The following is a 110,761-nucleotide window of genomic DNA, read 5'->3' as shown; positions in this document are numbered from 1 at the left end:
AATTCGGCTTCCGCGCTGCGGTCGAGCAAGGAATAGCGGCTGGCGAGCAGGATGCAGTCGAGCGGCGCGCGGCGCATCACGTCGAGGCAGATCTGGACTTCATTGACGCCGAGCCCGTAGGCGGAAATGGTGCCGGCCCGCTTCAGCTCCTCGAGCGCCTTGAGGCCGCCGTCCATCAACTGGCGAAAGTGCAATTTGGTTTTCTCGACACCGTGCGTGTAAACGCCGATATCGTGGACAAACAGGATGTCTATCCTGTTTAGCCCAAGGCGCGCATAGCTGAACTCGACCGAGCGCATGATGCCGTCATAGGAATAGTCGTAGTCCAGCGCGAAGGGCAGCGGATCGACATAGGAGTGGTCTGGCACCTGATCTTCGGGCACCGGGTGAAGCAGGCGGCCGACCTTGGTCGACAACACATAGGAATCACGTGGCTTGTAGCGCAGGAAATCGCCGAAGCGCCGTTCCGACAGGCCGAAACCGTAGAAGGGCGCGGTGTCGAAATAGCGCAGGCCCGCCTCCCAGGCACCCTGCAGCGTTTCCATTGCCGCTTCGCGCGAACACGCCCGGTAGAGGCCGCCGATCGCGGCGCCTCCGAAACTGACTTCGGTGACCTCCAACGCGGTCTGGCCGATGCGGCGTTTTTCCATGCGCAACCTCCCATCCCGGCCACTTGTCCGGCCGGGCAGTCTATCAGATATCAACCGAAATCAGAGCGTCGCGCCGAGATGCCAGGGCACGAATTCGTTGTCCCCGTAGCCAAAATCCTCGCTCTTGGTCTTGCGGCCCGAAGCCGTCTCGACGATCAGTTCGAAGATCTCGCGGCCCATGCCGGCAATGGTCTTTTCGCCGGAGGCGATGACGCCGCAATTGACGTCCATGTCCTCTTCCATCTGGTGATACATGGTCGAGTTGGTGGCGACCTTGATCGAGGGAGTCGGCCGGCAGCCGAAGCAGGAGCCGCGGCCGGTGGTGAAGACGATGACATTGGCGCCGCCCGCGACCTGACCGGTGGCAGAGACCGGGTCGTAGCCGGGCGTGTCCATGAACACCAGCCCATTGCCGGTGACCTTCTCGGCGTAGCCGAAGACGCCGTTAAGCGGCGTCTGGCCGCCCTTGGCGACCGCGCCCAGCGACTTTTCCAGGATGGTGGTTAGGCCGCCGCGCTTGTTGCCAGGCGACGGATTGTTGTCGATCGAGGCGCCATGCTTGGCGACGTGATCCTCCCACCATTTCACGTAGCCATCGAGCTTCTTGGCGACCTCGGGGCTTGCGGCGCGATAGGCGAGCAGGTGCTCGGCGCCATAGATTTCCGTCGTCTCGGAGAGGATGCCGATGCCGCCGACGCCAGCGAGGATGTCGACGGCCGCACCCAGCGCCGGATTGGCGGTGATACCCGACATGCCATCGGAGCCGCCGCATTGCAGGCCGACGACGATCTCGCTGACGGGGATCGGCTCGCGCTTCAACTGACCGACTTCCTCGGCGATCTCGGCCAGCACGCCCATCGCCTTTTCGACCGATTTGCGCGACCCGCCGGCATCCTGGATGTTGAAGTGGCGCTTGCCGGCGGCGGCACCCTTCTGGCCGTAAAGCGTGAGCTGGTTGACCTCGCAGCCGAGCCCGACCATCAGCACGCCGCCGAAATTCGGGTGGCGGGCATAGCCGGCCAGCGTGCGGTGCAGCACCATCATGCCGTCGCCGGTGCCGCTCATGCCGCAACCCTGGCCATGGACGATGGGCACGAAGCCATCGATGCCGGGATATTTCGGCAAAAGGGTTCGGTTGGCGGTGTCGGCGATCGAATGGCAGACGGTGGCCGAGCAATTGACGCTGGCGATGATGCCGATGAAGTTACGGGTGCCGGCGCGACCGTCGGCGCGGCGATAGCCCATGAATGTCCGGGCGCGGTCCGCCTCCGTCGCATGCTCGGCCTCGCTTGGCGGCACCACAGGGAGGCGGCCGGCCTCGAAAACCAGATTGTGCGAATGGACATGCTCGCCCGGCGCGATGTCCTGCGTGGCGCGACCGATCGCCTGAGCGTATTTGACCACGGCTTCACCCGCGGCAATCGGCTTGATCGCCACCTTGTGGCCGGGCTCGATGACGGTGGCAGCGAGCGCGCCGCCCGGCAGGGCGGTACCGATCTCGATGCGCCCATTGGCAACGGCGACATTGTCGGCGGGGGACAGAAGAATGGTATTCGAGACGTTCACGGGCGGTTTCCTGGGTGATCCTGGGATGCGCGGATTGACACGCGCCTGTTAAGAGTTAATGTCTTTTATCGTGAAAAAACAGTTTTGCGTCAATTGTTTTTTCACGGCGGTTCCGCCTTGGGTAAGTGGTGGCGCTGCGGACGATGGAACGTCATATTGCGCTTCAAGCCGGCCGCCGCAAGCGCTGGCGTGCAATGGGTCAGGGGATGTCGAAGAGCAACAACGTCTACAAGGACGCCTATAACCGTTGTCTGAGGCTGCTCGATGAGACGCGCAGCCTGCCTTCGGAACCGGAACTTGGCGCCTTGCTGGGAGTCAGCCGCACGACCGTGCGCAGCATCCTGGCGCGCATGGAAGAGACCGGGCTGATCGCCTGGAACAAGCGCGCCAAGACGGTGCTGCGCGACCCACGTGCGGATGATTTCTTTCCCGAGGAAGAGACCGACACGCTGGCCGAGATCATCGAACGGTCCTTCATGCGCAGGCTGCTGGCCGGCGGCGCCGAGGCCGGTATGCAGATCAACGAGCTCGAACTGGCGCGCGAGATCGGCGTCGGCACCACCAGCGTACGCGAGTTCCTGATCCGCTTCTCCCGCTTCGGCCTGATCGAAAAACGCCGCAACAGCCATTGGGTGCTGAAAGGCTTCACGCGGGCCTTCGCGCTGGAACTGACCGAGATCCGCGAAATGTTCGAATTGCGCTCGGCCGCCGCATTCACCGCGCTGCCGCAGGACAGTCCGGTATGGGGTGATCTCGATCGGCTGGAGGAGGAACACCGCGTTCTGGCACGCGAGATCGCGACGCGTTTCAATGAGTTCTCGGAGCTGGACGAGCGCTTGCACCGGCTCATTCATCGCGCCTCGCGCAACCGCTTCATCGTCGATTTCTACGACGTCATCGCCATGATCTTCCACTACCACTACCAGTGGAACAAGGCGCAGGAACGCGAGCGCAACGAAGTCGCGATCGGCGAGCATCTGGCCTATATCGAGGCGCTCAAGTCGCGCGATCTCGGCAAGGTCGATGCCGCCTGCCGCAAGCACCTGAAGTCGGCCCGCCAGACATTGCTGACCTCCATTCCGGAAAGCCGGCCATCCCAAAAGAACTGATCCTGCCGTGTTGCCGCAGCATGGAATTGCCGATTTTCGACCTCTGGCTGCCGTGGTAGGGATAGTCATCGATCGTTTGAAGAGGCAAATGGTGAACCGCCGGGAGAGACGCTGGAGCATGCCGGTCGCGCTTGTCGCGGCCTGTCTGCTGTTGCTCCAGTCGACACTTGGTGCGTTCGCCTTCAGCATCGGGCCTGATACCGCGCAGCTCGATGCCTTCGGCAACGTCATCTGTACCCATGATGGCGCCACACAGCTTCCCGGCGGCGACCAGCACCCGTCCCATCCGCCGGCCTGCTGCACACTCGGCTGCAGCATGTTTTCGCCGGCCTATGCGCCGCCGGCCGATGCCGGGCTTGCACTTGCGTCTCTTTCCTTCGAGACCGTCGCCTTCGTCTTCCCGGCGACCACGCATCTCGACTTCGCCCGCGAACGCTCCCCATCGAACCCGCGCGCGCCGCCATTGGCGGCTTGAGCCTGCTTGCTTGCGGAACCTTTCGCGAGCGTACTCATCCAAGATCAAGCATTCGCGACCGGCGACGGCGCGATCATCACGTCATGGAGCAACCATGTCCCATTCTTTCCGTATATCGGCGGGCACTGTGTTCGGCCGCACCCTGTCCCGCTTCAAAGCCGATTTCGGCATTGCCGCGTTGGCCCTCGCGCTTGTCTTCCTGGGCGCCCAGGCCGTCCTGGCGCATGAATTCAAGGTCGGCGATCTCGAAATCGAACACCCCTGGTCGCGCGCCACGCCAGCCGGCGCCAAGGTGGCCGGCGGCTATTTCACCATCGTCAACAAGGGCAGTACACCGGACCGGCTGCTGTCGATTTCCTCCGACGTCTCGGAAAAGGCCGAGCTGCATCAAATGGGCGTCAAGGACGGCGTCATGACCATGCGGCCAGTGGATGGTGCCCTGGAAGTCCCGGCAGGCGGCAAGGTCGCGCTGGCGCCCGGTGGCTACCACCTGATGTTCATCGGCCTGAAGCGGCAACCCAAGCAGGGTGAAAAATTCGCCGCCACGCTGACCTTCGAGAAGGCCGGCACGGTCAATATCGAGTTCGCCGTCGAAGGCATGGGCGAAATGGGCGGCATGGACGACCACGCCAATTGATCGCGCCGATCACCAATTTTGAATCTGAGGGACCATCATGAACAAATATCTTTTGGCGGCCGGCGCGTTTCTCGTGTTGGGGACAAATGCCGCCTTCGCGCACATCACGCTCGAGACCCAGGAGGCGGCAGTCGGCTCGACCTACAAGGCTGTGCTGCGCGTGCCGCATGGCTGCGACGGCAAGGCGACGACGGCCGTGCGCGTGCAGATCCCGGAAGGGGTGATCGCGGTGAAGCCGATGCCGAAGCCAGGCTGGACGCTGCAGGCCAAGAAGGGCAAATATGAAAAATCCTACCAGCTCTATGGTCAGGCGGTTGCCGATGGGGTCAAGGAAATCGACTGGAGCGGCGGCAATTTGCCGGATGAATTCTACGACGAGTTCGTCTTCCGCGCGACGCTGACGGCCGACCTGCCCGTCGGCCAGAAGCTGTACTTCCCGGTGGTGCAGGAATGCGGCGATGCCGCGGCCCGCTGGATCGAGATTCCGGCGGCCGGACAGGATGAGGACGCGCTGGAGAACCCGGCGCCCGGCATCAAGCTCACGCCGAAGAAATAGCTTTTCTCCCTGGCGCTCTGCCTGTCGGAGCGCCGCATCCCATGGCACGGCATGATCGCAATACCTTCCTGGATGGTCGATACGAACAGCAAGCTCGTCGGCTGGATTGCCGGCGGGCTGCTCGCCGCGGCCATGGCGCTCATCGTCATGGCCTCGACAAGCCAGGCCCTTGCCCATGCGGCGCTGATCAAGACCGATCCGGCCGACGGTGCGGTGCTGGCGCAGGCCCCGGCGCGGTTCTCGCTGACCTTCAGCGAGCCGGTCTCGCCGCTGGTGCTGACGTTGGTGATGCCCGACGGCACCCCGGTTCCGCTGACCGACTTCCGTCTCAGCGACCAGACGGTCGAGATCGACAATCCGCGGGCGCTCAAATCCGGCACGCATGTGCTGAGCTGGCGTGTCATTTCCGCCGACGGCCATCCGGTCGGCGGCTCGCTGCTGTTTTCCGTCGGCGCGCCAAGCGAGCCGCCGGCCGTCTCCGAGGCGATTGACTGGCCGCTGCGGTCGGCGATCTGGATCGGCAATGTTTTTCTCTACATGGGCCTTTTCTTCGGCATTGGCGGCGCGTTCGCCTTTGCCTGGCTGGCCGGGGATGGCCGTGCCGGCCGTCGCTTTGTCACGGCCGCGATCTTGTGCGGGCTGGTGGCGGCACCCTTGTCGCTGGGCTTTCAGGGTCTCGATGCGCTGGGGGCGCCGCTCTCCCATCTGGCGCAGCCGGTGATCTGGCGCACCGGGCTCGGCACCAGCTTCGGCTGGACGGTGCTGATCGCCCTGGTCGCCTTGGGACTTGGCCTGCTGTCGCTGGCCGGACCGCGCGCGGCCGCCAGGCCGCTTGCCCTTGCCGGACTGGCTGGCGTCGGCGTCGCACTCGCCGCCAGCGGCCATGCCAGTGCCGCCGAGCCGCAATGGCTGACACGGCCGCTGGTCTTCGTGCATGGCGTCGGCATCGCTTTCTGGGCGGGCGCTTTGGTGCCGCTCGGTCTCGCGCTGAAGCGTCAAGCGGCGGGCGCCGTCGAATTCCTGCACCACTTCTCATGGGCAATCCTGCCTGTGGTGGCCTTGCTTGCCGCGGCAGGCATCGTGCTGGCCGTGATCCAGGTGCAGATACCCTCGGCGCTGCTCGACACAGCCTATGGCCGGCTGCTGCTGGTCAAGCTCGTGCTGCTGGTCTTCCTGTTCACCCTTGCCGCAGTCAATCGCTGGAAGCTCACCGCTTCGGCCGAGGCGGGAGCGACCGAGGTGCAACGCAGGCTCACCCGCTCGGTCAGCGTCGAAGTGCTGATCGTGCTGGCGATCTTCGGAGTCGCCGCGGGCTGGCGCTTCACGCCGCCGCCACGAGCACTGGCGATCGCGGCGGCGCAGCCGGTTTCGGTCCACATCCATGCGCTGCAGGCGATGGCCGATCTCAGCATCACGCCAGGCCATGCGGGGCCGGTGGTCGCCTCGATGATCATCATGACCGGCGATTTCGGACCGCTCGACGCCAAGGAGGTGACGCTGGTGCTGTCGAAGCCCGATTCCGGCATCGAACCGCTGAAGCGCGCGGCGACCAGGCCCGGCGACGGCAGCTGGCGTGTCGACAACCTCATCATCCCGGTACCCGGCCGCTGGATGGTGCGCATAGACATCCTGGTCTCGGACTTCGAGATGGTGAAGATCGAGGCGCCGGTCGACATCAGACCGTAACGCCCCAGCCACACAATTGGGCGAGGCGGTTGACGCGGGCCTGAAGGGCCGTCAATCATTCAAGCAACAATGAGCGCAAGCTCGAAAACACCAGATCCGAAAGCAGGGAAGAAACGATGGAAAAAGCCGAAATCGGCCTGATCGGCCTTGGCACTATGGGCTCCAACCTGGCGCTGAATATCGCCGAGCACGGGCACCGCATCGCCGTCTTCAACCGCACAAGGGCACGCACCGACGCTTTCGTCGAGAATTCCGGTGCGCTCAGGGACATGGTCGTCCCCTGCTACAGCCTGGAGGAACTCGCCGCCGCGATCCGGCCGCCGCGTCCGATCATCATCATGGTGCTGGCCGGCAAGCCGGTCGACGAGCAGATCGAAGCGCTGCGTGGCGTGCTGTCCGACAACGATATCGTCATCGATGCCGGCAATGCCAATTTCCGCGATACGATGCGGCGCTTTTCCGAGCTCTCTGGCTCGGGTTTGACCTTCATCGGCATGGGTGTCTCCGGCGGCGAGGAGGGCGCGCGCCACGGACCCTCGATCATGGTCGGCGGCACGGAAGACTCCTGGAAACGCGTCGAGAAGGTGCTGACCGCGATCTCCGCCAAGTTCAAGGAGGAACCTTGCGCCGCATGGCTCGGCACCGACGGCGCCGGGCATTTCGTCAAGACCATCCACAACGGCATCGAATATGCCGACATGCAGATGATCGCCGAAATCTACGGCATCCTGCGTGACGGCCTCGGCATGGGGCCGAAGGAGATCGGCACGGTATTTTCCAACTGGAACAAGGGCCGGCTCAATTCCTACCTGATCGAGATCACCGCCAAGGTGCTCGCCGCCGACGATCCGAAGACCGGCAAGCCGGTGGTCGACATCATCCTCGACCGCGCCGGCCAGAAGGGCACCGGCAAATGGTCCGTCATCGAGGCGCAGCAGCTCGGCATTCCGGCGACCGCGATCGAAGCGGCGGTGGCGGCGCGCGTGCTGTCGTCGATCAAGGACGAGCGGCAGGCGGCGGAAAAAGCCTATGGCAATATCGGCGTGGCCAGGATTTCCGGCGACAAGGACGCGCTGCTGAAAGACCTCGAACTGGCGCTGTTCGCCGGCAAGATCGCCGCCTACGCGCAGGGCTTCGCGGTGATGAGCGGCGCTTCGAAGGAGTTCAACTGGAACCTGCCGATGCCGACGATCGCCAAGATCTGGCGCGCCGGCTGCATCATCCGCTCGCAGATGCTCGACACGATGGCCGAGGCTTTCAGTGGTGGCGCTTCCACCAACCTGTTGATGGCGCCTGCCTTCATCAGCCTGATGCAGGAGGCGCATCCGTCGCTGCGGCGCGTCGTGGCGAGGGCTTCCGAAGCCGGCGCGCCGGTGCCTGCACTGTCTTCGGCTCTTGCCTATTTCGACAGCTACCGCCAGGGCCGCGGCACCTCGAACCTGATCCAGGCGCAGCGCGACTTCTTCGGGGCGCATGGTTTCGAGCGCATCGGCGAGCAGGGCGCGTTCCACGGACCGTGGGGCAGCGGCGCGGCTGGCTAGATCACGCTATGAAGACATCCGGCTTAGCTTGGCTGCCGTGCCGGAATACTCACCGCTCCACATGTGGCTTCTCGATTCCGGGGATGCCGCCGACCTGTTGGGCAAGAAAATCGACCAGCAGCCGGACCCGGGCGATGCCCGCCCGTTCGGGGACGATCAGCATGCTGAGCGGAACCGAAGGCAGCGCATAGTCAGGCAGAATCGCTTCAAGCCGGCCGGACGCCAGGAGATCGCCGACAAGCCATTGGTGGGCGGGCGCAATGCCGCGCCCGGCGAGCAGGGCTTCGCGTGCGGCAAGCCCGTGGTCGACCCGGAGGCGCCCTGCAAACGGCACTGTATGGCGGTTGCCGTCTGGTCCTTGCAGCACAAGGGTGTCGCTGCCGGCAACGTTTGACATCCGGATACCTTCGTGATCGGCCAGGTCCCCGGGACCTTCAGGCCTGCCGCGTTCAGCGAGATAGTCGGGCGCCCCCACGAGCAGTCGCCGGGATTGGCCGAGCGCTCGCAATTTCATGGAACTGTCGGTGAGCGGGCCGAGACGAAGCGCGATGTCGACGCCTTCCATGACGAGGTCGATGCGTTCGTCGGTGAGGCTGAGATCGACGCCGATGTCGCGATAGCGGTCCTGAAACGCGAAGATAAGCCGGCTGACATGCAGCACCCCAATGGCGGCGGTGCAGGAGAGCCGGATCGTGCCCGCGGGCGCCGCGCGCGTGCCGCGAACCTCGTCGCCCGCCTGTTCGACAAGGCGCAGGATCTGCACGCTGTCTGCATAATAGCGGCTGCCCTCATCGGTCATCGTGACACGCCGGGTGGTCCTGCTGAGCAGGGCGACGCCGACGGCCTCCTCCAGTTCCCTCAAATGGCGCGTGACTGTCGACTGGCCGATCCTGAGTTCACGCGCGACCGCCGACAGACTGCCTCGTTCAGCAACGCGCACGAAGGTGCGCATGCGCTCGAGCGTGACAGCTGATTTATCCATTAATCGGCAGAATATTATGCATTCTCGACATGTAGCGGATGATGCGGCTGTTGGCTATCTCAGGGTCAATGTTTCCAACAGAGGATCGACGGATCATGAAAGTCCTACTTGTCTTTGCCCATCCCGAGCCACGGTCGCTCAACGGCACGCTCCGTGACGTCGCCGTCAAGGAACTCAAGGCTCAAGGCCACGAGGTTCGGGTGTCCGACCTCTATGCGGACGGTTGGAAATCGGAGGTCGACCGCGCTGACTTCCCCGAGCTTTCGCCAGACGCGCGGCTGGTGCCGGTGGGGGCCTCCAAACAAGTATACGAGTCCAATGCTCTGACCGCAGACGTCAAGACCGAGATCGAGAAGCTGCTTTGGGCCGATGCGCTGATCCTGCAGTTTCCGCTGTGGTGGTTCACCATGCCGGCGATTTTGAAAGGCTGGGTCGATCGGGTCTTCGCCTACGGCTTCGCCTACGGCGTCGGCGAACATAGCGACAAGCGATGGGGTGACCGGTACGGCGAGGGCACACTCGCGGGCAAGCGAGCGATGCTGATTGTGACAGCCGGCGGCTGGGAGGATCATTACTCCCCGCGCGGCGTCAACGGACCGATCGACGACCTGCTGTTCCCGATCAATCACGGAATCCTCTATTATCCGGGCTACGACGTGCTTCCGCCGTTCGTGATGTACAGTGCGGACCGTCTCGATGCGGCGGGCTTCGAGCTTGTCGCCGAACGCCTGCGCGAACGGATGCGGACACTGGCGACCACGGCGCCCATTCCCTATCGGCGGCAGAATGGTGGCGATTATCTGATCCCGAGCATGCGGCTTCGTGCCGAACTAGCCGATCCGGGAGCAACCGGCTTCGGACTTCATGTGAACCGCGGGGCTACCGACCAGAACGGTTCCTGGTTTGACGGGATGCATGTGGACTTGCCCGATCAGATCCGGGCAGACGCTCAGTCAGAGCGCCGATAGGCCACGACGCCCTTCGGTTCGCTCAGGCTCTGCAGCGAGCCGGGCGCGGCGCCGCCGATCCAGCCGAGCACCGAGCGGGCGAGTTCGGACCCGGCCAGGCGGAAGTCTTCGTTCACGACCAGCAATTCATGCCTGAACAGATGCAGCAGTTCCGACGACTGCTTCGACACCACGTCTACGTCGCGGCCGAGCTTCAGGCCGGCGTCCTCGATGCCGGCGACGATGGCGAGGGTCGCGGCGGCGGCGCTGCTGACGATGCCGTCCGGCCTGATGTCGCGCCGCATCAGCTGCGCGGTCCTCCTCCTGATCTGTTCGATCGAGTGGTCGATCGAAACGGTGTTGAACGGTACCTCGCTGGCGCCGACTTCGCTCAGAGCGTCGGCAAAGCCGTCGACCGTGTGGCGGTAGTAGCTCAAACCCACCGGCGGCGTCACCAAAGCGAGCCGGCGGCGGCCCAGGCCGGCGAGATGGCGCACCGCCTCGGCCGCGAAGGCGTAATTGTCGAAATCATGATAGGGATGCACGAGCCCCATATCGGTGCGGCCGTGGGTCGCGAAGGGAATGCCGCGCTCCAGCATGTAGCGGGCCCGGGGATCGTTCGGCTGCGTGCGTGAAATGATGACGCCGTCGGCGGAGCCGGTCTCCACGAGATAGCGCACCGGATCCAGCGGATCCTGCGAGCGCGAATAAGGCGTGACGATCAGGTGGTAGGGCGTGTCGGCGATGACTTCCGTGACGCCATAGATGATGTCGGAGACAAAGCTCATGAGTTCGTGCTCGGTGTTGAGCACGAGGCTGATGACATTGGTCTTGCCGGTCCTGAGGCGCACGCCGGCGCGGTTCGGCCGATAGCCGATCTGCTTGGCCACGAGCTGGACTCGGCGCCTGGTCTCGGCGCCGATCTCGGGCGCGTCCTTCAAGGCCCGCGAGACGGTGGTGACGCCGAGCCCGGTCATGAAGGCAAGCGTCTTCAGCGTCGGCCGCTCCTGTGCCGTCGCCTCGTCATCCTTGGCCGTGCGCTGTCTGTTCATCCGTCCCGCCCATCAGGCGCATAGCAGCCGCCGGGCAGCCCGGCAATGTTGCGGCCGCTCCCCATGGCGCGTCACCTACAGTGGAAGTAGTATACTGAAACGTTACAGCTTGTCACGATCGGTGTAAACGGGCGCGGGCGGACGCAAAAAGACGCCGTCAACCGCGAGGCGAAAAAGCGTTGGGATTCAGAGGGAAGCGTGCTCTTGGCAAGTTTCTTGCTGCTTTTGCCTAGAGAGCGGTGCAGTTTTGCATATTGCGCCGCACAACGCCGCAGCAGCGAGATGATTTTGTTCGCAGCTCGAAAAATGTCAAAGTGACACTTGCCGGAAGGGTTGCGTATGGTCTCCAATTGCCGTATCGAAAATCTGTAACGTTTCAGATTTCTGGGAGGAAGCCGAAATGCGATACAAATTCCTGACCGCTGCCTTTGCCGCGACGGTTGCTTTCAACTTTGCCGGGCCGGCGGCCGCGACCGATCTGGAAGTCACCCATTGGTGGACCTCCGGCGGCGAGGCGGCGGCGGTCGCCGAACTCGCCAAGGCATTCGACGCCACCGGCAATCACTGGGTCGACGGCGCCATCGCCGGATCCGGCGGCACGGCGCGGCCGATCATGATCAGCCGCATCACCGGCGGCGATCCAATGGGGGCCACGCAGTTCAATCACGGCAGGCAAGCGGAAGAGCTGGTTCAGGCTGGCCTGATGCGCGACCTCACCGATGTCGCCACCAAGGGCAAGTGGACGGAAGTGGTACGGCCCAAGAGCCTGCTCGACTCTTGCACCATCGACGGCAAGATCTATTGCGTGCCGGTCAACATCCATTCCTGGCAGTGGCTGTGGCTGTCGAACGCGGCGTTCGAGAAGGCCGGCGTGCCGGTGCCGAAGAACTGGAACGAGTATGTGGCCGCCGCTCCGGCGCTGGAGAAGGCAGGCATCGTGCCGCTCGCGGTCGGTGGGCAGGCCTGGCAGGCATCGGGCGCCTTCGACGTGCTGCTTGCCGCGGTCGGCGGAACCGACACCTTCCTCAAGGTCTACAAGGACAAGGACGCCAAGTTCGCAGCCGGTCCTGAAGTCGCCAAGGTGTTCAAAGCGGCCGACGATGCACGCAAGATGGCCAAGAACACGAATGTGCAGGACTGGAACCAGGCCACCAACATGGTCATCACCGGCAAGGCCGGCGGCCAGATCATGGGTGACTGGGCGCAGGGCGAGTTCCAGGTCGCCGGCAAGACCGCCGGCAAGGACTACACCTGCCTTCCCGGCCTCGGCCTGAACGAGGTCATCGCAACGGGCGGCGACGCCTTCTATTTCCCGCTGCTCAAGGACGCCGACAAGGCCAAGGCGCAGGAGGTGCTGGCCGAGACGCTGCTCGATCCCAAGACCCAGGTCGCCTTCAACCTCAAGAAGGGCTCGCTGCCGGTGCGCGGCGACGTCGACCTCAACGCGGCCAATGACTGCATGAAGAAAGGCCTCGCCATCCTGGCCAAGGGCGCGGTCATCCCGTGGACGGACCAGCTGCTCTCGCAGGACAGCCAGAAGCAGAAGGAGGACCTGTTCTCGGAGTTCTTCGCCAAGCCCGACATGAGCCTCGAAGAGGCGCAGAAGCGCTTCGCCGACATCATCGCTTCGGCTGATTGACGACCGACGAGCCGCCCGCTCCCGACCTTGCCAGACAGGGCCGGGAGCCAAGGCGTGCTGACTTTCCGCCCTTATCCGATCGAGCACGGCTGTACCGATGAGCAAGAGCGAACGCCCGAGCCAACTCTTCCGCAATCTCAACGCGAAGGTCGCTTCGATCCCGATGATCCTCACCGCAATGGTGGTCTTTGTCGGCGGCACCGCGTGGACGGTGCTCTATTCCTTCACCAATTCGAAGCTGCTGCCGCGGCTGAATTTCGTCGGGCTCGACCAGTATTACCGGCTGTGGGCGACGCCGCGCTGGCTGATTTCGATCGAGAACCTCTTGATCTACGGTGTGATCTCACTGGTGTTCTCGCTGGTGATCGGTTTCCTGCTGGCGGCCCTGCTCGACCAGAAGATCCGTTTCGAGGACACGTTCCGCACCATCTTCCTCTACCCCTTCGCGCTCTCCTTCATCGTCACCGGCCTTGTCTGGCAATGGCTGCTCAATCCGGATTTCGGCGTCCAGGGCGTGGTACGAAGCCTCGGCTGGACCAGCTTCGACTTCAATCCGCTCTACAATTCCAGCATCGTCATCTACGGCATATCGATCGCGGCGCTTTGGCAAGGCACGGGGCTGATCATGTGCCTGATGCTGGCGGGCCTGCGCGGCATCGACGAGGACATCTGGAAGGCCGCACGGGTGGACGGGATTCCCATGTGGAAGACTTATCTGTTCATCATCATCCCGATGATGCGGCCGGTGTTCATCACCACGCTGGTGATCATCGCGTCCGGCATCGTCAAGGTCTATGACCTCGTCGTCGCGCAGACCAGCGGCGGGCCGGGCATCGCCTCCGAAGTGCCGGCCAAATACGTCTACGACTACATGTTCTTCGCCCAGAATCTCGGCCAGGGCTTTGCCGCCTCGACCATGATGCTGCTGTCGGTGATGATCGTCATCGTGCCGTGGGCCTATCTTGAATTCGGAGGCCGCAAGCGTGTCTGATCATGCCGTCTCCTTGTCCGCCACGTCGTCAAACCTCCGGGCTGGCGCCTCCGGCCCGAGCGGACCGAAGCCGCGGCACATGTTCTCGCGCCGTAACATTTTCCTGTACGGCACGCTCGTCGTGGTGGCGCTCTACTATCTCCTGCCGCTCTATGTGATGGTCGTCACCTCGCTGAAGGGCATGCCGGAGATCCGCCTCGGCAACATTTTCTCGCCGCCGCTCGAGATCACCTTCGAGCCCTGGGTCAAGGCGTGGTCGCAGGCCTGCACCGGACTCAATTGCGACGGGCTCTCGCGCGGGTTCTGGAATTCGGTGCGCATCACCGTTCCCTCGGTGATCCTGTCGATCGCAATCGCCTCGGTGAACGGCTACGCGCTGGCCAACTGGCGCTTCAAGGGCGCCGACACCTTCTTCGTCATCCTGATCGTCGGCGCCTTCATTCCCTACCAGGTGATGATCTATCCCATCGTCATCATCCTGCGCGAGATCGGCCTCTATGGCAGCCTTACCGGCCTGGTGATCGTGCATTCCATTTTCGGCATGCCGATCCTGACGCTTCTGTTCCGCAATTATTTCACCTCCATGCCGGAGGAACTGTTCCGGGCGGCGCGCGTCGATGGCGCCGGCTTCTGGGGCATCTACCTGCGCATCATGCTGCCGATGTCACTGCCGATCTTCGTCGTCGCCGTCATCCTGCAGGTGACCGGCATCTGGAACGACTTCCTGTTCGGCGTCGTCTACACCCGTCCCGACACCTATCCGATGACGGTGCAGCTCAACAACATCGTCAATTCGGTGCAAGGCGTGAAGGAATACAACGTCAACATGGCCGCCACCATCCTGACCGGGTTGGTGCCGCTGATCGTCTATTTCATTTCCGGCAAATTGTTCGTGCGCGGCATCGCCGCCGGCGCGGTGAAAGGGTGATGGCGATGGCGGCGAACGGCACCAGCGTTTCGATCCAAGACCTGTCGCTGAACTTCGGCGCGGTCTCGGTGCTGCAGACGCTCAATCTCGATGTCGCCGAAGGCGAGTTCATCGTGCTGCTCGGACCCTCCGGCTGCGGCAAGTCGACCTTGCTCAACTGCATCGCCGGCCTGCTCGACATTTCGGAAGGCCGCATCTTCATCAAGGGCAAGAACGTCACCTGGGAAGAGCCCAAGGACCGCGGCATCGGCATGGTCTTTCAGTCCTATGCGCTCTATCCGCAAATGACGGTGGAGAAGAACCTGTCCTTCGGGCTGCGTGTCGCCGGCATCGCCAAGGACGAGATCGCCAAGCGCATCGCGCGCGCCGCCGAGATCCTGCAGATCGAGCCGTTGCTGCAGCGCAAGCCGGCGGCCCTTTCCGGCGGCCAGCGCCAGCGCGTGGCGATCGGACGGGCGCTGGTGCGCGATGTCGACGTCTTCCTGTTCGACGAACCGCTGTCCAATCTCGATGCCAAGCTGCGTTCAGAGCTGCGCGTCGAGATCAAGCTTCTGCACCGCAAGCTGCAGAACACGATGATCTATGTCACCCACGACCAGATCGAGGCGATGACCCTGGCCGACCGCATCGCGGTGATGAAGGGCGGCGTCATCCAGCAGCTCGACGCGCCGCAGACCATCTACAACCGCCCGGTCAACCGGTTTGTCGCCGGCTTCCTCGGTTCGCCTGCGATGAATTTCGTCGAGGGGCAGCTGGAGACCGGCACGACGGCGGTGTTCAAGACCGGGGATTTGACCATACCGCTCGAGCGCTATGGCTTCGATGGCGCCGGCAACAAGAGCGGGCCTTGCGTGTTCGGGATTCGCCCCGAGCACGTTGCCTTTGGCGAGGCCGCGAATTCCATGCCCTTCGCCACCGATGCCGCCGTCGAGATCGTCGAGCCGATGGGCTCCGATACGCTGGTGTGGACGAAGCTCGGCGGCCGCATTTTTTCCTTCCGTGTCGAGGCGGAAAAAACGCTGCGCAATGGCGACCCGATCAGGATCGGCTTTGATCCTGCCCGCGCCTCGCTGTTCGATACTCCATCCGGCAACCGCATGTAGCTCCCAAGAAAACCATCCTCCCAAGGACAATCCCCAAGCAGAACGGACAGAGACGATGAACTGGTCATTCCAACTTTACAGCGCCCGCAATTTCTTGCCCTGGACCGATGTGCTCGAAATGCTCGGCAAGCTCGGCTACGCCGAGGTCGAAGGGTTCGGCGGCGTCTATGACGATCCCAAGGCCTTCCGCGCCGAGCTCGACAAGAACGGCCTTGCCATGCCGACCGGGCATTTTTCCATCGATGCGCTGGAGAATGATTTCGACGGTGTGCGCCGGATCGCCGAAACGCTCGGCGTCAAGCTTTTGATCTGTCCCTATCTGATGGCCGAGGACAGGCCATCCGACGCCGCCGGCTGGCGCGCCTTTGGCGAGCGCCTGGCCAAGGTCGGCGAGGTCGCGTCGAAGGCCGGCTATGGCTTCGCCTGGCACAACCATGATTTCGAGTTCAAGACACTCGCCGACGGCTCGGTGCCGCAGGACCATATCCTGTCGTCCGCGCCCAATATAGGCTGGGAAATGGACGTCGCCTGGGTAGTGCGCGGCGGCTCCGACCCGCTGCCCTGGATCGAAAAGCAGGGCCAGCGCATCGTCGCCGTCCATGTCAAGGACATGGCGAAGGCGGGCGAGGGGCTGGATGAGGATGGCTGGTCGGATGTCGGCCACGGCACGATCGATTGGGCCGGCCTGATCAAGGTGCTGCGGGCCAAGAGCGCGGCGAAATACTTTGTCATGGAACAGGACAATCCCAACGACATCGAGCGCTTCGCCCGCCGCTCGATCGCAACCGTCAAGAGCTACTAGGAACAACCACCATGGCAAAGAAGCTGGGTACTGGGAAATTGGGTGTTGGCGTCATCGGCTGCGGCAACATCTCGAAGGCGTATTTTTCGCTGGCGCCGTTGTTTCGCGGCATCGAGATGCGCGCCTGCGCCGACATCAACATGGACGCGGCCAGGGCGCGGGCGAAGGAATTCAAGCTGCGCGCCGAGACCGTCGAGGATCTGCTCAAGGCCGACGATATCGACATCATCGTCAACCTGACCATTCCGGCCGTGCATTACGAAGTCTCGAAGCAGGTGCTCGATGCCGGCAAGCATGTCTATTCCGAAAAGCCGTTCGTGCTGTCGCTCAAGGAGGGTCAGGACCTCAAGGCGCGGGCCCAGAAGAGGGGGCTGCGCATAGGCTCGGCGCCGGACACGTTCCTCGGCGGCGCGCACCAGCTGGTGCGCGAACTGATCGACGAGGGGAAGCTTGGCAAGATCACCAGCGGCACTTGCCACGTCATGGGCCACGGCATGGAGCATTGGCACCCCAATCCCGACTTCTTCTTCCAGCCCGGGGCGGGACCAGTGCTGGACATCGGACCGTACTACATCACCAATCTGATCCAGCTGATCGGGCCGGTGAAGCAGGTGGCGGCCTTCGCGACGACCCCGGCCAAGGAACGGACCATCAGCTCAAAGCCGCGCGCAGGCGAAAAAATCCCGGTCAACACGCCGACCACCATCCATGGCCTGCTGGAATTCGAGAACGGCGCCGTGGTGACGCTGAACACCAGCTGGGATGTGTGGGCTCACGGCCACGCGCCGATGGAACTCTATGGCGAGGGCGGGACGGTGTTCGTGCCGGATCCGAACTTCTTCGGCGGCGACGTGCGCTTCACCGAAGAAGGCAAGCCGGTCAAGAAGCTGCCGAAATGGAAGCATCCGCTTGGCGTTCCCAATGAGATGCATGGCCAAGGCATGATGGCCAATTACCGCACGGCGGGCCTGGCCGACATGGCGCTGGCGATCGCCGAAGGGCGGCCGCACCGCTGCTCGATGGAACTCGCGCTGCATGCCGTCGATGTCATGACCGGCCTCCTGCGCTCCGGCGAAACCGGCAAGTTCGTCGCCATGCAGACCACTTGCGAGCGTCCGGCCGCGCTTGGCGTCAAGCAGGCCAAGGAGCTGCTGGCCAAGAAGACGTAGTCGCATGGATTATCGATAATTTTGCCTTACCCCTCTCCCCGTTCCTCCGGGGAGGGGGTAAAGGATGGGGTACGGGCATGCTCATCGCCTCTGCGATGACGGTGCCCTGTCCGTTCAAATTCGAGGATTTCCCCATGCCCTATATCGCCGCTGAAAACCGCTACGAGAAAATGATCTACAACCGCTGCGGTCGGTCCGGCCTCAAGCTGCCGGCGATCTCGCTCGGGCTGTGGCACAATTTCGGCGACGACACGCCGCATCGGACCAAGCAGGCGATCGTGCGAAAGGCCTTCGATCTTGGCATCACCCATTTCGACCTCGCTAACAATTATGGGCCGCCGCCCGGCTCGGCCGAGACGGCTTTCGGCGAGATACTGCGTACTGATTTTGCCGCCTATCGCGACGAACTGATCATCTCGACCAAGGCCGGCTACGAAATGTGGGCCGGCCCCTACGGCGAATGGGGCGGGCGCAAATACATGCTGGCGAGCCTCGACCAGAGCCTGAAGCGAATGGGCCTCGATTATGTCGACATCTTCTACTCGCACCGCTTCGATCCCGATACGCCGCTCGAAGAAACCATGGGTGCGCTCGACCAGGCGGTGCGTTCGGGCAAGGCGCTCTACGCCGGCATCTCGTCCTACAATTCGCAGCGCACCCGCGAGGCCGCCGACATATTGAGGCAACTCGGTACGCCCTGCGTCATCCATCAGCCGAGCTATTCGATGCTGAACCGCTGGGTCGAGGAGGACGGACTGCTCGACACGCTCGAGGGGCTCGGCGTCGGCTCCATCGTGTTCTCGCCGCTGGCGCAAGGCATGCTGACCGACAAATATCTCGGCGGCATTCCCGATGGCAGCCGGGCCTCCCAAGGCAAGTCGCTCAAGACAGCTTTCATCAACGACCGCACCATTGCCAACATCAAGGCGCTCAACGCGATCGCCGGCAAGCGCGGCCAGACGCTGGCCCAGATGGCCTTGGCCTGGGTGCTGCGCAGGGGCCGGGTTACTTCGGCGCTGATCGGCGCCAGCCGGCCCGAGCAGGTCGAGGATTGCGTCGGGGCGCTGAAGGTGCTCGACTTCAGCGACGCCGAACTGGCCGAAATCGATACATACGCGCGCGAGTCCGATATCAACCTGTGGGCTGCTTCCGCCGAACGCAAAGGCCCGCCGAGGAAATAGCTGAAGCCGGCTAATAAAGGCTGGCGGAATTGCTCGCGCCGGCCTTCGCGGATGAAGTCCAGTCAGGGCGTGGCCGGCCTCCCTGAGGCGGCGTTGATCGCCGCGTGGGTCGGCAGGCCAATGGTGCCTGGCACACCCTTGGCTACTACCCTCGTCGAGATTTCTGCCAATGTGCCCGCGCGTCATCGATTGGCCCGGGACAACAACAGAAGAGTAGCAAAGAGGGCGGTTCGTCGCTATCTGAATGGGATCGGGCCGTTTGCACGCGCGGACAGCCCGCCAACGGTGCAGGACAAGTGGAACAGGACCATGGCGGCAAGGGATGTGCTGACGAAAAACCAGTTGTGCGTGCTCGAGAAACTCGAGATCGCCAGCGGGCCGCTCAGCGCCTACACCTTGCTCGATCAGCTTCGCGAGCGCGGTTTTCGCGCCCCATTGCAGGTCTATCGCGCGCTCGACACGCTGGTGAAATCAGGTTTCGTGCACCGGCTGGAAAGCATTAATTCCTTCGTCGCCTGCGCCGAGCCGCACGACCATAGCCACTCGATGACCGCCTTCGCCATATGCGATACTTGCGGGCAGGTGACCGAAATGTCCGATCACGACGTCGATCACCGGCTGAACGAATGGGTCAACTCGACCGGCTTCGCCGCCAAGAAGGCGGTGATCGAATTTCGCGGGACCTGCGCGAAATGTTTGGCGCAAGCGGCCTGAGGGCCTTCGCCAGCGCGTCAGTGTGCCTCGTCCCAGTTGCTGGCGGCCCGCGCGTCGACATGCAGCGGCACCGACATCGAGACCGCCGGCATCGCCGCGTTTTCCATGACATGGCGCACGACGGGGATCGTCGCCTCGACTTCGGCCTCGACCGTTTCGAAGATCAGTTCGTCATGCACCTGCAGGAGCATGCGGGCCGACAGCTTGGCCTTGTCCAAGGCTTCCTCCATGCGGATCATGGCGCGGCGGATGATGTCGGCGGCGGTGCCTTGCAGGCGGGCGTTGATCGAGGCGCGCTCGTTGAACGCGCGCAGCGACGGGTTCGAGGACCTGATGTCGGGATAGTGGATGCGGCGGCCGAAGATCGTTTCGACGAAGCCGTGCTCGCGGGCATAGGCCTTGGTCTCCTCGATATAATCGCGGATGCCGGGAAAGCGCTCGAAGTATTTCTTGATGTAGGCGCTCGCCTCCTCGCGCGGGATCGACAGCTGGTTGGCGAGACCGAAGGCCGAGATGCCATAGATGATGCCGAAATTGATCGCCTTGGCACGGCGGCGCACTTCCGACGGCATACCCTCCACGGGCACGTTGAACATTTCAGACGCTGTGATGGCGTGGATGTCGGCGCCATCCGCAAAGGCCTGCCGCAATTGCGGGATTTCAGCGACATGGGCGAGCACGCGCAGTTCGATCTGGCTGTAGTCGGCTGACACCAGCCGGAGGCTCTTGTCGGTGATGAAGGCGGTCCGGATCTTGCGGCCTTCAGCCGTGCGCACCGGAATGTTCTGCAGGTTCGGGTCGGAAGACGACAGACGGCCCGTCGTCGTCGCGGCGAGCGCGTAGGAGGTGTGGACGCGTTTCGTGTCGGGATTGACGAAGCCGGGCAGGGCGTCGGTGTAGGTCGATTTCAGCTTGGTCAGCTGGCGCCAATCGACGATCTTACGCGGCAGTTCGTGCCCTTCCGCGGCAAGGTCTTCGAGCAGCTGCGCCGAGGTCGACCACTGGCCGGTCTTGGTCTTGGAGCCGCCGGGCAGGCCCATGCGGCCGAACAATATGTCGCCGAGCTGCTTGGGTGAGCCGATGTTGATGCGCTCGCCGATGAGCAGGTAGATTTCCTCCTCGAGCCGGGCCGCACCTTGCGCCAGTTCCCCCGACAGCCGCGACAGGATCTGCCGGTCGACCGAAATGCCGCGCTGTTCCATGCGCGCCAGCACCGGCACCAGTGGCCGCTCCAGGCGTTCATAGACCGAGACCAGGCCCTTGGCGGCAAGCCGGGGCTTCAGCACCCGCCACAGCCGCAACGTCACGTCGGCATCCTCGGCGGCGTGAGCGGTCGCCCTGTCGATATCGACCTGGTCAAAACCGACAGAGTTCTTGCCGGAACCGGTCACGTCCTTGAGTTGAAGGGGTTTATGGCCAAGCCATTTGTCGGCAAGGGCATCCATGCCGTGGCCATGCGGCGTGCCGGCGTCGAGCACGTAGGAGATCAGCATGGTGTCGTCGAACGGCGCGACATCGATGCCGTAGCGGCTCAGGATGACCAGATCATATTTCAGGTTCTGCGCGATCTTCAGCACCGACCTGTCCTCGAACAGGGGTTTGAGCACCGCCAGCGCCTCGCGAAGCGGAATCTGGTTTTCGAGCGTGCCGCCGCCAAGCAGGTCGCCATTGCCGCTCTTGTGGGCGAAGGGAATATAGCCGGCGCGGCCAGGCGCTGTGGCCATGGCCATGCCGATCAGTTCGGCCTGCATCGGATCGGTCGAGGTGGCCCTGACGTCGAAGGCAGCGATACCGGCCTCCCGCGCCTCCGCGACCCAGGCCTTCAGCGTCGCGATATCGCGGATGCACTGATAGGCCGCGGTATCGATCTTGGCGGTCGCCGCTCTCTCCAGCCGCAATGCGGCCAGGAGGGAAGGGGTGTCCCCTTGTTTTGGCGTCTCCGTCATCTCGACTTCAGCAGCCTGGCCAGGCTCGGAGCCTGTTCCGCCCCGGGCAACGGGCGGTGTTCCGGCGCCGACATCGGGGCCATGGGCGTTATCGGCGCGTTCGACGGGCACCGCGACAGCCTGGACGTCGCCGGCCTCGGTGCCGGTCGCTTCCGCCACACGGCGCGTCAGCGAGGTGAATTCCATGGTCTTGAGGAAGCCGATCAGCTTTGGTCCGTCGGGGGCATGCAGGACGAAATCGTCCAATCCTTCTGCCACCGGCACATCGTTCTTCAGCGTCACCAGCTGGCGCGAGATGCGCGCCTTGTCGGCGTTGGCGATGATCGATTCCCGCCTTTTTTCCTGCTTGATCTCGCCGGCGCGGGCGAGCAATCCGTCGAGGTCGCCGAACTGCTCGAGCAGTTGCGCCGCGGTCTTTGGCCCGATGCCGGGCACGCCAGGCACATTGTCGACTGAGTCGCCCGTCAGCGCCTGCAGGTCGATCATCTTTTCCGGCGGCACGCCCCATTTCTCGACGACTTCGGGGATGCCGATCTGCCGGTCCTTCATCGGGTCGTACATGCCGACCGTTTCGCCAACCAGCTGCATCAGGTCCTTGTCGGAGGAGATGATGGTGGTGTCGCCGCCGGCCTCGCAGGCCAGCCGGCAATAGGTGGCGATGAGATCGTCGGCCTCGAAGCCTTCCATCTCGACGCAGGGCAGGTTGAACGCCCTGGTAGCCTGGCGGATCAGGCCGAACTGCGGGATCAGATCCTCGGGCGGAGCCGAACGGTTGGCCTTGTATTCGGGATAAAGGTCGTTGCGGAAGGTTTTCGAGGAATAGTCGAAGATGACGGCGAAATGCGTCGGCACAATGCCCACATCGGTGTTGCGGGCGTCCTGCATCAGCTTCCACAGCATGTTGCAGAAGCCGGAAACGGCACCGACCGGCAGGCCGTCCGACTTGCGGGTCAGCGGCGGCAGCGCGTGATAGGCGCGGAAGATGTAGCCCGAGCCGTCGATGAGAAAGAGATGATCGCCTTTTTTCATGCGGGCAGGGATAGCGCGGCGCGATGGCTTGGTCCATGCCAAAGACAGCGCCAGATACAACACCCTGACAGATCGCGACCCTGACGGATCAAAGGCATACAGGCCCGCTCACGGGCACGTTACAAAAGTGTAACGTTGACGCCCTTGAATCGCCACGTTCACAGACCCAAATACACGTCATCGGCAGTTTTCGCCGAAGTCCGGAGCAAGGCCCGTCCCCCGCCTATACCGGACAATTGCGGCAGCCTATCCCCCCCTCTCCGGGCTGCCGCATCGTTTCGAGTAAAAGGCCGCCGTGGTTCCCCCTCCACCACGGCGGCATTTTTTTGCCCGCGGCGGCCATCCGGGTCGTGGTCCAATCGTCCCGGGCTTTTCGTTTCGCCGCTCTGCCTTTACGGTTCCGGCACTGAACCGAAAGGCTATTGCAAATGTCCGCAGTCTCCCCCGTCCTCGACCGTCTCGACAAGAATCTCGACCAGAGCCTGGAACGGCTCTTCGGCCTGCTCGGGATCAAGTCGATCTCCACCGATCCAGCCTACGCCGCCGACTGCCGCAAGGCGGCGGAGTGGCTGGTGGCGGAACTCAAACTGATCGGCTTCGACGCCAGTGTGCGCGACACGCCCGGCCACCCGATGGTGGTTGCGCATCATGATGGGCCGTCTGGCGCGCCGCATGTGCTGTTCTACGGCCACTACGACGTGCAGCCGGTCGACCCGATCGAATTGTGGGAAAACGATCCCTTCGCCCCCGCGATCAAGGAGGTGGGACCTGGTCACAAGATCATCACCGGGCGCGGCTCGGCCGACGACAAGGGCCAGCTGATGACCTTCGTCGAGGCATGCCGTGCCTGGAAACAGGTGCACGGCGGCCTTCCGTGCCGGGTCACCATCCTGTTCGAAGGCGAGGAGGAATCCGGCTCGCCCTCGCTGAAGCCGTTCCTCGAAGCCAATGCCGAGGAGCTCAAGGCCGACTTCGCGCTGGTCTGCGATACCAGCATGTGGGACCGCGACACGCCGTCGATCTGCGTCGGGCTACGCGGTCTGGTCGGCGAGGAGATCACGGTGAAGGCCGCCGACCGCGACCTGCATTCGGGCCTGTATGGCGGGGCTGCCGCCAACCCGATCCGCATCCTGGCCAAGGTGCTGGCCGACATCCACGACAAGGACGGCCATATCACCATCCCGGGCTTCTATGACGGCGTCGAGGAAACGCCCTCGCAGGTGCTGAAATCATGGGAGACGCTGGGCGAGACGGCCGAGACCTTCCTCGGGCCTGTCGGCTTGTCGATCCCATCGGGCGAAAAAGGCCGCTCGGTGCTGGAACTGACCTGGGCGCGACCCACCGCCGAATTCAACGGCATCATCGGCGGCTATACCGGCAAGGGTTTCAAGACGGTCATCGCGGCGGAAGCCTCGGCAAAGGTCTCGTTCCGCCTTGTCCACAAGCAGGATCCGGCCAAGATCCGCGCGGCCTTCCAGAAATTCGTCAAGGAACGCATCCCGGCCGATTGTACGGTCGAATTCCATGCTCATGGCGGCTCACCGGCAATCCAGCTCTCTTACGACTCGCCCTTCCTGGCCAAGGCCAAGACGGCGCTTTCCGACGAATGGCCAAAGCCCGCGGTGACGACCGGCAGCGGCGGCTCCATTCCGGTGGTGGGCGACTTTCAGACCTATCTCGGCATGGAATCGCTGCTGGTCGGGTTCGGCCTCGATGACGACCGCATCCACTCGCCCAACGAGAAATACGAGCTCAGCTCCTTCCACAAGGGCCAGCGCTCCTGGGCGCGCATTCTGGATGCGCTGACACGCTGAGCGCGGAAAACACGTTTTCTTGTTGATTTTTCACTGGATCGCGGCGAGGACGGGTAACGCCGCGACCCGGAGAAAACGATGAGCGATATCCGCTTCCATAAAAACGATCTGCCCGACCTTTCGCATTACGATGTCGCGGCGGTGGCGATCGATACGGAGACGCTTGGCCTCAACCCGCACCGAGACCGGCTCTGCGTGGTGCAGATCTCGCCTGGCGACGGCAGCGCCGATGTCATTCAGATCGCGCCGGGCCAGACGGAGGCACCGAACCTGGTCAAGCTGCTGGCAAACGACAGGGTGACCAAGCTGTTCCACTACGGTCGCTTCGACCTCGCCGTGCTCTACCATGCGTTCGGCGTCATGGCCGAGCCGGTGTTCTGCACCAAGATCGCCTCGCGGCTGACGCGCACCTACACCGACCGGCACGGGCTGAAGGACATCTGTTTCGAGCTTCTCGGCGTCGGTCTGTCCAAGGCGCAGCAATCGTCGGATTGGGCGGCCGAAACGCTGTCGCCCGAACAGCTCGAATACGCCGCCTCCGATGTGCTCTATCTGCATCGTTTGCGCGATGCGCTGGCGGGACGGCTGGCGCGCGAGGGCCGCACGAAGGAGGCGGACGCCTGTTTCCGTTTCCTGCCGACGCGGGCCAAGCTTGACCTGATGGGCTGGGGCGAAGAGGATATCTTCGCTCACAGTTGAGAAAAGGGATGAAATGGCGGACAGAAAGCCGATATCGACCGCGCCGACCGACGGCTCCAAGGTCACCGTCACCTGGAAGGACAGCGACGGCGTCCTCAATGAATCCATAGCGCAATACCGCGACGGCGGCTGGTGGGTCTACACCGACAGCCATACCCAGAAGAAGGTCGAGCCGACCAGCTGGCGGCCCGCTGCCAGCGACGACGACGACCAGTGAGCGCCGCTGGCGAGGCCGGCTGCTTTCGACTAGCCTGAAGCCGTTGATATCGGGGCCGATTCGGAGCCTTCCGCTCCGCACCCGCCCTCTTGCACGGAGGAACCCGCCATGGGTGTCGAAAGCCTTCTCGTCTTCATCCTCATCGGTGCCATCGCCGGCTGGCTCGCCGGTCTCATCGTTTCGGGTTTCGGCTTCGGCCTGATCGGCAACATCATCGTCGGCATTATCGGCGCGTTCATCGCTGGCTGGCTGTTTCCGCGCATCGGCTTCTCGATCGGCGGTGGCATCATCGCCTCCATAATCCACGCCACGATCGGCGCCATCATCCTTTTGGTTCTGGTCAGGGTCCTGAAACGAGCCTGAGGTTCGGCACGACAAAAGGCGCGCCATGAAGCAGAATACGCTCTATCTCATCATTGGCGCGCTCATCGTCGTGGTCGTCGCGCTGGGCGTCTACGTCTACCGCGAGCAGGCCAGGCCGAAAGGCGTCAAACTCAAGATCGACGACAAGGGCATTTCAATCCAGCAGAACTGAACCCGCCGGGATCCAGGAGCGTGACATGGGGGCTTCCGACGCGTGGCAGAGCGGAGAGCGGCCCAGGATTACCGTGGCGGAATGGGAGAGGCTGAACCGGCCGCCACGACGCGAGGCGTTGCTGCGCTATTACTGGCGGACTTTTCGCTTCCTGAGGACATCCGCGCCGGTTAGCGAATTGCAGGGACGACAGCAATCGTTCCGTGACGCGGTCGTCGCCAGCGTTGCCTTCAACCGGCCTGATGTGATCGCATGGCAGATCCACCTCGTGCGCCGACACCTGGCCGAGCACGAGAGCTATATCGTCTTCGACAACAGCAAGAAGGAGGAGGCGAGGGAAGCCATCCGCGACCTCTGCCTGCGCCAGCACGTCCCCTATGTAGCGTTGCCGAGGAACAGGCTGACGGTCAGCAGATCGCACGGCCAGGCGCTTAACTGGATCGTGCGCAATTTCATGACCGGCTTGGCCCCGAAGGTCTTCGGCTTCATCGACCATGACATCTTTCCGACGGAATCTTTTTCAATCCGCGACCGGCTGAAGGGCAAGAGCGTTTACGGCAGTGTCCGGCGCGACACTCCGACGCCGGGCGGCTGGTTCTTGTGGCCGGCCTTCTGTTTTTTCGACGGAAGCCTGTTGCGGCAGCGGCTGGATTTCGCGCCGAGCTACAAATTCCGTATGGACTCGGGTGGCGGCAACTGGCCGCTGCTCTACCGCACGATCGACCAGGCGCTGGTCAGATTTACCGAGAACAAGTTGCTGCGCTGCGGCGAGGGCGATGACGAGCACGAGGATTTCTTCATGTCGGTCGACGGCTGGCTGCATGTAACCAATGCCTCGAACTGGCGAAGGCAGCCGGTTGACAGGCGCGAACAACTTGTCGCCTTGTTGCGGCAAGCTGCGGGTCCTGACCATCTGGATGTGAAGTTCGAGCCGATCTAGAAGGATCGGGGTCCGTCGACCGCTCGAACAATGTCGTTGCGGTCACCTGCGAGGAGCAGGCGCTGGCCTTCTATCCGCCGGCGTCGATTGTCGGAACGGCAGGCTCGGGGATCGAGCCAGGCTTGGCGCGCTTTTAAGCGCAGGCCGGGCGCCGGCCGTTTCCCGGTGGCGAACCGACGGTGTCGGAGAGAAGAGGATTAACAAATTCCTAACGGAATTCAGAGGTTTGGCCGAAGGCCTGCTTAACCCGCCCTTAAATCGCCGCATCTACTCTTCAACCCGAGCGCCATTGGCACCGGGGACATCAAGCGCAGCGCATGGCGAACCGCAGAGACAGTCGCATCGAGCCCAGCTTCGAGGGACCGCCGCGAGCGAGATCCCAGACGGGTCTTTCGGTGAGCGAGGAGGACCGCGTCGTGCCGAGCCACCGCAAAGCCTCCGCCAGACGCAAATCATCGAAGGAGAAATCGTCGCGGGGGAGGCGCGGCGGAGGCGGGCGCGGGCTGTTCGGCGTGCTCGGCCGGCTGTTCTACTGGTGCTTCGTGCTCGCCATCTGGGGCGGCATCGCGGTGGCCGGCGTCGTCATCTACTATGGCGCCAAGATGCCGGCGGCCACGACCTGGTCGATTCCCGATCGTGCGCCCAACATCAAGATCGTCTCGGCCGATGGGCAATTGCTGGCCAATCGCGGCATGAGCGGCGGCGAGGCGGTCGGCCTGCACGAAATGTCCCCCTATATCCCCGAGGCGGTCATCGCCATCGAGGACCGCCGTTTCTATTCGCATTTCGGTGTCGATCCGATCGGCCTGTCGCGCGCCATGGTCACCAACCTCATCGGCGGGCATTTCTCGCAAGGCGGTTCGACGCTGACGCAGCAATTGGCCAAGAACCTGTTCCTGACGCCGGATCGTACGCTGGAGCGTAAAGTGCAGGAGGTGCTGCTGGCCCTATGGCTCGAGCACAAGCACAGCAAGGACCAGATCCTCGAAATGTACCTCAACCGGGTCTATTTCGGCTCCGGCGCCTATGGCGTCGAGGCGGCCTCGCGGCGCTATTTCGGCAAGAGCGCGCGCGACGTCACGCTGTCCGAAGCCGCCCTGCTTGCCGGCCTCTTGAAAGCGCCCTCGCGGCTGTCGCCGGCGCGCGATCCCAAGGCCGCCGAGGAGCGTTCGCAGCTGGTGCTCGGCGCCATGCGCGAGGAGGGCAAAATCAGCGAAAAGGAGCTGAAAACGGCGCTCAGCGCGCCGGCGACGCGCTCGCCATCCTACTGGACCGGTTCGGAAAACTATGTCGCCGACACCATCATGGAAGAATTGCCCGACCTGATCGGCGACGTGCGCGGCGATATCGTGATCGATTCTACCGTGGACCTGAACCTGCAGAAGCTCGCCGAAAAATCGATCCGCCGGCTGATCGACGACAGCGGCAAGAAGCTCAACGTCACCCAGGGTGCGCTGGTGTCGATCGACGATTCCGGCGCGGTACGCGCCATGGTCGGCGGCTACGACTATTCGACCAGCCAGTTCGACCGTGCCTCGGAGGCGCGCCGGCAGCCGGGCTCGGCGTTCAAGCCGTTTGTCTATATGGCGGCACTTGAGGCCGGCCGCACGCCTGACAGCATCCGCAACGATGCGCCGATCAAGATCGGCAACTGGACGCCGGACAATTACGGCGGCAAGTACTTTGGCAAGGTCACCTTGGCGACAGCGCTGGCAAAATCGCTGAACTCGGTTGCCGCGCAGCTGACCATGGAAGTCGGCCCGAACGCGGTGGTGGAAGCCGCGCACCGCATGGGCATCCAGTCCGACCTGCAGGCCAACACCTCGATCGCGCTCGGCACCTCGGAAGTGACGCCACTGGAGCTGACTTCGGCCTATGTGCCCTTCGCCAATGGCGGCTACAAGCCGGACATCCATTTCATCCGCCGCGTGACGACGTCAGACGGCAAGGTGCTCTACGACAGCGCCGGCGGCAGCGCACCGCGCGTGATCAAGCCTGAGATCGTCGGCATGATGAATTCGATGATGACCGGCACGGTCGAGGTCGGCACCGCCAGGAAGGCGGCTTTCGCCTGGCCGTCGGCCGGCAAGACCGGCACCAGCCAGAATTCGCGCGACGCCTGGTTCGTCGGCTATACCGCCAATCTGACCACCGGCGTATGGTTCGGCAACGACGATGGCACGGCGATGAAGAAGGTCACCGGCGGCGCGCTGCCGGCGCAGGCCTGGCACGAGTTCATGGTCGCCGCGCATGAGGGCGTGCCCGTGCGGCCGCTGCCCGGCACCTGGAAATCGACGCCGGCCGACACCATCGTCCCCGACGAGATTCCCTCTGCCAGCAACAACCAGCCGGCACCGGTTCCGTCGGCGTCCGTCGGCCAGCAGCCGCCGGCCGCGCAGGCGACAGCACCGGCAACGCCGGTCCGTGCGGCGCGGCCTGCCCAGACCGTCGATGCCGATGGCTTCGATATGCCGGCGGATGACGGCACCACCGCTTCGGTCGGACATCCGGTGCCGCCAGGCAGCGTCGGCGGTCGGCTCAAGAAACGGCAGACGTCGATCCTGGATATCCTTGGCGGCGGCTGAGCAGCCGGCTGGCGGCGTCAATCCGCCTCTCGCCACCTCGGCGGCATTCGGCTACATGTCCAGCCCGGAGACCGCGACATGACCGAGACCGACACCAGAAAAACCATCGTGCTGACCGGCGCCAGCCGCGGTATCGGCCATGCCACTGTCAAGCGCTTTTCGCGCGAGGGCTGGCGCGTCATCACCTGCTCACGCCAGGCCTTTGCCGAGGATTGCCCGTGGCCAGCCGGTCCCGAGGATCACATCAAGGTCGACCTCGCCGATCAGGAAGATGTCGGTATTGCGGTCTCGGAAATCCGCCATCGGCTGGAATCCCATGGTGGCCAGTTACACGCGCTGGTCAACAATGCAGGCATTTCGCCCAAGCTCAAGGACGGCAACAGCCGCATGAACTCGATCGACACGCCGATGCATGTCTGGCGCGACGTGTTCCAGGTCAATTTCTTCGCGCCGATCATGCTGGCGCGCGGCCTGTTCAAGGAATTGGCGGCGGCCAAGGGATCGATCGTCAATGTGACGTCGATCGCCGGCACCCGCGTCCATCCCTTCGCCGGCACCGCCTATGCGACGTCGAAGGCCGCGCTCGGCTCGCTGACGCGCGAGATGGCGCATGATTTCGGCCCGCACGGCATCCGCGTCAACGCCATCGCGCCAGGCGAGATCGACACCGCGATCCTGTCGCCGGGCACGGAAAAAATCGTCGAGACCATCCCACTGCGGCGCCTGGGCACCACGGCTGAGGTGGCCGACATCATCTTCTTCCTGTGCTCGAGCCAAGCGTCCTACGTGACCGGCTCGGAAATCCACATCAATGGCGGCCAGCACGTGTGAACTGATCGAGCCAAGGCCCGCTCATCTGGCCAGGGTGACAACAGCCTTCGCAGTTCATTCGTGGCTTGATCAACGCGCCTGTGGGCAGCGCCGGCTCAGGCAGCGGACGGTTCAGCGACCCGCGGCTTTTGGCCAAGCACCTCTTCGACAATGCCGCGCGCGATCTCGCGTTCGCCCATGATCACCGTATCGGCGCCGAGCCCCTTGAGATGCTCGACCTCGGCGTCGGAATGGGCGCGGGCGACGACGTTGATATTGGGATTGGCGGCGCGTGCCCGCAGCACGATCTGGCCGGCCTCGAACGCGTTGGGAATCGCAAGGATCAGCCGCGTGGCGCCTTCGGGATTGGCGGCGGCGAAGACTTCGGCGTTGGCGGCGTTGCCGGCGACGGTTTCGATGCCGTCTGCTTTCAGCTTCGCCAGGGTCTTGTCGGCATCCTCGATGACCAGGAAAGGCCGTGCTGCTTCTTTCAACGCGGCGCCGACGAGGCCGCCGACGCGGCCGTAGCCGATCAGGATGGCATGACCGGTGAGCGCCGTCCTGGGTGGCGGGCCGTCTTCCTTTTTGGGCGCTACGGCGACCGAGGCGACATGGCCCGGTTCCGTCGCCGGGCCAACCGGCTTGGCGTCCGCCGGCGGCGCCGTCCTGGCGGCGCGGGCCTCGAGCCACGGCTTCATCCAGTCGATGGTCAGGAACATCAGCGGGTTGAGCACGATCGACAGGATGGCGCCGGCCAGGATGAGGTCCCGTCCCTGTTCGGGCAGAAGTTTCAGCCCGACGCCGAGTTCGGCCAGGATGAAGGAGAATTCGCCGATCTGGGCGAGGCTGGCCGAAATCATCAAGGCCGTGGCCAGCGGATAGCCGAAGGCGACGACGATGACGAACGCCGCCAGCGACTTGCCGATGACGATGATGGCCAGCGTCGCCAGGATCGGCAGGCCGTTGCTGAACAGGCTGAACGGGTCGAACAGCATGCCGACGGAGACGAAGAACAGCACCGAGAAAGCATCTCGCAGCGGCAGCGATTCTTCCGCGGCACGGTGGCTGAGCTCGGATTCGCTCATGATCATGCCGGCGAAGAAGGCGCCCAGCGCCAGCGAGACGCCGAACAGTTTTGCCGCGCCGAAGGCGACGCCGAGCGCTATTGCCAGCACCGAGAGGCGGAACAGTTCGCGCGACCCGGTATGGGCAACGTAGTGCAGGATCCAGGGAATGACCCTGCGGCCGACCACCAGCATGACGACGACGAAGGCGGCGACCTTCGCCAGCGTCATGCCGACGACACCCCAGATGCCGTAACTGGCCGGCAGCGCCAGCAGGCCGCTCGAATGGGCATCGGCCGGTTCTTGGCCGCCGAGTACGCCGGCAAGGGCCGGCAACAGCACCAGCGCCAGCACCATGGCCAGATCCTCGACGATAAGCCAGCCAACGGCGATGCGGCCGCGCTCGGTCTCGATCAAGCGGCGTTCCTGAAGCGCGCGCAGCAGCACCACGGTCGAGGCGACCGATAGCGCCAGGCCAAACACCACGCCCGCCCCCATCGACCAGCCGAGCATCCAGGACAGCCCGGCGCCGAGCGCCGTGGCAAAGCCGATCTGGACAATGGCGCCCGGCACGGCAATGGCGCGGACCGACAGAAGGTCCTTCAGCGAAAAATGCAGGCCGACGCCGAACATCAGGAGGATGACGCCGATTTCGGCCAATTCGTTGGCAAGGCCGGCGTCGGCGACAAAACCGGGTGTGTTCGGCCCAACCAGCACGCCGGCCACGAGATAGCCGACCAGTGGCGGAATGCGGAACCGATTGGCGAGGGCGCCGAAGACGAAAGCCAGCCCCAGACCGGCGACGATGGTGGCGATAAGGGGCGTGTCATGCGGCATTGTCTATGGAGCGCCTTTCAAGCCAGCGATGTCGGATATGCGCCGCCCTAAGCCGCCGCCTGTTTGCAATATGGTGGACGGGGTGTCGGCGATGCAACCCGCAAAGCCGCGAATCAACGTCGAGACGGCAAAAACCTGACCGGCAGCTGAGTGACTGCCGGTCAGGTGCTTGGGTCAGTGGCGACCGTGCTGCGACCCGATAGGCGCCTTCGCCGCGCGTGGTCAGGCTGCCTGCAGCAATGCCTCGATCTCGAAAATGGCGTGGTTGGTCATGGTCTTCGGGATTTCGGCCGTGACCTTGTCGCCAACCTCCTTATGCAGCTTCTTGCGCATCGCGCCGAGCACCATGGGCGGGGCGACAAGCACAAGACTGTCGAATGCACCCTCATGTGCAAGCTTGTAGAGGCGGGCGGCAATCTCCTCGGCGAAGCGTTCCTTGCCGATGCGATGCCAGTCGGTCTCCTCGACCGCGCTGCGATGCACGGATGGGCCGTCATTGTATCGACCGGGGCTGTCGCTTCCCTGTTCGCGTGTGGGCGGGTTCTCCTGTTCCATCACCTGCACGACTTCAAGGTTGGGAAACTTGGTGTCGCCGGCGTTCTTGAGCAGGAGCGCCTTTTCGCCGTCGGCCACCAAAACCCAAATGCCATGCTTCAGTTTGATCGTGTTCATAGGGACGCTCCTTGTTGAGTGGTGGCTATACCGGGAACGCATTTTGACCCGTCAACGTTCCACCCGAACGGAGGACCGAGTGGCCGTGCAGGCAGGCGCTGAAGACGAAATCACCACCGGACGACTTTAATCTACTGAATTGGTAGAAATTAGAAAAAACTGTTTTGTGGGATAGGTAGCCGGCAGCTAAAAGTGCTTGAAATCAAGGCGCGTTTCAGCAGCCCGGGCGCTCCCGGTGCGTGGGCATGGAATATTTTTCTCCCGCCCTTCGCGGTTGCGGAAAAGCGATTGCCTGCCATCACCGGATGCGCGAGTGCTTTGCTTCTGCTTTTTTGCGCTTGGGCGTAAAACTGCGACCCTGTTCCCGGATCTGCTTTGTCATGTCGCAAGCCACCACCAAGCTCAACGCCTTCCCCGTCTTCATGCGGGTCGAGGGCGAAGCCGTGGCCATTGTCGGCGGCGGCGAGGAGGCTTTGGCCAAGGCGCGGCTGATCGCCCAGTCGAGCGCGGTCCTGCACATCATCGGTGGGGATGCCGAACCGGATCTGTTGGCCTTCATCGCCGAGACGGGCGCGAACCATATGCCCGGCGCGTATGATGCTTCGCAGCTTGAAGGCGCCGTGATGGTGTTTGCCGCCAGCGGCGACGAGGCGCTCGACCGTCGCGTCGCCGCCGACGCGCGCCGGCTGGGCATTCCCGTCAATGCCGTCGACCGGCCGGACCTCTGTGATTTCTTCACTCCGGCGCTGGTCAACCGCGCACCGGTCGCCGTGGCGATCGGTACCGAAGGCGCGGGCCCCGTGCTTGCCCAGATGCTGCGCAGCCGCATCGACCGCATGCTGTCGCCCTCGCTCGGGCCACTGGCAGCGCTTGCGGCGTCGTTCCGCAATGCCGCCGAGAGATTGCCCAGGGGCAATGTACGTCGCCGTTTCTGGAGCGACTTCTTCGGCGGAGCGCCAGCACGCGCCGTCGAGGCCGGCGAATTTTCACAGGCGCGCGAAGCCGCCACCGATCTGCTGTTGTCCGACGCGCCCATTCGCGGCCACATCGCCCTGGTGGGCGCCGGTCCCGGCGCCGAGGACCTCCTGACCCTGCGGGCGCATCGTCTGCTGATGGAGGCCGATGTCGTAGTCCATGACGCGCTGGTGCCGGAGGCGATCGTCGCCATGGGCCGGCGCGATGCCGAGCGTCTGCCGGTGGGAAAGCGCAAGGGCTGCCATACCAAGAGCCAGGCCGAAATCAATGCGCTGCTGGTGGATCTCGGCCGTCAGGGCAAGCGCGTCGTGCGGCTGAAATCGGGCGATCCGCTGGTGTTCGGCCGCGCCGGCGAGGAGATGGCCGCGCTTCGTGACGCCGGCATCGCCTATGAGGTGGTTCCAGGCGTCACAGCGGCCTTTGCCGCTGCCGCCGATTTCGAACTGCCCTTGACGCTGCGCGGCGTTTCCTCCTCGATGGTGTTCACCACCGGCCACGATCTCAAGGGCAATTCACTGCCGGATTGGGCCAAGCTCGCGATTTCCGGCGCTACCGTTGCCGTCTACATGGGCCGCTCGGTCGCGGCCGAAGTTGCCGGCCGGCTGATCGAGGCGGGCTTGTCGCCGGACACGGCGGTCGCCGTGGTCGAGAATGCCAGCCTGGCCAATCGCCGACGCTTCCACGGCACACTTGCCGACCTGCCGTCGCTGGAAGCGCGCGCCGATCTGTCGGGCCCGGTCATGACCATCATCGGCGACGCCGTCGCCGGCGCCAATTTCGAGCGGTCCGAGCCGCTCGCGGCACACAGGCACGAGAGCGTGCCCGTAGCAGCCGCCGAGGGAGTTCAGCCATGAAGATACTGACCGCCAATCGCCTCGGCGACGGCATTGCCGTGTGGTACGCCGATGGCGGCTGGGCCGAGACGGTGGACCATGCGGACCTTGCCCAGGACAAGGCGGCCGAGGAACGGCTGGAGGCGATCGGCGCCAAGGCCCATGCCGACAATGAAGTGGTCGACGTCAATCTGATCGACGCGGACATCGTCGATGGCGTTGTCGAGCCGGTGCGGCTGCGCGAGAAGATCCGCGCCGCCGGCCCGACCATCCGCAACGACCTCGGCAAGCAGGCCGAGCGGGCGGCATAGCCAGGACACCAGGTGAACGGGCGGACGCGCCCTGAAAGACGAAGCATGTACCGTTACGATGAGTTCGACCACGATTTTGTCCAGGCCCGCGTCGCCGAGTTCAGCGACCAGGTCGAGCGCCGGCTGTCCGGCGAGATCACCGAGGACCAGTTCCGGCCGCTCCGGCTGATGAACGGTGTCTATCTGCAGCTGCACGCCTACATGCTGCGCATCGCGGTGCCCTACGGCACGCTGAACGGCAAGCAGTTGCGCATGCTCGGCCACATCGCCCGCAAATACGATAAGGGCTACGGCCATTTCACCACGCGCCAGAACATCCAGTTCAACTGGCCGGCGCTGTCGGACGTTCCGGCGATTCTGGCGGACCTGGCCAGCGTGGAGATGCACGCCATCCAGACCAGCGGCAACTGCATCCGCAATGTCACCGCCGATCATTTTGCCGGGGCTGCCGCCGACGAGGTCGCCGATCCGCGTCCCTATGCGGAAATCCTGCGGCAGTGGTCTTCGGTGCATCCGGAATTCTCGTTCCTGCCGCGCAAGTTCAAGATCGCGGTGACGGGAGCCGAGCGCGATCGCGCCGCCATCCAGACACACGACATCGGCCTGCACCTGAAGAAGAACGCCGCCGGCGAACTCGGCTTCGCCGTCTATGTCGGTGGTGGCCAGGGCCGCACGCCGATGGTGGCGAGGAAGATCCGCGACTTCTTGCCCGAAGCCGACCTTCTCTCCTACTGCACGGCGATCCTGCGCGTTTACAATCTCTATGGCCGCCGCGACAACAAGTACAAGGCGCGCATCAAGATCCTGGTCCACGAGACCGGCGCCGAGGAAATCACCCGGCAGGTCGAGGCCGAGTGGCAGGAATTGAAGGACGCGGAGCTGAAGCTGCCCGAGGCGGACATCCGCGCGATCGAGGCCTATTTCGCACCGCCGGCGCTGACCGGGCGGCCGGACGGCGACGCTGCCGTCAAGGTGGCGCGGCTGGATTCCAAGGGCTTCTCGGACTGGCTCGACCAGAACGTGGTGACGCACCGCCACCCCGACTACGCGGCGGTGACGATCTCGCTCAAGGGTATCGGCGAGGTGCCGGGCGATGCGACCGACAGCCAGATGGAAGCGGTCGCGGACATTGCCGAGAAATATGCCTTCGACGAGCTTCGCGTCAGCCACGAGCAGAACCTGATCCTGCCGCATGTGGCGCGTGCCGACCTCAAGGCGGTCTATGACGCGCTGGTCGACATCGGGCTGGCGACGGCTAATTCCAACCTGATCTCGGACATCATCTCGTGCCCGGGCCTCGATTATTGCGCGCTGGCGACGGCACGCTCGATCCCGATCGCACAGGAAATCTCGCGCCGCTTCGCCTCGCTGGAGCGGCAGCGCGAGATCGGCGAATTGAAGCTGAAGATCTCCGGCTGCATCAATGCCTGCGGCCACCACCATGTCGGCCATATCGGCATCCTCGGTGTCGAGAAGAAGGGCTCCGAACTCTACCAGGTGACATTGGGCGGTTCGGCCGACGAGAACACTTCGGTCGGCGAGATCATCGGCCGTGGCTTCTCTTCGGAAGAAATCACCGACGCCATCGAGCAGATCGTCGACACCTATCTCGGCCTTCGGCTCAACCCGCAGGAAAAATTCATCGACGCCTACCGCCGTGTCGGTCCCGCGCCGTTCAAGGAGGCGCTCTATGTTGGCGAAGCCAAGGCCGCTTGACCATATTGCCGATGCCGATGACGGCATCGCCGCCAAAGCGGCGGGGTTTGACGCGCTCTACGGTCATCTCAGCCCGATCGAGATCATCGAACGATCGGCCAACGATCTGTTTCACGACGAGATCGCCGCCGTGTCTTCGTTCGGCGCGGATTCGGCGGTACTGCTGCATATGATCGCCAAGATCGACCGCACGCTGCCGGTCATCTTCCTCGATACCGGCAAGCATTTCGAGGAGACGCTCGGCTATCGCGACGCGCTGGTCGCCGATTTCGGATTGACCAACATCCGGGTGATCAAGCCGGACGAAGCGGCGCTCGAACGGATCGACCCGACCGGCAATCTGCACCAGAACAACACCGATGCCTGCTGCGACGTGCGCAAGGTCGAGCCGCTGGCACGTGGCGTCGCACCCTTTCGCGCCTGGTTCACGGGCCGGAAACGCTTCCAGGCCTCGACACGGGCCGCACTTCCGGTGTTCGAGGCGGTCGGCCCTCGCATCCGCATCAATCCGCTGGCGCACTGGACGACGTCGGACCAGGCCGACTACATGCGCGCGCATGCGCTGCGCGAAAACCCACTGGTCGCCTATGGTTATCTGTCGATTGGCTGCTTTCCCTGCACGCAGCCGGTGCAACCGGGCGAGGATGCGCGCAGCGGCCGCTGGGCCGGCCACGCCAAGACCGAGTGCGGCATTCACCTGTCGGGACTGGAAGTGTCGCTGACCGACGCATCACTATAGGGTATGTTGCCATTCAGGTGAGGCCGGGCTGCAAACGGCGGCTTCCTGCGCTTCCGGTGCTCACGGACTTCAAGTACGTTCCGCTCCGGTTCTCGCAAGCCGCCGTTTTCGACACAGCCTGACCTGAATTTCAACACACGCTCGAACTCTTCGAATTTTAGGAATTTTGATGACTGGACCGACGACACCGGAGACACGGCTCTGGACCCCGGAGGGTTTTCGCGAGGACGAGTGGAGCCATGCCGAGAGCGCCGACGCGCTTTCCGGCAATGGCCGATTCATCCTGCCGCTGCAGGCGTTCCTCGATCTCGACCCGGAGGTGCGCCGCTCGGCGAAGGAGCGGCTCGGCGTCGTGCTGCAGCCCGGCGACCAGCTCGAGAAGATCGCCGACCTGCTCGACCAGCTGTCGCTGGTGGCGCTGGCCTTCCCGGCTTTCGGCGACGGCCGCTCCTTCTCAAAGGGCGAACTGCTGCGCAGCCGTTATCATTTCACGGGCGCGTTGCGTGCCACCGGGCAGGTCTTGGTCGACCCGTTGCCGCACATGCTGCGGCTTGGCTTCGATGAATTCGAGATCTCAAATCCAGTGCTCTTGAAGCGCCTTGAAGAAGGCCGCACCGGTGGGTTGGGGCTTTACTACCAGCCAGCCGCCATAACGGAGACCAAGGGTCCGAAATATTCCTGGCGGCGCCTTCGCAACAGCTGACGCTTTTTCTAGGAAGGCCGAAGGCCCTCTCATTCGAAACTGGTCGTACCAATTGTGCGATTTGCGCTTTTCCTTCCGGCATCTTGCCCTTAGGATACCGCTGTTATTTCGCGACCCGAAATAAATGGCCACAAAGGGAGGAACCGGGAATGGCTGGCAAGAAGATATTGATGCTCGTTGGCGAGTTCAGCGAGGAATACGAGATTTTCGTCTTTGAACAGGCCATGCATGCCGTCGGCCATACCGTGCATGTCGTTTGCCCGGACAAGAAGGCGGGCGATGTGCTGAAGACATCGCTGCACGATTTCGAGGGCCACCAGACCTACACCGAGAAGCCCGGACACGATTACATTCTCAACAAGACGTTTTCCGAGGTGGATCCGGCCCAGTACGATGCCGTCTACGCGGCAGGCGGGCGTGGTCCCGAATACATCCGTATCGACAAGCGCGTGCAGGCGCTGGTGCGGCACTTCCACGAGACAGGCAAGCCGATCTTCACCATCTGCCATGGCGTGCAGATCCTGATCGCGGTCGACGGCGTGGTGCGGGGCAGGGAAGTGGCGGCGCTTCACTATTGCGAGCCGGAAGTCACGCTGGCCGGCGGCATCTATATCGACGTCGCGCCGAACGGGGCCCATGTCGACGGCAATCTCGTTTCGGCCAAGGGCTGGCCGGGCCTGTCCAATTTCATCCGCGAATGCCTGAAGGTGCTGGGCACGGAGATCCGCCATGGCCAGATCCTGATGCGCGACGAGCGGCAAGCGGCCTGAGAAAGGTTTGGGAAATACCGCCGCGCGCTGGCGCGGCGGTATGCTCTACGCCGCCATCCGCGCTTCGCGGAACGACACCAGTTTGTGGCTGCTTTCGTCCCACAAGGCCAGTTTGACGCAGCGCAGGCTCTCGAGGAGCGTGACGCGGCCGATGCCGCGCAACTCGGGATAATCCCGCAGCACTTCCTGCAGCCGGTAGCCGGGCACCTTGGCGGAGAGGTGGTGGACGTGGTGAACGCCGATATTGCCGGTGAACCAGTTCAGCACCGGCGGGAGGTCGTAATAGGACGAGCCGTGCAGGGCGGCGCGCTGGAACTCCCATTCCTCATCCTTCGCCCATTCGGTCTCCTCGAACTGGTGCTGGACATAGAACAGCCAGATGCCGGCCGAACCGGCGAGAATGACGATCGGCAGATGGACGATCAGGAACGCGCCGGGGCCGATGACCCAGATGAGGATGGCCGCGGCAAGCGCGATGCCAAGATTGGTGGTCATTGACGACACCCAGGGCGTCAGGCCGCCACGCATCATGCCGATAGGCAGCCTTTGCGAGAAGATGAACAGCCAGATCGGCCCCAGGCCGAACATCACCAGGGGATGACGGTAGAGGCGATAAGCCAGGCGACCCCGCCAGGACATCCGCCGGTATTCGGCGACGGTCAGCGTCCTGATGTCGCCCATGCCGCGTTCGTCGAGATTGCCGGCGCTGGCATGATGGGTGGCATGGGCACGCCGCCAGCAGTCGTAGGGCGTCAGCGTCAGGATTCCCAGCGCCCGGCCGATCCAGTCATCGGCAATGCGATTGGCAAAGAAGGAGCCATGGCCGCAATCGTGCTGGATCATGAAAATCCGCACCAGGAAGCCGGCCGCGGGCAGGATCAGCACCAGTCCCCACCAATGACCATAGGCATAGGCAGCGGAAGACAGAGCCCACAGCGTGGCGAAAGGAACGAGGGTGATGGCGAGTTCGAGTGTGCTACGCCGCCTGTCAGGCTTCTTGTAGCGCGCCAGGATCTTGAGCCAGGCACGCTTGCTGTTGGCAGCTGCCTCGGGGGAAATCATGTTCATCAGGAAGCATAGGCAGGGTGCGCCGCCACCGCAAGCCAGGGATCACGCAAAGTTACTGTGCGTAATTGTCGCGTAAGGTCCGGGCGATCCTACTGCCGGCGCCAGCCGGCGTCGCCATCCTCGACCCGGTCGAGATGCTCGAGCAATTGCTCAAATCGGTCCGGAATGTCGGGTTCGATGCGGAAGGCTGGCAAGGTGCGCAGAAAGCGCGTCACTGCCTCGGCGCCGAACTGGCGCCGAACCTCCGCAGCGAGCCTTTCTCCTTTTTCAAGCTTGTTGCGGGTCATCATTTCAAAAATCCTGCGTCGGCTCCGAAACTCCCCCAGCAGCGGAATGGTTCCCACATCACCGCCTCGTGGCAAGCAAAGCCGGCAAGTACGGTAAAATTTGAATTAAAATCGAAGCGTCCCCACCGTGCTTTCCTGGTCGGGTCGCAGGCGCCTGCGGTCGCTTTCCCCTTGATTTTTGGCCTGCGAACCTCGATATCGGGCACAAAATCCATACCATTCGAGATGACGGGAAACGGCGATGAGCGACCAGGCAAAAGACGAACGCACGCCCAATGAAGCCGAGGCGGCCGAGGCCAATGCCGAGCGCACGGAAGGCAGCACCGATGGCGACTACGAAGCGCTTGTGCGGCTGCTGAAGGAAAATGAAGAGCTGAAGGACCGCGCGCTGCGGGTCGCGGCCGAGATGGAAAACCTGCGCCGCCGCACCGCGCGCGACGTGCATGACGCGCGCACTTATGCGGTGGCGAATTTCGCCCGCGACATGTTGTCGGTGTCGGACAATCTGCGCCGCGCCCTGGATGCCATTCCGGCCGAGGCCAAGGCATCGGGGGATGCCGGCTTCAAGGCGCTGATCGAAGGCGTCGACCTGACCGAGCGCGCCATGCTGTCGGCGCTGGAGCGGCATGGGGTCAAGAAACTCGCTCCCGAGGGCGAGAAGTTCGATCCCAATTTCCACCAGGCAATGTTTGAAGTGCCCAATCCCGATGTCCCGGCCAACACCGTGGTCCAGGTCGTGCAGCCGGGCTATTCGATCGGCGAGCGGGTGCTGCGCCCGGCCATGGTCGGCGTCGCCAAGGGTGGTCCGAAAATTGCCGCCGACGCGCCGGTCGAGCCAGGGCCGGTCAATGAGCAGGCCGAGAAGGATGCGTGATTAGTGGGGTAGCGATGGAGAGTTGTGAGTAGCAAGGACCGGGCCGGGTAGGCGCCTGCTTCGCCAATTGCCATTCACTACTGACTACTTCACTACTCACTCCATGAACCCGATCGCCCTCCTCGACTATGCCGGCGTTGCGGTCTTCGCAGCGACGGGGGCGTTGGCGGCGTCGCGCAAACAGCTCGACATTATCGGCTTCCTGTTCCTGGCCAGCGTCACCGGCATCGGCGGCGGCACGCTTCGCGACGTCATCCTCAATCTGCCGGTTTTCTGGGTCGCCAACTCCAGCTACGTGCTGATCTGCGCGGCGGCCGCTGTGCTGGTTTTCTTTGCCGCGCACCGTATCGAATCCCGCTGGAAATGGCTGCTCTGGCTCGACGCCATCGGGCTGGCCGCCTTTTCGGTGATGGGTGCGGCCAAGGGACTGGCCATTACCGGTTCGCCGGTCGTCTCCGTCATCACCGGCGTGCTCACCGCCACGTCCGGCGGTATCCTGCGCGATCTGCTGGCCGGCGAACCCTCGGTGCTGCTGAGGCCGGAAATCTATGTTACGGCCGCTCTCACGGGCGCTGCCATCTTCACGGCTGGCGACGTCACAGGATTGCCGCCGATCGTTTCAGAGCTGGCCGGCTTCGCCGCGGCGTTCGCGGTTCGCGGCGGCGCGCTCCGTTTCGGCTGGACCTTTCCAGCCTACAAGAGCCGGCCCGGCCGGCGGCCGGAAGACATTCCGTGAGGAGAGGGAGTAGGGGAGTGGTCAGTAGTCGCCGAAGCGCGAATCGTGTCGTCTTGACTACTGACTACTGCCTAATCGCTCACGCGGCGAAGCGCTGCGCTTCCCCGCCATAATAGTTGACGTAGCGGGCACCGATCTCCTTGACCGGCATCACGACGAAAATGTCGACCGTGGAGAATTCGCGGTCGATGACGCAACCATCGCCGATGCGAGCGCCGACCCGCAGATAGCCCTTGACCAGAGGCGGCATCGCCGCGATCGCCGCCTTGGTGTTGACCGCCTCGATCGGCATCAGGTCCATGGAGCAATAGCGCCCGGACACAGCGCGCACGTCCCAGGCCGAGTTGGTGCGGCAGTGATGGGCAAGATAAGTGAGCGCCTCCGCATGCGCGGCCGGCACGGTGCCATGGAACGAGGCGCAGCCGGTCATCACCCCGATCTCGTAGTGATTGATGTAGGCCCAGATGCCTTGCCATAGCGCTTCGATGGTGCGCTTCGAACGGTATTCCGGCAAGACGCAGGAACGGCCGAGTTCAAGGAAACGCTGGCTGGGATGGCGGGCGATGAGCTTGGTCAGCTCGAATTCGCCTTCGGAATAGAAGCCTCCGGCGGTTGCCGCGATTTCTTGCCGCAGCAAGCGATAGGTGCCGACGATGCGGCGGTGCTCAGGGCCGGACAGCGTGGTGTCGAGGACGAGCAGATGGTCGCAGAGCGGGTCGAAGCGGTCGGCGTCGCGGCGGTCCTGCGCCTGGAACAGATCCTTCCTGGCGCCAAGCTCGTCATAGAATACACGGTAACGCACTTCCTGCGCGGCCGCGATCTCGGCCTCGTTGCGGGCGAGCCGCACTTCGAGATTGCCGATACGGCCGAGCGCCGCGCCCTTTATGACGGAATCGACATTACGTCCGGCGAGCAAGGCGCTGCTGGCGTTCGGCCGAGTGTCACATTCCGGCATAACTGTATGCACGAGTGATTCTCCTTCGAGCCATCCCTCTTGGCACGGGGATACGGTGTAGGTGCAACAGGATTGTGACAGTACCGTGATACGGCGTCGCGGGCAATACTTCGTCGGCTGGCGAAAACGGTCAACCGGCTACGTTGCGTCACAAGACCCCAGGCGCGTCGCGTTCGCGGGCGCCGAAAATGGGCTGGTTTTTGGCGGCCTTGACCAGCCACGCACCCCGGAAAAAGCTGGCTCAAGCGGCGACCTGGCCCTCGACGGCACTGACCAGCGCATCGGGGTCGAGCGGCTTGGTGACGAAGCCGCTGGCGCCGTGGGCGAGCACCGCATGGCGGGTCTTTTCCTGGCTGTCGGCCGACAGCACCATGATCGGCACCGGCGGCACGGAGGCCTCCTCTTCATGGCGGCGGATCGCGGCAATGGCGTCCAGTCCGTCCATGACGGGCATGTGAAGATCCATCAGCACCACGTCGAAGCGGTGCTTGTGGCCGGCACCGGTGACCGCCTCGACGGCGGCCTTGCCGTTGCCGACCACCTTGACGCGATGCCCGGCCTTCAACAGCGTCGCGCGGGCCAGCATGGCATTGATGTCGTTGTCCTCGGCGATCAGCACGGACAGGCCCTGCTGGCGTTCGCCTGAGGCACGAAGCGCCGGTGCGCGGCGTTTTTCCGGCTGCGGCTGGGCCAGGACCGGTGCGTGGCTGCTCAAAAGGACACGCAAAAGTGTTCCTCCGCGCACTGGCCGGGCAAGGAAAGTCGCGTAGCCGCTGGCACGAAACTCGCCCAGCATGCCGCGGTCGGTGGGTGCGATCAGCGTGACGGCTTCGCAATCGGAAAACCCATGCTGGCGAAGCCGCTTGAGCAGCCTTCCGTCACTCTCTTCCATGGCCGCGTCGACCAGAAGCACGTCGCAGCCGTTGGCAAAGGATGCGGCCTGAGCCACGGTGGTGGCGATTCCGGCCGCGCCGCCATTGGAGCGGATGGTGCGGGCGATGGCGTCGGCCTCGACGGTGTTCTTGGATACGATCACGGCGCGTCGCCCGGCAAGCGCGTTCAACCGGCCCTGCGGCGGCTCGGTGGCTGATGTGGCGGGAATCTCGAAGACGAATTCCGATCCCTGGCCAAGCCGGCTGGAAACCGAAATCGTGCCGCCCATGGCGGCCACCAGGCGCTTGGAGATGGCAAGTCCCAGTCCAGCACCGCCATGCGTGCGCGTCGAGGTGCCGTCGGCCTGCTCGAACTCCTCGAAGATGCGCTCCATGTCCTCGTCGCGCAGGCCGGGACCGGTATCGGCGATGGTGAAGCAGATGCGGTCGCTGGTCTCGGTTCGGGCGCGCGCGACGCTGACCAGCACGCCCCCACTGTCGGTGAACTTGATGGCGTTGCCGATGAGGTTGAGCAGCACCTGCCTGACCCGGCCCGGGTCGGCGGTGATCAATTGCGGCACATCCGGTTCGACATGGCAGCCGAGGCCGATATTCTTGGCGAAGGCGCGCGCGGCCATCAATTCGATGATGTTGTCGGCGATCTCGCGCACCGACATGGGCTGCGGTTCGGGATCGAAGCGTCCGGCCTCGATCTTGGAATAGTCGAGCAGGTCCTCGATCAGGGCAAGCAAGGCGCTGGCCGAGGTCGAGATGGCGCCGACATAGGTCTGCTGCTCCGGCGAAAGGCTGGTGTCGGCGAGCAGCCTGGCCATGCCCATGATGCCGTTCATCGGCGTGCGGATCTCATGGCTGACGGTGGCGAGGAAGCGCGACTTGGCCTGGCTCGCGAACTCGGCCCGCTCCCGCGCGGTGATCATGGACGATTCTGCGCGCTTGCGTGCTGTGATGTCGCGGGCGATGGCGCGATGCGAAACGGCACCGCTGTCCTTTTCGCGCACCGACAGCTCGATCCAGGAGAACCAGCGCGGGCCCGTCGGCGTGCGGATGGCGACGTCGGTGGAACTCAGGCATTCATGATCCGAGAAAGCCGCATCGGGAACGATACCGACCTCGATGCCGAGTTCGGCCAACGTCTTGCCGGCAAGATCGCGCGGATCGGTTTCGACGAGGTCGGCGAACACCTTGTTGGCGTAGACGATGTAGCCGTCGCGGTCGCGATGGATGACGAGATCGCCGAGCGCGTCGATGAGACCGCGAAAGCGCTCCTCGCTTTCCTGCATCTCCCACATGCGGTCGGCCAGCGTCTCGATCTCGGCGCGGTTGCGGGCGGTGGTTTCGTCGAGCAGGACCGCGGTGCGGCGTACGCTGCGTCTGGCGCGCAGATGCATGGCCAGGCCAGCAAGGCCGGTTGCCAGCAAGGCAAGGCTAATGAAGACTGGCGCCCCGGTCAGGGATGAGAGGCCGGCCAGCAGCATGACGGCAACGAAGGTCAGGATCGGCAGGCCTTCGCGCTTGGCCGGTTGCTGATCAGGGACCAGCGGCGGCGCGGCGATAAACCGCCGCGCCGATACCGGCGGTTGCGCCGATGCCGCATCGATGTCGTCGCCGGCGTCGGCCTGTTGGCTGTCGGATTCCGCGATCATGCGAAATCCTTTGCCAGACAGAGATTATGGAAAATTGCGGGGGATCGTTCGAATTTTAGCGGATCGGGCGTTTTGGCCCGGCGGCGACGGATTTGCCAGCCAATGTGGCAATTCCGCCCGGCGCCTGCCACCCCTGAACCGGGTCACATGTCGACGACGACGCGGCCGCGGATCTTGCCGTCGACGATGTCGTGTGCCGCACCGATGATGCCGTCGAAGCCGATGGTCGTGGACAGGCTGGCGAGCTTGTCCACATCGAGATCGGAGCCGATGCGCCGCCAGGCCTCGAGGCGCACGGCTTTCGGCGCCATCACCGAATCGATGCCGAGCAGGGAGACGCCGCGCAGGATGAAGGGGGCGACACTCGACGGAAGATCCATGCCGCCGGCCAGGCCGCAGGCCGCGACCGCGCCGCCATAGGAGGTCATCGACAGCACATTGGCCAGCGTGTGGCTGCCGACCGAATCGATGCCGCCGGCCCAGCGCTCCTTGGCCAACGGCTTGGCGGGCTGGTTGAGCTCGTCGCGCGATATCACCTCGGCGGCGCCGAGGTTGATCAGATAGGGGCTTTCGGCGTTGCGGCCGGTCGACGCGATGACATGGTAGCCGAGGCTGGACAGGATCGAGACCGCGACCGAACCGACGCCGCCGGCAGCACCCGTCACCACGACAGGTCCGCGCTCAGGCAGGATGCCGTGCCGCTCCAGCGCCATGACGCAGAGCATGGCCGTGTAGCCGGCGGTGCCGACCGCCATGGCATCATGCGCGCTCATGCCTTCCGGCAGGGGCACCAGCCAGTCGCCCTTGACGCGGGCGCGCCCGGCATAGGCGCCGAAATGGGTTTCGCCAACGCCCCAGCCGTTCAGGATGACCTTGTCGCCCTTGCGCCAGTCGGGATTGGAAGAGGAGATGACGGTGCCGGCAAGGTCGATGCCCGGCACCAGCGGCCATCGACGGATCACCGGCGCCTTGCCCGATATCGCCAGTCCATCCTTGTAGTTCACCGTCGTTGCCTCGACCGCGATGGTGACGTCGCCCTCCATCAGATCGGCGTCGATGAGATCGGTCACGGCGACCGACTGTTTTTTCTCGGCATCGCGCGAAACGAGGATGGCTTTGAAGGTTTCGGTCATCTTTTTCTCCCCGAACTTGCTCGGCGTGACTGTGCGGCGATGGCCGCGCGGGGTCAATCCTCGGAAGGCTTGGCGTTCGGAGGCGCGGGTTCACGCCGCCAGCCGATGAGTTCGTCGAAGACGACCAGGGCCGCGCCCACCGAAATGAAGGCATCGGCAAGGTTGAAGACGGCGAAGGACCAGACCGGCGTGTGGAACAGGATGTAATCGATGACGTGGCCGTAGACGGCGCGGTCGATCAGATTGCCCAGCGCGCCGCCGATGATCAGGGCAAAGCCGGTGCGGGCGATGACATGGCCCGATGGCGTGCGCGTGGCGAGGTAAAGCACGAAAGCGACGACCAGCACCGCGATGACAACCAGGCCGATGTCGCCGAAGGAGGAGAACATCGAGAAGGCGATGCCGGTGTTGTAGGTGCGGAACAGCGCCAGGAAGGGCAGGAGGTCGAGCTTTTCCTGGAAGGGCAGTCCGGCTTCGACCAGTGTCTTTATCCACTGGTCGAGCGCGATGGCCACCATGACGAGCAGCGCGTAGGGAGACCATGATTTCACGATTGGGCAACCCTCATTGCTGGTCCGAAATTGGTTCGAGCTTCAGCGCGCCGCGCCGGATCTCGAACAGCATGATGCCGGTGGCGACCGCGAGATTGAGCGAATCGGCACGGCCCGCCTGCGGAATCCTGAGCAGCCTGTCGCAGCTTGCCGCCAGGCTTTCGGGCAGGCCCTGCTGCTCATTGCCCATCATCAGCAGCACCGGCCCGCGGGAAAAATCCACCGAGCGGTAATCGACCGCGCCTTTCAGATGCGTGCCGGCAACCAGCCCTGAAAAGCCGCCGCGCCAGGCAAGGAATGCCTCCGTCGTTGCCTTGGCCACCGGTATGGCGAAGATCGACCCCATGGTGGCGCGCACCGTTTCCACCGAAAACGGATCGGTGGTGTCGCCGACCAGGATGACGCCCTTGGCGCCGACGGCATCGACGGTGCGGATGACGGTGCCGAGATTGCCGGGATCGCGCACCCGGTCGAGCGCCACCCAGACATCGCCATTGTCGGCACGGATGTCCTTCAGGGCCAGGAATTTCTGCGAGAAGACGCCGACCACCATTTGCGGATTGTCGCGGCGGGTGATGGCGACAAGCACTTTTTCCGATACTTCGAGCACGGTGCCGCCGGCGGCGACGGTGCGTGCCGCGACCTTTTCCACGGCCGCGTTGCCGCGTCCGGCCTTGGCGAAGACCAACGTCCTGATCTGCCAGCCCAAGTCGAGCGCATCGATGACCAGCTTCAGCCCCTCGGCCATGAAGGCGTTCTGCTGGTCGCGGAATTTCTTCAAGGCAAGTGCCTTGATGTCCTTGACCAGCGGATTGGCAAGGCTGGTGACTTCCTTCACCTGACCGGGCGCGCCGGCATGCCGTTCGTTCATGTCAGGCCACCCAACGCGAAAACAGTGACGTCGAAAGCGCCCGGCCGGCGGACTTTTCACGGATGATCAGCTCACCCGATTCAACCTTGCCGCCCATGCCGGCGAAGGTGTCGCGCACCAGAGCGTGGATGGCGAAGAAGGAGGCACGGATCGAATAGGCGGTCAGCACCACGGCAAGCGGTCTTGGGGTCAGGATCGAGCGACAGAGGTCCGTCAGATCGGGAAGATCTTCGAACAATTGCCAGACCTCGCCCTTGGGGCCGCGGCCATAGGCCGGCGGATCGAACAGGATGATGTCGTAGCGGCTGCCGCGACGCTCCTCGCGCTCGGCGAACTTGACCGCGTCGTCGACGATCCAGCGGATCGGCTTGCCGCCAAGTCCGGATATCTCCTGGTTTTCGCGAGCCCAGCCGATCGCCTTCTTCGAGGCGTCGACATGGGTGACCTCGGCGCCGGCGCGCGCCGCCACCAGCGAGGCAAGGCCGGTATAGCCGAACAGGTTGAGTACCTTGACTGGCCGCCTGGCGGCCGCGATCAGCCCGGCCATATGGTCCCAGTGCGACGCCTGCTCGGGAAAGACGCCGACATGGCGAAACGAGGTGAAGCGGCCGAGATAGTCGATGCCGTCATGCTTCATCGGCCAGGTTTCGCCGAGCGGCGTCCTGGGAAAACGCCAGCGACCGATGCCTTCCTCGTCGGTGTCACCGGTGAAGATCGCGTCGGCACGCTCCCAGTCCCTGGCCGGCAGAGCTTTCTGCCAGATCGCCTGGCCCTCGGGCCGCACGATGCGGTAGGGGCCATATTGTTCAAGCTTTTGTCCAGCGCCGCTGTCGAGCAGCGCGTAATCCGCGTTGGGTGCCACTTCGAGGATTACCGGAAGTTGCTCAGCGGGCAGGACGCCGTCGCGACGGGCAAGGTTGCGGGGCGTGGATTTCGGTGCGGGCTGGTCCGGCTTCAGGTCTTGCCGCGGCCTGAGCTCCGGCCTGGCCACGCCGCGACCTTCCGGTGGACGCGATTGCGCGGCTTCGCCTTTACCCGGCTGGTGCGGGCGGCCGTCGCGGCGTTTGTCGCGAAAAGACTTCAAGAGACAGCTTCTCCGGCGGTTCGGCCCGCTTCTGCCACAGCTATGCCCATCGGCGCAACAAACCCGCGCGACATTGCGACTGCGCGATTGGGGCGATTGGGGCAATTGCGGCGATTGCGGATGGCTTAGCCGCCACGCCCGATCGAAAGCAGTGCGACAACCAGCGAAACGAAGCCGGCAGCCTTGGCCGCCGTGACGGCCATGTGGCCGGTTTCCCAGCGCAGCCGTATGGCGTCGAAATTGTCTGGAATCGGCCCTGGCACCCAGGTGGCGAGAACTTTATTGGCCGGTTTGACGAGAACGAACCAAAGTACGAGGGATAGCGCATAGAGCAAGGTGGCGGCGAGTGCGAACCAGAACGCCGGCCGATCTTGGCGCAGCAGCCACGCCAGCAGTCCCGGGCAGATGATTGCCCCGACATCCAGCGGCGCGCCAATGATTGCGAAGAGCAGGAACTGGCCGTTGAAAACGGTGGCCTCGCGCCAAAGCGCCGGGGACCATCGGGTGAGCCGGGGCACCGATTCCAGGACATGGGCGAAGGACGGCCCGAGGCTGAGCGCAGCGATCATGGTGGCCAAGACAGACCAGAACAGCAGGAAGCCATATAGTCGCATGACGCAACAACGGTTCCGGGCCGAAGCCGTTCCGAACGGCCGCACTTGCCATTGCCGCGGCCCCAGCCCTATCGTTTGGCACTCCGGCACTGCGGGCCGATTAGCGGGCAAGCGTTGGCCGACGGACAACTGGCCAATTAGGAACAGAAATGAGCGCGTATTGGATCGCCGTGGCGTCGGCCGAACATGTCCGGCGCGGCCGCAAGGGCGGCTTCATGCAGGTCAACCATGGCAAGGCGGCACCGCTGCGCCGCGTCAGGCCCGGTGATGGCATTGTCTATTATTCGCCGACCACGGTTTTGGGGGAGAAAGACGGTCTGCAGGCGTTCACGGCGATCGGCATGGTGCGGGAAGGAGACCCCTATCAAGGCGACATGGGCGGCGGCTTCACGCCGTTCCGTCGCGATGTCGACTGGGCGCAGGCACAGGAAACGCCGATCAAGCCATTGCTTGAGAGGCTGGAGTTCACCTCAGGCAAATCGAACTGGGGTTACCCGTTGCGCTTTGGCTTGTTCCCGATCAGCGTGGCAGATTTCGCTTTGATCGCGGAGACGATGGGCGCCAAACTCGCCTCGACTAGCCCCTGAGCGCCTTGTAGACGGCAATGCCGGCGGCCAAGTCCTCCAGCGCGGCACCGACCGACTTGAACAGCGTAATCTCGTCCGGGCTGCCGCGACCTTCCTTTTGGCCGCGCGCCAGTTCGTGCAGGTCGGCGACGATGGCTTGTGGTTTCAGCACGCCTGAGGCCAGTGGCTGGACGATGTCGCCGGCTTCCTTGGTGGCGCCGGCACGGGTGTCGACATAGACGCGGGCGCGCATGATCGCGTCGTCATCGCTTTCGCGCATCGCAGGCGTAAAGCCGCCGACCAAGTCGACATGGGTTCCGGGCCGCAGCAACGTGCCCTTGATCAGAGGCGTGGAGGTGATTGTCGCCGAGGAGACGATGTCGGCCTGGCCAAGCTCGGCATCGAGATCGGTCGCGACGCTGGCCGCGAAGCCCTCGGCGCGCAGATCGGCCGCGACTTTCTCGGCGTTGGCCGGGGTGCGGTTCCAGATGCGGATGGTCTTGATTGGCCGCACGGCGCTGTGCGCCTTGGCCAGGAAGGGCGACAGCGCGCCGGCGCCGACCACGAGCAGCCGCGAGGCATCGTCGCGGGCGAGATAGGACGCCGCGAGGGCCGAGGCGCACGCCGTGCGCCACTGCGTCAGCCGCTGGCCGTCGATCAGGGCTTCCGGCTCGCCGGTGCTGCCATCGAGCAGGAGATAGAGCCCCATCACGGCGGGCTTGCCGACGGCGTTGTTGTCGGGCGAGACGGTGACGATCTTGACGCCGATATGGCCGCCGGCGGAACGGCCCGCGGCGTGAAAATCGGTCCATGCGGGCATCAGCAGCAAGGTCGACGCCGCGCCGTCAGGCCTTTCGACCGTGTGATGATGCCTGACCGGCTGCACCGCGCCCTCGCGAAATGCCGTGCGCAATGTCTCGACCAGTCCAGGAAAGGTCAGCGCACGATCGACCTCAGCGGCCGAAATGGTCAGCATGAAAAGCTCCGTGAAAAGAAACGCGCCGACCTGCGGCTCAATTGGTCGGCTTCGGCAATGCCGATCCTTGGGCCGATCCTTGGGCCGGTGCTTGGGCTGACGCCTGCGGCACCGAGGGCGTGCGGCTGACTGCCTGGCGCAGGTTTTCGGCCTCGACACCGCGCTGGCGCGCCAGTTTGCGGTAGTGGCCCTGCTTCACCCATGTCGCCAGGCTGCCGACGACCATGCCGATGGCGAGCGCCAGGAACAGGAAGATGAACAGCGGCAAGGTGAGCGTCAGCTTCGGATTTCCGGGATTGAACGGGTCCAGCGTGAAGGCGACGAGTTCGCGGTTGGCGACGGCCAAAGCGATCAGGATGATCGCCAGGGGCACGAAGACCACGATGAGTATGAAGCGATTGAGCATGATGTTTTCCGTCGCAAGCGGGCCGATAAGGCCGTCCAGCGCTGACGCGCCTACTTGCCGCCGTTCAGCCTTTCACGCAACTCCTTGCCGGTCTTGAAGAACGGCACCCATTTCTCCTCGACCTCCACGGATTCGCCGGTGCGCGGGTTGCGGCCGGTGCGGGCAGGTCGGTTCTTCACCGAAAAAGCGCCGAAACCGCGCAATTCGACCCGGTTGCCCTCGGCAAGCGCGTCGGTGATTTCATCGAAGATCGCGCCGACGATGTTTTCGACGTCGCGCAGGAAAAGATGCGGATTGCGCGTGGCAATAATCTGCACAAGCTCGGACTTGATCATCAGACGGGTCCCCGTGAAAGCAGTTCGGCCAAAATTATCAGGATGATTTTATTTGCTTTTTTAGCTGTCCCAACGCGTCTCAAGGGTGCCAGACGGAAACGAGACCGTCAAGAAACAAGCGGTCGGCGCCAAGTTCATGGATCACGTCGCCGCCGGAGTCCGGCAGGCCGAGCGCGCCGGCGATCGTGCGTGCCATCGCCTTCGAGAACAGGAAACCGCCGCGCCGTTCCGTGTCCTTCCACTCGACCACCTTGAGCTTGGCATCGACACCCTTGGTCGACAGCCAGTCGATCGCCACGGACTCGCCGCCGACGGCGTCGATCAGCCCGTTGGCAACACCCTGGCGGCCAGTGAAGATCGAACCGTCGGCCAGCGCCAGCGCCTGTTCGTGGGTCATCTTGCGACGTTCGGCGACGATGCCGACGAACCAGTCGTAGCTGTCCAGAATGAGCTTGCGGACCATGGCGCGCTCGTCGTCATTGGTCGGCTTGAAGGGCGAGGGTGAGGCTTTCAGCGGCGAGGACTTGACCTCCTCCAGCTTGACGCCGAGCTTGTCCATCAGGCCGCTTACGTCGGGATACTGGATCAGCACGCCGATCGAGCCGACGATCGAGGTCTTGCGGGCGACAATATGGTCGGCGGCACTGGCGATCATGTAACCCGCCGACGCGGCGAGCGTGCCGACCTCGGCCACGACAGGCTTGTCGGCGGCCAGCTTGCGCACCTCCTCGTAGATCGATTCCCCGCCGACGGTGGTGCCGCCAGGAGAATCGACCACAAGGATCACGCCTTTTACTTTCGGCGACTGGCGGATAGCCTCCAGCCGCTTGATCAGTTCGTCGTCCTCGGTGATGGTGCCTTCGATCCTGACCTTGGCGATGTGGTCGACGGCGGAGCCGCCGAAATCGTCGCCATAGAACCAGGCCGACAGCGCAATCACCCCGAGCGCCACGATGCCGAAGGCCGCGACACGCCAGAAAGTCAGCTTGCGCCGCAAGCGGCGGCGGTCGATCAGGTCGTCGGCTCTCAATGCCATCGTCAGCCTCACAGTCATCGGGAAGAGACGCTTTTAGACCATGATGTCTTGATCGGGAAGCAGTTCCGTCCCGCACATGGCGCGGCAATCCGCGCGCGGCGGTCCGTGTTGTCTGTTTTGTGACTGGCCTGTGCGGGCGACGCAAGGTAAGTGGGAAGAACTTCGGTGGTGAAAAAAGACGCAAGGGCGTCTATTTCTGCTATGAAGCACTGGCTGTTGCGCTGACCCGGGTTTCGTTTGTGCACGGCAGCTGTCACATTTTTGCGGTTTTCGTCGGCTTGTGCTTGCGCGAGGGCGCTGGCGTCCCACCTATAGGCGGTGCTCCCGGGGCAGGGTTTTAGAAGAAAGCAGTCATGTTAGCGCGACCGAATGAACCGACCAGCCCGGAGACGGAGTTGGCTCCCCCGGCGGATGACTGGACGCGGGGCGAAGCTTTCGACCGCGCCCAGCGTCATTCACGCCGCGTGCGCGTGCTCAAATTCGCCGTGCCCTTGGCCGCGGCATTGATCGCCGTCGCCTTCCCAGTCTATTCCTACCTCGCCGCGCCCGTTTCCGTCGCGGTGCAGGCCGAAGGCACCGCCTTCTCGAACGGTAAGCTGGTGATGGCCAATCCCAAACTCAATGGTTTCACCAAGCAGAAGCAGCCCTATTCGATGACGGCGCTGCGCGCCATCCAAGATGTGAGCACGCAAGGCATCATCGAACTCGAAGGCATCGACGCCAAGGTGCCGATCGCCCCCGACAATGTCGCGGCGATTAAAGCCTCGCGCGGTACCTACGATCGCGACGGCAATACGATGAAGCTGAACAGCGACGTCACCATCAGCACGACCGACGGCATGCAGGCCAAGTTCAAATCGGTCTTCCTCGACATGGGCAAAGGCACTATGAAGACGGATGATCCCGTCGATGTCAGCCGTGGCGGGTCGCAGATCAGGGCGGATTCGATGTCGGTCCAGGACAATGGCAAGATCCTGGTGTTCGAGAACAAGGTTCGTGTCAACATCGATCCCGCCGTTCTGAAGGCGGCTGAGGCAAAGGGCGAAGAAGCGAATGTGGCTCAATAATTCGACACGGCTTGCGGCCGCAACTTCGGCGCTGTTCCTGCTCAGCCTGGCGCCGTCGCTGGCGCAGTCGGGAGCGGCCAGCCAGGTGTCGGGTCTCAAACTGGCCGGCGACAAGCCGATCCAGATCGAAAGCGACAAGCTGGAAGTCCACCAGGCCGACAGCGTCGCGATCTTCACCGGCAATGTCACCGTCGTCCAGGGGCCGACGCTGATGAAGGCCGGCAAGATGATGGTCTACTACGTCAAGGACCCCAATGCGGGCGCCAAGGGCGCCGAAGCCGCCGGGGCGGCAGCCATGACCGGCTCGGCCAACATCGATCACCTGGAGATCTCCGACAAGGTCTACATCAAGTCGGATCAGCAGGTCGCGACCGGCGATCAGGGCAGTTTCGACATGAAGAGCCAGGTGCTGGTGCTTTCGGGCAAAAAGGTCGTCCTTTCGCAAAACGACAATGTGCTGGTCGGCTGCAAGCTCACCGTGCAGATGAAAACCGGGCTGGCCCAGGTCGATCCATGTGCTGGGCAGCGTGTGCAGATGTCGATTACGCCGCCGCCGAAATCGGGAGCGACGAACCCCTGATGGTCAGCCTGTCGTCGCTGACGGCACGTCTTCCGGGACGGGCCGCAGGTAAGCTTTCGGCGCCGGCCACGGTCGACAAGGCGAAGTTCAAGGGAACCTTGATCGCCAAGGGTCTGACCAAGAGCTACAAGGGCCGCAAGGTCGTCAGCGGCGTCACGCTGGGCGTGCGCGCAGGCGAGGCCGTCGGGCTGCTCGGCCCCAACGGCGCCGGCAAGACGACCTGTTTCTACATGGTCACCGGCCTGGTGCCGGTGGATGAAGGCACGATCGAGATCGACGGCTTCGACGTCACCTCGATGCCGATGTATCGTCGCGCGCGCCTCGGCATCGGCTATCTGCCTCAGGAGGCCTCGATCTTTCGCGGGCTCAATGTCGAGCAGAACATCCGCGCCATGCTCGAAGTGGTCGAAAAGGATCGCAAGGTCCGCGAGCGCAACCTCGACGAACTGCTTGAGGAATTTCACATCAGCCATCTGCGCAAGGCGCCATCCATGTCGCTCTCGGGCGGCGAAAGGCGGCGCCTGGAAATCGCGCGCGCGCTGGCGACGCGCCCGGCCTACATGCTGCTCGACGAGCCCTTCGCCGGCATCGATCCGATCGCCGTCGCCGATATCCAGCAATTGGTGCGTCACCTGACGGCGCGCGGCATCGGGGTCCTCATCACCGACCACAATGTGCGTGAGACGCTCGGCCTGATCGACCGCGCCTACATCATCCACGCCGGCCAGGTGCTCACTCATGGCCGCGCCGACGAAGTGGTGGCAAATCCCGACGTGCGGCGGCTTTATCTCGGCGAGGGTTTTACGCTCTGAGCGTGAAATTTGTTTTCTGATACGATTTTTTGCGCGCCGGCGACCTGTTTTCCGCGATTTTGCTCCGGGATAACGCTCCGGTAAGCGGGTTTTGCTAGGCTTTGCCTTGACAAGCAAAAGCCGGGCCAGTTTCTATGGCCGGCCGTGAAATTGATTTCCGGAAGTTGGGGACGCGTAGAGGAGGCGTTTGAAACCGAACCATGGCATTGGCGGCCAAACTACAGCTCCGACAGTCGCAGTCGCTGGTGATGACGCCGCAGCTGATGCAGTCGATTCGGCTGCTGCAGTTCACCCATACCGAGTTAGAGCACTTCATCGACGAGGAGATCGAGCGCAACCCGCTTCTGGAGCGCGCCGAGCCGCAGGATGATGCCGCGAGCGACCAGGCGCAGAAGCTCGACGTAGAGCCGCAAGCGGCCGCCGATGGTGACTGGTTCGAGAACGAGGTGGGATGGAGTGCCGAGGCCATCTCGGAAAAGCTCGATACGTCCCTGGAAAACCTGTTTCCCGACGATCCCGGCACCAGCGAGCGATTGGGCCCCGACCTGACGGCGCAATGGAAATCGGCTTCGGGCAGTGGAGGCTCCTCGTCCGAGGGGCTCGACGCCGGCGACATGGCTGCGAGCGGGATCACGCTGCGCGACCATGTCGGCGAGCAGGTCGCGCTCGCCTTCATCGATCCCGTCGCGCGGCTGATCGCCGGAGAACTTGCCGATGGGCTCGACGAGACCGGCTATGTCAGGGCCGATCTGGCGGAGATCGCCACGCGGCTTGGCACCGACGAGGTGGCGGTGGGCAAGGTGCTGGCCGTGTGCCAGACCTTCGAGCCGGCCGGCCTGTTTGCCCGCGACCTCGCGGAATGCCTTTCGCTGCAGCTTGCCGTGCGTGACCGTCTCGATCCGGCCATGAAGGCCCTGGTCGCCAATCTCGAACTGCTGGCGCGCCGCGATTTCCAGACGCTGAAGCGGCTCTGCGGCGTCGACGAGGAGGATTTGCTGGACATGCTGGCCGAAATCCGGGCGCTCGACCCGCGGCCGGGCATGGCGTTTTCTGGCGGCGCCAGCGATGCGATCGTCGCCGATGTCGAGGTGCGGGCGGCCAATGACGGCAGCTGGACCGTCGAACTCAATGCCGAAACGCTGCCGCGCGTGCTCGTCGACCACATCTATTTCGCCCAGGTGTCGCCGCACGCGAAGAACCAGGCGGAAAAGGATTTCCTGGCCGAGTGCCTGCAGAACGCCAACTGGCTGACACGGAGCCTCGACCAGCGGGCCAAGACGATCCTCAAAGTGGCCTCGGAAATCGTGCGCCAGCAGGACGCCTTCCTGGTCCATGGCGTGCGCCAGCTGAAGCCACTCAACCTGCGCACGGTGGCAGACGCCATCGGCATGCACGAATCGACGGTCAGCCGGGTGACCGCCAACAAATACATGCTCACCCCGCGCGGCGTGTTCGAGCTGCGCTATTTCTTCACGGCCTCGATCGCGGCATCGGGTGGTGGCGATGCGCATTCCTCGGAAGCGGTGCGTGATCGCATCAAGCAAATGATCGACGAGGAGAAGCCCGTCGATGTGCTGTCGGACGATGCTATTGTCGACATGCTCAGGGAAAGCGGCGTCGATATCGCCCGGCGCACGGTCGCCAAGTACCGGGAAGGCATGAATATTCCCTCCTCGGTACAGCGCCGGCGCGAGAAACGGGCGCTCGCCAGCGCCGGCCGCTAGGCGTTCACGATTTCCACAGCTTTCAAGTTTCATTGACAAGCCACGGTGAAGTGGCTAGAAGCCCGCCCGCATGAGACGGGCTCGATGCCCGCTAGCGGATGGTCCGTCACGACAATGACCCGGGACGGTCAAGAAGGCGGCTTGTGATCAACCGGAAAGTTCGGATTTAAATCGGCGCGAGTGACGCCGCAAAGCTTGTGCGCACGGATCACGAGTATAAACTCGGGCCAGTTTGAAGCCTGAGCAAGGAAGGTCAGTTTTCAGATGAATCTGCGCATTTCGGGAAAGCACATGGATATCGGCGATGCGTTCCGTACACGCATCAACGATCGTGTCGGTGAAGCGATCGGCAAATATTTCGATCGCGGCTTCGCGGGGCATGTCACCGTCATCAAATCGGGCTCGCGCTATTCCGCGGATTGCATGATCCGGCTGGATTCCGGCGCCTCGCTGCAGGCCACCGGCGATGCCCAGGACCCGACACTCGCCTTCGAGGCCGCGGCCGATCGGCTGGAGACCCGGCTTCGGCGATACAAGCGCCGTCTGAAATCGCACAATTCAGGCAATGGCAACGGCGAGTTGACCGACATCGCTTACACGGTGATGGCACCGCTTGCCGATGACGATGAGGAAATCCCGGAGGATTTCGCACCGGCCATCGTCGCCGAATCGACCATGACGCTGAAGACCATGTCGGTGGCCTCGGCGGTCATCGAACTCGATACCAAGGACAGTCCCGTGCTTGTTTTCCGCAATGCCGGAACCGACCATCTCAACATCGTCTATCGCCGGCCCGACGGAAACATCGGCTGGATCGATCCGTCCACGACCAAAGTCGCACAGGGATAAAAGCCAGCCGCACGAGGGGTGGGGACTGGCGCGGCAGGCGAACAAGGATTTTCAAGCATGGATCTGAGCGATCTTATCAGCGTTCCGGCGATTTTGCCGGCGTTGAAGGCGAACTCCAAGAAGCAGCTACTGCAATTGCTGTCCGAGCGGGCAGCGACGATTTCGGGCATTCCGGAACGGGAGGTGTTCGACACCATCCTGCAGCGCGAGCGCCTGGGCTCGACCGGCGTCGGCAACGGCATCGCCATCCCGCACGGCAAGCTCGCCGGCGTGAAGCGCATCGCCGGCGTTTTCGCCCGGCTGGAGACGCCGGTCGATTTCGAATCGCTGGATGACCAGCCGGTCGATCTGGTGTTCCTGCTGCTGGCGCCCGAAGGGGCGGGTGCCGATCATCTCAAGGCACTGTCGCGCATCGCGCGCGTGCTGCGCGACGCCGACACCGTGGCCAAGGTCAGGGGCACGCGCGACGCCGCGGCGATCCACGCGCTTTTGTCGGATACGCAGGCCTCGCACGCGGCCTGAAGCCATCTTTTTAAATATTGTACCAAGGGCCGCCATGAGCGGCCCTTTTCAGTTCAGCCAACCAATTGTCTTTAATGAATGGCGACGGTGGTCAGGTCGTTTTCCATGGCGCCGGCCAGCGCGCGGTCACGCGCGTCGGAAAGCAGGATCGGCTGGCCATTGGCCCCAAACAGGGCCCACAGCTCCATGCCGGGAGCGATTTCACCGATGTTGGGGAAGCGGCCGAGCAGTTCGTCGCTCGAGACCTTGCGCAGATAGGCGACAGAGCCTTCGCCGAGATGGGCGAATTCGCCGCTGGTCATGGTGATGGTTTCGTCAGTTCTGGTCATTTCAAGCCTCCTTGGCGCGAGGACGCCGCTCAAGGCCATCCCGCATGAGAGCCATCGGTGAAGATCAGTCTTTCACCGATATGTTTATTTTCCGTACCAGCCGTTCCGACTCCGGCCGATCAAGGTCGATCGACAAAAGGCCGTTCTTCAGCTCCGCCGCGATCACACGCATGCCGTCGGCCAGCACGAAGCAGCGCTGGAACTGGCGTGCGGCAATGCCGCGATGAAGGAATTCGCGCTCGGTATCGTCGGTCTGGCGACCGCGCACGACCAACTGGTTTTCCTCCGTTGTCACATCGAGATCGCTTTCGGCGAACCCGGCGACGGCGAGTGTAATGCGCAGCCTTTCGGCCTTGCCGTCGGCACCGCTCAGGCGCTCGATGTTGTAGGGAGGGTAGCTGTCACCGGACTTCGCCAGACGCTCCAGGGTCTTTTCCATGGCGTCGAAACCCAGGAGAAGCGGGCTGGAGAAAGGCGTCATTCGGCTCATGTTACACTGTCCTCTCAAGAGCGACATAAACTGGAAAAACCCAAATGGCATTTTTCCCGATGGTCTTGATATGGTCCGCCCCGCGACCAAGTTCAAGCCACCAAAAGACCCGCCCAAGGAGACCATGTCGCGGACCCACGGAAATAGCCCAGGATCATCGTGGACTCACAGGAATAATCGACATGGCGCTTGAATCGACGCGCGGATGCAAGGAGAAGCGCGCAGGCCGGAACCGTCCCCCGTCAAGCGGTTCAGCAGCTTTGCAGCCGGTTGGCGTCTTTCGGGCGCAGGACCGGCCCGGTGAGCTGATGGCCAGCCAAACAAGGAATTGAAATGCCCCAACCACGCAAGATCATCATCGACACCGATCCCGGCCAGGACGACGCCATCGCCATTCTGCTGGCGCTTGGCAGTCCTGAACTGGAGATCGCCGGCATATCGGCCGTCGCCGGCAACGTGCCGCTGAAGCTCACCGAAAAGAACGCCCGCAAGATCTGCGAACTGGCCGGCCGGCCCGAAATCAAGGTCTACGCCGGCGCCATCCGTCCGTTGGCGCGCGAACTGGTCACGGCCGAGGAGGTCCATGGCAAGACCGGCTTGAACGGACCGGATTTGCCCGAACCGACAATGAAGCTGCAGGACCAGTATGCCGTCGATTTCATCGTCGAGACGCTGATGAAGGAAGAGAGCGGCACCATCACGCTCTGCCCGCTCGGACCGCTCACCAATGTTGCGCTGGCGCTGATCCGAGAGCCCCGGATTGCGCCGCGCATCAAGGAAATCGTGCTGATGGGCGGTGGCTTCTTCGAGGGCGGCAACGTCACGCCCACGGCCGAATTCAACATCTATGTCGATCCGCATGCCGCCGACGTCGTCTTCCGGTCCGGCATCCCGATCGTGATGATGCCGCTCGATGTCACCCACAAGGCGCTGACCACGTCCAAGCGCATCGAGGCGTTCCGCAAGCTCGGCACCAAGGTCGGCATCGCCGCCGCCGAGATGTTGGAATTCTTCGAGCGCTATGACGAAGGCAAATACGGCACGGATGGAGGGCCGCTGCACGACCCCTGCGTCATCGCCTATCTCCTGAAGCCCGACCTGTTCAAAGGCCGCCATTGCAACGTCACCGTGGAAACCGCCTCCGAACTGACCATGGGCATGACCGTGGTCGACTGGTGGGGGGTCACCTCCAGGGAAAAGAACGCCATGGTGATGCGCGACATCGACCATGATGGGTTTTTCGCGCTGCTGGTGGAAAGGCTGGGGCGGCTTAACTGACGTTTGGAATCGCCGACAAGCGCGCGGTGTCACCGGCGCGCGTTGTCACCCATTGAGCAATCGATAGGTGTCGACGCCGCGCTTGTGGTGTTGACGTTCAATAGGAACGAGTGAGCCAACAAGATGCGGTCGCTCGACGTCGTCGTCGATCGAAATCCGCGTGTTGCCGTCATCAAGGCGCACGTCGTAGGTGTAGTATAGATTGTGACCTACCATGGCATACGGGCTGACAGGTTTCACTCTGATGTATTCTACCACGGCCATCACGCGTTGAGTGGTGACGACCGGATTGGCCTGGAGCCCTACAACCGCAATGGATTTCATCAGCGCAAAGGCGCAAAAGAAAGCGGTGCCGATCACTGCGTCGCTGTACTCGTATTGCCAAATAAGCAAGCGATCCCGAAAGGAAACGTTTGATTTGCGCATAGTGAAGAGTTGTGCAGCAGCGTACAATTCTTCAATATGTCTCCGCAAAAATTTATGGAGAAGGCGCTTTCGCCGTTACTTTGCCTTCGAAAACGCCAGCCACAGGCCGCCGCCGACCATGAAGCTGCCGCTGATCCGCGACAGGAGCTTGATGCGGCTGGCTGACAGCATGCGCCCGGCGCGGCCGGCGGCGAGCGCATAGGTCGAGTCCGACATGGCGGCGAAGATCATGGCGGTCAGGCCCATGATGACGATCTGCAGTGGGTAGTTGCCGGCGGGAGAGATGAACTGCGGAAAGAAGGCGCCGAAGAAGATCAGCGTCTTTGGATTGCTCAGCGCCACGGCCAAGCCCTGCAGGAAGAAGCCGCCGCGTGGTTTGCGGGCGGTTCCGTCGGCGTTCAGCGTGCCCTTCGAGCGGAACATCTGCACGCCCATCCAGATCAGGTAGGCCGCGCCGATCAGCCTGACCCACTCGAACCAGTGGCCCATGCCCGAAATCAGCGTGTTGAGGCCGATGCCGACGATGACGATCATGACTGCTAGGCCGGCTTGCGTGCCGGCGACATTAGCGAGACCGGCGCGAGTGCCGTGGCGGATGCTGTTGGCGATGATCAGCGTCACCGTCGGTCCCGGCACCAGTATGATGACGATGCAGGCAAGGACATAGGCGGCGTAGAGTTCCAACGACATGATTTTTCCTCGCAATGCCGCTATCGCGGCCTAGCATGCAACAATCAATGCATGACGGCGAGGACGACGCAAGCCGGCGCGCCGGTCTGGCTCAGGCTCCGGCGGGCCAGGGCAGCGTCGTCTCATAGGCAGCCGCGGCCTTCAGCACGGCGAGGTCGCCGCGTGGCCTGCCGACCAGCTGCATGCCCATCGGCCGGCCCCTGTCGTCGAAGCCGACGGGAACATTGACCGCCGGGCAACCGCCCAGGGTGGCGAAGGCCGAAACCTGCATCCAGCGATGATAGCTGTCCATTGCCCGCCCCCCGACCTCGCGCGGCCAATGGGTGCCGACATCGAACGGAAAGACCAGCGCGGTCGGCAGCGCGATGAGGTCGAAGCGGTCGAAGATCGACAGCAGCGTGCGGTACCAGGAGGTTCGGACGACCGAGGCCCCGCGTATCTGCGGCGCCGTCAGCCGCATCGCGTTTTCCACTTCCCATACGGCTTCCGGCTTCAGCAGGCCACGCCTGGCGGGGTCGTCATAGTGTACTTTCAGGGCGCAGCCGCTGCTGGCCTGGCGCAGCGTCACGAAGGCCTGCCAGAGTGCCTCGAAATCGAAATCCGGTCGCAAGGGCTCGGTCAGGAAAGATACATCCGTGAACCGTGCGAGTGCTGCCTCGCATAAGTCGAGGATGCCGGGCTCGATCGGCAGATGGCCGCCGAGATCGCCGAGCCAGGCGATACGGCCACCGGTCGCCGCCGTCGCCAGGCCTTCGAGGAAGGAGCCTTGCTTCTCATAGGAGAGAGGCGCCTGCGGATGGTAGCCGGCCTGCACGTCGAGCAAGAGCGCCATGTCGGCGACGTTGCGGCCCATCGGCCCCTCGACGCCCATCTGCGCGTGGAAGACCTCGAAGTCGGGACCGCTGGGCACGAGCCCCTGTGACGGCCGGAAACCGTAGACATTGTTCCAGGCCGCCGGGTTGCGCAGCGAGCCGCCGAAGTCGCTGCCATCGGCGACGGGCACCATGTCCAGCGCCAGCGCCACCGCCGCTCCGCCGCTTGAGCCGCCCGCGGTCAGCGCCGGATCGAAAGCGTTCAGCGTCGGCCCGAAAACATTGTTGTAGGTGTTGGAGCCGAGCCCGAATTCGGGAACGTTGGTCTTGCCGATGATGATGGCGCCGGCGTCGCGGATGCGTTCGACGAAGAAATCGTCTTCCCGCGGCACGAAATCGGCGAAGATCGGCGAGCCGAACGAGGTCCTGAGGCCGGTGGTCGAGGCAAGGTCCTTGATGGCGATGGGTAGGCCAAAGAGCGCGCCGGTGCCATCGGTCCGGCTGATATCGGCGGCATCGGCCTCGCGCAGTATGTCGGCACGGTCGCGCAACGAGACGATGGCGTTGACCAGCGGGTTGACCGCATCGATGCGATCGAGGAACGCCGTCACCACCTCGCGCACGGAGAGCTTCTTTCGGCGGATCGCGTCTGCAAGTTCGACAGCCGACAGGCGGCAGATGTCGCTGGCCGCCGGTACGGCATGCTTCGTGCGGGGACGCATCATTTCAACCGGCCTCTTGCAGCGCCTGGTCGACATCCTTGGCCAGTGGGATCGCCGGTTGGGCGCCGGGCTTAAGGCAAGCCAGCGAGCCGGCGGCGCCGGCACGCGCCAATGCCTGTTCGAGCGTGAGGCCCGACGACAGGCCGGCGGCGAAATAGCCGCAGAAAGTGTCGCCGGCCCCGACCGTGTCGACCGGCGTGATCTGCAAAGCAGGGAGGGTCAGGAATTCGCCTGGCGTTGCCGCCATCACGCCGTCGCCGCCGAGCGTGACGACGATGATGCGTCCAGTCTTGCTGGCATAGTCGCGCATGCGCGCTGCACGATCGCGGCCTTTCAGGGCAAGGGCTTCGCCATAGAGGTCGAATTCGGTTTCGTTCGCGACCGCATAGTCGGCCTTGCCGAGGAAGGCGGCTGCCCCGCCATGGAAAGGGGCCGTGTTGAGGACAGTGATCGCGCCGGCCACCCTTGCCTGGTCGAGGGCCGCATCGACCGTCGCGAGCGGAATCTCGTGCTGCAGCAGCACGACGTCGCCCTTTGTCAGAAAAGCCTTGGAGAGGTCGCCGGGCACCACGGAAGCGTTGGCGCCGGGCACCACGGCGATAATGTTTTCGCCGTCATCGCCGACCATGATCAGCGCCGTGCCGGTCGAGGCAAAGGTCTCTCCCACGCCCGACAGGTCGACCTTGGCCTCGCGCAGCAAAGCCAGTGCCTCGGGGGCGAAATTGTCCTTGCCAACGGCGCCGACCATGCGCACCTGAGCGCCGGCACGCGCGGCGGCGAGTGCCTGGTTGGCGCCCTTGCCGCCGGGGGCCGTCGTAAAGCTGGAACCGCTCACCGTCTCACCGGGGCTCGGCAAGCGGTCGACACTGGCGATAAGGTCGAGGTTGATCGAACCGACTACGATAATCAAGAAATGCCTCCTGCTGATGCGCGGAAGCTATCCTGCCAAGCCGTTCGATGCCAGACCACGCGAATGGTCCAGCGTGATTTGCCGCGTCATTCACAAAGCACAGTGACGATGCCCTGATAGTTGCCGGCGGGAAAGATACCGCTCGACTTGGTGGCGGTGAGGTCGATCTGCATGGCGTGGGTGCCATTGGCGACCCTTTGCGGCACGCCCCCATTATTGTCGACCCCCGAGCCATCGAGGCGGAAGACCGAGGCGAAGGTCACGTTGGTGCCGCCGCCGCTCGGCGCGGACGAGAATGCGGCAGGCGCCGATGCTGAAACCGAATAGCAGTCCAGCAAATTGAGCAGCGAGCACAGCAGGGAACTTGCCACCACGGTGGCGCTGGCGCTTGATCCGCCTGCCTGCTTGGAGCCCAGTATGCCGATGGCCGGATTTGCGGTCATCGTGCCCGATGCCCCGACCATGATGCTGCAGGTGCCGATGATCGCGGCCTGCGCCGGAAGGCAGCAGCCGGCGAGCGCGGCCATCGCGAGCAGCGCGCTGCTATTTCTTCTTCTTTTTCTTGCCATCGCCGCTTCCGGTTCTGATGCTCCAGCCTTCGTTGGCCCATCCGGGTGACGCGGCCACGGGCGTAGGTGCGCTGGCGGCCACGCTCGCGGTCGGCCCGTCACCGCCCAGGCCCATCTTGAGGAGCTTCAGCTCCAGCTGCAGGCGCTCGACCTCAAGCTCGTAGAGGCGGCTGCAATCGACGCGCTTCGGCGTACGCCCGATCGGAATCACCACGCGGCCGTAGGTGGCGACGTCGTTGTTCGCCTGATTGTTGCCTCTGATGACGCCCAGGTCGAGATAGGCACCGGTGCCCGATACGGCGGACCGGCAGGTGGTTCCGTCGGAAGCGTGGACCTCATCCTGCCCTTGGGGCAAGGTCACGCCGGGCAAGTTGAAGCCGCTCTCATTCTGATTGAGGTTGTAGACATCCTCGGCCAGAACCGGCGAGATCCCTGCCCAGGTTGCCGCAAACGCGACTGTCAGGACTTGCGGTGCCCAAAAAACTTTCCGCATATCTGTGCCCTTATCTGCGTCTGTTGATTGGGAAAGGGGATGCTCTCGGTACAGATACGCACTTTACGCTCGGCAGCGCCGCCGAAGGGCACGACCACAAGGACAGGACGGGAAGCCTGCGAGCCCAGTTGGAAAACGCTCGGAGAGATCTTGGCATCCACTGGCTGAAAATTCTGATCGTAAACGTGGATTTCGACCTTGATCTTCTGGCCGTAGGGATTGGCGGGAAACACGCGGATCGCGAAGGCGTCGGTGAAACTGTTGACCTCACCCCGCATCGGCGACATCGACTGGGCGTTGGCGGCAAGGGCCGGCAGGCCGACGGCCAGCGCCGCCAGGATTCGTGCATGTTTCAAGGACCCCTCCTTCGCGACGGCTATTCGCAGCGCAGTGTTACCGTTGCCTGATAGTTTCCGGTGGCGAAGCGGTTGCTGCCGCCCTTGGTGCCAGCGAGATGGACCGAGACAAGGTCGGCGCCGGGGACAGCGAGGGCGGTGGCGGCCCCCGTTTCAGCGGTCGTGTGGGCGCCGCTGGCCGAATAGGTCGGTGTCCAGGTGGTGGCGGTGCTGTCGGCGGCGGGCACGGTGGTGAGGGTCACCGGATCGACGCTAAGTGAAACACCTCCGGTGGTGGTGAGCGTGACTGTTCCAGCCGAACCGCCGCTGTTGTGGGAGCTCAGCGACTGAAGGTCGGCGCTCACCGTCATGGTGCCGTTGGTGCCGACGACAAGCGTACAGGTCGCGGTGACCGTGCCATTGAAGATGACATTCTGCGTTGTGGCCATCGCCGCGTGGTCCAGGCACGTGACCAGCAAGGCTGCACCAAACACGGTGCGGAACAACTTCATCGAGATTCTCCTATTAAGTCGGATCGCCCGAATTAATATGGGTCATCATCGCTTTATCGTGGTTAATTTAGCGTAAACTTAAATAAGATATCGAAATAACGCTCGTGAAGAAACCGGCGGTTGTCCACGGTTGTATCCAGAAGTTTCAAAACCAAGCGCAATAATACTGCGTATTTCCAAATATAAGTATATTCTCCGGGGCAGGAAGAAAAAATCGACATTTCACGACGAAATCTGCCCCGCCTCCCAGCCGAGGATGGCGCGCTTGCGGGTCAGGCCCCAGTGATAGCCGGTGAGATCGCCTGATTTGCCGATGGCGCGGTGGCAAGGCACCACGAAGGAGAGCGGGTTGGCGCCGTTGGCGGCGCCGACCGCGCGGCTGGCGCTCGGCGCACCGATGCTGGCCGCGATCGAGGAATAGGTACGGGCCTTGCCCATCGGAATCTGGAGCAGCGCCTCCCAGACGCGGACCTGGAAGTCGGTCCCGATCATGACGACATGAAGCGGCTGATCGGCGCGCCACAGCGTCGGCTCGAAGATGCGCGCGGCATAGGGCCCCGTCGCTTCCCTGTCCTCGATATAGAGCGCGTTCGGCCAGCGGCCTGACATATCGGCAAAAGCGGTGCGTTCCTCGCCTGCGTCGCAGAAGGCGAGGCCGGCAAGCCCGCGGTCGGTGGCCATGATCAGGGCAGTGCCGAACGGGGAGGTGTGATAGCCGTAGCGGATGGTGAGGCCGGCGCCGCGCGTCTTGTAGTCGCCCGGTGACATAGCCTCATGGGTGACGAACAGGTCGTGCAGCCGGCCGGGGCCGGACATGCCCAGTTCGAAGGAGGTTTCGAGCAGAGGCATGCCGGAATCGAGCAGCCTGCGCGCATGGTCCAGCGTCACCGCCTGCAAGAAGGCCTTGGGCGACAGGCCGGCCCAGCGGGTGAAGAGTTTTTGCAAGCCGGTCGGCGTCTCGCCGACCTCCTCGGCCAGTTCTTCCAGCGATGGCTGGTCGCGATAGTCGAGGCTGATCTTTTCGATGGCGCGGCGCACGATTTCGTAGTCGCTGCCCTCAGGCGTGATGTCCCTCTTGAGGACTGCCGTGTGTGTGCTCATGGACTGTCTCCTTGGGCTGGAATATCGCCCCTCGGGGCGCCGATCGCCACCCGAAACTTGCCTTCTTGCAGCACTTGCCAAGATAGACTCGGGATTCGAGCCAGGGAGCCGCTGATGGCTGGCGAAAAAGTCCATCTGACAGGGTCAAAAGAGACCTTGCTCATGACGCTCTACGGCAAGGCGTTCCCTAAGGAAATTTTCTGGAATTGCTTTTAGCGCGCCTTGGCGGTCGCCAGCGCGCGCGAGAAGGCGGTGGCGAAGCTCTCGCGCGAATCGGGGTCGAGGAAGCCGCCGATCGGCACGTTCTGGCCTTGTGCCTCCACGGTCATTCTGATGATGCCGATCTCGGCGTGCCGGGCGATCGAAAACCGTACCCAGAACGGATTAAAGCGATGCGCTTCCGACTTTCCCGAGGGGGCCGTCTTGCGAATGTCGAGGCTGGTGCGCGAGACCGACACTTCCTCGCGGGCGCGTGCAGCCCGGTAATTGACGCGGAAGGCGATGTAGACGGCCACCACGTCGAGGCCGAAGAAGCCGAACACCGGCCAGGCACCGCGCGACAGGAAAAACGCACCCGTCACCAGCCAGCCGACCATCAGTGCGCCCATCAGGATCAGGAAGCCCGTCCTGCCCAGCGACCGGTGCGGGGTCAGCAACGCATGAAAGAAGGGCTCGTCAGCCTGAAACGAGGCGTTTGTGTCACTCATGACAGACTATTATAGGAGGGAAATGGCGCGTCCCAAGTCCAATGAGTCTTCCATGCCCGAAAAAGAGCTGCCGGCCGGACGCCGTGATGGCTCCAATGCCAAGCCGCGCCCTCGGCCGGCGCGGCGCTCGTCCCGCTACAGCCCGGCTGAAGTGCATGAGATTTTCCGGCGTTTTTCGGTGCAGCGGCCGGAGCCGAGGGGCGAACTCGAACACGTCAATGCCTTCACGCTGCTGGTGGCGGTGGTGCTTTCGGCGCAAGCGACCGATGCCGGTGTCAACAAGGCAACGCGGGCTCTGTTCAAGGTTGCGGACACGCCGCAAAAGATGCTGGCGCTCGGTGAAACCAAGGTCGGCGACCATATCAGGACCATCGGTCTCTGGCGCAACAAGGCCAAGAACGTCATCGCCCTATCGCAGGCGCTGATCCGCGACCATGGCGGCGAGGTGCCGGATGACCGCGATGAACTGGTCAATTTGCCCGGTGTCGGGCGCAAGACCGCCAATGTCGTGCTCAACATGGCCTTCGGCCAGCATACGATGGCGGTCGACACGCATATCTTGCGCATCGGCAACCGGCTTGGCCTGGCGCCCGGCAAGACGCCGGAACAGGTAGAGCAGGGGTTGTTGAAGATCATCCCGGACGAATATATGCGCCATGCGCATCACTGGCTGATCCTGCACGGACGCTATGTCTGCAAGGCGCGCAAGCCGGATTGCCCGGCCTGCGTCATTGCCGATATTTGCAAGGCAGAGGTGAAGACGACCAGCATTCCGGCGCCCCTGGTGCCGATCGCCCCGCTTGAAACTGTCGCCGCCGACGATCAGGCGCCGTAGCCGCGCGCCATCGCCGCCGCGAACACCGGGATTAGGCTCGGCCGCACTATCAGAAGAACGACTATCTGGGCTGGATCGGCCGCGCCAAGCGTCCGGACACCAGGCGAAAGCGGCTCGACCAGATGCTGGATGAATTGGAGCGTGGTGGTGTCTACATGAATATGGTCTGGCACGGCTGAAGTTCTGCTTCGATTACTAGGCCTTCCCTGGATGATGGCGCGCATCCCCCTGGCCCTTGCCCCGCACCAGCGATTTGCTAAGCGCTGAAGATCAGCGAGGCATATCGTCATGAAAAATCCGCACGGTGTTCCGGTCATCGAGACCCAGCGAACCATTCTAAGGGTGCACCAACTGAAGGATTTCGACGCCTATACCGCCATGTGGGCCGACCCCGTCGTCACCCGTTTCATCGGCGGCAAGCCGCGCACGCGTGAGGAAAGCTGGATGCGCTTCCTGCGCCATGCCGGCCTGTGGTCGCTGCTTGGCTACGGCTTCTGGGCCATCGAGGAGAAAGCGACCGGCCGTTTCATCGGTGAGGCCGGGTTCCACGATCTGAGGCGCGACATGGAGCCGTCGATCGAAGGCATCCCCGAGGCGGGGTGGGCGCTCGCACCGGCCGCGCACGGCGCCGGCCTTGCCACGGAGATCGTCAGCCGCGTGCATGGCTGGGGCGACGAGACGTTCGGACGTGCCAGAACCGTCTGCATCATCGATCCCGAAAATACGGCTTCGCTGAACGTCGCTAGGAAGTGCGGCTATATCGAGCTGACGCAGACCCTCTACCATGATGCGCCGACCATGCTGCTGGAGCGGCTGCCCTGAGGGGTGTCAGGCGAGGCGAGGGCGCCGACAATCACCCGGCCAGGCGCTACAAACGCGCAATCCGGACGGAAAACCGCTGCACACCTTGACCTGCCGCAACCGGCCTTGGGCGCGCAGCTTCCTTACAGGGGCGGCGAGCGGAAGTTGGAGGCCTTTCCGATGCCATCACCGCGGGAGCTAGGGCAAAGCCGCCGTCGCGAGGCTCGCCTGCTCCAGCATGGAGGCATCCTCGCCGAAGGCGCGAGTGGCGCGGGCCGCCGCCTCGAGCAGCGGGCGCTTCATGCGCTCAAGGAAGGCAGCGTCGACGCGCGTGCTTGGACCAGCCAGCGTCAAGGCGCCAAGCAGCGCGTGTCCCGGCCCGAAAACCGGCGCCGAGACGCCTGCCGTTTCGGGGTCGCGGTCACCCACAGCGAGACAATTGCACGTTTTGCGAATGGTTTCGTAGGGTTCGCCCTGCTGTCCCGAAAAGGCCGCCAGCACGCGCCCGCCCGAGCCGGCCAGCAGAGGCAATACGTCGCCTTCGCGTATCGTGTAGCGGATCGGATGCTTGGATTCGACCCGGTAAAGACAGGTGCGCACGTCTCCCGAGCGGACGTAGAAGGCAACACTCTCCCAACTTCGTTCGGAGAGATCGCGCATGATCGGCAACAGGATGTCCACCGCCACCACCGAACGCTGGTAAAGCGCGCCCAGCCGAAAGGCGGCGGGTCCGACGCGATAGCGCCCATCGTCCAGGCGCTCGAGCAGTTGCCCGCGCAACAGCGAATTGGCGAGCCGCAGGATCGTGCTTTTGTAAAGACCGGTGCGCATCGCGATTTCAGCAAGACTTAGCGAGCGGTCGGCCGTGCTGAAGGCGTCGAGGATGGCGATCGCCCGGTCGAGTGCCGCAACACCTTCGACGGAGGTGCGCCGGATTTCCGCATCAGCCGAGTTGCCTGGTAAGTCCATTGCGGTTCCCAATTCGGTGAAGCCCGAGCGGAACCACTCTGTCGCGCCACCGGACCGTTCTGTCCAGCAGAATGTCGTTCCTGTTGACGGAACAAGGTAAAATCTGCTTGAACTTGATCACGGGTCTGTGAACAGGCGCGTTTTGGCAGGCACCGGAGGAGGTGTCGTGATCTGGAGGAATCCCATGCTGAACAGACGCAGATTTTTGATGAGTACGGCGGCGGCTGGCGCGGCCGGGCTGGTGGCATCGCATTTCTCACCCGCCTTCGCCGAAGGTGCGCCTCAAGTCCAGATCTTCGTGCCGGCGGCGCCCGGCGGCGGCTGGGACCAGACGGCGCGCACGATGGATCAGGTGCTGCGCGGCGAGAAGCTCATCTCCGGCTCGCAGATCACCAATGTCGGTGGTGCCGGCGGAACGGTAGGGCTGCCGCAGTTCATCAATCAGTGGAGCGGCAAAGGCAATGCGCTCATGGTCGCGGGCATGGTCATGGTGGGCGCCATCATCGCCAACAAGGCGGCCAACAACCTGACCCAAGTCACGCCCATCGCCCGTCTCACCGGGGAGTTCGAGGCGCTGGTGGTGCCGGCGGACTCGCCGTTCAAGACGGCCGCCGATTTCGTCGCGGCACTCAAGGCCGATCCGACGAAGGTTCCTGTCGCGGGCGGCTCGGCCGGTGGGTCCGACCACATCCTGTTCGGCCTGATCGCCAAGACGGTCGGCGTTCCGGCTCCCAGCCTCTCCTATGTACCGTTCGCGGGCGGCGGCGAAGCTCTGTCGGCATTGCTCGGCAACCAGGTGGCGGCCGGCATTTCCGGCTTCGGCGAGTTCTCCGAGCAAGTCAAGGCGGGCGCGCTCAGGCTGCTCGCCATTTCGGCCGACAAGCGCCAGGACGGCATCGACGCGCCGACGCTCAAGGAAGCCGGTATCGATGTGGAACTGTTCAACTGGCGCGGCGTCTTCGCGCCGCCCGGCATTTCCGACGCCGACAAGGCGGCGATGATCACGCTGGTCGAAGCCATGGCCAAGAGCGATGCATGGGCGACCGAATGCAAGAACCGCAACTGGACGTCCATCCTGCTCACCGGCGACGACTATGCGAAATTCGTCACTGAGGATTCGGCTCGCATCGAGGCCATCCTCAAGGATCTCGGTCTCGCCTGATTTCCCCAAGGGGGCGGCTCGTGCCGCCTCCTCCTTTTCTCGACGCATCGATCGCATGCGGCCATGAAGCGTGAAGGTACGACGAAGCCGGCTGCTGGAAGCGGCTGTTTTGGCCACCAGATCGTGGCCATCCATAGCGGGGAGGACATTCATGAGCATCACCGACCAGCAGGCAGTGCCGCCGCGACTTGCCGTACCGGAATTGTTGATCGGCGTCGGCCTCCTGGCCTGCGCCGGGGCCGTCGCCTGGCAGACGCTGGCGATCCCGGTCTCGCCGCTCTATTCCAAGGTTGGTCCGACCGTCTTTCCCTATCTGACCATGGTCGGCCTGGTTGTGCTTTCCCTGCTGCTCATCCTCGCCGCGCTTCGCGGCGGCTGGCAGCCGGAGGAGGAAAAGGAAACGCCGACCGACTGGAAGGCGATGGGCTTCGTCGTCATCGGTCTGCTGGCCAATCTTGTGCTCATCCAGCCGCTCGGTTTCACCGCCGCGTCGGTCATCATGTTCGTTCTCGTCTGCTACGGCTTCGGCAGCAGGCATACGCTGCGCGATGTGCTCACCGGCCTGGTGCTGGCGCTGGCTGCTTATTTCGGCTTTGCCAAGGCGCTCGGCGTCAACATCGGCGCTGGTATCGTCGAGAACCAGCTGAACATGGTGATCGACGCGTTCACCAGCACGCTGGGAGGCTGACGCCATGGATACGCTCGGCCATCTCGCACACGGTTTCGCGGTCGCTTTCAGCCCGACCAATCTTTTGTGGTGCCTGCTCGGCACGACGCTTGGCACCGCCATCGGCGTGCTGCCTGGCCTTGGGCCAGCACTGACCATCGCGCTGCTCCTGCCGATCACCTATCAGGTGGCGCCGGAGGCGTCCTTCATCCTGTTCGCCGGTATCTATTACGGCGCCATGTATGGCGGCTCGACGACGTCGATCCTTCTCAACACGCCCGGCGAGAGCGCAACCATCGTGACGGCGCTGGAAGGCAACAAGATGGCCCGCTCCGGCCGCGGCGGCGCAGCACTCGCCACCTCGGCGATCGGCTCGTTCGTCGCCGGCACACTCGGCACGCTCGGCGTCGCCTTCCTGGCCCCGGTCGTGGTCAAGTTCGCGCTGGCCTTCGGCCCGGCGGAGTATTTCTCGCTGATGGTGCTGGCATTCATCACTGTTTCGGCTGTGCTTGGGTCGTCGTCGGTGCGAGGCTTGACCAGCCTGTTTGCCGGCTTCGTAATCGGGATGATCGGCGTCGATCTGCAGACGGGCCAGCCGCGCTTCACCTTCGGCATGACCGAGTTGCTCGACGGCGTCGACGTCATCATCGCCGCCGTCGGCCTGTTCGCGGTTGGCGAGACGCTCTACATGGCCTCGCGCCGCTATGCCGGCAAGGACGAGATCGTGCCGCTAAAAGGCTCGCTCTACATGACGGCGGCCGAATGGGGCCGCTCGTGGAAGGCCTGGCTGCGGGGAGCGGCGATCGGCTTCCCAATCGGCGCCATGCCGGCCGGCGGCGCCGAGATCCCGACCTTCCTGTCCTATGCCATCGAAAAGAAACTGTCGAAGCACAAGCAGGAGTTCGGTACGGTCGGCGCCATCGAAGGTGTTGCAGGGCCGGAAGCCGCCAACAACGCGTCCGCCGCCGGCGTGCTGGTGCCGATGCTGACGCTTGGGCTGCCGACCTCGGCGACGGCGGCGATCATGCTGTCGGCCTTCCAGAGCTACGGCATCAATCCGGGGCCGTTGCTCCTGACGACACAAGCCGACCTTGTCTGGGGCCTGATCGCCAGCCTGTTCATCGCCAATGTCATCCTGGTCATCCTCAACCTGCCGCTGATCGGCCTGTGGGTGCGGCTGCTGAAGATCCCGGCGCCGCAGCTTTATGCGGGGATCCTGGTGTTCGCCACTGTCGGCACCTATGGCATCTCGCAGTCGCCGATCGATCTCGTCATCCTCTATCTCCTGGGCGCCGCGGGCTTCCTGATGCGGCGGTTCGATTTTCCGACCGCGCCCGTCATCATCGGCATGATCCTGGGACCGCTCGCCGAAACCCAGTTCCGCCGGGCGATGACCATCTCGAACGGCGACTGGTCGGTGTTCTACAAGCATCCGTTGTCGCTGACCCTGCTGACGCTCGCCTTCATCGGCCTGGTCGGGCCGCATGTCTGGGCCTTCATCGAAAACCGGCGGCGGCGCGGTCCCGAACATGTGCCGGGCGATGCCTGAGCGATCTGAAAAGATATGACAGACTTGCTTTCCGGTATCCGCGTCCTCGATCTGACCAATGTGCTCGCCGGGCCTTACTGTGCCTATCAGCTGGCCTTGCTGGGAGCCGACGTGATCAAGGTCGAGGGGCCGCAAGGCGGCGATCTGGCGCGCCAGCTCGGCGGCTCTCCAAAGCTCAACAATGCCGGCATGGGCGCATCCTTCCTGGCCCAGAACGCCGGCAAACGATCGGTCATGCTCGACCTCAAGAAGGACACGGATCGCGGGCGCTTCCTGGACCTGGTCGCCAGCGCCGATGCGCTGGTGGAGAATTTTCGGCCCGGCGTGATGAAACGCCTCGGGCTTGACTACGAGATGCTGAGGGCGGTCCGCCCGGGCCTCGTCTATTGCGCGATATCGGGTTTCGGGCAGAGCGGGCCGATGCGCGACAACCCGGCCTATGACCAGATCATCCAGGGTCTTTCCGGGATCATGAGCATAACCGGCACGCCGGAAACCGCGCCGCTGCGCGTCGGCTATCCCGTCGCCGATACGCTGGGAGGCTTGGTCGGCGCGTTCTCGATCGCCGCGGCGCTGGTCAGGCAGAAGACATCGGGCGAGGGCGCGTTCCTCGACGTGTCGATGCTCGAATGCACGCTTTCCGCGCTTGGCTGGCCTGTTTCCAATTACCTGACGGCAGGGGTCGATCCCAAGCCGATGGGCAATGAGAACATGACGGCGGCTCCCTCCGGCGCCTTCCGCACCGGCGACGGGCTCATCAACATCGCCGCCAACAAACAGGAGCAGTTCGTGACGCTGTGCCGGCTGATCGGACGGCCGGAACTGGCGTCGGACCCGCGCTTTGCCGAGCGCGAGACCCGCAAGCAGAACCGTGCCGCGCTCAAGGTCGAGATCGAGGATGCTCTGGCAAGCGATCCGGCGGCAATTTGGGAAGAGACGCTCAACCGAGCCGGCGTGCCGGCGGGCCGGGTACTGACGATCCCGCAAGTGCTGACCGAACCACAAGTGCTCGAACGCCAGGTGACGGCTCGTTTCGAGGATGTGGCTGGCATGGATGGGCCGCTGACCGTCCTGCGCGGCGGGTTCATGGTAGACGGTACGGCACCGTTGCCGACGCGGCCGCCGCCTGTGCTGGGCGAGCACATGGACGAGGTGTTCGCCGGCCTGCCGCCGCGCGCCAAGGCAAAGGCCCTGACATGAGCGGCGTGGAGAAGAAAACAGGCCGCGCGCGCGGCGAGGAATGGTGGCAGACCGGCATCATCGAGATGAGCCCCGGTGTGATCCGGCTGCGCGGCTACGAGATCCAGGACCTGATCGGCCGCGTCAGCTTCCCGGCTGTCATCTGGCTGATGCTGCGTGGCGAATTGCCCAGCGAGGACGAGGCGGCACTGCTCGGCATTGCCTTGGGGGCGGCCGTCGACCACGGGCCGCAGGCGCCGTCGATCGCCATCGCCCGCATGGCGGCGACCTGCGGCGTCGGCATCAACAGCGCCATGGCCTCGGCCATCAACGTGCTGGGCGACGTGCATGGTGGCGCCGGCGAGCAGGCGCTTTCCTTCTATGGCGATATTGCCGTGGCGCTTGATGGCGGCATGGGCCTCAACGAAGCGGTTTCGACACGTCTCGACCGGTTCTTCGGGCAGGAGAAGGGCTATGTGCCGGGGCTTGGCCATCGCTTCCATCCTGTCGATCCGCGCGCGCCGCGCCTGCTGGAACTGGTCAGAGATTTTGCCGCGCGTGGCGTGGTCAACGGCCGCTTTGCCGACATTGCCGAGGCGATCGAGGCCGACGTCGCGCGGCGCAAAGGCAAAAAAATCCCGCTCAACATCGATGGCGCCACCGCCGTCATCTATGGCGAACTCGGCTTTCCGCCGCCGCTGACGCGCGGACTCTTCGTGCTGTCGCGTTCCGTCGGCATCCTGGCGCATGCCTGGGAGCAATCTCAGCAGTCCGAGCGCAACAAGGGGCCGCTGCCGCGCGAATGGCTGTGGGCCTATAGCGGCCCGCCGGCACGGCCGCTTCCTGAAGATGAGGGCGCGGACAATTGAGGCTTATGCCTGCTCGAGCGGCGCGGGCCCGGGAAGCTTCAAGGTGTTCACCAGCGTCGAGAGATCAGGCTCGTCGATGAGCATCGCGGCGTCGGCCGGCGCCAGCCAGGCCCGCTGCCGCCGCTTGGCTTCCTGCCAATCGGCAAGCTCTTCCGTCACTTCCAGCAGAAACACGACGACGTCGACGCGGACAAAGCGGTTGGCCAAGCGTTTCCAGTAGGAATAGGTGCCCGCCGGCTGCTTCAGCGTCTTGCCGAGCACGCCGGCTTCCTCCAGTGCCTCGATGGTGGCTGCCTTGCGTCCGCTCTTGCCTTTCATCGGCCATCCCTTGGGCACGATGAAGCGTCTCGTGGTTCTCGATGTGACCAGCATCACCTCGATGCCGCCATGCGCGTTCAGCCGGAAGGGGATCGCCGCCACCTGGCGGATCCTCTCGCCTTTCTTGGCTTGGCGTACGGCCTTTTTCTTGGTGGCTGCCATCTCGATAATCCAGTCGCTGCAATGCCCCTTAGCGTGCTGCGACGCCTTTGCAAAATCCAAACTGCCGCAGGGGCACCCGAAGTGCCCTATCATGTAAGTCGGCTAAATAAAAGAAGCTGCCGTTCGTCAGCGGCAGGTGCTCACGGCGGTGTTGCCGATTATCTGCGTCTGGCAGCTCGGCCTAACCTGCGGCACGACCAGCGGCGGTTGCTGGACGATGATGCGATCCTGGGCACGATACTGCTGTTGCTGCTGCTGAAACTGCTGCCGCTGAACCCGGTTTTGCAACGCCTGCAGATCGTTCTGCTGGATGACTGTGTTGTTTCTGACCGTGGGATTGAGCACCTGCGCGGAAGCGGGCATCGCAAAGCCGGCGCAAACCGCTCCAGCCAGCACCACCAATGTTGATATCATCGATGAACGACGCGCACACATCCATCTATTCCTGCAAAAAAATCTCATCACACCAGATATATAGGGCTTTTGCCCGACGATGCCATGCGAGAATGCCGATCACCCTCACACCAACCGCGCCCGCTCAAGGGCTGCCACCCGCGCTTGCTGCGTGTTTCCGGCAAGGAAGAAGGGTCGGTTGCCGGCTTCAACTTTTTTCCACCAAGGAGTGGGAGATCGAAGCTGCTTCGGCGTGGCGGAGAATCTGCTCGCAACCCCGCATTGCACTTGACGGAAACGATCGATTCGCCGCTCTATCGGGTCGACGCTGCCTCGAGCTGAATGGCGTCAATGGCGTAGGCATGCCCGTCGGGTATAATGGCGCCTTCGAGGAAATGGTCAAACAGAATGCAGTCAGCGCGTCTCTCAAGGTCAGTTTCTGGCTCGAGGCGGAGCCGGGCGGGAGAGATCTTGATGAGGAAATACGCGTATATCGCAGCAGTGCTGGGTGCTGCCTGCATCGCAGGCCTGCCGGCCATGGCGGCGCAAACCAAGAGCGACAAGGTGGCGGCAACGCCCGCCGCAGCTGACGTGCCGCAACTGCCGGGTGGTGCTTCGGCCTTGTCCGAAACCCATGGCGACTGGACGGTCAATTGCCAGATATCGGGCACGAACAAGGTCTGCAGCCTGTCGCACCAGCAGTTCAACAAGCAAAGCAACCAACGGCTTTTGGCGATCGAGCTGTCGAGCAAGACCGGGGAGGATGCGACCGGAACGCTTGCCCTGCCTTTCGGTCTGGCGCTTGCCAAGGGTGTCGCGCTGACCATCGACGATCAGAAGCTCGACGGCAGCCTGCCGTTCAGCACCTGCCAGGTGGTCGGCTGCCTGGTGCCGGTGGCGTTCGATGCCAATGTCACGCCGCTGCTCAAGAACGGCACCACGCTCAAGATCGATGCGTTCGCGGCCGATACGGGGCAAGTCGTAAGCTTTTCCATCCCGCTCAATGGCTTCGGCGGTGCGCTTGCCCGCACGGCGGAGCTTTTGGCCAACTGACGGCTTGGCTCACCGCAAGCGACAGGATGTTGGCGGCAAACGCTTCCGCCGGCACTTGTCAGACGACGATGATTTTCAACCGCTCGGCGACGAGCGCGGCAAGCCGTGCCGCTACCTCGTCCTTGGTCATTTCAGGCCATTCCTCGACGCCGGCCTTCGACACGATCCGCACCCGGTTGCGATCACCCCCCATCACGCCTGAAGGACCGATGCCGCTTTGGTGCGACACATCGTTGGCGACGATGAGATCGGCCCCTTTCTTCGTGAGCTTGGCCTCGGCGTTGCGCAAGAGATCCTGCGTCTCGGCGGCAAAGCCGACGACCAGGCCTGGTCGCTGCTTGTGATGGCCGACACCCGCCAGGATGTCGGGGTTTTCGACCATGCGCAGCACCGGCGGGCCTTCGCCCGCGACCTTCTTGATCTTCTCACCGGCTGAATTCTCGGTGCGCCAGTCGGCAACGGCGGCGACGAACACCGCGGCGTCGGCGGGCAGAAGCTGTTCCACCGCATCGCGCATCTCCTGCGCCCGTTCGACATGGAGGGTCTTCACTCCGGCCGGATCGGCGATGGTGACGGGACCGGAGACGAGGCGCACATCGGCGCCGAGCCTTGCCAATGCCGCGGCGATGGCGTGGCCCTGCTTGCCGGACGAGCGGTTCGCGATATAGCGCACCGGGTCGATCGGCTCGTGCGTCGGGCCTGACGTGACGATGATCTTGCGCCCCGCCAGTGGCCTGGGGCCGGCATCGAGCAGCGCCTCGACCGCGGCGACGATCTCAAGCGGTTCGGCCATGCGGCCTTCGCCGGCCTCATTGCTCTCAGCCATCTCACCCTTGGCAGGGCCGACGAAGGTGATGCCGTCCTTGCCCAAGCTCGCGCGGTTGCGGCGGGTGGCGGGATGCGACCACATCCTGGGGTTCATCGCCGGGGCCATCAGCACCGGCTTGTCGGTGGCGATGAGCACGGTCGAGGCCAGATCGCTGGCATGGCCATTGGCGAGCTTGGCCATCAGGTCGGCAGTGGCGGGCGCCACCACCAGGAGGTCCGCCTCGCGCGACAGCCTGATGTGGCCGACATCGTGCTCATCATTGCGGTCGAACAGGTCAGTGAAGACATGGTCGGCGGAGAGCGCGCCGACCGACAGCGTGGTGACGAACTCCTGCGCCGCCGATGTCATGACGACGCGCACCGCCGCGCCGCGCTCGCGCAGCCGGCGAATGAGATCGAGCGCCTTGTAAGCGGCGATGCCGCCGCCGATGATAAGCAGGATGCGCCTGTTGGAAAGCGTGCCTCGCGGCAAGCTCTTGCCTGCTAATGCTGACGCCGGGGTCGGAGTGCCTTGCGAGGTGGCCAGTTCGTGCAGCGCTTTCTCGATCTGGTCGAGACGGCCAACAGGGCCGACCTGGCTGTCGACGGCGGCCCGGATCATCACCCGCGCCTGTTCTTCCATGGAGCGATCGTTTTCCGCGGCCAGCCGGCGCAGCAACTCCTTGACCTCATCGTCCAGGTTGCGGATCGTGATGCTGGCCATGTGATTGCACTCTACTCATCCCGCTTGATGGCGATGATAGCAATGCAATCAAATTGCCGCAAGCAGCTGGCTTGCCGCGAATACGGCCTAATGAAGCTGCCAGGCAATGTAGACCAGCGTCAGCGCGATCACCCATAATGCGACACGGCCGGAACGGCTGTAGCGCGCTTCGGCCTTGCCTATGGCGCGGGCGGTCGCCTCATCGAAGCGCAGGCCGTGCTCGGCCATCAGGTCGATCTCTCGCGACAGCCGTTCCGTACGGGCCGCGAGTTCCGGCGCCTGGCGGATCAGCGCCAGCATCGCCTTGCCGCCGTCGCGCGCGTCGGCCAGCAAGCCGCGTGGCCCGAGGTTCCCGGCTATCCAGCCGCCGACCACCGGTTCGGCGGTCTTCCACATGTTGAAAGCCGGATCGAGCGTGCGCGCCACGCCCTCGACAACCACCATGGTCTTCTGTAGCAGGATCAATTCCGGCCGTGTCGCCATGTCGAAGAGTTCGGTCACCTCGAACAGCAGCGTCAGAAGCTTGGCCATCGAAATGGTTTCGGCGGGTTGGCCGTGGATCGGCTCGCCGATGGCGCGGATCGCCTGCGCGAAGGCAGAGACATTGTGCTGGCGCGGCACATAGCCGGCCTCGAAATGCACCTCGGCGACGCGCAGATAGTCGCGTGTGATGAAGCCGTAGAGGATCTCCGCGAGGAAGCGGCGCTCCTTCTTGCCGAGGCGTCCGGCAATGCCGAGATCGACGGCGACGATGGTGCCGTTCGCCTCGACGAACAGATTGCCCGGATGCATGTCGGCGTGGAAGAAGCCGTCGCGCAGCGTGTGGCGCAGGAAAGACTGGATGAGGTTGGTGGCGATTGCCTTCAGGTCATGGCCGGCGCTTTGCAGGCCGGCGATGTCGTTCATCTTGACGCCGTCGACCCATTCCATGGTCAGCACGTCGCGGCCGGTGCGTTCCCAGTCCACCGAAGGGACGCGAAAGCCAGGGTCTTCCCTGGTGCTTTGGCCAAGTTCCGAGAGCGCGGCCGCCTCGAGGCGCAGGTCCATCTCGATCCTGGTGGTCTGCGCCAGCGTCTCGGTCACCTCGACCGGCCTCAGCCGGCGCGACGACGGTATGTATTTCTCCTGCAGGCGGGCGGCGAGGAAATAGCTTTCGAGGTCCTGGAAGAAGCGGCGGCGCACGCCCGGCCGGATGACCTTGACCGCTACCTTCCTGGCGACGCCACCATCGACGGTTTCAGCGGCATGGACCTGGGCGATGGAAGCCGCGGCGACCGGGTCGCCGAACTGCTTGTAAAGATCGCCGAGTTTGCGCCCGAGCGAGGCTTCGACGGCGGCCACCGCTTCGGCTGTCGGGAAGGTGTGCATCTTGTCCTGCAGCATGGCGAGATCGAGCGCCATGTCGTTGCCGACGACATCGGGCCGCGTTGCCAGGAACTGACCAAGCTTGACGTAGGATGGGCCGAGCCGGACCACCGCCTTGGCCAGCCGATCGCTGCGCTCATAGGCGAGCGCGCGGCGGCGGGTGAACAGCCGCGCCAGCCGCCAGCCGAATTTCGGCAGGCCGGATAGTTCCTCGCCGGGCAAGGCGGCAACGACGCCCTCGCGCACCAGCACCCAACCGGCCCGTACGAGCCGGAACGCCGCGCTGACGGTGCTCATGGCCGCGTCCGCCCTACCGGTTCATCGAACTGGCGCAAGGCTCGTCGCGTGAGGAAGATCGGCGACGGCTTCAAAGCTTCCAGCCCGAATGCAGGGCCGCTATGCCGCCGGAATAGTTGCGGAAGGAGACGCGGTCGAAGCCGGCCCGAGAAATCATCGCCGCGAAGTTTTGCTGATTGGGGAATTTTGCGATCGATTCGACCAGATAGGAATAGGGCTCGCCGTCCCCGGTGACCAACTTGCCGATCCTGGGGATGGCATTGAACGACCAGGCTTCGTAGACCTTGTCGAGCAGCGGCATCTCGACCTCGGAGAACTCCAGGCACAGGATACGGCCGCCGGGCTTCAGCACGCGGAACGCCTCGCCCAGGGCCACGTCGATATGCGGGACATTGCGAATGCCGAACGCGATGGTGTAGGCGTCGAAGCTGGCGTCAGGGAAGGGCAGTTCCTCGGCATTGGCCTCGACGAAATCTGTGTTGCCGGACAACCCCTTCTTTTCAGCCCTGTCGCGACCGACGGCAAGCATCGAGCCATTGATGTCGAGCACGGTGGCATGGGCATGGCCATGGCTGGCATCGACGATGCGAAAGGCGATGTCGCCGGTACCGCCGGCAACATCGAGCACGCGCCAGCCCGCGCGCTTGGGCGGATTGAGCCAAGCGACCATGGCATCCTTCCACAGCCGGTGCAGGCCAGCAGACATCAAATCGTTCATCAGGTCGTAGCGGTCAGCGACCTTGTGGAAAACATCGTTGACCAGGGATTGCTTCTCGCCTTCCCCTACACGCTTGAAACCATAGGAGGTTTCCATGCCGCCGGCGGCCGTGGTTCTCTCAACTGACATTTTTTTGATCCGTCATAAAACCGGCGGGACCATAGCCGATCGATGATGCGGGCGCTATTGTTTAAGGCGCGGTGTTCAGCCGCGCTTCCAGGTGGTGGGTTTCGAGACCTGGACTGACCGACGGGATGTTTGAATGCCTCTGAAAGCGGAACTGCACTGCCACATCGAAGGGGCAGCGGCGCCCGATCTCGTCATCCGCCAGGCGCAGAAATACGGCAAGGACACCTCGCCTTATATCCAGAACGGTTCCTTCGTCTGGCACGATTTCACCTCCTTTCTCGCGGCCTATGACTTCTCCGCCGACCTGTTCCGGACCGAGGAGGATTATGCGCGGCTGGCCGACCACTATCTGACCAGTCTGGCCCGCGATGGCGCCATCTACTCCGAGGTATTCACCTCGCCGGACCACGCGGCGAAAGCCGGGCTGTCACCCAAGGCCTACACCGATGCGCTCGGCGAAGGCATGCTGCGCGCCAAGGCAAAAACCGGCATCGAGGGGCGCATGATCGTCACCGGCGTGCGCCATGTCGGTGTCGAGTCGATCGAGCGTGCGGCACGCTTCGCGGCGCGTTGCGGCCATCCGCTGGTCACCGGGTTCGGCGTCGCCGGCGATGAGCGCATGGGCGAGATGGAGGACTATGTCAGGGCTTTCGAGATCGCGCGCGAGGCCGGGCTCGGCATCACCGTCCATGCCGGCGAACTGACGGGCTGGGAAACCGTCCAGGCGGCACTCGACCATATCCGCCCGTCGCGCATCGGCCATGGCGTGCGCGCCATCGAAAACCCTGACCTTGTCCGGCGCATCGCCGACCAGGGTGTCGTGCTGGAATGCTGCCCCGGCTCCAATATCGCGCTCAAGGTGTTCGACAGTTTCGCCGACCATCCCTTTCCCGCCCTGCAGGCGGCCGGCTGCAAGGTGACGCTCAACTCCGACGACCCGCCCTATTTCTGGACCTCGCTGAAGCACGAATACGATATCGCCGCCGAACATTTCTCGATGAGCGAAAAGGCGCTTGCCGCTGTCACCAGAACAGCCATCGAAGCCGCCTTCGTCGACAGGAAGACCAAGACAGCGCTTCTTGGTCGGTTGGACGCGAAAGTTCGATGAACAGTGAGTAGTCGGTCGATAGTGACGGTGCACGCATCGAGCGGTTGAAGGCCGGCGCTTTCACTGACGCAGGGACTCGCAAATCGGCTCACTATTCACTACTCACTGTTCACCACTCACTATTCCGCCGGAGCACATCATGAAGGGCGTCACCGTCGTCGATCATCCGCTTGTCCAGCACAAGCTGACCATCATGCGCAAGAAGGAGACCTCGACGGCCGGCTTCCGGCGGTTGCTGCGTGAGATATCGCTGCTGCTCGGCTATGAGGTCACCCGCAATCTCGAACTGACGACGACAACGATCGAAACGCCTATGGAGACGATGGAGGCTCCGACGCTGGAGGGCAAGAAGCTGGTCTTCGCCTCGGTGCTGCGCGCCGGCAACGGCTTGCTCGAAGGTTTGCTCGACCTGGTGCCGGCGGCCCGCGTCGCCCATGTCGGCCTCTACCGCGATCATGAAACGCTGGAGGCCGTCGAGTATTTCTTCAAGGCGCCGAGCGACCTCGCCGACCGGCTGGTCATCGTCGTCGACCCGATGCTGGCGACAGCCAATTCGGCGATCGCGGCGATCGACAAGTTAAAAGAGCGCGGCGCCACCAACATCCGCTTCCTGTGCCTGCTGGCGGCGCCCGAAGGCATCGAGCGCTTTACCAAGGCGCATCCGGATGTTCCGGTCTTCACCGCGTCCATCGACCGCCAGCTCAACGAGAAGGGCTACATCATGCCCGGCCTTGGCGATGCCGGCGACCGCATGTACGGGACGAAGTAATACCCGAGCAATGTGCTTGGTATTTTTTACCAGGCGTTTACGCAAAGACGTGGTTCCGGCGCGCGTTAAAGCGGCAAACACCATCCGGCGCTAATGATCAGCTCTTCACAAAGGCCGATCCATGCTGCGCAAGCTTCTCATTCTCAGCGTCTTTGCCGGTGCGTCGGCATCGATCCCGGTCGTCTACCAGTCGAATCCGCGAATATTCGAAAACCTGCTGAAATCGGCGGTGACGGCCAAGCCAGCGGCCGAGACGCAACCGGATGTCAGCCTGGCCTCCGTTCCCGACAAGCCGGTAGCGCCGCTGCCGACCGGCCGGAAGGTCGTGGTCGCGGCGGACGGGCGCGGACACTTCTCGTCGACCTTCAGGCTCAACGGCCGTCAAGTCGACGGCATGATCGACACCGGTGCGACGCTGGTCGCGGTCAATATGTCGACGGCACGCCGGATCGGACTGTCGCTCAATCCCTCCGATTTCAGCCACGAAGTCAACACCGCCAACGGCACCATCAAGGCAGCCGTGGTGACGATTGATCGTCTGCAGATCGGCAGCATCAGCGTCGAAGGTGTGCAGGCGATCGTACTCGACGACAGGGCACTGCGCACCAACCTGATCGGCATGAGCTTTCTCAACAGACTCGGCAAATACCAGGCCGAAAACGGCACATTGCTGCTGGTTCAGTAGGTCCACTCAGCCACGCGGCAGAATCCGCCGGATGACCGACTTGTCGGCGGCCGGCTTCGAAGCGCCGATCGCATAGGCTGAAAGCACGGTCGCGGCCGCCGTCTCGGCATCGGACGGTGAGCGGGCGTGGATCAGCGCCAGCGCATCTCCGGCGTGTACTTCCGCGCCTATGGGCAGCAGCCTGGTGATGCCGACCGAGGGGTCGATCCTGTCGTCGGGCCGGGTGCGCCCGCCGCCCAGGCCGACGACCGCGAGACCGATGTCGCGGGTGGCGATGCCAGTGACGAAACCCTCCGACGTCGCCTTCACCGCGATTTCCGTTGCTGCTTCCGACAGATATTTCTCTGGCTTCTCGATGAAATCGGCGGGGCCGCCAAGCACCGTCACCATGCGCGCGAAGGTGGCGGCTGCGCGGCCGCTGGCGAGTGTCTCGGTGGCGCGTCGCATGCCGTCCTGGTTCGACGATACCAGTCCCGCCGACTGCAGCATTTCGGCTGCCAGCGCCAGCGTCACGTCCTCCAGCCGCCGGTCGCGCAGGCGGCCGGTCAGGAAATCGACGGCATTGCGCACCTCGACGGCATTGCCGGCGGCGGAGGCAAGCGGTTCGTTCATGCCGGTGATTAGCGCCGAGACTTTCAGTCCGGCGCCGCTGGCGACCTCGACGAGGCTATTGGCAAGCGTGGTCGCATCCCGGGATTTCTCCATGAAGGCGCCATTGCCGACCTTGACGTCGAGCACCAGCGATTGCAGGCCCGCCGCGAGCTTCTTCGACAGGATCGATGCGGTGATCAGCGGCACGGACTCCACGGTTCCGGTCACGTCGCGGATGGCGTAGAGCCGGCGATCGGCAGGTGCCAGGTCGGCGGTTTGGCCGATGATGGCGCAGCCGGTTTCAAGCACGGCTTTGCGGAACAGCGTGATGTCGGGTTGGCTGATATAGCCGGGAATGGCATCCATCTTGTCCAGCGTGCCGCCGGTATGGCCGAGGCCACGGCCCGAGATCATCGGCACATAGGCACCGCAGGCGGCAACGATCGGCGCCAGCATCAGCGAGACATTGTCGCCGACACCGCCCGTGGAATGCTTGTCGGTGACAGGGCCTGGCAAATCCGACCAGTCGAGCACGTCGCCGGAATCGCGCATGGCCAGCGTCATCGCCACCGCCTCGTCGCGGTTCATGCCGTTGAAGAACACCGCCATGGCGAAGGCCGCGACCTGGCCGTCGGTGACGGTACCCGACGTCACGCCGTCGATGAAGGCGGCGATCTCGTGAGGCGCCAGCCTGTGGCCGTCGCGCTTGTGACGGATGATTTCCTGTGGAAGCATCAGCTCTCCAGCAGCCCGTCACGGAACACGCGCTGCAGCACCGTTGCCAGCCGCGATCCGCCAACCGGCGCCATGTCCTTGGTTTCCTGGTGCGAAAGCTCGGCTCCGGTCATGCCGGCGGCCAAATTGGTGATGACCGAACAGGCAGCGACGCGCAGGCCGAGGAAACGCGCGAGAATGACTTCCGGCACGGTCGACATGCCGACGGCGTTGGCGCCCATGATGCGCGCCATGCGGATTTCGGCCGGCGTCTCGAAGCAGGGGCCCGAGAACCACATGTAGACGCCCTTGTGAAGCGCAGTGCCGGTCGCCTTCGCCGCGCCTTCGATCGCGTCGCGAATGCCGGCATCATAAGCTTCGGTGAGGCCGACGAAACGGCGGTCGCTGGGCTCGCCGATCAGCGGGTTGGTGCCGGAGAAGTTGATATGATCAGTGAGCAGCATCACCGAACCCGGCGGCATATCCGGATCGACCGAGCCGGCCGCGTTGGTGAGGATCAGTTTCGTGATGCCGATGCCGGCGAGCACTTCCAGTACCGGACGCATCGCCGCGGCATTCCCATGCTCATAGTAGTGGGCGCGGCCGGACAGCATGAGCACCGGAACGCCGGCAAACAGCCCGGCGACCACTTGGCCGGCGTGGCCGCTGACACCGCTCCTGGGAAAGCCGGGCAGGTCGGCATAGGAGACGCGGATCGGATTCTCGATCCGGTCGACTAGGCCGCCCAGGCCGGAACCCAGCACAAGCGCGGTCGACGGTGCCAGGCCGTCCAGCCTTTCGATAAGGTGGTCGACCGTTTTTTGCGTCATATCAGCCAGCTCTTCATTTCAGAATGTCGCCGCGGAAGCCGTAGGGCAGCATGTCGCCCATGGTCACGGTTTCGGCCACGCCGGTGTTGTCGCAGAGATAGAGCTTCGTTTCCGGGCGGCAGAATTCGGCCAGTCGCTGGCGGCAGCCGCCGCAAGGCGAGCATTTGGCCATGCGTTCGGCAAGGACGGCGATTTCAACGATCTTGCCGCCGCCGCCCATGACATAATGGCCAAGCGCGGTGGTCTCGGCGCACCAGCCTTCCGGATAGGAGGCGACCTCGATGTTGGCGCCGGTGAAGACGCGTCCGTCCTCGGTGCGTATGGCGGCACCCACCGGGAACTTGGAATAGGGCGCATAAGCCTTGGCCATGGCGGCCTTGGCCGCTTCGAACAGATCATGCGACATTCAGATGTTCTCTCCGATGATCGTGTCCAAAACCCGGCGCTTCGTCTGCGCCGAACTGTCGACCTTTAGCGTTCCTTGACATAGGGCACGCCGCCGGCGCGCGGCGGGATGGCCTTGCCGATGAAGCCGGCAAGCAGGATGACGGTGAGGATATAGGGCAGGGCCTGCATGAACTGCACCGACACCTTGCCGACAATGGGCAGCGGCGTTCCCTGCAGGCGGATCGACGCCGCGTCGAGGAAGCCGAACAGCAGACAGGCGAACATGGCGTTGACCGGCTTCCATTTGGCGAAGATCAGCGCGGCCAGCGCGATGTAGCCCTTGCCCGCGGTCATGTCCTTCACGAAGCCGCCATTCTGCACCATCGAAAGATAGGCGCCTGCAAATCCGGTCAGGATGCCCGTGCAGATCAGCGCGCGATAGCGCAGCCAGGCGACCGAGATGCCGGCGGTGTCGACCGCGGCCGGATTCTCGCCGACCGCGCGCAGCCTGAGGCCAAAACGCGTGCGAAACAGCACCCACCAGGTGAACGGCACCATCGCAAAGGCGAAATAGACGAGGATTGAATGGCCGGAGATCAGTTCGGCATAGATCGGACCGATGATCGGCACGCCCCTGATTGCATCGGCGCCGGGCCAGATGATCGCCTCGAATCGTTCGCCCGGTTGCAGCGCCGGCGTGCGGCCACCCTGCTGGAACCATGCCTGGCCGAGAATGATGGTCGATCCGGCGGCGACGAAGTTGATCGCAACGCCCGAAACGATCTGGTTGCCGCGATGGGTGATCGAGGCAAAGCCGTGCACCAAAGCGAAGGCGACAGAGATCAGGATCGCCATGCCGAGACCGATAAGCGCCGAATGGAACACGGAAGCCGCGGCAGCACCCGCGAAGGCGCCGACCAGCATCTTGCCTTCGAGGCCGATGTCGAAAATGCCGGCCCGCTCCGAATAGAGGCCGGCGAGGCAGGCAAGCAGCAGCGGCACCGACAGGCGGATGGTAGAGTCCAGCACCTGGATGATCGCGTTGAAGATATCCATCTCATGCGCCCTTCCCGTTGACAGCCTGCATGCCCACCGATTTCGGGCTGAACGAGGCGAACAGAGCCTGGATATAGGGCCTGAACATATGCTCCAGCGCGCCGGCGAAGAGGATGACCAATCCTTGAATGATGACGATCATGTCGCGGCTGATTGCCGGCATCTCGAAGGCGAGTTCGGCGCCGCCCTGGTAAAGCATGCCGAACAGGATCGCCGCCAGCACGATGCCGACCGGATGCAGGCGGCCCATCAGCGCCACTGCGATACCGACGAAACCGGCGCCAGAAACGAAGTCGATCGCGACATTGTGCTGGTCGCCCATCACCGGGTTGAGCGCCATCATGCCGGCCAGCGCGCCCGAGATCATCATCGCAGTGATGATGATGCGGGTTTCCGAAATGCCGGCATAGCGGGCCGCTTTCGGGCTGTGGCCATAGGTGCGCATCTCATAGCCGAGCTTGGTGCGCCAGATCAGCAGCCAGACCAGGAAAGCCATCACCAGCGCCAGCAGGAAGCAGATGTTGAGCGGGGCCGAGCGGATCTTGGCGCCGAACAATTCGATGATCCAGTTCAGTTTCGGCAGCTCCGCACCGGCGAGGAAGTTGCGCGTCTGCGGCGCCTGCGACCCTGCCGGCTTCAGCGGACCGACCAGCAGGTAGACCATGATCGAGGCGGCGATGAAGTTGAACATGATTGTCGTGATGACGATGTGCGAGCCGCGCTTGGCCTGCAGGTAGGCGGGGATCAACGCCCACAATGCGCCCACGAGCGCCGAAGCGACGATGGCCAGCGGAAATGTCAGCCACCAGGGCAGTGTGCTGTCGAAGGAAAGGCAGACGATGGCGATGCCGAGGCCGGCGATGTAGGCCTGCCCCTCGGTGCCGATGTTGAACAGTCCGCAATGCGCCGCCACCGCCACAGAAAGCCCGGTGAATATGAAGGTCGTGGCGTAGAAGAGGGTGAAGGCGATGCCGGTGCCCTTGCCAAAGGCGCCTTCGACCAGGATGACGGCGGCACGGAAGGGGTTTTCGCCGACCAGCATGACGACGAAGCCAGCGACGATGAAGGCGACCGACAGGTTGATCAGCGGGATCAGCCCGTAGTCTGCCCAGGCCGGCAATTTGGCGTAAGGCGTGCTCATTGCGCCGCCTCCTGATGCTCGACACCGGCCATCAGCAGGCCAAGCTCGCCTTCGGTCGCGTCGGGGCCGCGCTCGCCGACGACCCGGCCGGCAAACATCACCAGGATGCGGTCGGAGAGCGAGCGGATCTCGTCTAGCTCGACCGAGACAACCAGCACCGCCTTGCCCTGGTCGCGCATGGCGATCAGGCGCTTGTGGATGAACTCGATGGCGCCGACGTCGACGCCCCGCGTCGGCTGGCCGACGATCAGCACGCCGGGGTCCTGCTCGATTTCACGCGCGAGCACTATCTTCTGCTGGTTGCCGCCGGAAAAATTGGCCGTCTTCAGGCGCGGATTGCCGGGACGAATGTCGTATTTCTCGATCTTGTCCCTGGCATCGGCCATGATGGCATCGATGTTGAGAAACGGTCCTCTGAGGTAACGGGGATCGTCGTGGTAGCCGAGGATCGAATTCTCGTTCTCCTCGAAAGCCAGCACCAGCCCGACATGGTGGCGGTCTTCCGGTACGTGGGCGAGGCCGCGGTCGCGCAATTCGCCGGGATCGGCCTTGCCGGTGAGATCGATCGGCTTGCCGTCGAGCGTCACGGACCCGGAAACGGCGCGCCTGATGCCGGAAATCGCCTCAAGCAACTCGGATTGCCCGTTGCCGGCGACGCCGGCGATGCCGACGATCTCGCCGGCTCTGATATCGAAGGAGACGTCGTCGACCATGGTGACGCCACGGGAATCCCTGACCGTCAGGTTCTTGACCGCGAGCTTGACGGCACCGGCTTCGGCCTCGCCCTTTTCGACCCTCAAGAGGACACGCCGCCCGACCATCAGTTCGGCCAGTTCCTCGACAGTGGTTTTCCTGGTCTCCCGGGTCGCCACCATCGTGCCCTGACGCATCACCGACACGGTGTCGGTGATGGCCATGATCTCGCGCAGCTTGTGGGTGATCAGCACCACCGTCTTTCCCTGTTCCTTCAACTGCCTGAGGATGCGGAACAGGTGGTCGGCCTCGGCCGGCGTCAAAACGCCCGTCGGCTCGTCGAGGATCAGGATTTCGGCGCCGCGATAAAGCGCCTTCAGGATTTCCACACGCTGCTGCAGGCCGACCGGCAGTTCTTCGATGATCGCATCGGGATCGACGTCCAGCCCGTATTCGCGCTCCAGCCGGTCAAGCTCGGAGCGCGCCTTGGCGATGCTGCTCTTCAGAAGCGCATCGGTTTCGGCGCCGAGGATGATGTTCTCCAGCACCGAGAAATTGTCGACCAGCATGAAATGCTGGTGCACCATGCCGATGCCGAGCGCGATCGCGTCGTTGGGTGTCTTGATCGATGCCGGCTTGCCGCCGACGCGGATCTCGCCGCTGTCGGCCTGGTAGAAACCGTAGAGGATCGACATCAGCGTCGACTTGCCGGCGCCGTTCTCGCCGACGATGCCGTGGATGGTGCCGCGCGCAATCTCCAGATTGATGTCGCGGTTGGCGCGCACCGCGCCGAAACTCTTGTTGATGCCGATCAGTTCGATTGCGGCTTGCGCCATGCAGCCTGTCCCACTCTTATTTTTTTATCGCTTGGTCAAAACGCCTAGCATGGCACTCCGCCCATGCCAATTGTCCGGAGCAGCATCCACTCTCGACAAATCCCCGCGCGCTTGTCAATTTCGAACGTGGCCGAAGCTCTCACATTCGCTACTATGGCGAGGTCGATTTGACGTTGCGGCGCAAGGTGTCGCGGTACAAACTGGGGACTTTGCATGATCATGCCCGCCGACCGGCTGACGACGCTGGAAATCCGCGCCGCGGAGCAGGAGAAGACCATCGAGGAACTGTCGGGCCAGATCGCCGAGCAGTGGAAGGTGATCGAACGCATGCAGCGCAAGCTTGATGCGCTGACAGACCGCTTCCTGGCGCTTGAAGAGCAGGCGGCACCGGATGTGCCGGTGACCAAGCCGCCACACTGGTGAGGAGAGGGGGAGGGCACGGATCATGGCCGGTGAGAGCGATCGTATCGCAAGGGCCGGCGACTATGTGCTGGGCCTGATGAACGATGCCGAGCGCGAGCGGGCCGAGCGCGATCTCGAGATCGACCCTGCGTTCCGCGACGCGGTGGTGCAGCTGGCCGAGCGCATGCATGTCTTCGATCGCGCCGAAAAACCAGCCGGCGTCAATCATTGGGAACTGGTTACGCAGCGACTCGCCGAATTGCCGCAGATGCGAGGCGTTGGCTTGGGCGGCAACGATGCCAAGTCGCCGACAGTGATCCGAAGCCTGTCCCGACAGCCGTACGGCGTTGGCGTGCATTCGCTCGGCGGTAGGCGTGGACTTGTCGTCATGGCCGGGCTGATTGCGGCCTTCGCGCTCGGCTATCTCCTGGGCACATTGTGATCGAGCCGGCGCGACATCAGCATCATCGTTTCGCCGTCCTGTTCGCACAGCTCGATCGCGTCCCAGCCGAGCGCCACGTAGAACTCGCGCGCTTGCCAAGTGTAGAGGTAGAGCGTCTCGACGCCGGCTGACGCTGCATGCGCTTCGATCGCCTTGACCAGCGCGGTGCCGGTTCCCTTGCCTCGATGGCCGGCATCGACGACAAGCCCGGCCAGCCACGGTGTCAGATCATGCGCCGGTTCCAGTTCGTGGCGGACCAGCAGGCAGGTGCCTATCGGCACATCGTTCACACGGGCAACCAGAGCCTTTTCGAGGCCGTCGCTGGTCAGCAGGTTGCGGAGCCCTGCCGCATCCTCTTCCAGCGTCCTTCCCGTGCCCTCGAAGAAGGCGGCAATCCGCAGTCGCGCGACGACTTCGATGTCATGCCCGCGCATGGGTTCGATCGTTGGCTGCATTCCTCGCTCCACGCCATTTGCGAGCTTCGTTCGATCGGCAAAAGCAAAACCGCCGGGCTTTCGCCCAGCGGTTGCAGATCATGGCCGTACGCTGCCGCCGATCAATAGGGGCAGGCGTTGTCGGCTGTGTAGTCGTGCACCTTGACCGTGCCGGCGATGATGTCGGCCTTGGCTTTTTCGACGGCCGCCTTCATTTCGTCGGTCACCAGTGCCTTGTTGTTGTCGTCCATGGCGTAGTCGACGCCGCCTTCCTTGAGGCCGAGATTCTCGACACCACCCTTGAAGGTGCCGTTCTTGCCATCCATGAAGGCGGTGTAGACGGCAACGTCGACGCGCTTCAGCATCGAGGTCAGCACCTTGCCGGGCTGCAGGCCGTTCTGGTTGGAATCGACGCCGATGCCGAGCTTGCCGGCATCGGCCGCCGCCTGCAGCACACCGACGCCGGTGCCGCCGGCGGCCGCGTAAACCACGTCGGCGCCCTGGTCGATCTGCGTCTTGGCGATCTCGCCACCCTTGGCCGGATCGTTCCACGCCGCCGGCGTATCGCCAGTCATGTTCTGGATGACGTCGGTCGCGCCAGCGGACTTGGCGCCGCCGACATAGCCGCATTCGAACTTGCGGATCAGCGGGATGTCCATGCCGCCGACGAAGGCAACCTTCTTCGACTTCGACGCCATCGCGGCCATGATGCCGACGAGATAGGAGCCTTCATTCTCCTTGAACACCAGCGAGCGGACATTGGGCAGGTCGACCGCATCGTCGATGATGGCGAAGTTGAGGTCCGGGTATTCGGCCGCGACCTTCTTCAGCGCATCCTCCCAGGCAAAGCCTGCCATGACGATCGGGTTGTGGCCGTCCTCGGCGAAGCGGCGCAGCGCCTGCTCGCGCTGCGAGGCGTTGGACACTTCGAACTCGACATAGGCGACGCCGGTCTCGGTCTTGAATTTTTCGGCGCCATGGTAGGCAGCCTCATTGAAGGATTTGTCGAACTTGCCGCCCAGATCATAGAGGATGGCCGGCTGGACATCCGCGGCGAAAGCCGGAAGAACCATTGCGGTTGCGGCCAGAAGGCCGAGAACGATACGTTTCATGTGATCCACACCCTGTCGGTTATTTTTTCCGTTGCACACCGCCTGCAGCCCGGTTCTCCGGCAAGCAAACGACGTTAGCCAGGAGTGTATTGCCCTCCCGCTCCCGGGCAATCTGGCACGGCCCGAAACAAAATTCACGCGGAATTTTGACCTTTTGGAAAAGCGTGCCACGGGCAAGCCACGCCGCGATCCGATCTTGCGTGCAGCTTTCAGCAGCCGGCCGGAATGGTGCGGGAGATGGGTTCAGTTCGCGGCGAACTGTCCCGTGCGCCGCTGCCGCCGATAGCCGATGGCGTACAGCAGGAAGGCCAGCACCGCGAAGACGGCAAAGCCCGGCTGGTTGAGCACCCAGGCGATGACTGTGTCCCACAGCAGCGGACTGGCCTTGGCGCGGACGAAGGTTTCGAAGGCGGCCCGCGTGTCCGGCGAGACGGCCAGCCAACTGGCGTTGAGCGGGGTCAGCACAAGGGCCGAAGCCGCCACCGTGCGCGTCGTGTCGAGGACCGCCATGATGACGGAAACCGATAGCGCGACCATGGCCGCAAGACGAAAGACGAAGCGAAACATCAAGGCTCTCCCCCGGTTCCCCCTGGACGCTGACCAGAAGACCGCCGGCACATGTCCGAAACAGAAATAGAATGCGTGCGGTTCAGCTGCAATCGCGATACGCGAATTTAAGGCCCGCGCTTTTCTGGGCCCTATGCGACCGGCTCGCGCCTGGGGCGGTGAACGAGCCAGACGGCAAGAATGCCTCCGGCAATGGCGCCGACCACCAGCCCGGCCAATCCGATGAAGGCGGCAAAGTAGCCGCAGCCGCCCTCGAAGCAACTGACCTCGGCGACATCGGCGATCACCGAGCCAGCCAGGAAGCCGCCAACCACGCCAATGATCGCGCCCAGGACGATGCCGAGCAAGGCAGCCACGATGGAAACGAAGACCGACGGCGCTTCGATCAGCGACCTGGCATAGACGCCCTCGGCGCCGGACCCACGGCGCAGCAGATAGATGCAGAGCAGGCCGATGGCGATTTCGACGCCGCCGATAAGCAGGCTCCTGGCGGAAAAGACGAAATCGGGCACGGCGAGCACATAGGCCTGCCTCGCCAGCACCCAGGCGATGGTCGCCACCTGCCAGATGATGAACTGGCGCGGGAAGCGCGCCGAGCGGCCAAAGGCAAGGCCGAGCAAATAAAGCCCCCACAGGATGGTGATGATGTCGACGGCAAGCCCGCCAAGGAGGAAATAGAAAATCCTGTCCGGCAGGCCGGAATTGCCGGTCAGCCACCAGGCGGAGGCCAGGCCGTAGACCGACCACGCCATGACGAAGATGAGCCAGCCCACCGGCACGTAGGACAGCCCGCTGTCCGGGCGCCCGATTGGCGCCTGCCCCGGCATCCCGCCGCCCGGTTGTTCACTGCCTGATGTCATGCCCGGACGATGCCCCCCCGCAAAGCCTCCGTTTCACTCGACAGGTGGCCCGCGACGAAGTCAAGCGCGGCCGGCCTTGCGGGCTCGCCTGTGCACATCATTCGGGGCGTCGGCACCTCGAAACGGATGCCGCGGCGGCCTCGCGAAGCGCTGTGTGGCCGGCAAAGCGAATAGACTATCGTTATGGCTTGGCATTCGGCGCGGGATCGACTAGATGAGCCCCGCGCCTGTTGCTTTGACGGCTCAGGTGCCGGGGAGAGGTGTCCGCTGGTTGGCGGCACCCATAGCGCGGAAATCGCTACTCCTCCCTGAAGGGACTGCATTGTCCCCAACCCGCGCGGCGAAACCGGCCGTCGCGAAAAATGCAAGGACGGAGAGGTGGCCGAGTGGTTGAAGGCGCACGCCTGGAAAGTGTGTTTACGGGAGACCGTAACGCGGGTTCGAATCCCGCTCTCTCCGCCAGTTTCCCTTTTCGCCGGGCGCTTCTGGGTGCAGTCTAGCATACTAGCATCTCGACTATCGAACCTTAATCCGTCTTCTCGCCGGTCCGACCGAGCAGCAGCCATGGCCGGTGGATCAGGATGCAAGATTTTCGGCGCACTCAGGCGTGCGTTCCGCAAACGGTCCTGTTTGCTCCGGAACCTCCCGGCTCGCGATGCGTTACCCGGCGTCTCATCATAGATCCCCGCCAGGATTTTCTCCGAGAACCCGCGTCCAATCAGGAGCCCGCTTCATGCATGACAAGTTGTTTCATCCGCCCGTCGCACTGACCGTCGGTCTCGGCTTCAGGCGCGAAATCGCCTCGCTGGCCGAAATGCACGATTTCCTGACCAACTGGACGACCTCTCGCCGTGGTCCGCTTTATCGCAATGCCGTCGAGGCGTGCGGCCTGGCCCTGGAAGGCTGCATCACGAGGGACGAAGCGCGCCACGCGTTTGTTGAATTCGCGGAGGCCACCGGTATTCTCTGGCCCGAGATCGAGCCTGTCATCGTGGCGCGGGCCGTCGCACGCGGCCATGGCGGCTACGCCGCCTGATCGTTGGAGCTGTCATTGCGATGGCCAGTTCGTACGGCCGTCCCCGAAAGCCCGGCTTGGCCCTCCGAGCCGGGCTTTCCATTCCATCTTGCGGAGGGGCCGCGGTCAATCGCACCAGCTTGACGAGATGACGAGCGATGCTTCGAAGACATGGCGCCCGCTCTCGTCGCGCACCTTCACGGTGATGGCCGTTCGGTCGTTTTCGATCATCTCGTCGCGAATGATGTCGGGCAGGATGAGGATTGCCTCGCGCCGCAGACGCTCGCGCGTGTCGAACACCTGACCATGGTCGTCCACCGTCAGGCCATCGCCATTGTAAAGGTCGAGAAAGTATCTGGGCATGATGCGGCCGGATCCCGAGCTGATGAATTTCCCAAAAGAGACTTGATCGACAATTCGCGGGCTAAGCCATTGTTCCATCAGAGATGATCTTCGCCGGCGAATAAGCGCCTTCTAACAAATGTTAATGCCCGCCAGCGCCCGACGACCTAGTGCTTCGGCAGCCGCCCCTTGCTTCGACAGAACAGTTGGAGATCGGCTCTGAGCCCTTTCGCTGGAGATAGCGGTGCTGGAATCCCTGTATCTGAATCTCGCCCAGCACGACGCGCTTTCCGATGCCGAAAAGGCGCTGCTGGCGGAAGCCATGACTTTCGAGCGGCATTTCGCGGTCGGCCAGGATATCGTCGCCTCGGGCGCGCGGCCGACCCATTCGACTCTGATTCTCGACGGATTGGCGGCGCGCTACAAGGTGCTCGAGAATGGCGGCCGGCAGTTCACCTCGCTGCAGGTACCTGGCGATTTCGTCGATCTCCACGCGTTCCTCCTGAAGACGATGGATCACGGCATCGTTGCCATGTCGCCCTGCCATGTCATGTTCGCCGATCACAGCCGGCTTCGTGCCATCACCGAAGAAGCGCCGCATCTGACGCGGCTGCTGTGGCTGGATACGCTGGTCGACGGCGCCATCCATCGCGAGTGGATCGTGGCGATGGGCCGCCGCTCCAAGACCTCACACCTGGCCCATCTCCTTTGTGAGCTTTTCGTACGGCTGCAGGTGGTGCAGCGCACCAACGGCATGAGCTTTCACCTGCCGCTCTCACAGGCCGAGCTGGCCGATGTGCTCGGTCTTTCCGTCGTACACATGAACCGCGTCATCGGCGCCTTGCGCAAAGTCGGCGTCGTCAACTGGGCAAATCACACGGTGACAATCCTGGATTGGCACAGGCTCCAGGAAATCGCCGAGTTCGATCCGACCTATCTCAGCCTGACGCGGGAGCCGCGGTAGAGCGTTCCCAGCAAGGCCGCAAAGCGCGGCGGCATATCCTTCCCGGCAATCCGCGTCGACGAGCTGCTCTTCGACGGCGAGCCGCGCCGGAAACCTTTATAGAATTCCTATTTCTTTCCCATCCGCCCCGTCTCGAACCTTTATGGCGATCGGGTCCATATTCACGTCGAGCAAAAGCCGTCGGACGCCGCCCAGTGTGGCGCGCTGTCTCACAGTATTGCCGACCTGTATTTGGCGGGCGAACAGTAGAAACTGGAAGCAAGGAAAAGCACAATGGACATTATTGTTCTTGGGATCGGGGTTTTGTTCTTCGGCCTGTCCATCGTCTACGTCAAAGCTTGCGACAGAATTTAAGCTGAAGGATCGAACCTATGCTTGTCGATTACATCCTCGGCGGTGGCGTGACCTTGTTCCTGCTCGCCTACCTCACCTACGCGCTCATTCGTCCAGAACGCTTCTGAAGGCACGGAAAGCCACAGCCATGACACTGAACGGATGGATACAGATCCTCCTCTATTGCGGGATCCTCGTTTTGCTGGTGAAGCCGCTTGGCTTCTACATGCACCGCGTCTTCAATGGCGATCGCACGCCGCTTTCACCGGTCCTCGGCCCGCTCGAGCGCGGGCTCTACCGCATTTGCGGAACCAGCGAGCGCGAGGAGCAGCACTGGACCACCTATGCGGTGGCTCTCCTGCTGTTCAACCTGGCGGGCTTCCTGGTGCTCTATGTCCTGCAACGCCTGCAAGGCAGTCTGCCCTACAATCCGGCCGGCATGAGCGCGGTCGACCCAGCGCTCGCCTTCAACACCGCCGTAAGCTTCACGACCAACACCAACTGGCAGAACTACGGCGGCGAAAGCACGATGTCCTACCTCGTGCAGATGGCCGGGCTGACGGTCCAGAATTTCGTTTCGGCCGCCACAGGCATCGCCATTGCAATCGCGCTGATCCGCGGCTTCGCCCGCGCTTCCGGAAGATCGATCGGCAATTTCTGGGTCGATATAATGCGCGCCACGCTCTATGTGCTCTTGCCGCTCTGCGTCGTGCTCACCCTGGTCTATGTCTGGCTCGGCATGCCGCAGACGCTGGGGCCTTACGTCGACGCCACGACGCTTGAGGGCGCCAAGCAGACCATCGCGCTGGGGCCGGTCGCCTCGCAGGTCGCCATCAAGATGCTCGGCACCAATGGCGGCGGTTTCTTCAATGCCAACGCGGCACATCCATTCGAGAATCCCGACGCCGTCTCCAACCTGATCCAGATGCTGTCGATCTTCGTCGTCGGCGCCGCATTGACCAACGTCTTCGGCCGCATGGTCGGCAATCAGCGCCAGGGCTGGGCGATCCTCGCCTCAATGGGCGTGCTGTTCATCGTTGGCGTCGCCGTCTGCTACTGGGCGGAAGCCGCGGGCAATCCGCTGGTGCATGCGCTGGGCATCGACGGCGGCAATATGGAAGGGAAAGAGACCCGCTTCGGCATAGCGCTCTCGGCTTTGTTCGCCGTCATCACCACGGCAGCTTCCTGCGGTGCGGTCAACGCCATGCACGATAGCTTCACCGCGCTCGGTGGCATGATTCCGCTCATCAACATGCAACTCGGCGAGGTCATCGTCGGCGGCGTCGGCGCCGGCTTCTACGGCATGCTGATATTCATCCTGATCGCCGTCTTCGTTGCCGGCCTGATGGTCGGCCGCACGCCCGAATATCTCGGCAAAAAGATCGAGGCGAAGGAGGTCAAGATGGCGATGCTGGCGATCCTGTGCCTGCCGCTGGCGATGCTGATCTTCACGGCGACCGCGGTGGTGCTGCCGAGCGCGGTGGCGTCGATCGCCAATGGCGGGCCGCACGGCTTCTCCGAGATCCTCTACGCCTACACCTCGGCGGCGGCCAACAATGGTTCGGCTTTCGGCGGCCTCAGCGGCAACACGCCCTGGTACAACATCACGCTCGGCATCGGTATGCTGATGGGCCGCTTCCTGGTCATCATCCCGGCGCTCGCCATCGCCGGCGCGCTGGCGGCGAAGAAGACCGTCCCCGCCTCAGCCGGCACCTTCCCGACCGACGGTCCGCTGTTCGTCGGGCTGCTGGTCGGCGTCATCGTCATCGTCGGCGGCCTGACCTTCTTCCCGGCGCTCGCCGTCGGACCTGTCGTCGAGCACCTGGCGATGATCCATGGACAGACATTCTGAGGCAGACATGTCCTGGTTCAGCAACAAGCGCCGCAATATCAGGCATCGGGCCGATCCGGGGAAGGAGGGGCTGCCGCCTCCCTTCCCGACCATGTCGACGTTTCTTGGGCTTGCCGCCGCCATGATCGCGCTTTGGCTGCTGGCCTACGGGCTTCCTCATCTTTTTTCGGCATCCGACCAGTCGCCGCCGCACACCAACACTGAAGCCGGAGCTTCAAAATGAGTCAGTCAAAGTCAGCCAGCATCATGGATGCCGGCATCCTGTGGCCCGCCATCGGCGGCGCCTTCCGCAAACTCGATCCGCGCACGCTGGCCCGCAACCCGGTGATGTTCGTCGTCGCCGTCGTCTCGGCGCTGACATCGGTGCTGTTCGTCAAGGACCTCGTCACCGGCGGCGGTGATTTGCTGTTCACGCTGCAGATCATCATCTGGCTGTGGTTCACGGTGCTGTTCGCCAATTTCGCCGAAGCCGTCGCCGAAGGGCGCGGCAAGGCGCAGGCGGATTCGCTGCGCAAGGCTCGCACCGAAACCCAGGCCAAGCTTTTGACGGGCGAGGACCGCACCAGGTTCAAGCTGGTACCCGGCACCAGCCTGAAGGTCGGCGATATCGTTCTCGTCGAAACCGGCGACATCATCCCGTCCGATGGCGAGGTGGTGGAAGGCGTCGCCTCAGTCAACGAGGCGGCGATAACGGGCGAATCCGCGCCGGTGATCCGCGAATCCGGCGGCGACCGATCGGCCGTCACCGGCGGCACGCAGGTGCTGTCGGACTGGATCCGCGTGCGCATCACCGCCGCCGCGGGCCACACATTCCTCGACCGCATGATCTCGCTGGTCGAAGGCGCCGAGCGCCAGAAGACGCCCAACGAGATCGCGCTCAACATCCTGCTCGTCGGCATGACGCTGATCTTCGTGCTGGCCACAGCGACCATCCCGAGCTTTGCCCACTACTCGGGTGGCTATATTTCGGTGACCGTGCTCGTCGCGCTGTTCGTGACGCTTATCCCGACCACGATCGGCGCGCTGCTGTCGGCCATCGGCATTGCCGGCATGGACCGGCTGGTGCGCTTCAATGTGCTGGCCATGTCGGGTCGCGCCGTCGAAGCCGCCGGCGACGTCGACACGCTGCTCCTCGACAAGACCGGCACCATCACGCTCGGCAATCGCCAGGCGACGGAATTCCGCCCGGTCAAGGGCGTCAGCGAGCAGGAACTGGCGGACGCGGCACAGCTTGCCTCGCTCGCCGACGAGACGCCGGAAGGCCGCTCGATCGTGGTGCTGGCCAAGGAGAAGTATGCCATCCGTGCCCGCGACATGGCGACATTGCATGCTACTTTCGTGCCCTTCACCGCGCAGACCCGCATGAGCGGCGTCGACATCGACGGTTCGTCGGTACGCAAGGGCGCAGTCGATTCCGTGCTCGCCCATGTCAGCCAGGCGACATCGACCAGCCGCGCGACGCGCACGAACAGCGACACGATCAGGGATTTGCAGGCGATCGCCGACGACGTCGCGAAATCCGGCGGCACGCCGCTGGCGGTCGAGCGGGACGGGCGCCTGCTGGGTATCGTGCACCTCAAGGACATCGTCAAAGGCGGCATCCGCGAGCGTTTCGCCGAGCTGCGCAAGATGGGCATCCGCACGGTCATGATCACCGGCGACAACCCGATGACGGCAGCCGCCATCGCGGCCGAAGCCGGCGTCGACGACTTCCTTGCCCAGGCGACACCGGAGGACAAGCTGAAGCTGATCCGCGACGAGCAGGCCAAGGGCAAACTGGTCGCCATGTGCGGCGACGGCACCAACGATGCGCCAGCCCTTGCGCAAGCCGATGTCGGCGTCGCCATGAACACCGGCACGGTCGCTGCTCGCGAGGCCGGCAATATGGTCGACCTCGACAGCGATCCGACCAAGCTTATCGAGATCGTCGAAATCGGCAAGGCGCTGTTGATGACCCGCGGCTCGCTGACTACCTTCTCGATCGCCAATGACGTGGCCAAGTATTTCGCCATCATCCCGGCCATGTTCGCCGTCTTCTACGTCGCGCCCGGCCAGACCACAGGTCCGCTGCAAGCGCTCAACATCATGCATCTGGCGACACCGCAGAGCGCCATCCTGTCGGCCATCATCTTCAACGCGCTGATCATCATCGCGCTGATCCCGCTGTCGCTGCGCGGTGTGAAGTACCGGGCGATCGGCGCGGGTGCGCTGCTCAGCCGCAACCTTCTCGTCTACGGTCTCGGCGGCATCGTCGTGCCGTTCGTCGGCATCAAGACAATCGACATGGCCGTCACCGCCCTTGGCCTTGCATAAGGATCATTCCGATGCTCAAGCAGATCAGACCCGCGATCATCATGATCGTTTTCTTCACCGTGCTGACCGGGCTCGTCTATCCCATCGGCATGACCGGCATCGCCCAGGCGCTGTTCCCGCGCCAGGCCAATGGCAGCCTGATCGAGAGGGGCGGCAAGGTGATCGGCTCCGAACTGATCGGCCAGGCTTTCGCCAGCGACACGTATTTCCACGGACGGCCGTCGGCTGCCGGCAACGGCTACGATGCCAGCGCCTCCGGCGGCTCCAACCTCGGTCCGACCAACCCGAAGCTGATCGAGCGCATCAAGGGCGACGCGGAAAAGCTGATGACTGAGAACCCGGACCAGCCGGTGCCGATTGACCTAGTGACGACGTCCGGCAGCGGCCTTGATCCGCAGATCAGTCCCGAGGCCGCTTATCTCCAGGTTCCGCGCGTGGCCAAGGCAAGGCGCATCGACGAGGCCAAGGTCAAGGCGCTCGTCGACGGCCAGGTCGAGGACCGGGAATTGGGCGTGCTCGGCGAGCCGGCGGTTAATGTGCTGGCCCTCAACCTGGCGCTGGATGCCGCGAAGTAGGTGATGTCCGGCGCCGGGGATCGACACGGTCCCCGGCGCCATTCATGATCGGACCCGATGCCGGACGACAGAAGCTACGTCGAAAACAGACCATCTCCCGACGCGCTGCTAGAGCATGCCGAGCGGGAAGGGCGCGGCCGTCTGCGCATATTCCTGGGCGCGGCACCCGGTGTCGGCAAGACCTACGAGATGCTGATGTCGGGTCGTGCCAGGGTGGCCGACGGTGCCGACGTGGTGATCGGCGTGGTCGAGACGCATGGCCGCAAGGAAACACAGGCCCTGGTCGAGGGGTATGAAGTCATTGCCCGCCGCAGGGTCGACTACAAGGGGCGCGTCCTCGACGAGATGGATATCGATGCCATCCTTGCCCGGCGTCCGGCGCTGGTCCTGGTCGACGAACTCGCCCACACCAACGCGCCCGGCAGCCGCCACCCCAAGCGCTATCTCGATGTCCAGGAAATCCTGGCGCGGGGCATAGACGTCTATACGACGCTGAACATCCAACATGTCGAAAGCCTGAACGACGTCGTCGCCCAGATTACCCGGGTCAGGGTGCGCGAGACGGTTCCAGACTCCATCATCGACCAGGCGGATGATGTCGAGATCATCGATCTGACGCCCGACGACCTGATCAAGCGGCTGGAGGAGGGCAAGGTCTATTTCCCCAACACCGCGCAGCGCGCCGTCGAGAACTATTTTTCGCCCGGCAATTTGACGGCGTTGCGGGAACTGGCGCTGCGCCGAACCGCCCAGCGCGTCGACGAGCAACTGCTCAACCACATGCAGTCCCACGCCATCCAGGGTCCGTGGGCGGCGGGGGAGCGGGTTCTTGTCTGCGTCGATGCACGTCCGGGCGGGGCAGCCCGCATTCGCTACGCACGCAGGCTGGCCGACAGGCTTCGTGCACCCTGGACGGCGCTTCATGTCGACACGCCTCGCTCCGCCGGCATGTCCGAGGATGACAAGGACAGGCTCGCCACACTGCTGCGCCTTGCCGAGCAGCTCGGTGCCGAGGTGACGACCATCCCGGGCCAGAGCGTCGCGCAGGACATCGTTCGCCATGCGATGGCCAACAATTTCACCCACATCGTGGTCGGCAGGCCGACCCGGTCGCGCTGGCGCGAACTGATCGAAGGGTCGCTCACCTATGATCTGATCCGCAATGCCGGCGACATCAGCGTCCATGTCATCTCCGGAACGGAGCGGGACACCGAAACGTCTTCCAGGAGAGTGAACGCGGCAGCCGAGGAAAGGCATTTCCAGGCCAAGCCGTATTTGCTCGCCACGGCTTACGTTGCCGGATCATTGGCCGTCAGCACCGTTCTCGACCAGTTCCTCGACGTTCGCAATCTGGCGATCGTCTTCCTGCTCTCCGTGCTGACGTCGGCGGTGGCTGGTGGTCTCTGGCCGGCGCTTTACGCCTGTTTCCTCAGTGTCCTTGCCTTCAACTATTTTTTCCTCGAGCCACGCCACACGCTGACGATCCGCGATCCCGAAAGCATCGTCGCGATTGCCGTCTTCGTCGCCGTTGCCGTCATTGCCAGCAACCTGACGGCGCGCGTGCAGCGTCAGGCTGCCGCCGCCCGCTCGCGGGCGCGGGCAACCGAGGACATCTATCTGTTTTCCAAGAAGCTCGCAGGCGCCGGCACGCTCGACGACGTGCTCTGGGCCACCGCCTTCCAGATCGCCTCGATGCTGAAGCTGCGCGTGGTGCTGCTGCTGCCGGAAGACGGCACGATCACCGTCAAGGCAGGCTATCCGCCCGACGACACGCTGGCCGAGGCCGACATTGCCGCCGCACGCTGGGCCTGGGAACACAACCGTGCCGCCGGACGCGGCGCCGACACGCTTCCTGGCGCCAAGCGCCTCTATCTTCCCTTGCGCACGGGACGCACCGCAATCGGCGTCGTCGGCCTCGACAATGACAAGCAGGGCCCGCTTCTGACGCCCGAGCAGCAGCGGCTGCTCGACGCGCTGGCCGATCAGGCGGCGGTGGCGATCGAACGCATCCAGCTCGTCGCCGATGTCGACCGCGCCAAGCTCGCGGCAGAAGCCGACCGGCTGCGCTCGGCGCTGCTGACCTCGATTTCGCATGACCTGAAAACGCCGCTCGCCGCCATCATGGGCGCGGCCGGCACGCTCAAGGAATTCGCGCCCGACCTCCCCGAGCAGGACAGGGCGGAGCTGCTGTCGACCGTGATCGACGAATCGGAGCGGCTGAACCGCTTCATCGCCAACCTGCTCGACATGACCAAGATCGAATCCGGGGCGATGGAGCCGAACTACGCCCTCCATTATGTCGGCGATATCGTCGGCACGGCGCTCGACCGTGCCCGCAAGATCACCAGCGAGCACAAGATCGAGGTCGATATTCCGCCCAACTTGCCGATGCTGCGGCTCGATCCCGTGCTGTTCGAACAGGTCCTGTTCAACCTTCTCGACAATGCCTCGAAATATTCGCCGCCCGGCTCGACGATCCGCGTCCAGGCCTGGGCGGACAATGGCTCCGTCATCGTGCGGATCATGGACGAGGGACCGGGCATTCCGGCGCAGGACCTGGAACGCGTCTTCGATACCTTCTACCGGGTGCGCAAGGGCGATCAGGTGCGCGCCGGCACCGGGCTCGGCCTGTCGATCTGCCGTGGCTTCGTCGAGGCGATGGGCGGCACGATCGCGGCCGCCAACCGGATCGACCGCCCCGGTGGCGCCTTCACCATCAGGATGCAAGTGCCGGCGCAGGCGCGCGATATCGGCAACCGCGGCGACGAGCCCGGCATGGATCAGCCTCGATGACCAATTCGAATGTCAGGATACTGGTCGTCGACGACGAGCCGCCGATCCGCAAGCTGCTGCGGGTCGGCCTTGGCAGCCAGGGTTACGCGGTCAGCGAGGCGCCGAACGCCAAGGCGGCGATCGAGCTGATGGAACAGGAGACGCCGGATCTCGTGCTGCTCGATCTCGGCCTGCCCGGCATGGGGGGCCATGAACTCCTGCGCAAATGGCGGGAGGAGGGCGTCGACGTTCCCGTCGTCATCCTCTCCAGCCGTACCGACGAGGCCGGCATCGTCAGCGCGCTCGAACTCGGCGCCGACGACTATGTCACCAAGCCGTTCGGCATGAACGAACTGGTGGCACGCATCCGGGTGGCGCTGCGCCACAAGTTCCAGCAACAGGGTGAGAAGCCGATATTCCAGAGCGGTGACCTCAGCGTCGATCTTGTCAAGCGCGTCGTCAAGGTCGAGGACAGGGAGGTAAAGCTCTCGCCGAAAGAGTACGACATACTGCGCATCCTTGTGCAGCATGCCGGCAAGGTGCTGACCCACCACTTCATCCTGAAGCAGATCTGGGACGATTCGACAGACGTGCAGTACCTCAGGGTCTATGTCCGTCAGCTCAGGCAGAAGATCGAAAAAACCCCCGACCAGCCGCGCTACATCACCACCGAGACCGGTGTCGGCTATCGCCTGCGTGTCGAGTGAAATAGCCTGTCCGATAAACCTGCGTCAGCCGATCGCCTCCAGAGGCCGATTTGCCGCCGCCGATATCCGCAAGGCGGCGAGACAGCCCAGAATGCCGAGCGGCACGAAGGCAAGGAACAGCCAGCTCGCGACATTGGCCGCGGCGTCGTGATTCAGGCCCTGCGAAAAGCCGCTGGCGTTGGCGACGATGCCGGCAATGGCGGCGCCCACTGCATAGCCGATGCGCTGCATCGTCGGCACCGCGGCCGAGGCGATGGTCTGCTCCTCGGCCGGTGCGGAGGCAACGATGACGCGGGTCAGGAACGGCCAGGCAATGCCGAAGCCTCCGCCCTGCAGCAGGGCGCAGACCAGGATCAGCGGGATCGAGCCCAGCGGTATCGTGTAGGCGAAGCCGGCGATGCCCGCCGCGATCATCACCGCGCCGCAGACAATGATGAGCCTTTCGCGCCGCGGCGGCGCGTTGGCAACGAGAATCGACAGGATCGACCAGGCGATCGATTCGGCGGCGATGATGTAGCCGGTGGTCAGCAGCGGAATGTCGTGCAGGCTGGTCAAGAGCAGCGGCCCGTAGACGCCGAAGGAGCAGGTCGCGATGGAAAAGGCGGCGACCATCGTCATGCCGGCGCCGACCGGCGTGCGCCAGGAGAACAGCCGCGCCGGGAACAGCCTGGAGCGCGGCTTCAGCGTATCGACGTAGAAAAACAGCGCGAGGCCCGTCAGGCCTAGCACGATCAGCAGCGAGGAACGCAACAGGGCGATGTCGACGCCGGCCGAGGCGATCAGCAGCACGGCGACGGCAAGACAACCAAGCGCCACGAAAGGGAAGGGCGGCGCCTTGCCGGCACTCGTGCTGGGTTTCTTCGCCTCCGGCGTGTTGAGTACGAGGAAGCTTGCCAGCGCCATGGCGGTGCCACCGAGTGTGAAGACGCCGAAGGCCCAGCGCCAGGACAGCAATTCGGTCATAACAGCGCCGAGCAACGGTCCGCTGAACGCCGCGACGCCCCAGATAGCCGACATGATACCGAAAAGCTGCGGCCAGATGGCACGCGAAAACAGCCGCTCGACCGAGACGAAGGCCAGCGATACCAGCGCGCCGCCGCCGAGGCCCTCGATCAAGCGGCCGGCAAGGAACAATTGCATCGACGGCGAGGTGGCGCAGATCAGCGCGCCGGCGGCATAAAGCAGGGCCGCGACCACCATGTTGGTGCGCAGCGGAACATAACTCACCAGGCGTCCGGCGGCGGCACCGGCGACGATGGCGCCGAGTTCGTAGATCGCCAGGGACCAGCCGACGAGCTGTACGCCGGCCAGTTCGCCGACCATGGCCGGCATGACCGTCGCCACCATCGTCTCATTGGTGGCGTGCAGCAGGATGCCGAGGCTGATGAAGCAGAAGCGGGCGAGGTCGCCGCTTGCCCACAATGCGCGCCAGTCGACCTTGTTGCTGGTGATTTCAGTCATGGTCACCCCTGCCTTTGCCTATCTCGCTTGTAGCGCATGGCGCCAGAGGCCAGTGCGGGCTTCCGGCAGGACCATAAGGATCGACAGCGCCGTACCAGGCGCTGCCTACCCAAGGGCAGGCTTCTAGAACCTCAAGTATGGTTGAGTTCAAGCGGCTTTTTTGCAGACGTTCGCGAAGCCTCTCAATTTCGCCATCCACGGGCGGAGCAGCCGCGTAGCGGCGTGGCGAAGACCCGAGGATCCATGCCACGACCTGGCTGAGGGGTGCAGCGGTGCTGGGTCCTGGACCGCTGCAGCGCTTCGGAGCCCCGGCATGGATCCTCGGGTCTGCGCCGCGTCGCTACGCTCCTAGCTCCGCCCGTGGATGACGAATCGCTGCGGAAGCCGCCCTCATGGCCCAGTCAATTCTCGGTGCTGCGCAACTGGAATTGGCTGACGCCGATGGCGAGATTGATGCCGGTCTGCGTCTGCAGGCTGAGCGGCTGCAGGGTAAAGGCCTGCGAGGAGCCGCCGACCAGGAGATTGGCGCCGGCGCCGACGGCGGCGGTCACTTCGGCGCTGGCGCCGATATAGTCGCCCGCCAATGCACCCGGCGCGTAGATGTTCTTCAGCGGCGTCAGCACCAGCCAGCGCATCACCGCCTGCTTGGTCGTGCCGATGTCGAGGCCGTATTTGTTGACGGCGCCGAAATAGGCTTCCGGCGCGAAGCTCCTGTCGGCCGGGGTGAAGGTGCAGCTCAAATCCTTGCTCGAGCCGAAGATGAAGCCGGTGCCGCCCGATATGGCGCATTCAAGCGCACCGAGTTCGATGCCTTGGTCCTGCGCTCGTGCGGCGCCCGCAAGCATGATCGTGGTCGCGGCAGCGGCGATGGCTGTCCTGAACATGGCGGTCCCCTCAAAATCAAACGGCGCGGAACCATACTATCTGGTTCCGCGCCGCAGGGTGAGGGGTCGTGGAGCGCGTGGCTCCGTGCAATCACTTGAGCGAGTGGATCAGCTCCAGCGAGGTGACGGCGACCGCCAGGTTGACGCCGGTCTGCGCCTGGACGCTGAGTGGCTCCAGCATGAAGGCGCTGTCGAAGCCACCGACCAGCAGGTTGGCGCCGCCACCGGTGACGACGCTCGCCTCGGCGTTGACGCCGTAGTAGCTGCCGGCAAGGTCGCCCGCGTCACGGTCGCGGGTCGCGGCAAACACCGCCCAGACCAACTGGCCCTGGTGCGTCTTGCCGAGATCGACGCCGAGTTTCGAGATGACGCCGGTGTAAATTTCAGACGGCCCGTGATGATAGGGCCGGAACACACAGGACACGCCCTTGTTGGAGGTCACGAGATAGCCGGTGCCGCCATCGATGGTGCAGTCGAGCGTGCCGAGCTGCAACCTGCCGGCGCTGGCCGGGGCGGCAGCGAACATAGTCGTTGCAAGGGCGGCGGCGCAGACGAGTTTCTTGATCATGGGAGGGTCCTTTCGCAATCAGTCTTCAGTAACGTCTCGAGCGCCGCGACCGTTCCGCCGAAAACTTGGCGCGAACAAGGCGAGGGTTAACGGCTTGTCGCGGGGGTTAATACAGGGTTGCCGGATTGGCGGCGATCTTCAACGCCGCGTGTCCTTTCGGATACGCACGATGCAGTGCGCACCTTGCCGTGGGCCTGATGAGCCGACGTCAGCTGACGCGGGCGAGGCCATCCTTGGCCGGCTGGTAGCTGGGGTTGAGGCGCACAGCCTCGCGATAGGCCTTCGCCGCCTTTGCCTTGTCGCCGCGCCGTTCGTAGATCAGCGCCTGGTTGGCCCAGGCCTCGGCGTTCTGGCCGTCGAGCTTGATGGCCATGTTGAAATCGGAGAAGGCGTTATCCTCGTCGCCGGTCGCCAGATAGGAGAGGCCACGGCCGTTGTAGGGTTCGGCGGCGTCGGGGGCCAGCGAGATGGCGGTCGAGAAATCCTCAATGGCGAATTTGTGCTGGCCCTGGCTCTGATAGATCAGGCCGCGATTGTGATAGGCGCGGGCGTCCGTCGTGTCGAGCTGGATCGCCTTCTGGAAGTCGTTGAACGCATCCTGGGTGCGGCCCGCCTTACGGTAGAGATTGCCGCGGCCGATATAGGCGGCGTCATAATTGCCGTTGATCTGGATCGAGCGATTGTAGTCGGCAAGGGCTGCTTCCTGGTTGCCGAGGAAACGCTGGATGAGGGCCCGGTTCGAATAGGCCTGGTAGAAATTCGGATTGAGCTGGATGGCCTGGTTGAAATCCTTGAGCGCCGCCTGGTACTGGCCGCCGCGGCCATAGGCCGAGCCGCGGACATTATAGCCTTCCGGATCCTGGGGATTGCGCTGGATGACCGCCGACAGCGAGGAGATGTTCTCGCTCGACCCTTGCGCCTTGTCGATGTTGTTGAATTCACCGGCCGGGCCCGATGTCTGGCAGCCGGCAAGCACCAGTCCGGAAAGCAGGGCCGCTGTCAGGGCGAAACCACGCAATGCGGTCCCGCGCTCCACGCTTGTTGCGTTCATGTCTGCCCTGTCCTCACTTGCGCCGTCGTTCAGGTCCGGTTCCCCCCTCCGGGCCGGGTCACATCAAAATAAAAGGGTGGCGGCGATTCCGCATCGCGCCACCCTGGTATCCTTCGAAAAGGACGAAATATTGGCGATAATCAGCGCGGCGGACGCGCTGCACCGGCGGCACCGCCAGCAGCGACCGGACGCGGGGTCATCGGCAGCAGGCCTTCGCGCTGTGCGCGCTTGCGGGCCAGCTTGCGGGCGCGGCGAACGGCTTCGGCCTTTTCACGGGCGCGCTTCTCGGAAGGCTTCTCGTAGTGGCCGCGCATCTTCATTTCGCGGAAAATGCCTTCGCGCTGCATCTTCTTCTTCAGCGCGCGAAGCGCCTGATCAACGTTATTGTCGCGGACGAGTACCTGCACGGGCAATCCTGTCTTTCGGGTTTGATATCAACAGGCAAGCAGCCATAGCCGCAAGCCTCCGCGGCGCTCGACACCACGAATTGTGGCGGCTGATAGCAGAATCAAGCCTCGCTGTCCACAGTCGAAATGAGAGACGACAGCCAAATTGCCACGTCGCCTGGAGATAGTGTGCCCGTTACGCCGTCGCCAAGTGCAGCCGCTCGAAATCCTCGAAGAACTCACCGTAGTCGCAGGTGATCTCCTCGCCGATGGCGATATCCCGGGTCGCGGTCGCACCGCCATATTGCGAAAAGTCGGTGTTCGGGGTCGCCGAATGGTTCATGAAGCGGCCATTGTCGACCTCGTAGACCATGAAACCGGGCTTGTCCGGGCTCGGATAGGCATAGCGGTCGAGCAATTCCTTCAGGGGCTGGGGTGCGGCCTCATATTTGTCCATCGGAATCAGCCGGTCGAAATCCGGATCCAGGCGCCAGATCGAGGCGCCCTTCCGGATTGGTTCGGCGGCGAACATGCCGACGCCTTCGATTGCGCTCTGGGCGACATAGGTTCGGACCAGCATCATGGTTTCACAACCCGTCTTGGCAAGAAGACCCGTTTCGACAGGAAACGGAATCGCCAAATCGCGCCGAAAAAGCAAGAGCGGCGGCCTGCGTCACAACGACGAACAGGCCCGTTCACCGCAAAAATCCTTCACGTCCGGTTGATCGACACACCGCCATCGGCAAACAACGCGGTACCCGTGGTGAAGCTCGAGGCGTCAGAGGCAAGGTAAAGCGCCGAGCGGGCGATCTCTTGCGGCTGGGCCATGCGTTTCAGGGCATGGAGGCCCTCGACGAAGGCGCGGGCCTCGGGTGTGGTCGTCGTCGCACCCGGTGTGTCGGTGCCACCCGGCAGCAGCGCGTTGACGCGCAGTCCCTTCGGTCCATATTCGGCGGCCAGCACCTGCGTCAAACCGATCAGGCCTGCCTTGGCGGCAGCGTAGGCGGCCATGCCCGGCATGCCGGCGGTATAACC

118 protein-coding genes and 1 tRNA gene (2 of these 119 only partly in view) are annotated in these 110,761 nt (G+C 63.7%); 63 read left to right on the top strand and 56 right to left on the bottom strand.

Going from position 1 to position 110,761, the window contains the following annotated elements:
* Together LB516_RS22975 and LB516_RS22970 are read right to left on the bottom strand one after the other, a co-directional pair.
* Positions 1–650 carry the 5' portion of an aldo/keto reductase gene (locus LB516_RS22975; RefSeq protein ID WP_224720422.1) on the bottom strand. It extends 349 nt beyond the left edge of the window, so only the first 650 of its 999 coding nucleotides appear in the window; the start codon lies at positions 648–650; its stop codon lies beyond the left edge, outside the window.
* A 60-nt stretch (positions 651–710) separates the two neighbouring features.
* Positions 711–2,216, bottom strand: coding sequence for a UxaA family hydrolase (locus LB516_RS22970; RefSeq protein WP_015315665.1), 1,506 nt, complete (start codon positions 2,214–2,216; stop codon positions 711–713).
* Between the two features lie 206 nt (positions 2,217–2,422).
* Between LB516_RS22970 and LB516_RS22965 the strand changes: the two genes are divergently transcribed.
* The 6 genes from LB516_RS22965 (at position 2,423) to gndA (ending at position 8,220) form a co-directional block, all read left to right on the top strand.
* Entirely contained in the window at positions 2,423–3,325 is a 903-nt protein-coding gene (locus tag LB516_RS22965; RefSeq protein WP_224720421.1) for a GntR family transcriptional regulator, read from the top strand.
* Positions 3,326–3,443: 118 nt separating this feature from the next.
* The gene (locus LB516_RS22960; RefSeq protein ID WP_224587523.1) at positions 3,444–3,800 is read left to right on the top strand and encodes a DUF2946 family protein; all 357 of its coding nucleotides are present in this window, start codon (positions 3,444–3,446) and stop codon (positions 3,798–3,800) included.
* A gap of 94 nt (positions 3,801–3,894) precedes the next feature.
* Entirely contained in the window at positions 3,895–4,437 is a 543-nt protein-coding gene (locus tag LB516_RS22955) for a copper chaperone PCu(A)C (protein ID WP_224720420.1), read from the top strand.
* A 37-nt stretch (positions 4,438–4,474) separates the two neighbouring features.
* Positions 4,475–4,993, top strand: coding sequence for a YcnI family protein (locus LB516_RS22950; protein WP_140661681.1), 519 nt, complete (start codon positions 4,475–4,477; stop codon positions 4,991–4,993).
* Between the two features lie 51 nt (positions 4,994–5,044).
* Positions 5,045–6,679, top strand: a complete 1,635-nt coding sequence (locus LB516_RS22945; RefSeq protein ID WP_224642512.1) for a copper resistance CopC/CopD family protein — start codon at positions 5,045–5,047, stop codon at positions 6,677–6,679.
* Positions 6,680–6,795: 116 nt separating this feature from the next.
* Positions 6,796–8,220, top strand: a complete 1,425-nt coding sequence (gndA, locus tag LB516_RS22940; RefSeq protein WP_224720419.1) for an NADP-dependent phosphogluconate dehydrogenase — start codon at positions 6,796–6,798, stop codon at positions 8,218–8,220.
* A 49-nt stretch (positions 8,221–8,269) separates the two neighbouring features.
* Here gndA and LB516_RS22935 read toward each other — a convergent pair whose 3' ends face one another.
* Entirely contained in the window at positions 8,270–9,202 is a 933-nt protein-coding gene (locus LB516_RS22935; RefSeq protein ID WP_224528962.1) for a LysR family transcriptional regulator, read from the bottom strand.
* 95 nt (positions 9,203–9,297) lie between these two features.
* On the opposite strand from LB516_RS22935, the gene LB516_RS22930 reads away from it, so the two are divergent.
* On the top strand, positions 9,298–10,170 hold the full coding sequence (locus LB516_RS22930) for an NAD(P)H-dependent oxidoreductase (RefSeq protein WP_224720418.1): 873 nt from the start codon (positions 9,298–9,300) through the stop codon (positions 10,168–10,170).
* Here LB516_RS22930 and LB516_RS22925 read toward each other — a convergent pair.
* Positions 10,152–11,201, bottom strand: coding sequence for a LacI family transcriptional regulator (locus tag LB516_RS22925; protein WP_140618913.1), 1,050 nt, complete (start codon positions 11,199–11,201; stop codon positions 10,152–10,154). The genes LB516_RS22930 and LB516_RS22925 overlap by 19 nt on opposite strands.
* A gap of 400 nt (positions 11,202–11,601) precedes the next feature.
* Between LB516_RS22925 and LB516_RS22920 the strand changes: the two genes are divergently transcribed.
* The 8 genes from LB516_RS22920 to LB516_RS22885 all read left to right on the top strand — a co-directional run bounded on the left by LB516_RS22920 (position 11,602) and on the right by LB516_RS22885 (position 19,728).
* The gene (locus tag LB516_RS22920) at positions 11,602–12,840 is read left to right on the top strand and encodes an ABC transporter substrate-binding protein (RefSeq protein ID WP_140875080.1); all 1,239 of its coding nucleotides are present in this window, start codon (positions 11,602–11,604) and stop codon (positions 12,838–12,840) included.
* 97 nt (positions 12,841–12,937) lie between these two features.
* Entirely contained in the window at positions 12,938–13,831 is an 894-nt protein-coding gene (locus tag LB516_RS22915) for a carbohydrate ABC transporter permease (protein ID WP_015315676.1), read from the top strand.
* Entirely contained in the window at positions 13,824–14,759 is a 936-nt protein-coding gene (locus LB516_RS22910; RefSeq protein WP_140618911.1) for a carbohydrate ABC transporter permease, read from the top strand. Before LB516_RS22915 ends, LB516_RS22910 begins: the two co-directional genes overlap by 8 nt.
* On the top strand, positions 14,759–15,862 hold the full coding sequence (locus LB516_RS22905; RefSeq protein WP_411969424.1) for an ABC transporter ATP-binding protein: 1,104 nt from the start codon (positions 14,759–14,761) through the stop codon (positions 15,860–15,862). Before LB516_RS22910 ends, LB516_RS22905 begins: the two co-directional genes overlap by 1 nt.
* A gap of 55 nt (positions 15,863–15,917) precedes the next feature.
* On the top strand, positions 15,918–16,664 hold the full coding sequence (locus tag LB516_RS22900) for a sugar phosphate isomerase/epimerase family protein (RefSeq protein ID WP_015315679.1): 747 nt from the start codon (positions 15,918–15,920) through the stop codon (positions 16,662–16,664).
* 11 nt (positions 16,665–16,675) lie between these two features.
* Positions 16,676–17,833, top strand: coding sequence for a Gfo/Idh/MocA family protein (locus LB516_RS22895; protein ID WP_140713182.1), 1,158 nt, complete (start codon positions 16,676–16,678; stop codon positions 17,831–17,833).
* Between the two features lie 134 nt (positions 17,834–17,967).
* Entirely contained in the window at positions 17,968–19,014 is a 1,047-nt protein-coding gene (mgrA, locus tag LB516_RS22890) for an L-glyceraldehyde 3-phosphate reductase (RefSeq protein WP_140721916.1), read from the top strand.
* Positions 19,015–19,323: 309 nt separating this feature from the next.
* On the top strand, positions 19,324–19,728 hold the full coding sequence (locus tag LB516_RS22885; protein WP_015315682.1) for a Fur family transcriptional regulator: 405 nt from the start codon (positions 19,324–19,326) through the stop codon (positions 19,726–19,728).
* Positions 19,729–19,745: 17 nt separating this feature from the next.
* On the opposite strand, the gene polA is transcribed toward LB516_RS22885, so the two are convergent.
* Positions 19,746–22,703, bottom strand: a complete 2,958-nt coding sequence (gene polA, locus LB516_RS22880; protein ID WP_224720417.1) for a DNA polymerase I — start codon at positions 22,701–22,703, stop codon at positions 19,746–19,748.
* Positions 22,704–23,131: 428 nt separating this feature from the next.
* Here polA and LB516_RS22875 point away from each other — a divergent pair, with 428 nt between their 5' ends.
* The 8 genes from LB516_RS22875 (at position 23,132) to LB516_RS22840 (ending at position 30,324) form a co-directional block, all read left to right on the top strand.
* Positions 23,132–24,517 (top strand): M20/M25/M40 family metallo-hydrolase, encoded by a 1,386-nt coding sequence (locus tag LB516_RS22875; protein WP_224720416.1) that lies wholly within the window; start codon positions 23,132–23,134, stop codon positions 24,515–24,517.
* Positions 24,518–24,595: 78 nt separating this feature from the next.
* Positions 24,596–25,216: a ribonuclease D gene (locus tag LB516_RS22870; RefSeq protein ID WP_224720415.1), complete on the top strand. Its 621-nt coding sequence runs from the start codon at positions 24,596–24,598 to the stop codon at positions 25,214–25,216.
* Positions 25,217–25,229: 13 nt separating this feature from the next.
* Positions 25,230–25,433 (top strand): hypothetical protein, encoded by a 204-nt coding sequence (locus LB516_RS22865; protein ID WP_023770648.1) that lies wholly within the window; start codon positions 25,230–25,232, stop codon positions 25,431–25,433.
* Between the two features lie 108 nt (positions 25,434–25,541).
* Entirely contained in the window at positions 25,542–25,796 is a 255-nt protein-coding gene (locus LB516_RS22860) for a GlsB/YeaQ/YmgE family stress response membrane protein (RefSeq protein ID WP_015315687.1), read from the top strand.
* Between the two features lie 25 nt (positions 25,797–25,821).
* Positions 25,822–25,968, top strand: a complete 147-nt coding sequence (locus tag LB516_RS22855) for a hypothetical protein (protein ID WP_224720414.1) — start codon at positions 25,822–25,824, stop codon at positions 25,966–25,968.
* Between the two features lie 25 nt (positions 25,969–25,993).
* Positions 25,994–26,908 carry a hypothetical protein gene (locus tag LB516_RS22850; protein WP_140661694.1) on the top strand — a complete coding sequence of 305 codons (915 nt, stop codon included), beginning with the start codon at positions 25,994–25,996 and terminating at the stop codon, positions 26,906–26,908.
* 317 nt (positions 26,909–27,225) lie between these two features.
* Positions 27,226–29,493 (top strand): transglycosylase domain-containing protein, encoded by a 2,268-nt coding sequence (locus LB516_RS22845; protein ID WP_224720413.1) that lies wholly within the window; start codon positions 27,226–27,228, stop codon positions 29,491–29,493.
* Between the two features lie 78 nt (positions 29,494–29,571).
* On the top strand, positions 29,572–30,324 hold the full coding sequence (locus LB516_RS22840) for an SDR family NAD(P)-dependent oxidoreductase (protein WP_015315691.1): 753 nt from the start codon (positions 29,572–29,574) through the stop codon (positions 30,322–30,324).
* 95 nt (positions 30,325–30,419) lie between these two features.
* Here the strand turns inward: LB516_RS22840 and LB516_RS22835 are convergent, their stop codons facing one another.
* On the bottom strand, positions 30,420–32,204 hold the full coding sequence (locus LB516_RS22835; protein ID WP_224642495.1) for a cation:proton antiporter: 1,785 nt from the start codon (positions 32,202–32,204) through the stop codon (positions 30,420–30,422).
* A gap of 222 nt (positions 32,205–32,426) precedes the next feature.
* Positions 32,427–32,876: a host attachment protein gene (locus LB516_RS22830; protein WP_015315693.1), complete on the bottom strand. Its 450-nt coding sequence runs from the start codon at positions 32,874–32,876 to the stop codon at positions 32,427–32,429.
* A gap of 380 nt (positions 32,877–33,256) precedes the next feature.
* On the opposite strand from LB516_RS22830, the gene cysG reads away from it, so the two are divergent.
* The 6 genes from cysG (at position 33,257) to LB516_RS22800 (ending at position 38,923) form a co-directional block, all read left to right on the top strand.
* Positions 33,257–34,705, top strand: a complete 1,449-nt coding sequence (gene cysG, locus LB516_RS22825; RefSeq protein WP_224720412.1) for a siroheme synthase CysG — start codon at positions 33,257–33,259, stop codon at positions 34,703–34,705.
* A complete protein-coding gene (locus tag LB516_RS22820) occupies positions 34,702–34,995 on the top strand; it encodes a DUF2849 domain-containing protein (RefSeq protein WP_224720411.1) in 294 nt (97 codons plus the stop codon). The genes cysG and LB516_RS22820 overlap by 4 nt, the downstream gene beginning before the upstream one ends.
* A gap of 45 nt (positions 34,996–35,040) precedes the next feature.
* A complete protein-coding gene (locus tag LB516_RS22815; protein ID WP_224720410.1) occupies positions 35,041–36,711 on the top strand; it encodes a nitrite/sulfite reductase in 1,671 nt (556 codons plus the stop codon).
* Positions 36,686–37,450, top strand: coding sequence for a phosphoadenylyl-sulfate reductase (locus tag LB516_RS22810; protein WP_140661699.1), 765 nt, complete (start codon positions 36,686–36,688; stop codon positions 37,448–37,450). The genes LB516_RS22815 and LB516_RS22810 overlap by 26 nt, the downstream gene beginning before the upstream one ends.
* A gap of 169 nt (positions 37,451–37,619) precedes the next feature.
* The gene (locus LB516_RS22805; RefSeq protein WP_140618888.1) at positions 37,620–38,153 is read left to right on the top strand and encodes a DUF934 domain-containing protein; all 534 of its coding nucleotides are present in this window, start codon (positions 37,620–37,622) and stop codon (positions 38,151–38,153) included.
* A gap of 149 nt (positions 38,154–38,302) precedes the next feature.
* Positions 38,303–38,923, top strand: a complete 621-nt coding sequence (locus LB516_RS22800; RefSeq protein WP_015315699.1) for a DJ-1/PfpI family protein — start codon at positions 38,303–38,305, stop codon at positions 38,921–38,923.
* 45 nt (positions 38,924–38,968) lie between these two features.
* Here the strand turns inward: LB516_RS22800 and LB516_RS22795 are convergent, their stop codons facing one another.
* Together LB516_RS22795 and LB516_RS22790 are read right to left on the bottom strand one after the other, a co-directional pair.
* Positions 38,969–39,991: a fatty acid desaturase gene (locus LB516_RS22795; protein ID WP_140713196.1), complete on the bottom strand. Its 1,023-nt coding sequence runs from the start codon at positions 39,989–39,991 to the stop codon at positions 38,969–38,971.
* An 89-nt stretch (positions 39,992–40,080) separates the two neighbouring features.
* Positions 40,081–40,281, bottom strand: a complete 201-nt coding sequence (locus LB516_RS22790) for a hypothetical protein (RefSeq protein ID WP_023781176.1) — start codon at positions 40,279–40,281, stop codon at positions 40,081–40,083.
* Between the two features lie 238 nt (positions 40,282–40,519).
* Between LB516_RS22790 and grpE the strand changes: the two genes are divergently transcribed.
* Together grpE and LB516_RS22780 are read left to right on the top strand one after the other, a co-directional pair.
* Positions 40,520–41,152, top strand: coding sequence for a nucleotide exchange factor GrpE (grpE, locus tag LB516_RS22785; RefSeq protein WP_015315702.1), 633 nt, complete (start codon positions 40,520–40,522; stop codon positions 41,150–41,152).
* Positions 41,153–41,255: 103 nt separating this feature from the next.
* Entirely contained in the window at positions 41,256–41,888 is a 633-nt protein-coding gene (locus tag LB516_RS22780) for a trimeric intracellular cation channel family protein (protein ID WP_140618884.1), read from the top strand.
* 79 nt (positions 41,889–41,967) lie between these two features.
* Here the strand turns inward: LB516_RS22780 and LB516_RS22775 are convergent, their stop codons facing one another.
* The 7 genes from LB516_RS22775 to LB516_RS22745 form a co-directional block, all read right to left on the bottom strand.
* Entirely contained in the window at positions 41,968–42,843 is an 876-nt protein-coding gene (locus LB516_RS22775; protein ID WP_041163320.1) for a GNAT family N-acetyltransferase, read from the bottom strand.
* A gap of 241 nt (positions 42,844–43,084) precedes the next feature.
* Positions 43,085–45,379 carry a PAS domain-containing hybrid sensor histidine kinase/response regulator gene (locus tag LB516_RS22770; protein ID WP_224720409.1) on the bottom strand — a complete coding sequence of 765 codons (2,295 nt, stop codon included), beginning with the start codon at positions 45,377–45,379 and terminating at the stop codon, positions 43,085–43,087.
* A gap of 143 nt (positions 45,380–45,522) precedes the next feature.
* Positions 45,523–46,512: an MDR family oxidoreductase gene (locus tag LB516_RS22765; protein WP_140787895.1), complete on the bottom strand. Its 990-nt coding sequence runs from the start codon at positions 46,510–46,512 to the stop codon at positions 45,523–45,525.
* A 53-nt stretch (positions 46,513–46,565) separates the two neighbouring features.
* Positions 46,566–47,063, bottom strand: coding sequence for a signal peptidase II (gene lspA, locus LB516_RS22760; protein ID WP_141906309.1), 498 nt, complete (start codon positions 47,061–47,063; stop codon positions 46,566–46,568).
* A gap of 13 nt (positions 47,064–47,076) precedes the next feature.
* Positions 47,077–47,934 (bottom strand): TrmH family RNA methyltransferase, encoded by an 858-nt coding sequence (locus tag LB516_RS22755; RefSeq protein WP_015315708.1) that lies wholly within the window; start codon positions 47,932–47,934, stop codon positions 47,077–47,079.
* A gap of 1 nt (position 47,935) precedes the next feature.
* Positions 47,936–49,018: a class I SAM-dependent rRNA methyltransferase gene (locus LB516_RS22750; RefSeq protein WP_224720408.1), complete on the bottom strand. Its 1,083-nt coding sequence runs from the start codon at positions 49,016–49,018 to the stop codon at positions 47,936–47,938.
* 125 nt (positions 49,019–49,143) lie between these two features.
* Positions 49,144–49,632, bottom strand: a complete 489-nt coding sequence (locus tag LB516_RS22745) for a DUF1772 domain-containing protein (RefSeq protein ID WP_224720407.1) — start codon at positions 49,630–49,632, stop codon at positions 49,144–49,146.
* A gap of 149 nt (positions 49,633–49,781) precedes the next feature.
* Here LB516_RS22745 and LB516_RS22740 point away from each other — a divergent pair, with 149 nt between their 5' ends.
* A complete protein-coding gene (locus LB516_RS22740) occupies positions 49,782–50,219 on the top strand; it encodes an EVE domain-containing protein (RefSeq protein WP_140721160.1) in 438 nt (145 codons plus the stop codon).
* Here the strand turns inward: LB516_RS22740 and LB516_RS22735 are convergent.
* The 4 genes from LB516_RS22735 to sppA form a co-directional block, all read right to left on the bottom strand.
* Positions 50,209–51,174, bottom strand: a complete 966-nt coding sequence (locus LB516_RS22735; protein WP_224720406.1) for an ornithine cyclodeaminase family protein — start codon at positions 51,172–51,174, stop codon at positions 50,209–50,211. The two genes, LB516_RS22740 and LB516_RS22735, sit on opposite strands and share 11 nt — an antisense overlap.
* 37 nt (positions 51,175–51,211) lie before the next feature.
* Positions 51,212–51,580, bottom strand: coding sequence for a DUF1049 domain-containing protein (locus LB516_RS22730; protein WP_224720405.1), 369 nt, complete (start codon positions 51,578–51,580; stop codon positions 51,212–51,214).
* A gap of 50 nt (positions 51,581–51,630) precedes the next feature.
* Positions 51,631–51,915 carry an integration host factor subunit beta gene (locus LB516_RS22725; RefSeq protein ID WP_006200394.1) on the bottom strand — a complete coding sequence of 95 codons (285 nt, stop codon included), beginning with the start codon at positions 51,913–51,915 and terminating at the stop codon, positions 51,631–51,633.
* A 79-nt stretch (positions 51,916–51,994) separates the two neighbouring features.
* Positions 51,995–52,951 (bottom strand): signal peptide peptidase SppA, encoded by a 957-nt coding sequence (gene sppA / locus LB516_RS22720; RefSeq protein WP_224720404.1) that lies wholly within the window; start codon positions 52,949–52,951, stop codon positions 51,995–51,997.
* A gap of 353 nt (positions 52,952–53,304) precedes the next feature.
* Between sppA and lptC the strand changes: the two genes are divergently transcribed.
* From lptC to ptsN, 6 genes are all read left to right on the top strand, one after another.
* Entirely contained in the window at positions 53,305–54,018 is a 714-nt protein-coding gene (lptC, locus tag LB516_RS22715; protein ID WP_140661709.1) for an LPS export ABC transporter periplasmic protein LptC, read from the top strand.
* Positions 54,005–54,598 carry an LptA/OstA family protein gene (locus tag LB516_RS22710; RefSeq protein ID WP_015315716.1) on the top strand — a complete coding sequence of 198 codons (594 nt, stop codon included), beginning with the start codon at positions 54,005–54,007 and terminating at the stop codon, positions 54,596–54,598. The genes lptC and LB516_RS22710 overlap by 14 nt, the downstream gene beginning before the upstream one ends.
* Positions 54,598–55,410 carry an LPS export ABC transporter ATP-binding protein gene (gene lptB / locus LB516_RS22705; RefSeq protein ID WP_224720403.1) on the top strand — a complete coding sequence of 271 codons (813 nt, stop codon included), beginning with the start codon at positions 54,598–54,600 and terminating at the stop codon, positions 55,408–55,410. The genes LB516_RS22710 and lptB overlap by 1 nt, the downstream gene beginning before the upstream one ends.
* Positions 55,411–55,610: 200 nt before the next feature.
* On the top strand, positions 55,611–57,134 hold the full coding sequence (gene rpoN, locus LB516_RS22700) for an RNA polymerase factor sigma-54 (protein ID WP_140721166.1): 1,524 nt from the start codon (positions 55,611–55,613) through the stop codon (positions 57,132–57,134).
* Positions 57,135–57,398: 264 nt separating this feature from the next.
* Positions 57,399–57,983, top strand: coding sequence for a ribosome hibernation-promoting factor, HPF/YfiA family (hpf, locus tag LB516_RS22695; protein ID WP_015315719.1), 585 nt, complete (start codon positions 57,399–57,401; stop codon positions 57,981–57,983).
* A 57-nt stretch (positions 57,984–58,040) separates the two neighbouring features.
* Positions 58,041–58,505 (top strand): PTS IIA-like nitrogen regulatory protein PtsN, encoded by a 465-nt coding sequence (gene ptsN, locus LB516_RS22690; RefSeq protein ID WP_015315720.1) that lies wholly within the window; start codon positions 58,041–58,043, stop codon positions 58,503–58,505.
* Between the two features lie 71 nt (positions 58,506–58,576).
* On the opposite strand, the gene LB516_RS22685 is transcribed toward ptsN, so the two are convergent.
* Both LB516_RS22685 and LB516_RS22680 read right to left on the bottom strand, forming a co-directional pair.
* Entirely contained in the window at positions 58,577–58,834 is a 258-nt protein-coding gene (locus LB516_RS22685) for a DUF1150 family protein (RefSeq protein ID WP_015315721.1), read from the bottom strand.
* Positions 58,835–58,898: 64 nt separating this feature from the next.
* Positions 58,899–59,324 (bottom strand): Hsp20 family protein, encoded by a 426-nt coding sequence (locus LB516_RS22680; protein ID WP_013893014.1) that lies wholly within the window; start codon positions 59,322–59,324, stop codon positions 58,899–58,901.
* 333 nt (positions 59,325–59,657) lie between these two features.
* Here LB516_RS22680 and LB516_RS22675 point away from each other — a divergent pair, with 333 nt between their 5' ends.
* Complete coding sequence (locus tag LB516_RS22675) at positions 59,658–60,602, top strand: nucleoside hydrolase (RefSeq protein ID WP_015315722.1); 945 nt, start codon at positions 59,658–59,660, stop codon at positions 60,600–60,602.
* 45 nt (positions 60,603–60,647) lie between these two features.
* On the opposite strand, the gene LB516_RS22670 is transcribed toward LB516_RS22675, so the two are convergent.
* The 10 genes from LB516_RS22670 to LB516_RS22625 all read right to left on the bottom strand — a co-directional run bounded on the left by LB516_RS22670 (position 60,648) and on the right by LB516_RS22625 (position 67,879).
* Positions 60,648–61,055, bottom strand: a complete 408-nt coding sequence (locus tag LB516_RS22670; protein ID WP_181173958.1) for a hypothetical protein — start codon at positions 61,053–61,055, stop codon at positions 60,648–60,650.
* A 48-nt stretch (positions 61,056–61,103) separates the two neighbouring features.
* Positions 61,104–61,718, bottom strand: coding sequence for a LysE family translocator (locus LB516_RS22665; protein WP_140661711.1), 615 nt, complete (start codon positions 61,716–61,718; stop codon positions 61,104–61,106).
* A gap of 91 nt (positions 61,719–61,809) precedes the next feature.
* Complete coding sequence (locus tag LB516_RS22660) at positions 61,810–63,255, bottom strand: amidase (protein WP_224720402.1); 1,446 nt, start codon at positions 63,253–63,255, stop codon at positions 61,810–61,812.
* Position 63,256: 1 nt separating this feature from the next.
* Positions 63,257–64,162: a ribokinase gene (locus LB516_RS22655; protein WP_140721175.1), complete on the bottom strand. Its 906-nt coding sequence runs from the start codon at positions 64,160–64,162 to the stop codon at positions 63,257–63,259.
* Positions 64,163–64,248: 86 nt separating this feature from the next.
* Positions 64,249–64,731, bottom strand: a complete 483-nt coding sequence (locus LB516_RS22650) for a hypothetical protein (RefSeq protein WP_140713223.1) — start codon at positions 64,729–64,731, stop codon at positions 64,249–64,251.
* On the bottom strand, positions 64,706–65,224 hold the full coding sequence (locus LB516_RS22645; protein WP_015315727.1) for a hypothetical protein: 519 nt from the start codon (positions 65,222–65,224) through the stop codon (positions 64,706–64,708). The genes LB516_RS22650 and LB516_RS22645 overlap by 26 nt, the downstream gene beginning before the upstream one ends.
* Positions 65,191–65,580: a hypothetical protein gene (locus LB516_RS22640; protein ID WP_224720401.1), complete on the bottom strand. Its 390-nt coding sequence runs from the start codon at positions 65,578–65,580 to the stop codon at positions 65,191–65,193. The genes LB516_RS22645 and LB516_RS22640 overlap by 34 nt, the downstream gene beginning before the upstream one ends.
* A gap of 20 nt (positions 65,581–65,600) precedes the next feature.
* Positions 65,601–66,071 (bottom strand): hypothetical protein, encoded by a 471-nt coding sequence (locus LB516_RS22635; RefSeq protein ID WP_015315729.1) that lies wholly within the window; start codon positions 66,069–66,071, stop codon positions 65,601–65,603.
* Positions 66,072–66,293: 222 nt separating this feature from the next.
* A complete protein-coding gene (locus tag LB516_RS22630; RefSeq protein ID WP_224720400.1) occupies positions 66,294–67,172 on the bottom strand; it encodes a methylated-DNA--[protein]-cysteine S-methyltransferase in 879 nt (292 codons plus the stop codon).
* Between the two features lie 212 nt (positions 67,173–67,384).
* Positions 67,385–67,879 carry a DUF2244 domain-containing protein gene (locus LB516_RS22625; protein WP_224720399.1) on the bottom strand — a complete coding sequence of 165 codons (495 nt, stop codon included), beginning with the start codon at positions 67,877–67,879 and terminating at the stop codon, positions 67,385–67,387.
* A 22-nt stretch (positions 67,880–67,901) separates the two neighbouring features.
* Between LB516_RS22625 and nth the strand changes: the two genes are divergently transcribed.
* The 3 genes from nth to LB516_RS22610 all read left to right on the top strand — a co-directional run bounded on the left by nth (position 67,902) and on the right by LB516_RS22610 (position 69,536).
* Positions 67,902–68,714, top strand: coding sequence for an endonuclease III (gene nth / locus LB516_RS22620; protein ID WP_140721181.1), 813 nt, complete (start codon positions 67,902–67,904; stop codon positions 68,712–68,714).
* Positions 68,715–68,779: 65 nt separating this feature from the next.
* Positions 68,780–68,893, top strand: a complete 114-nt coding sequence (locus LB516_RS29175; RefSeq protein ID WP_224529124.1) for a YdeI/OmpD-associated family protein — start codon at positions 68,780–68,782, stop codon at positions 68,891–68,893.
* 109 nt (positions 68,894–69,002) lie between these two features.
* On the top strand, positions 69,003–69,536 hold the full coding sequence (locus LB516_RS22610) for a GNAT family N-acetyltransferase (RefSeq protein ID WP_224720398.1): 534 nt from the start codon (positions 69,003–69,005) through the stop codon (positions 69,534–69,536).
* A gap of 177 nt (positions 69,537–69,713) precedes the next feature.
* Here the strand turns inward: LB516_RS22610 and LB516_RS22605 are convergent, their stop codons facing one another.
* Complete coding sequence (locus LB516_RS22605; RefSeq protein WP_140618848.1) at positions 69,714–70,484, bottom strand: IclR family transcriptional regulator; 771 nt, start codon at positions 70,482–70,484, stop codon at positions 69,714–69,716.
* Positions 70,485–70,668: 184 nt separating this feature from the next.
* Here LB516_RS22605 and LB516_RS22600 point away from each other — a divergent pair, with 184 nt between their 5' ends.
* From LB516_RS22600 to LB516_RS22580, 5 genes are all read left to right on the top strand, one after another.
* Positions 70,669–71,646 (top strand): Bug family tripartite tricarboxylate transporter substrate binding protein, encoded by a 978-nt coding sequence (locus tag LB516_RS22600; RefSeq protein WP_015315736.1) that lies wholly within the window; start codon positions 70,669–70,671, stop codon positions 71,644–71,646.
* A 151-nt stretch (positions 71,647–71,797) separates the two neighbouring features.
* Positions 71,798–72,334 carry a tripartite tricarboxylate transporter TctB family protein gene (locus tag LB516_RS22595; protein WP_224720397.1) on the top strand — a complete coding sequence of 179 codons (537 nt, stop codon included), beginning with the start codon at positions 71,798–71,800 and terminating at the stop codon, positions 72,332–72,334.
* Between the two features lie 4 nt (positions 72,335–72,338).
* Entirely contained in the window at positions 72,339–73,862 is a 1,524-nt protein-coding gene (locus LB516_RS22590) for a tripartite tricarboxylate transporter permease (protein ID WP_015315738.1), read from the top strand.
* 15 nt (positions 73,863–73,877) lie between these two features.
* Positions 73,878–75,062 (top strand): CaiB/BaiF CoA transferase family protein, encoded by a 1,185-nt coding sequence (locus LB516_RS22585; protein WP_140713233.1) that lies wholly within the window; start codon positions 73,878–73,880, stop codon positions 75,060–75,062.
* The gene (locus tag LB516_RS22580) at positions 75,059–75,910 is read left to right on the top strand and encodes a citryl-CoA lyase (RefSeq protein ID WP_140618843.1); all 852 of its coding nucleotides are present in this window, start codon (positions 75,059–75,061) and stop codon (positions 75,908–75,910) included. The genes LB516_RS22585 and LB516_RS22580 overlap by 4 nt, the downstream gene beginning before the upstream one ends.
* 3 nt (positions 75,911–75,913) lie before the next feature.
* Here the strand turns inward: LB516_RS22580 and LB516_RS22575 are convergent, their stop codons facing one another.
* The gene (locus tag LB516_RS22575) at positions 75,914–76,390 is read right to left on the bottom strand and encodes an NUDIX hydrolase (protein ID WP_140713235.1); all 477 of its coding nucleotides are present in this window, start codon (positions 76,388–76,390) and stop codon (positions 75,914–75,916) included.
* Positions 76,391–76,516: 126 nt separating this feature from the next.
* Positions 76,517–76,825: a hypothetical protein gene (locus tag LB516_RS22570; RefSeq protein ID WP_140713237.1), complete on the bottom strand. Its 309-nt coding sequence runs from the start codon at positions 76,823–76,825 to the stop codon at positions 76,517–76,519.
* A gap of 432 nt (positions 76,826–77,257) precedes the next feature.
* Here LB516_RS22570 and LB516_RS22565 point away from each other — a divergent pair, with 432 nt between their 5' ends.
* Positions 77,258–77,836 (top strand): invasion associated locus B family protein, encoded by a 579-nt coding sequence (locus LB516_RS22565; RefSeq protein ID WP_224641189.1) that lies wholly within the window; start codon positions 77,258–77,260, stop codon positions 77,834–77,836.
* Between the two features lie 58 nt (positions 77,837–77,894).
* On the opposite strand, the gene coaBC is transcribed toward LB516_RS22565, so the two are convergent.
* From coaBC to ubiE, 3 genes are all read right to left on the bottom strand, one after another.
* Complete coding sequence (coaBC, locus tag LB516_RS22560) at positions 77,895–79,367, bottom strand: bifunctional phosphopantothenoylcysteine decarboxylase/phosphopantothenate--cysteine ligase CoaBC (RefSeq protein ID WP_224683497.1); 1,473 nt, start codon at positions 79,365–79,367, stop codon at positions 77,895–77,897.
* A gap of 87 nt (positions 79,368–79,454) precedes the next feature.
* Entirely contained in the window at positions 79,455–81,029 is a 1,575-nt protein-coding gene (ubiB, locus tag LB516_RS22555; RefSeq protein WP_140721201.1) for a 2-polyprenylphenol 6-hydroxylase, read from the bottom strand.
* Between the two features lie 70 nt (positions 81,030–81,099).
* A complete protein-coding gene (gene ubiE / locus LB516_RS22550; RefSeq protein ID WP_140793755.1) occupies positions 81,100–81,876 on the bottom strand; it encodes a bifunctional demethylmenaquinone methyltransferase/2-methoxy-6-polyprenyl-1,4-benzoquinol methylase UbiE in 777 nt (258 codons plus the stop codon).
* A gap of 133 nt (positions 81,877–82,009) precedes the next feature.
* Here ubiE and LB516_RS22545 point away from each other — a divergent pair, with 133 nt between their 5' ends.
* The 3 genes from LB516_RS22545 (at position 82,010) to LB516_RS22535 (ending at position 84,438) form a co-directional block, all read left to right on the top strand.
* On the top strand, positions 82,010–82,984 hold the full coding sequence (locus tag LB516_RS22545; RefSeq protein ID WP_140721207.1) for an adenosine deaminase: 975 nt from the start codon (positions 82,010–82,012) through the stop codon (positions 82,982–82,984).
* 139 nt (positions 82,985–83,123) lie between these two features.
* Complete coding sequence (gene upp / locus LB516_RS22540; protein WP_015315749.1) at positions 83,124–83,753, top strand: uracil phosphoribosyltransferase; 630 nt, start codon at positions 83,124–83,126, stop codon at positions 83,751–83,753.
* A 121-nt stretch (positions 83,754–83,874) separates the two neighbouring features.
* The gene (locus LB516_RS22535; protein ID WP_015315750.1) at positions 83,875–84,438 is read left to right on the top strand and encodes a TIGR02281 family clan AA aspartic protease; all 564 of its coding nucleotides are present in this window, start codon (positions 83,875–83,877) and stop codon (positions 84,436–84,438) included.
* A gap of 6 nt (positions 84,439–84,444) precedes the next feature.
* On the opposite strand, the gene deoA is transcribed toward LB516_RS22535, so the two are convergent.
* From deoA to LB516_RS22505, 6 genes are all read right to left on the bottom strand, one after another.
* Complete coding sequence (deoA, locus tag LB516_RS22530) at positions 84,445–85,764, bottom strand: thymidine phosphorylase (RefSeq protein WP_224720396.1); 1,320 nt, start codon at positions 85,762–85,764, stop codon at positions 84,445–84,447.
* Positions 85,764–86,573, bottom strand: a complete 810-nt coding sequence (locus tag LB516_RS22525; RefSeq protein ID WP_140713251.1) for a purine-nucleoside phosphorylase — start codon at positions 86,571–86,573, stop codon at positions 85,764–85,766. The genes deoA and LB516_RS22525 overlap by 1 nt, the downstream gene beginning before the upstream one ends.
* Positions 86,574–86,586: 13 nt before the next feature.
* On the bottom strand, positions 86,587–86,979 hold the full coding sequence (cdd, locus tag LB516_RS22520; protein WP_140618828.1) for a cytidine deaminase: 393 nt from the start codon (positions 86,977–86,979) through the stop codon (positions 86,587–86,589).
* 65 nt (positions 86,980–87,044) lie between these two features.
* Positions 87,045–88,016 (bottom strand): ABC transporter permease, encoded by a 972-nt coding sequence (locus LB516_RS22515; protein ID WP_015315754.1) that lies wholly within the window; start codon positions 88,014–88,016, stop codon positions 87,045–87,047.
* A 1-nt stretch (position 88,017) separates the two neighbouring features.
* Positions 88,018–89,157, bottom strand: coding sequence for an ABC transporter permease (locus LB516_RS22510; RefSeq protein ID WP_015315755.1), 1,140 nt, complete (start codon positions 89,155–89,157; stop codon positions 88,018–88,020).
* Positions 89,154–90,686, bottom strand: a complete 1,533-nt coding sequence (locus LB516_RS22505) for an ABC transporter ATP-binding protein (protein WP_224720395.1) — start codon at positions 90,684–90,686, stop codon at positions 89,154–89,156. The genes LB516_RS22510 and LB516_RS22505 overlap by 4 nt, the downstream gene beginning before the upstream one ends.
* 216 nt (positions 90,687–90,902) lie before the next feature.
* Between LB516_RS22505 and LB516_RS22500 the strand changes: the two genes are divergently transcribed.
* Together LB516_RS22500 and LB516_RS22495 are read left to right on the top strand one after the other, a co-directional pair.
* Positions 90,903–91,109 (top strand): SlyX family protein, encoded by a 207-nt coding sequence (locus LB516_RS22500; protein ID WP_123151274.1) that lies wholly within the window; start codon positions 90,903–90,905, stop codon positions 91,107–91,109.
* A 22-nt stretch (positions 91,110–91,131) separates the two neighbouring features.
* Complete coding sequence (locus LB516_RS22495; protein ID WP_015315757.1) at positions 91,132–91,530, top strand: hypothetical protein; 399 nt, start codon at positions 91,132–91,134, stop codon at positions 91,528–91,530.
* Here the strand turns inward: LB516_RS22495 and LB516_RS22490 are convergent.
* The 4 genes from LB516_RS22490 to LB516_RS22475 form a co-directional block, all read right to left on the bottom strand.
* Positions 91,509–91,985, bottom strand: a complete 477-nt coding sequence (locus LB516_RS22490) for a GNAT family N-acetyltransferase (RefSeq protein ID WP_224720394.1) — start codon at positions 91,983–91,985, stop codon at positions 91,509–91,511. The two genes, LB516_RS22495 and LB516_RS22490, sit on opposite strands and share 22 nt — an antisense overlap.
* A 101-nt stretch (positions 91,986–92,086) precedes the next feature.
* Positions 92,087–93,076, bottom strand: a complete 990-nt coding sequence (locus LB516_RS22485; protein ID WP_015315759.1) for a BMP family protein — start codon at positions 93,074–93,076, stop codon at positions 92,087–92,089.
* Positions 93,077–93,319: 243 nt separating this feature from the next.
* Entirely contained in the window at positions 93,320–93,643 is a 324-nt protein-coding gene (locus LB516_RS22480) for a hypothetical protein (protein WP_015315760.1), read from the bottom strand.
* Positions 93,644–93,774: 131 nt separating this feature from the next.
* On the bottom strand, positions 93,775–94,503 hold the full coding sequence (locus LB516_RS22475; RefSeq protein WP_041163322.1) for a hypothetical protein: 729 nt from the start codon (positions 94,501–94,503) through the stop codon (positions 93,775–93,777).
* A 372-nt stretch (positions 94,504–94,875) separates the two neighbouring features.
* Between LB516_RS22475 and LB516_RS22470 the strand changes: the two genes are divergently transcribed.
* Both LB516_RS22470 and LB516_RS22465 read left to right on the top strand, forming a co-directional pair.
* Positions 94,876–94,965 (top strand) — tRNA-Ser (locus tag LB516_RS22470).
* Positions 94,966–95,236: 271 nt separating this feature from the next.
* Positions 95,237–95,539, top strand: coding sequence for a DUF982 domain-containing protein (locus LB516_RS22465; protein ID WP_140618802.1), 303 nt, complete (start codon positions 95,237–95,239; stop codon positions 95,537–95,539).
* Between the two features lie 105 nt (positions 95,540–95,644).
* Here the strand turns inward: LB516_RS22465 and LB516_RS22460 are convergent, their stop codons facing one another.
* Positions 95,645–95,881, bottom strand: coding sequence for a DUF6894 family protein (locus LB516_RS22460; protein WP_015315763.1), 237 nt, complete (start codon positions 95,879–95,881; stop codon positions 95,645–95,647).
* A 223-nt stretch (positions 95,882–96,104) separates the two neighbouring features.
* On the opposite strand from LB516_RS22460, the gene LB516_RS22455 reads away from it, so the two are divergent.
* From LB516_RS22455 to LB516_RS22420, 8 genes are all read left to right on the top strand, one after another.
* Entirely contained in the window at positions 96,105–96,824 is a 720-nt protein-coding gene (locus LB516_RS22455) for a Crp/Fnr family transcriptional regulator (RefSeq protein WP_015315764.1), read from the top strand.
* Between the two features lie 371 nt (positions 96,825–97,195).
* A complete protein-coding gene (gene kdpF / locus LB516_RS22450; RefSeq protein ID WP_015315765.1) occupies positions 97,196–97,285 on the top strand; it encodes a K(+)-transporting ATPase subunit F in 90 nt (29 codons plus the stop codon).
* A 20-nt stretch (positions 97,286–97,305) separates the two neighbouring features.
* Complete coding sequence (kdpA, locus tag LB516_RS22445; RefSeq protein ID WP_224720393.1) at positions 97,306–99,009, top strand: potassium-transporting ATPase subunit KdpA; 1,704 nt, start codon at positions 97,306–97,308, stop codon at positions 99,007–99,009.
* A gap of 7 nt (positions 99,010–99,016) precedes the next feature.
* Positions 99,017–99,232 carry a hypothetical protein gene (locus LB516_RS22440; RefSeq protein WP_015315767.1) on the top strand — a complete coding sequence of 72 codons (216 nt, stop codon included), beginning with the start codon at positions 99,017–99,019 and terminating at the stop codon, positions 99,230–99,232.
* On the top strand, positions 99,229–101,322 hold the full coding sequence (kdpB, locus tag LB516_RS22435; protein ID WP_224720392.1) for a potassium-transporting ATPase subunit KdpB: 2,094 nt from the start codon (positions 99,229–99,231) through the stop codon (positions 101,320–101,322). Before LB516_RS22440 ends, kdpB begins: the two co-directional genes overlap by 4 nt.
* Positions 101,323–101,333: 11 nt before the next feature.
* On the top strand, positions 101,334–101,897 hold the full coding sequence (gene kdpC, locus LB516_RS22430; protein WP_224720391.1) for a potassium-transporting ATPase subunit KdpC: 564 nt from the start codon (positions 101,334–101,336) through the stop codon (positions 101,895–101,897).
* Positions 101,898–101,954: 57 nt separating this feature from the next.
* Positions 101,955–104,690: a sensor histidine kinase gene (locus LB516_RS22425; protein WP_224720390.1), complete on the top strand. Its 2,736-nt coding sequence runs from the start codon at positions 101,955–101,957 to the stop codon at positions 104,688–104,690.
* Positions 104,687–105,376, top strand: a complete 690-nt coding sequence (locus LB516_RS22420; RefSeq protein WP_140713324.1) for a response regulator transcription factor — start codon at positions 104,687–104,689, stop codon at positions 105,374–105,376. The genes LB516_RS22425 and LB516_RS22420 overlap by 4 nt, the downstream gene beginning before the upstream one ends.
* Before the next feature lie 24 nt (positions 105,377–105,400).
* On the opposite strand, the gene LB516_RS22415 is transcribed toward LB516_RS22420, so the two are convergent.
* The 7 genes from LB516_RS22415 to LB516_RS22385 form a co-directional block, all read right to left on the bottom strand.
* Positions 105,401–106,837 carry an MFS transporter gene (locus LB516_RS22415; RefSeq protein ID WP_224720389.1) on the bottom strand — a complete coding sequence of 479 codons (1,437 nt, stop codon included), beginning with the start codon at positions 106,835–106,837 and terminating at the stop codon, positions 105,401–105,403.
* A gap of 401 nt (positions 106,838–107,238) precedes the next feature.
* On the bottom strand, positions 107,239–107,721 hold the full coding sequence (locus LB516_RS22410; protein WP_140618787.1) for a DUF992 domain-containing protein: 483 nt from the start codon (positions 107,719–107,721) through the stop codon (positions 107,239–107,241).
* A 91-nt stretch (positions 107,722–107,812) separates the two neighbouring features.
* Positions 107,813–108,289 carry a DUF992 domain-containing protein gene (locus LB516_RS22405; RefSeq protein WP_023770564.1) on the bottom strand — a complete coding sequence of 159 codons (477 nt, stop codon included), beginning with the start codon at positions 108,287–108,289 and terminating at the stop codon, positions 107,813–107,815.
* A 208-nt stretch (positions 108,290–108,497) separates the two neighbouring features.
* A complete protein-coding gene (locus LB516_RS22400; protein ID WP_127275461.1) occupies positions 108,498–109,340 on the bottom strand; it encodes a tetratricopeptide repeat protein in 843 nt (280 codons plus the stop codon).
* Positions 109,341–109,480: 140 nt separating this feature from the next.
* Positions 109,481–109,747: a 30S ribosomal protein S21 gene (gene rpsU / locus LB516_RS22395; RefSeq protein WP_010911429.1), complete on the bottom strand. Its 267-nt coding sequence runs from the start codon at positions 109,745–109,747 to the stop codon at positions 109,481–109,483.
* 175 nt (positions 109,748–109,922) lie between these two features.
* The gene (locus LB516_RS22390) at positions 109,923–110,309 is read right to left on the bottom strand and encodes an SET domain-containing protein (RefSeq protein WP_140618786.1); all 387 of its coding nucleotides are present in this window, start codon (positions 110,307–110,309) and stop codon (positions 109,923–109,925) included.
* Between the two features lie 128 nt (positions 110,310–110,437).
* Positions 110,438–110,761: the final stretch of an SDR family oxidoreductase gene (locus tag LB516_RS22385; RefSeq protein WP_140713330.1), read on the bottom strand. Its footprint extends 435 nt past the window's final position; the window shows 324 of its 759 coding nt (coding positions 436–759); its start codon lies off the right edge, out of view — the gene reads right to left on this strand; the stop codon is at positions 110,438–110,440.

Source organism: Mesorhizobium sp. CO1-1-7, from assembly GCF_020164885.1.
In the GTDB taxonomy this organism is placed as follows: Bacteria; Pseudomonadota; Alphaproteobacteria; order Rhizobiales; family Rhizobiaceae; genus Mesorhizobium; species Mesorhizobium australicum.
This window is presented reverse-complemented; position numbering and strand designations above follow the sequence as displayed.

What these genes read in the sequence shown, in the direction of transcription:
- LB516_RS22770 (WP_224720409.1), bottom strand. Translation starts at nt 45,379, where the DNA reads ATGATCGCGGAATCCGACAGCCAACAGGCCGACGCCGGCGACGACATC.
- coaBC (WP_224683497.1), bottom strand. Translation starts at nt 79,367, where the DNA reads ATGGCCAGCATCACGATCCGCAACCTGGACGATGAGGTCAAGGAGTTG.
- LB516_RS22830 (WP_015315693.1), bottom strand. Translation starts at nt 32,876, where the DNA reads ATGAACACGATCAAACTGAAGCATGGCATTTGGGTTTTGGTGGCCGAC.
- gndA (WP_224720419.1), top strand. Translation starts at nt 6,796, where the DNA reads ATGGAAAAAGCCGAAATCGGCCTGATCGGCCTTGGCACTATGGGCTCC.
- LB516_RS22420 (WP_140713324.1), top strand. Translation starts at nt 104,687, where the DNA reads ATGACCAATTCGAATGTCAGGATACTGGTCGTCGACGACGAGCCGCCG.
- LB516_RS22905 (WP_411969424.1), top strand. Translation starts at nt 14,759, where the DNA reads ATGGCGATGGCGGCGAACGGCACCAGCGTTTCGATCCAAGACCTGTCG.
- LB516_RS22570 (WP_140713237.1), bottom strand. Translation starts at nt 76,825, where the DNA reads ATGTGTGCGCGTCGTTCATCGATGATATCAACATTGGTGGTGCTGGCT.
- LB516_RS22685 (WP_015315721.1), bottom strand. Translation starts at nt 58,834, where the DNA reads ATGACCAGAACTGACGAAACCATCACCATGACCAGCGGCGAATTCGCC.
- LB516_RS22410 (WP_140618787.1), bottom strand. Translation starts at nt 107,721, where the DNA reads ATGTTCAGGACAGCCATCGCCGCTGCCGCGACCACGATCATGCTTGCG.
- LB516_RS22725 (WP_006200394.1), bottom strand. Translation starts at nt 51,915, where the DNA reads ATGATCAAGTCCGAGCTTGTGCAGATTATTGCCACGCGCAATCCGCAT.
- LB516_RS22835 (WP_224642495.1), bottom strand. Translation starts at nt 32,204, where the DNA reads ATGCCGCATGACACGCCCCTTATCGCCACCATCGTCGCCGGTCTGGGG.
- LB516_RS22945 (WP_224642512.1), top strand. Translation starts at nt 5,045, where the DNA reads ATGATCGCAATACCTTCCTGGATGGTCGATACGAACAGCAAGCTCGTC.
- upp (WP_015315749.1), top strand. Translation starts at nt 83,124, where the DNA reads ATGAAGGGCGTCACCGTCGTCGATCATCCGCTTGTCCAGCACAAGCTG.
- LB516_RS22915 (WP_015315676.1), top strand. Translation starts at nt 12,938, where the DNA reads ATGAGCAAGAGCGAACGCCCGAGCCAACTCTTCCGCAATCTCAACGCG.
- ubiB (WP_140721201.1), bottom strand. Translation starts at nt 81,029, where the DNA reads ATGAGCACCGTCAGCGCGGCGTTCCGGCTCGTACGGGCCGGTTGGGTG.
- LB516_RS22485 (WP_015315759.1), bottom strand. Translation starts at nt 93,076, where the DNA reads ATGAAACGTATCGTTCTCGGCCTTCTGGCCGCAACCGCAATGGTTCTT.
- LB516_RS22610 (WP_224720398.1), top strand. Translation starts at nt 69,003, where the DNA reads ATGAAAAATCCGCACGGTGTTCCGGTCATCGAGACCCAGCGAACCATT.
- cdd (WP_140618828.1), bottom strand. Translation starts at nt 86,979, where the DNA reads ATGTCGCATGATCTGTTCGAAGCGGCCAAGGCCGCCATGGCCAAGGCT.
- kdpC (WP_224720391.1), top strand. Translation starts at nt 101,334, where the DNA reads ATGCTCAAGCAGATCAGACCCGCGATCATCATGATCGTTTTCTTCACC.
- LB516_RS22775 (WP_041163320.1), bottom strand. Translation starts at nt 42,843, where the DNA reads ATGCCGGAATGTGACACTCGGCCGAACGCCAGCAGCGCCTTGCTCGCC.
- LB516_RS22900 (WP_015315679.1), top strand. Translation starts at nt 15,918, where the DNA reads ATGAACTGGTCATTCCAACTTTACAGCGCCCGCAATTTCTTGCCCTGG.
- LB516_RS22895 (WP_140713182.1), top strand. Translation starts at nt 16,676, where the DNA reads ATGGCAAAGAAGCTGGGTACTGGGAAATTGGGTGTTGGCGTCATCGGC.
- LB516_RS22580 (WP_140618843.1), top strand. Translation starts at nt 75,059, where the DNA reads ATGAGCGGCGTGGAGAAGAAAACAGGCCGCGCGCGCGGCGAGGAATGG.
- lptB (WP_224720403.1), top strand. Translation starts at nt 54,598, where the DNA reads ATGGTCAGCCTGTCGTCGCTGACGGCACGTCTTCCGGGACGGGCCGCA.
- LB516_RS22645 (WP_015315727.1), bottom strand. Translation starts at nt 65,224, where the DNA reads ATGCGGAAAGTTTTTTGGGCACCGCAAGTCCTGACAGTCGCGTTTGCG.
- lptC (WP_140661709.1), top strand. Translation starts at nt 53,305, where the DNA reads ATGTTAGCGCGACCGAATGAACCGACCAGCCCGGAGACGGAGTTGGCT.
- LB516_RS22545 (WP_140721207.1), top strand. Translation starts at nt 82,010, where the DNA reads ATGCCTCTGAAAGCGGAACTGCACTGCCACATCGAAGGGGCAGCGGCG.
- LB516_RS22400 (WP_127275461.1), bottom strand. Translation starts at nt 109,340, where the DNA reads ATGAACGCAACAAGCGTGGAGCGCGGGACCGCATTGCGTGGTTTCGCC.
- LB516_RS22790 (WP_023781176.1), bottom strand. Translation starts at nt 40,281, where the DNA reads ATGATGACCCGCAACAAGCTTGAAAAAGGAGAAAGGCTCGCTGCGGAG.
- LB516_RS22965 (WP_224720421.1), top strand. Translation starts at nt 2,423, where the DNA reads ATGTCGAAGAGCAACAACGTCTACAAGGACGCCTATAACCGTTGTCTG.
- LB516_RS22805 (WP_140618888.1), top strand. Translation starts at nt 37,620, where the DNA reads ATGACTGGACCGACGACACCGGAGACACGGCTCTGGACCCCGGAGGGT.
- mgrA (WP_140721916.1), top strand. Translation starts at nt 17,968, where the DNA reads ATGCCCTATATCGCCGCTGAAAACCGCTACGAGAAAATGATCTACAAC.
- ptsN (WP_015315720.1), top strand. Translation starts at nt 58,041, where the DNA reads ATGGATCTGAGCGATCTTATCAGCGTTCCGGCGATTTTGCCGGCGTTG.
- LB516_RS22855 (WP_224720414.1), top strand. Translation starts at nt 25,822, where the DNA reads ATGAAGCAGAATACGCTCTATCTCATCATTGGCGCGCTCATCGTCGTG.
- LB516_RS22885 (WP_015315682.1), top strand. Translation starts at nt 19,324, where the DNA reads ATGGCGGCAAGGGATGTGCTGACGAAAAACCAGTTGTGCGTGCTCGAG.
- rpoN (WP_140721166.1), top strand. Translation starts at nt 55,611, where the DNA reads ATGGCATTGGCGGCCAAACTACAGCTCCGACAGTCGCAGTCGCTGGTG.
- LB516_RS22925 (WP_140618913.1), bottom strand. Translation starts at nt 11,201, where the DNA reads ATGAACAGACAGCGCACGGCCAAGGATGACGAGGCGACGGCACAGGAG.
- LB516_RS22505 (WP_224720395.1), bottom strand. Translation starts at nt 90,686, where the DNA reads ATGGCGCAAGCCGCAATCGAACTGATCGGCATCAACAAGAGTTTCGGC.
- LB516_RS22460 (WP_015315763.1), bottom strand. Translation starts at nt 95,881, where the DNA reads ATGCCCAGATACTTTCTCGACCTTTACAATGGCGATGGCCTGACGGTG.
- LB516_RS22490 (WP_224720394.1), bottom strand. Translation starts at nt 91,985, where the DNA reads ATGCAGCCAACGATCGAACCCATGCGCGGGCATGACATCGAAGTCGTC.
- LB516_RS22710 (WP_015315716.1), top strand. Translation starts at nt 54,005, where the DNA reads ATGTGGCTCAATAATTCGACACGGCTTGCGGCCGCAACTTCGGCGCTG.
- sppA (WP_224720404.1), bottom strand. Translation starts at nt 52,951, where the DNA reads ATGGCATTGAGAGCCGACGACCTGATCGACCGCCGCCGCTTGCGGCGC.
- nth (WP_140721181.1), top strand. Translation starts at nt 67,902, where the DNA reads ATGGCGCGTCCCAAGTCCAATGAGTCTTCCATGCCCGAAAAAGAGCTG.
- LB516_RS22820 (WP_224720411.1), top strand. Translation starts at nt 34,702, where the DNA reads ATGAAGATACTGACCGCCAATCGCCTCGGCGACGGCATTGCCGTGTGG.
- LB516_RS22935 (WP_224528962.1), bottom strand. Translation starts at nt 9,202, where the DNA reads ATGGATAAATCAGCTGTCACGCTCGAGCGCATGCGCACCTTCGTGCGC.
- LB516_RS22920 (WP_140875080.1), top strand. Translation starts at nt 11,602, where the DNA reads ATGCGATACAAATTCCTGACCGCTGCCTTTGCCGCGACGGTTGCTTTC.
- LB516_RS22465 (WP_140618802.1), top strand. Translation starts at nt 95,237, where the DNA reads ATGCATGACAAGTTGTTTCATCCGCCCGTCGCACTGACCGTCGGTCTC.
- LB516_RS22860 (WP_015315687.1), top strand. Translation starts at nt 25,542, where the DNA reads ATGGGTGTCGAAAGCCTTCTCGTCTTCATCCTCATCGGTGCCATCGCC.
- kdpB (WP_224720392.1), top strand. Translation starts at nt 99,229, where the DNA reads ATGAGTCAGTCAAAGTCAGCCAGCATCATGGATGCCGGCATCCTGTGG.
- LB516_RS22415 (WP_224720389.1), bottom strand. Translation starts at nt 106,837, where the DNA reads ATGACTGAAATCACCAGCAACAAGGTCGACTGGCGCGCATTGTGGGCA.
- kdpF (WP_015315765.1), top strand. Translation starts at nt 97,196, where the DNA reads ATGCTTGTCGATTACATCCTCGGCGGTGGCGTGACCTTGTTCCTGCTC.
- LB516_RS22865 (WP_023770648.1), top strand. Translation starts at nt 25,230, where the DNA reads ATGGCGGACAGAAAGCCGATATCGACCGCGCCGACCGACGGCTCCAAG.
- LB516_RS22650 (WP_140713223.1), bottom strand. Translation starts at nt 64,731, where the DNA reads ATGGCAAGAAAAAGAAGAAGAAATAGCAGCGCGCTGCTCGCGATGGCC.
- LB516_RS22515 (WP_015315754.1), bottom strand. Translation starts at nt 88,016, where the DNA reads ATGGATATCTTCAACGCGATCATCCAGGTGCTGGACTCTACCATCCGC.
- LB516_RS22390 (WP_140618786.1), bottom strand. Translation starts at nt 110,309, where the DNA reads ATGATGCTGGTCCGAACCTATGTCGCCCAGAGCGCAATCGAAGGCGTC.
- LB516_RS22795 (WP_140713196.1), bottom strand. Translation starts at nt 39,991, where the DNA reads ATGAACATGATTTCCCCCGAGGCAGCTGCCAACAGCAAGCGTGCCTGG.
- LB516_RS22630 (WP_224720400.1), bottom strand. Translation starts at nt 67,172, where the DNA reads ATGAGCACACACACGGCAGTCCTCAAGAGGGACATCACGCCTGAGGGC.
- LB516_RS22440 (WP_015315767.1), top strand. Translation starts at nt 99,017, where the DNA reads ATGTCCTGGTTCAGCAACAAGCGCCGCAATATCAGGCATCGGGCCGAT.
- LB516_RS22675 (WP_015315722.1), top strand. Translation starts at nt 59,658, where the DNA reads ATGCCCCAACCACGCAAGATCATCATCGACACCGATCCCGGCCAGGAC.
- LB516_RS22405 (WP_023770564.1), bottom strand. Translation starts at nt 108,289, where the DNA reads ATGATCAAGAAACTCGTCTGCGCCGCCGCCCTTGCAACGACTATGTTC.
- LB516_RS22600 (WP_015315736.1), top strand. Translation starts at nt 70,669, where the DNA reads ATGCTGAACAGACGCAGATTTTTGATGAGTACGGCGGCGGCTGGCGCG.
- LB516_RS22480 (WP_015315760.1), bottom strand. Translation starts at nt 93,643, where the DNA reads ATGTTTCGCTTCGTCTTTCGTCTTGCGGCCATGGTCGCGCTATCGGTT.
- LB516_RS22665 (WP_140661711.1), bottom strand. Translation starts at nt 61,718, where the DNA reads ATGTCGTTGGAACTCTACGCCGCCTATGTCCTTGCCTGCATCGTCATC.
- LB516_RS22585 (WP_140713233.1), top strand. Translation starts at nt 73,878, where the DNA reads ATGACAGACTTGCTTTCCGGTATCCGCGTCCTCGATCTGACCAATGTG.
- LB516_RS22850 (WP_140661694.1), top strand. Translation starts at nt 25,994, where the DNA reads ATGGGGGCTTCCGACGCGTGGCAGAGCGGAGAGCGGCCCAGGATTACC.
- LB516_RS22495 (WP_015315757.1), top strand. Translation starts at nt 91,132, where the DNA reads ATGGCCGGTGAGAGCGATCGTATCGCAAGGGCCGGCGACTATGTGCTG.
- LB516_RS22955 (WP_224720420.1), top strand. Translation starts at nt 3,895, where the DNA reads ATGTCCCATTCTTTCCGTATATCGGCGGGCACTGTGTTCGGCCGCACC.
- LB516_RS22950 (WP_140661681.1), top strand. Translation starts at nt 4,475, where the DNA reads ATGAACAAATATCTTTTGGCGGCCGGCGCGTTTCTCGTGTTGGGGACA.
- LB516_RS22730 (WP_224720405.1), bottom strand. Translation starts at nt 51,580, where the DNA reads ATGCTCAATCGCTTCATACTCATCGTGGTCTTCGTGCCCCTGGCGATC.
- LB516_RS22765 (WP_140787895.1), bottom strand. Translation starts at nt 46,512, where the DNA reads ATGACCGAAACCTTCAAAGCCATCCTCGTTTCGCGCGATGCCGAGAAA.
- LB516_RS22745 (WP_224720407.1), bottom strand. Translation starts at nt 49,632, where the DNA reads ATGCGACTATATGGCTTCCTGCTGTTCTGGTCTGTCTTGGCCACCATG.
- LB516_RS22590 (WP_015315738.1), top strand. Translation starts at nt 72,339, where the DNA reads ATGGATACGCTCGGCCATCTCGCACACGGTTTCGCGGTCGCTTTCAGC.
- LB516_RS22595 (WP_224720397.1), top strand. Translation starts at nt 71,798, where the DNA reads ATGAGCATCACCGACCAGCAGGCAGTGCCGCCGCGACTTGCCGTACCG.
- LB516_RS22740 (WP_140721160.1), top strand. Translation starts at nt 49,782, where the DNA reads ATGAGCGCGTATTGGATCGCCGTGGCGTCGGCCGAACATGTCCGGCGC.
- LB516_RS22960 (WP_224587523.1), top strand. Translation starts at nt 3,444, where the DNA reads ATGCCGGTCGCGCTTGTCGCGGCCTGTCTGCTGTTGCTCCAGTCGACA.
- LB516_RS22875 (WP_224720416.1), top strand. Translation starts at nt 23,132, where the DNA reads ATGTCCGCAGTCTCCCCCGTCCTCGACCGTCTCGACAAGAATCTCGAC.
- kdpA (WP_224720393.1), top strand. Translation starts at nt 97,306, where the DNA reads ATGACACTGAACGGATGGATACAGATCCTCCTCTATTGCGGGATCCTC.
- LB516_RS22870 (WP_224720415.1), top strand. Translation starts at nt 24,596, where the DNA reads ATGAGCGATATCCGCTTCCATAAAAACGATCTGCCCGACCTTTCGCAT.
- LB516_RS22735 (WP_224720406.1), bottom strand. Translation starts at nt 51,174, where the DNA reads ATGCTGACCATTTCGGCCGCTGAGGTCGATCGTGCGCTGACCTTTCCT.
- LB516_RS22815 (WP_224720410.1), top strand. Translation starts at nt 35,041, where the DNA reads ATGTACCGTTACGATGAGTTCGACCACGATTTTGTCCAGGCCCGCGTC.
- LB516_RS22535 (WP_015315750.1), top strand. Translation starts at nt 83,875, where the DNA reads ATGCTGCGCAAGCTTCTCATTCTCAGCGTCTTTGCCGGTGCGTCGGCA.
- LB516_RS22680 (WP_013893014.1), bottom strand. Translation starts at nt 59,324, where the DNA reads ATGAGCCGAATGACGCCTTTCTCCAGCCCGCTTCTCCTGGGTTTCGAC.
- LB516_RS22565 (WP_224641189.1), top strand. Translation starts at nt 77,258, where the DNA reads ATGAGGAAATACGCGTATATCGCAGCAGTGCTGGGTGCTGCCTGCATC.
- LB516_RS22840 (WP_015315691.1), top strand. Translation starts at nt 29,572, where the DNA reads ATGACCGAGACCGACACCAGAAAAACCATCGTGCTGACCGGCGCCAGC.
- LB516_RS22660 (WP_224720402.1), bottom strand. Translation starts at nt 63,255, where the DNA reads ATGATGCGTCCCCGCACGAAGCATGCCGTACCGGCGGCCAGCGACATC.
- LB516_RS22575 (WP_140713235.1), bottom strand. Translation starts at nt 76,390, where the DNA reads ATGGCAGCCACCAAGAAAAAGGCCGTACGCCAAGCCAAGAAAGGCGAG.
- polA (WP_224720417.1), bottom strand. Translation starts at nt 22,703, where the DNA reads ATGAAAAAAGGCGATCATCTCTTTCTCATCGACGGCTCGGGCTACATC.
- LB516_RS22930 (WP_224720418.1), top strand. Translation starts at nt 9,298, where the DNA reads ATGAAAGTCCTACTTGTCTTTGCCCATCCCGAGCCACGGTCGCTCAAC.
- deoA (WP_224720396.1), bottom strand. Translation starts at nt 85,764, where the DNA reads ATGCTTCCACAGGAAATCATCCGTCACAAGCGCGACGGCCACAGGCTG.
- cysG (WP_224720412.1), top strand. Translation starts at nt 33,257, where the DNA reads ATGTCGCAAGCCACCACCAAGCTCAACGCCTTCCCCGTCTTCATGCGG.
- LB516_RS22845 (WP_224720413.1), top strand. Translation starts at nt 27,226, where the DNA reads ATGGCGAACCGCAGAGACAGTCGCATCGAGCCCAGCTTCGAGGGACCG.
- LB516_RS22510 (WP_015315755.1), bottom strand. Translation starts at nt 89,157, where the DNA reads ATGAGCACGCCTTACGCCAAATTGCCGGCCTGGGCAGACTACGGGCTG.
- LB516_RS22780 (WP_140618884.1), top strand. Translation starts at nt 41,256, where the DNA reads ATGAACCCGATCGCCCTCCTCGACTATGCCGGCGTTGCGGTCTTCGCA.
- LB516_RS22635 (WP_015315729.1), bottom strand. Translation starts at nt 66,071, where the DNA reads ATGAAGTTGTTCCGCACCGTGTTTGGTGCAGCCTTGCTGGTCACGTGC.
- hpf (WP_015315719.1), top strand. Translation starts at nt 57,399, where the DNA reads ATGAATCTGCGCATTTCGGGAAAGCACATGGATATCGGCGATGCGTTC.
- ubiE (WP_140793755.1), bottom strand. Translation starts at nt 81,876, where the DNA reads ATGTCAGTTGAGAGAACCACGGCCGCCGGCGGCATGGAAACCTCCTAT.
- LB516_RS22425 (WP_224720390.1), top strand. Translation starts at nt 101,955, where the DNA reads ATGCCGGACGACAGAAGCTACGTCGAAAACAGACCATCTCCCGACGCG.
- LB516_RS22625 (WP_224720399.1), bottom strand. Translation starts at nt 67,879, where the DNA reads ATGAGTGACACAAACGCCTCGTTTCAGGCTGACGAGCCCTTCTTTCAT.
- LB516_RS22810 (WP_140661699.1), top strand. Translation starts at nt 36,686, where the DNA reads ATGTTGGCGAAGCCAAGGCCGCTTGACCATATTGCCGATGCCGATGAC.
- LB516_RS22525 (WP_140713251.1), bottom strand. Translation starts at nt 86,573, where the DNA reads ATGACGCAAAAAACGGTCGACCACCTTATCGAAAGGCTGGACGGCCTG.
- LB516_RS22475 (WP_041163322.1), bottom strand. Translation starts at nt 94,503, where the DNA reads ATGACATCAGGCAGTGAACAACCGGGCGGCGGGATGCCGGGGCAGGCG.
- LB516_RS22755 (WP_015315708.1), bottom strand. Translation starts at nt 47,934, where the DNA reads ATGAACGAACGGCATGCCGGCGCGCCCGGTCAGGTGAAGGAAGTCACC.
- LB516_RS22605 (WP_140618848.1), bottom strand. Translation starts at nt 70,484, where the DNA reads ATGGACTTACCAGGCAACTCGGCTGATGCGGAAATCCGGCGCACCTCC.
- grpE (WP_015315702.1), top strand. Translation starts at nt 40,520, where the DNA reads ATGAGCGACCAGGCAAAAGACGAACGCACGCCCAATGAAGCCGAGGCG.
- LB516_RS22800 (WP_015315699.1), top strand. Translation starts at nt 38,303, where the DNA reads ATGGCTGGCAAGAAGATATTGATGCTCGTTGGCGAGTTCAGCGAGGAA.